This window comes from Polycyclovorans algicola TG408, assembly GCF_000711245.1.
GTDB classification, from domain to species: domain Bacteria; phylum Pseudomonadota; class Gammaproteobacteria; order Nevskiales; family Nevskiaceae; genus Polycyclovorans; species Polycyclovorans algicola.
The window spans coordinates 2,792,999-2,905,314 of record NZ_JOMH01000001.1 but is presented as its reverse complement, the minus strand read 5'-3'; the positions used below and the strand labels follow the sequence as shown (position 1 = coordinate 2,905,314).

The window sequence follows — 112,316 nt, the reverse complement described above, 5'->3', positions numbered from 1 at the left end:
GTGATCGGCTGAAAGGCCAGGTGCAGGTCATTGTCGTCGAGCGCCTTTTTGACGCGCGTGGCGCGCCGCTCCAAGGTTTGCAGCGCGACCGCGGTATCGGCCTTGTTGCCAAAGATGCGGCTGTACTGGCCCTGCTCGGTCGGTAGCGCGCGGACACCCGGCACCAGCGCCACCAGCGCCGCGCTGTAGCGGTCCTCGTCGGCCACGGCGTAAGCGCCGGCCTTGAGAACCAAATGCGCCTCATGGCGGCTGGACTGGAACAGATGCCGGTTGCCGGTGGTCACCAGTTGCTCCAGCCAGTCGGCAAGTTGGTGCAGGGCAGGGCTGCGTAACAGGCCCATCCACTCCGAGGTGCCGGTGCGGAACAAGACGTCGCCCTTGCCGAGGCGGTTCTGCAGCCACTGCTCGACCGCTTCCATGAGCGCGTCAACGGCCAGGTAGCCGAGCTGTGTTTCAAGGGTGTCGAAGCGGTCGACCACCAGCATCATCAGGGTGGGCCGGTCTTTTTCATCCAGCCGTTCGATGGCCTCGGTGAGGGTCTCGCGACCCGAGGTGACACTGGCCGTCTCAAGCACGGCGTCGGTCGTCGGCATGCGCACAATCAGATCGACACAGGGCGCGCCCTCAAAGTCGCTGCTGCTGATCTCGAAGCGCACCGGCCGTGACTGGTCGGAGCGTGTCTGCAGCGCGCACTCCAAGACTTCGTCGGCGCGCTCCCAGCGACCCATGCTGCGGTACAGATGCTTGAAGTGCGCTTTGACGCGGGCCTGGTCGTCGGGCACGACCAAGTTCATGAGTGGGCTGCCGATGAGGTCTTCGTCGGTCTTGCGACCCAACAGGCGCCGCGCGGCACGGTTGATCTCGATGACGATGCCTTCCTGGATGCGAATGATCACATCCTGGGTTTCGGCGACCAGCAGCGTGTGGCGACGTTCGAACTGCTGCAGTCGCAGCCGCAGGCGGCGCAGCTCACGCAGGTGCAGGTGGTGCTGTAGTTGCTGGGTGACTTCGAGCTCGAGATGGGTCAGCGCCTCGGCAGACTCGGTGGTGACCAGGGCGCTGGCGCCCTGACGCAGCGCCGCCTGGGCCATCTGCTGCGAGTACTCGCTGGCCCAATGAATCATCGGGGTGTCGGGGGCCCAGCGCTCACGATGCGCGATGACGGCTGCAAGCACCGACGGGTCAAGGCGGCTGTCGACCAGCAGCACATGCGGTGACTGGCGCTGCAGCGAGCGCTCCAGCTCTTCGATGTCGGCCATCCACGCCACCCGAACCGGGTGCCCCTGATTGCGCAGGGTGCTCTCGACGATCTGCGCCAGGTCGGCGGTTTCACACAGCGTCCAGACCATCCACCGGTCCGTGGTGTTGCGCGCGCGACGCATCAGTCCAAGCATTGTGTTCCCTGTGGGGTGTAAATGGTTTTGCCGGGCTGTCCGGGAATTTCGCGTGCCAGGCGGGGTAACAGATAGCCGGGCAGGCGTGCCGCAAGAGTCTGCATGAGTTGTAGCGCCTCTTTCAGGGGCACGTCAAAGTGCATTGCGCCGACCACCGGATCGAGCAAGTGCAGGTAGTACGGCATGACCTGCCGGGCGAACAGTGATTCAGACAAATGTTGCAGCACGTCGGCATCGTCGTTGACGCCGCGCAGCAACACCGACTGGTTGAGCAGGGTCGCGCCCTGATCGGCCAGCGACGCCAGCGCGCGGCCCACGGACGCGTCGATTTCCTGCGCATGATTGACATGCACCACGACCACCTTTTGCAGACGGGTCGTGCCCAGCCACGACAGCATCGCGGCGTCGACCCGGCTGGGCAGAACGATCGGCTGGCGGGTATGGATGCGCAGCCGCTTGAGATGCGGAATGGCGTCGAGGCCGGCCACCAACTGCGCCAGTTTGTCGTCACTGAGCGACAGCGGATCGCCGCCGGAAAGAATCACCTCATGAATCGACGGGTCGGCGGCCAGCGTGGCCAGTGCGTCGTGCCACTGGCCTCGGGAGGCCAGTTGATCGCCGTAGGGGAAATGCCGCCGAAAGCAGTAACGGCAATGAATGGCGCAGGCGCCGGTGGCGATCAGCAGCGCGCGTCCCTGGTACTTGTGAATGATGCCGCCGCCGCGGGTCTTGACCAGATCGCCGACGGCATCAATGCGCGCGTCGGAGTGCGCGGCTGCTTCCAGCGGGTGCGGCCACACCTGGCGGAACAGCGGGTCGTCGAGCTTGCCGCGGGTCATGCGCTGGCGGTAGGCCAGCGGCACCTTGAGCGGAAAGCCGCGCGCCGCCGCCGGCGCCAACTGCGGATGATCGGCCGGCAGCGACAGGGCTTCGAGCAGCGCCAGCGGGCTGATCTGACTGGCCGCCAGTTCGCGCTGCCAGACGGCGGGCTGCCGGGAAGAATCGGGTTTGGTTATCATCTCGCGCTTATTGTCGGCCCACAGGGCGGTGCCGGCCCTTTCTTCTTCCCTTTTTGAGCAGCTTATATGGCATCCGTCAGCACCAACGAAATGAAGTCCGGCACCAAGGTTCTGATCGACGGTGACCCTTACGCCATTCTCGAGAACGAGTATCGCAAGCCCGGCAAGGGGCAGGCCACCAACTCGCTGAAGATTCGCAACCTGCGGACCGGCCGCGTGCTCGAAAAGACGTTGCGCTCGGGCGACAGCTGGGAAGTTGCCGACATTGAAGAAACCGACATGCAGTACCTCTACAACGACGGCGAGTTCTGGCACTTCATGAATCCGGCCACGTTTGAGCAGTTGCAGGCCGGGCAGGCGGCCGTGGAGGACGCCATCAAGTGGCTCAAGGGTGAAGAGACCTGCCGCATGATGCTGTTCAACGGCGTGCCGCTGTACGTCAATGCGCCGAACACTGTCGAGCTGCAGATCACCGAAACCGATCCCGGCGTGCGCGGGGACACCTCGGGCGGCGGCGGCAAGCCCGCCACCCTGGAAACCGGCGCCGTGGTGCGTGTGCCGCTGTTCGTGCAGCAGGGTGAAGTGATCAAGGTCGACACCCGCACCGGCGACTACATGGGCCGCGTCGGGAAGTGATGCGTGTGCCGCGTGAGGCGTGGGCGCCCTCGGCACCCCGGACTCACCTGAAGGCGCGGGCGGATCTTTACCGGTCCATCCGCGCCTTTTTTGATGCGCGCGGCGTGCTCGAAGTCGACACGCCCATCCTGTCGCGCCACGCCACGGTCGACCGGCATATCGACAGTTTTTTGGCGGCGCCGGACCTCGCAAGCCACACCGCTCAACGGTACCTGCAGACCTCGCCCGAATTCGCCATGAAGCGGCTGCTGTGCGCCGGCAGTGGTGCCATCTGGCAGATGGCCAAGGCGTTTCGTGCCGAAGAGGCTGGGCGTGTTCACAACCCCGAGTTCACGTTACTGGAGTGGTATCGCCCGGGCTTTGATCATCATCAGTTGATGAATGAGGTCGAGGCACTGCTGCGCGCCGTTGGCGTGACCGCCGCCCCGGCGTTTGACCGGCTGACCTACCGCGACGCCTTTCAGCGCCACGCCGGCATTGACCCTCACACGGCTTCACTGGCGACGCTCAAAGCGCTGCCCGAGACCCACGCCTTTGCCGACGAGATGGATCGTGACGTGCTGCTGGACCTGTGGATGAGCCACCGCGTTGGGCCCAACCTGGGGCGTGAAGTGCCGTGCTTCGTGCACGACTTTCCGGCCAGTCAGGCGGCGCTGTCGCGGGTGGCGAACGACCGCGCACAGCGCTTCGAGTTGTTCTGGGACGGCCTGGAGTTGGCCAACGGGTTCTTTGAGCTGGCAGATGCCGATGAGCAGCATCAGCGCTTCATCGCCGAGCAACGATGGCGTGCAGAACGCGGCCGTGCCGCGCCGCCACTGGATGCACACCTGATTGCCGCGCTGCGACACGGTTTGCCCGACTGTGCCGGCGTGGCACTGGGCGTTGATCGGCTGCTGATGCGGCTGCTGGGCGTCGCGTCAATTGACGAGGTGCTGGCGTTTCCGGCCGGTCAGGCTTAAAGCAGCGCCAAAATCGGCGCCGGCAACTTGAAGGGCTTACTGCCGTAGAGGTGGGTCAGCAAGGTGCCCATCCACTCGCGCGTTGCCGTAATGGTTTCGAGTTTGAGCACCATACGACCGTCGATCTTCTCGAGCCGGTAATGCTCGACCTTGACCGTGACCGGGCCGCCTTCACCGTGCAGGTTGATGGTGGCTTCGACCTGCTGCGAGGCCGTGTCGACCGTGACGTCCAGCAGGTTGCCGTAGGGCGACAGTTTGTCGGTGGCATACGCCTTGATGGCGGCGGCGATGGCTTGATCTTTCATATTGCGCATGCGTTTCAACATTGGGTTGACCCTCTAGTGCAGCACTTCTAACAAAGCGTTAGGCGATGGCGAGTGTGATTGAGTGCAGATCGAGGCGCATCGATACGCGATAGCGGGCACTATCGCGACGATGAGCAACGAAGAGATGTGCTCAAGCGCGCCGCCAGAACGAATGAATTGTTGGAAGCGCTGCACTAAAGCACGTCTGATGCGAAGGCGGCCAGTCGTGACCGTTCACTGCGGGCGAGTGTGACGTGTCCGCCATGAACCCACCCTTGAAAGCGGTCGACGACGTAGGTCAGGCCGGAGGTGGTTTCGGTGAGGTAAGGCGTGTCGATCTGCCCGAGGTTGCCGAGGCAGACCATTTTCGTGCCGGGACCGCACCGCGTGATCAGGGTCTTCATCTGCTTGGCGGTGAGGTTCTGCGCCTCATCAACAATCACGAAGCGGTTGAGAAAGGTGCGGCCGCGCATGAAGTTGAGGCTGCGAATCTTGATGCGCTTGGCCAGCAGGTCGTTGGTGGCGGCGCGTTCCCAGTCACCGCCGCCCGAGGGCTGGGTGAGCACCTCGAGGTTGTCCATCAGCGCGCCCATCCACGGCGTCATTTTTTCTTCTTCGGTCCCGGGCAGAAAGCCGATGTCATCGCCGACCGGCACGGTGACGCGGGTCATGATGATTTCGCGGTAGCGCGGGTCATCAAGCACCTGGGCCAAGCCGGCGGCCAGGGTCAGCAGCGTCTTGCCGGTGCCGGCGGTGCCGAGAATGGTAACGAAGTCGATGTCGGGGTCGAGCAGCAGGTTCAGTGCGTAATTCTGCTCGCGGTTTTTGGCGTGAATGCCCCAGACGCTGGTGCGGCTGGCGCGGTAATCGCGGATGACCCGGACCTCGGCCTCGGCCGCATCGGCGTCGACCTTTTGCACGATCAGTTCGAGGCCACCGTCTTCGTCATCCGGAATGCAGAGAAACTGATTGACATGCCAATGCTGGGTCAGCGGTCCCTTGATGCGGTAGCAGGCGCGGCCCAACGCGTCCTGCCAGCTGTCCATGGCGTCGCCGTGGGTGTTCCAGAAATCAGCGGGCAGTTCGAGGTAGCCGCTGTACAGCAGGTCAACGTCTTCAAGGACCTTGTCGTTGCTGTAGTCCTCTGACTCGGCGCCGACGATGGCGGCCTTGATGCGCAGGTTGATGTCTTTGCTGACCAGAATCACCGAGCGATTCGGCAGCTCCCCCGCCAATGCGAGGGTGGTCATCAAGATGCTGTTGTCAGGCTTGTTGCCCGGCATGTTGCCCGGCAGCGTGACCTCGCTGGGGCGTGTCTGGAAGAACAATTTGCCGCCCACGGCTTTTTTCTGCGCGCCGCCCTGCGGCGTTTTTTGCGGCTTGGGTAGGGCAATGCCACGCTCGATCTGCGCGTGCGACTTGTCGCGCATCATCTCGTCAAGAAAGCGACTGACCTGACGGGCGTTGCGGGCGATTTCAGACGTGCCTTTCTTGGCAGCGTCCAGTTCTTCGAGCACCACCATGGGGATGAAGATGTCGTGTTCCTCGAAGCGGAACAGACAGCTCGGGTCGTGGAGCATCACGTTGGTGTCCAGCACGAAGGTTTTTTTGCTCATCAAGGCTCGCTTGGCACAAGAAAAGCCGATGCGAGACGCGCCCGCATCGGCCGGAAAAGAGGTCGTGAAACGACGCGCTTCAAGCGCGCTTCAATGCGTCGAGCACCGCTTGCGCGTGCCCCTTGACCTTGACCCCGCGCCACAGCTCAACGAGCTCGCCTTTGGGGTTGAACAGGAAGGTGCTGCGGTCGATGCCGACATATTTTTTGCCGTACATCGACTTCTCACGCATCACATCGAGCGCCTCGCACAGCGCGCCATCACCGTCGGACAGCAGCGTGAACGGAAATTCGTGTTTGGCGATGAAGTTGTCGTGGGCCTTGACGCTGTCTTTGGAAAAGCCCATCACTTCGGCCCCGGCGGCCTTGAACGACGCATAAAGGTCGCGGAAGTCCTGGCCTTCCTGCGTGCAGCCCGGCGTGTTGTCCTTGGGATAGACATACAGCACTAGGTGCTTTCCCTTTAGGTCATGGAGGTTTACGGTCTGGCCGCCGCTGGCCTTGAGCGTGAGGGCGGGGAGGGTGTCACCGATTTCAAATGCCATAACGCGATTGAATGCTCCGAGAGGTGAGTTTCAGGTTTTGATGGGGTCCATCATGCCGTCCGCATTCAGGTCATCGCACAAATCCATGAACGATTCGCGCAGCGCCTGCGGATGCTGGCTGACCGGAACGTGGCACACCATTTGTACGCTACACATGCTCGCACCGGTGTGGGTGGACGCATATTTCTGCGACGATATTTCCGGGCTCTGTACGCCCTGGGCGCTGAAGAACTCGAGCAGGTGCACCAGCAGGTCGGGCTGCTGGGGGGCGATCACGTCGACCGCATAGGGGCGAAAGTCGGGTAACGGTTCGCGCGCGCCGCAGCGTTCAAAGCGGATCTGCAGCTCCAGTCGCTCGGCGACGCCCGGCAGCGCGGTCTCGAGCCTGCCCAGGGTGCTCCAGTTGCCCGAAACCACCATGTTGGCCGTGAGCAGGTCGCCGATGGGGGCAATTCGACAGTCCTCAACCTCGCCCCCGCGCTCGCGGATGGCCTTGAACAGCTCAAGCGGAATATCGGCTCGGGCGCGACCTAGAATGGAGATGGACAGCAGGTTGTCGGAGTTGGACATGGCGTCAGGTGGGCGAACTAACGGCAAGTGTAAACCGGCCTCAAGCAGGCGCAAGGGAGTCGTGAATACGAGGCTGTCGTTATACTCGTCGACCTATTTTGTTGTTTGACGCTCAATCACATGATCAAAGGCAGTCTGGTCGCGCTGGTGACCCCCATGGATGCCGACGGCGCCATCCAATGGGACGCGCTCGACCGCCTGGTGGATTGGCATATCGCCGAAGGCACCGACGGCATCGTCGCTGTGGGCACCACCGGCGAGTCCGCCACACTCGACCTTGACGAGCACATTGCCGTCATCAAGCGGGTGGTGGACCGGGCCTGTGGACGCATTCCGGTCATCGCCGGCACGGGCGCCAACAGCACCGCTGAAGCCATTGAGCTGACTGAAAAGAGCGCCGCCATTGGTGCCGATGCCGCGCTGATCGTCACCCCGTATTACAACAAGCCCCCGCAGGAAGGCCTGTTCCGCCACTACAAAGCGATTGCCGAAGCGGTTGACCTGCCGATCATTGCTTACAACGTGCCCGGCCGCACCGGGGTCGACATGCTGCCGGCCACCGTCGCCCGTCTGGCGCAGGTGCCGAATATCGTCGGTGTCAAAGAGGCCAAGGGCGAGATGGCCCGGGTTCGCGAACTGCTGGCGCTGGGTCTGGGCCCCACCTTCGCCCTGTATTCGGGGGATGACGCCACGGCGCGCGAGTCAATCTTGCTGGGCTTTCATGGCGACATTTCGGTGACCGCCAACGTCGCGCCGGAGGCCATGCATCAGATGTGCGCTGCCGCCCTGGCCGGTGACAGCGCCCGCGCCGCCGAGCTGGACGCGCCGCTGCAGGCACTTCACCGTGATCTGTTTGTCGAACCCAATCCGCTCCCCGTGAAATGGGCACTTGCCCGCATGGGCCGTATCGGGGAAGGGCTGCGGCTGCCGCTGGTACCGCTCGCAACTTCCTGTGAATCCACCGTGACCGCCGCGCTCGCCGAAGCCGGTATTCAGATCTGAACCTCATGATGAAAACTGCTTGTAGCGTCACCTTCCTTGCCTTGCTGGCGACCGGTTGCAGCACGACCCGGCACTGTGAGCGTGAACAGCCCTACCAAGCTGCCGAGATGGCGGAGACCGTGAACTCGGTGGATGGCATTTCGCCGCCCAGCTCGCCCTCGGCGCTGCGCATTCCCGAGGTGGCGGCGGCGGAAGAGTCCTACGCGTTCGAAGAGCCTGATCCGGCCAACCCGGACAAGACTCGGGTCCGCTGCCTCGACGTGCCACCCGACATGCCGAAACAGCCGGACGCCTGACCCAATTGGTCGCTGACCTTCGGCTATACTCCCGCCCCCTGGAGAGGTGTCCGAGTGGTTGAAGGAGCACGCCTGGAAAGCGTGTATGCGGGTCAAACCGCATCGAGGGTTCGAATCCCTCTCTCTCCGCCAAATCAGAGGTCGCTTGCCGCTGAAGCGTTGCCAAAAAGGCCCCAGTCGCACGGGGCCTTTTTGCGTTCGGCGCTCGCCGGCGCGGCCCAAGACGACGAATCGTGAACCCGTGTGCCGGGCTGCTAATCTTGTGGTCCCTTCCTTGACCTCGACCCCTCGACAGGAAATCGGCTGATCCATGTCTGTTGCATACAAAAACGTTTACTGGCTGTGGCTGTCGGCTGCCGTGATCCTGATTGACCAGGTCACCAAGCAGCTGGTGGTGCGCAACTTCGAGCACTACGACGTGCTGCCGCTGATTCCGCACTTCAACCTCATTCGCCTGCACAACACCGGCGCGGCGTTTTCGATGTTGTCGAATGCGCCGCCGCTGTTCTTTGTCACGCTGGGCGTGGCGGTCAGCGTGGGCATTTTGATCTGGCTGCGTCGCCACCCGCAGACCGAGCGGCTGATGGCCGTGGGCCTGGCACTGATCCTCGGCGGCGCGCTGGGCAACGTGATGGATCGTGTCGGCCGCGGTTACGTCGTTGACTTCATTGACTTCTATTGGGGGACCTGGCACTTCGCCGCGTTCAATGTCGCCGACATGGCCATCTCGGTCGGCGCTGCCGTGCTGATCCTCGATGCGTTTCTACAGTGGCGGCGCGAGCGGGCGGCGCGTAAGTCGGCATGAAAATCGTCCTCGCCAACCCGCGTGGTTTTTGTGCGGGTGTTGACCGCGCCATCGAGATCGTCGAGCGCGCTATCGAGCAGCTTGGCCCACCCATCTACGTACGGCACGAGGTGGTGCACAACCGCTTCGTGGTCGATGACCTGCGCAATCGCGGCGCCATATTTGTCGAAGAGGTCGATCAGATCCCCGCCGGCGCCACCTGCATTTTCTCGGCCCATGGCGTCTCGCAGGCGGTGCGCGATGAAGCCCGCCAGCGTGGTCTGACGGTGTTTGACGCGACCTGCCCGCTGGTCACCAAGGTGCATATCGAAGTACAGCGCTATGCCCGCGAAGGACGCGACGTGGTGCTGATCGGTCACGCCGGACACCCTGAAGTCGAAGGAACCATGGGGCAGTTCGACACCAGCTTTGGCGGTGCGATTCACCTGGTTGAATCGCCTGCCGACGTCGAGGGGCTCAACCCCAGGCAGCCCACGCACATGGCCTATGTGACGCAGACCACGCTGTCGATGGACGACACCGCCAAGGTCATCGACGCGTTGCGGGTGCGCTTTCCGAGCATCATGGGTCCGCGCAAGGACGACATTTGCTACGCCACCACCAACCGGCAGGAGGCAGTCAAAGCCTTGGTCCAGCAATGCGACGTGTTGCTGGTGGTCGGTTCGGCAAACAGCTCCAACTCGAACCGGCTACGCGAGTTGGGCACTCTGGCCGGCGTCAATGCCTACCTGGTCGATGGCCCTGATGACTTGCGGGCGGCATGGTTTGACGGCTGCCAGGCCGTTGGCGTGACGGCGGGTGCCAGCGCGCCCGAGACCATCGTTCAGGACGTGGTCGCGCGGCTGAAGGCGATGGGCGGCACCACCGCCGAAGAAATGAAAGGCCGGGAAGAGACCATTGTGTTTTCGCTGCCCCCGCAGCTGCGACGTGCCATGGAGACACGCGAGCCGCCCGGCTCGCGTTGAGCCCCGGTTGTGCATGAAAAAGGCCCGACGCGTCGGGCCTTTTTCATGCTGCAGTCCCTGGCCTCAGGCGGCTTCGGCCTTGGCTTTGGTGACCCGCGCTTTCTTGGGCGCGGCCGGCGGTACGCCGAAGTAGATCCCGTTCTGTCCCTTCGAGGTCTCGAAGTACTGCTCGGGGGTGAAGACATCGACCTCGATGTTCAGCAGGCGCGCCTCGTAGGCGGCGGCAATGCGGTTGGCCTCGTCACGGCTGATGATGTCGGCCTTGGCCGCCTCCGGCGCCATGAGTTCGGGCTCGCCGCGCGGCAGCTTGTTGGCCTTTTGCGCCATCACCACCTTCTGCAGCGCCGGCTCGGCATCGGCCATCAGCCTGAAGGTGTTGACGAGTCGGCCAAAGCCCGGCTGATCTGCCGGCGGGAAATAAACCCCGTCGTGCAGGCGTTTGTACTGCTCGCCATAGGTTTGCGTGGTCAGTGCGGCTTTGTGGCTTAGGGCGTCGTCCGGCAGGCTGCCGACCGGGTTGATGCGCACCCACCACAGCCCCAGCACTCGCAGCGCTGCGCCGACCGGGCCGTCGAAGTTGGCGTAGATGCCCTCGAACGCTTCCTGCACCTGCGCCATGGCGTACTGGACGCTGTAATGCAGCAGCGGCAGGTCGTCACGGCGCGCGCCCTCGGCCTCGAAGCGCCGCAGTGCGCCGCTGGCGAGAATCATCCACGCCAGTGCGTCGGCATAGCGGCCGGTGAGATTGCCGCGTGCCTTGAGCTTGCCGCCAAGCGCGAACATGGCAATGTTGGTCAGCATCGAGAAGCGGCTGGCGGCCCAGCCGAGGCGCCGGTAGTGCACCTTGGTCGCGCCGTGCACGTCCTGCGGCATCGGAACCGACCAGCCACGCGTCACGCTGCGCACCAGGCTGCGGCCGGTGGTCGCGAAGAAGTGTCCGAACCACGCCAGCAGGTTGCTGCGAAATGCCTCGACGTCATCGGCTTCGGCGGCGTTGACCACGTTCAGGGCGTAGGGGTGGCAGCGTGTCGCGCCCTGACCAAAAGTGATCAGCGTGCGCGTCATGATGTTGGCGCCCTCAACCGTCACGCCCACGGCGGCGCTGGTGTAGCCGGGGCCGAGAATGTTGTTGGGGCCCTGCATCACGCCGGCGCCGGCAAAGATGTCCATGCCGTCGGTGCCGAGCTGGCGCGCCACCTCGGTGGTCCAGGCCTTGAGCACCGCCGACACCACTGGCGGCTGCTCGCCATTGTCGATGGCCGAGCAGGCGTGAACGCGCGCGCCGTCCATCATGTAGGTCAGGGCGTTGATCTTGGCGATCTTCGATTCGACGCCCTCCATCCGGCCGATCGGAAACGAGAACTGCTGGCGGATCATCGAATACGGACCGGTCGCCGCAGACACCAGCTTGGCGGCACCAATGGCGCCTGCCGGCAGCGAGATGGCGCGGCCGCCGGCGAGCTGTTCCATGAGCATGCGCCAACCCTGGCCGGCCTTTTCGGCACCGCCGATGATGTTGTCGGCCGGCACGATCACGTCCTTGCCGACCAGCGGGCCGTTGTAGAACGGCTCGCCGATGGGCAGGTGGTGGTCGCCATTTTCGAAGCCCGGCGTGTCCTTGTGAATCAGCACACAGGTGATGCCGGGGTATTCGCCCTTGCCCAGCAGGTCGTCGGGGTCATGCAGGTTGCAGGCCAGGGTCACCAGGTTGGCCACCGGTGCCAGCGTGATGTATCGCTTGCGGAAGTTGAGCTTGATCTTGACCTCGTCACCTTCCTTGAACACCACGCCCTCAGCCTTGATGCTCGCGGCATCCGAGCCGGCGGTCGGTTCGGTGAGGCCAAAGCACGGCACGTACTCACCGGCGGCGAGCTTCGGCAGGTAGCTTTCCTTCTGCTCTTGGGTGCCGTAGTGCTTGATCAGCTCGGCCGCGCCCAGCGAGTTGGGGATGACCACGAAGGTCCCGACCGTGGCATTGACCGGGCTGATCTTGGTCAGAATCGTGCTGATGGCGAGGCTGGAAAACGCCTTGCCGCCGTATTCCTTGGGGATCAGGAAGCTCATGAAGCCTTCGCGCTTCAGGAAGCTGAGAATCTCGTCCGGGATGCGCCGTGTGCGGTTGACGTCGTAGCGGTCGACCATGTCCAGCAACTCGTTGACCGGCCCGTCAAGAAATGCCTGCTCTTCGTCGGTCAACTGGCTGTAAGGACTGGCCAGAATTTTGTCGAAGTCGGGATTGCCCCGAAAATACTCGCCGTCAATCCACACCGTGCCGGCTTCAAGCGCCTGCCGTTCGGTATCGGAAATACGCGGCAGGATGTTGTTTGACTTCATCCATTTCATCAGCGGTGAAAACATGGGCAAGGCCCTCCAAAAGTTGAGTTCGGTCCCAGTTTGTCGCAGTGCAGCAAGGGGTGCAAAAAAAATGCCCCGGCGGTTTGTCCCTCAGCGACCGGTTTTCGGGCCCACTTAGGGCCTGTTAACAATTGGCGCATCGCTGCGATACGGCAATTGTTAACAGGCCCTAGGGCGCCTTGGTGAAGCGCAAGGTCATGCGGTCACTCTCGCCAATGGCCTCGTAGCGGGCGCGGTCCTTGTCGCCCAGGCGCAGCGACGGGGGCAGCGTCCAGACGCCTTCGGGATGGTCGGCGGTGTCGCGTGGGTTGGCGTTGATGTTGGAGATGCCGCTGAGCGTAAAGCCAGCCTCTTCAGCCAGACGAATGACCTCGGCCTGCAACATGTAGCCGCTTTCGTCCTGCGCGCTGACCGGACGCCCCGCAGGCAGACGATGCTCGACCACGCCCAGCGTGCCGCCGGGTTTGAGGACCTTGTGAAAGGTGCGAAATGCCGCCCGCACGCCTTCATCACCGCCATTGCGCCCGTACCAGCTGTGCACGTTGCGGAACGTCACGACCAGATCAGCCGAGGCCACAGGGGCGATCTCGGTGAGATTGGGAAGCTCGAACGCCGTGACCGATATTTCGTCATAGATCTGCGGTGCGGCCTTGATCTTGTCCATGAACTGGGTGTGGGATTTGCGGAAGTACTCGACCGTCGATTCCGGGTTGAAATGTGCGGCGTAGAGCTTGCCGCTGCCGCGCAGATAAGGCGCAAGAATTTCGGTGTACCAGCCGCCGGCGCCTGGGGACACCTCAACCACGGTCATGCCGGGCTTCAAGCCAAAGAAGTCCAGCGTTTCGGCGGGGCGGCGAAAGCCATCGCGGGCGGCAAATTCGGGCGTGCGGTGCGACGAGGCCAGCACTTCGGTCAGGCGGGCGTCGGGCGCCGCAGCGGTCGCGTGCGCGCCCAGCAGGGTGCTGGCAGCAACCAGTAGCGCAGCGGCAAACGGGTTAGCGGTGGGCATCGTTGAGGCTCCAGTCGTAGTCGGTAAAGGCGAGGGTGAAGTCCTGACGGCGCAGCCTTGCGCGCTCGGCGTCGGTGTCAGTCAGCCACTCGGCATGCTGCGCCAGCCATGCTTTGCGGTCGACACGACCTTGCACCGTAAAGTCGTCACCGTACCAGTCCAGCAGGGGTGTGACGTGCAGGGTGCCGCTCTCGGCGTCGAAGTGATTGCGCGCGCGATCCTGCAGAAACCGCTGTGTGGCGGTGTCGAGCTGCGTCGACAACTGTGCGGCGGTAAACGGCCGGGGCTGCAGCGCCGGGCAACCCACCGACGCGCAATTGACGGCAAAGTGGATGCGCGGGTCGGGGTAGTGGGCGCGCAGGGTGTCGTGCTCCAGCCAGTCCAGGTGCCGTTTTTTGCCGAGCAAGCTGAAGAACTCGATCTTCCACGCCGAACGGAACAGCGAACCCAGATCGCGTATCGACTTCAGGTCGGGGTATTCGGTGAGAATCAGCGCCAGGGTGAAGCCGTTGTAGGCGTTGATGAGAAAGGCCATCTGCTGGTCGCGCGACCAGCCATCAAAGGTCTTCTGGCTGACGGCGGACCAGTCTTCAAGCAGCGCGTCCAGCCGGGCACGGTCTTGCTGCAGGCCGGCATAGTCCACGCTGCCGCGCGTCCGGTCGTCACTGAGCTGGACATGGTCTGTCAGCAGGGCGCCGTAGTCGCCGTAGTCGTGATCAAAGGCCAGCGCGGGCGCACTGACCAGCGCTGCCAAAAGCCCGCACAGTGTCCAAAAGCGTTGAAGGTGCATGTGGAAAACCTCGGGTGCGCTAGCGGCGGCGCCAGGCGTGATAGCGCGCCACCCAGGCCAGCAGTTTCTCGGGCTTGTGCGCCTGCTTCCACTGTCCGGCGACGTATTTGTTGGCCTCGGCCAAGGTCGGGTAAATGTGAATGGTGCCCAGCAGCTTGTTCAGGCCGATGCCCTGCTTCATCGCGAGCACGTATTCGGCAATCAGATCGCCGGCATGTTCCCCAACCAGGGTGACGCCCAGAATTTTGTCCTTGCCGGGCACGGTCAGCACCTTGATGAAGCCGTGCGCCTCGCCGTCGGCGATCGCGCGGTCCAATTCTTCGAGTGCATAGCGGGCGACCTCGAAGGGAATGCCTTTTTCGCGGGCCTCGGTTTCACTCAGGCCGACACGCGCCACCTCCGGCTCGGTGAACGTCGCCCAGGGAATCACCGAGTAGTCGACCTTGAACGGCCCGCCGCGCAGCGTCAGCAGCGGCGCAAACAGGCTGTTCACGGCGGCGTACCACGCCATGTGGCTCGCGGTGTGGGTGAACTGGTAGGGGCCCGCCACATCACCACAAGCAAAGATGTGCGGGAAGTTGGTCTGCAGAAAGTCATTGACCTCGACGGTGCGCCCGGTTTTGACGCCGATGTCTTCCAGCCCGAAACCGGTCAGCCGCGCTCTGCGGCCCACGGCCACCAGGATCTCGTCAAAGGCAATGGCCGATTCGCTGCCGTCGTGTTCAACGATGAGCCGTTTTTCGCCGTCCTTCAGTTCGGCGCGCACGGCTTTGGTGTTGATGCGAACGTCCACCCCTTCGGTTTCGAAGCGCGCCTGCACCAAAGCCGATACGTCGGGGTCTTCGCGGCCCATCAGCCGCGGCTGCATCTCAACTTGAGTCACGTGACTGCCCAGCCGTGCAAACGCCTGAGTCAGCTCCGAGCCGATGGGGCCGCCGCCGAGCACGACCAGCCGTTTCGGCAGTTCGGTGAGTTCCCACAATGTATCGGAGGTGCGATAGCCCACGTCATCCAGCCCTGGAACCGGCGGCACGAACGGCCGCGCGCCGGTGGCGATGACGATGCCGCGCGCGGTGAGGCGCTGGCCGTTGACCTCGACGGTCCACGGGTCGATGAAACGCGCTTCGCCCTTGATGCATTCCACCCCCAGATCGGTGTAGCGCTCCACCGAGTCGTGCGGCTCGATGGCCTTCACCGTGTCGTGCACCCGCGCCATCACCTTGGCAAAGTCGGGCCGCCCGCTGACCCCGGTAAAGCCGAATTCCTCGGCCCGCGTGAGGTGACTGGCGTACTTGGCCGAGCGGATCAGTGCCTTCGACGGCACGCAGCCGGTGTTGAGGCAGTCGCCGCCCATGGCGTGCTTTTCGATCAAGGTGACCTTGGCCTTTACGGCGGCGGCGATGTAGCTGCTCACCAGCCCGGCGGCGCCGGCGCCAATCACGATCAGGTTGCGATCAAAGCTTTTCGGCCGCGCCCAGCCGGCATACACCTTGCGCGCCTTGATGATGGCGATGATTTTTTTCGCGATCAGCGGAAACACACCCAGCAGCACGAAGGCGCCGATCAGCCCGGGCGAGAGAATGCCGCCCAGCGATTCCAGTTGTGCCAACTGGGTGCCGGCATTCACGTACACCATGGTGCCGGGCAGCATGCCGAGCTGGCTGACCCAGAAAAACGTCGTGGCGCGCATCTGGGTCAAGCCCAGCAGCAGGTTGATCAGAAAGAATGGAAAGATCGGCACCAGCCGCAGGGTGAACAGGTAAAACGCGCCTTCTTTCTCGATCCCGGCGTTGATGGCCTTCAGACGGGCACCGTAGCGGGCGTCGATTGCGCCCCGCGCCACGTAGCGGGCTACCAGAAAGGCGCCGGTGGCCCCGACGGTGCTGGCAAACGAGACGATCAGCAGGCCCCACCCGAAACCGAAGATGGCCCCGCCGGCCAGGGTGAGGATCGCCGCGCCGGGGAGGGAGAGCGCGGTGGCCAGCACGTAGATCACGAAGTAGGCCAGCGTCATCAGCCACGGCTGCGCGTCGCGCAGTGCGATCAGGTCGCCGCGCTGGTCCTGAAGGCTGGCCAGCGAGAAATACCGGCCGAGGTCGAAGGCGAAAAAGGCACCGATCAGCGCGACCAGCACGGCCAGCAACAGCAACCTTTTCAGCATGAAAGTGACCTCAGGTGGTACTGCCGCCGCAGGACGAACCGGCCCCGGCGGTGCAGGCAAAACAATGGGCGCCCACCCGAATGTCGCGGCGCAGCAGGGCCTCGGCATCGAGCGTGCGCAGGGTCATCGGTGCGCCGCTGTCATCAATGATGGGCAGGTCAATCTGCTGATTGAAATCACAGTCATAAAGCTGCCCGTCGGCCCCGACGCTGATCATGTCGCGACACATCACGCCGCGCGCCGCTTCGGGGTTGAAGGCACCGCTGAGCTTGTCCATGTAAGCATCGAGCTGGCCGCTCTTGCGCAGGTGCAGGGCGAAGCGGTTGATCGGGATGTTGGTGATGGTGAACAACTGGTTGAAGACGATGCCGTAGCGCGCCTGCAACTCACGCTTGTAGTCGGCCTCCAGCCCGGCCTGTGCGGCGGGCAGAAACGGCCCGACGGGGTTGTAGACCAGGTTCAGCACGCGGCCGCTGTCAGGCTGGCCGTAGCCCAGCGCATTCAGCCGCTGCAGGCCCGCGATGCTTTTCTTGAACACGCCGCTGCCGCGCTGCCGGTCGGTGAACAGCGCCTGGTAATAGGGCAGGGAGCAGATCACCTCGACGCCGTGGGCGGCGAAGAAGTCGGGCAGGTGGCCCATGTTCTGGCCGGTTTGTGGGTTGCCGTCGAAGGTCACCGTCAGGTTGTGGCGCACCATCACCTGTCGGCCCAGTGCGCGTGCGCCGATCACCAGTCGCTCAAAGTCGGGGTGCAGCTCGGGCGCGCCGCCGGTGAGGTCCAGCGCGGCGATGCCGGGGCGGGCCTCCAGCAAGGCCAGCAGGCGGTCGATATCGTCGGCCGGCAGGGCTTCGGTACGTGCGGGTGAGGCGTCGACATGGCAGTGCCGGCACGCCTGGTTGCACAGCTTGGTGAGGTTCACCTGCAGGGTGCCCAGTCCGGTCGCGTCCAGCCGTAGCCCGATGTCGCGCAATCGCGCGGCGAAGTCGTGGCGGCGGTCCAGGTCGGGCGGCAGGGCTTCGGTGACGACGGGAATGTCCAGGACCATGTTCATGATCAGCAGCAGGCAGGACCGGCGGCGGCCGCAGCGCTCGGGCCCGACACCGCGCAGTCGAACAGGCCGAAGTGGGTGCCTTTTTCACCGTCAACCCGAAAATGCGGGGCGTAGCGGGTGGCCGCCAGCATGTCGGCGGTGTTGCCGCAGACGCGCATCGGCCGTCCGGCTTCCAGCCGGTGGTGATCGTCGAGCACGAAGGCGTGCGGTGCCTCGGCCAGGGTGCCGAGGTAGGTCGCCACCTGGCCGTAGTCTTCGCAGCGGTCTTCAAGGTCGAGTTTGAAGGCACGCACCGTGGCCGAGGTGAAGTTGACGAAGCCGATGCGGCGTTCGATTTCGGGGTTATGGATCGCCAGCGGGCTGCTGCTGACCATGCGGCTGTCGCGGCAGCCGACCTCGGCCATCAGTCGGCGGAAGTCTTCGGTGTAGAGCGCGCCGCTCAGACATTCGCCGCGCAGCAGGGGGTCGTTGCCCAGAGTCTCGGGGATGCGCCGGTCGGCGAACACGTCAGAAAAATACAGCTCGCCGCCGGGCTTGAGCACGCGCATCAATTCGCGGAACAGCGCCGGTTTGTCGGGTGACAGGTTGAGCACGCAGTTGGAAATCACCACGTCGACCGAGGCATCGGCAATCCCGGCCGTGGTCAGGTCCTCGATATAGCCCTGACGAAAATCAACGTTGGCGAATCCGAAGCGCTCGGCGTGCCAGCCCTGATGACGGCGCGCCACGTCGAGTTGTGCCTCGGTCATGTCGACACCAATCACCCGGCCGCTGGCGCCGACCAGTTTCGACAGCATGTACACGTCGCGGCCGGTGCCGCAGCCCAGATCGAGCACCGTGGCACCGTCAATCCCCGCTGGAATCGGCGAGCCGCAGCCGTAGAAGCGGTCCTTGATCTCGGGGTGAATGTCTTTCAGCAGCGCGATGAGGTGCGGCGGCATGGCCTCGCTCAGGCAGCAGGCCGAGGTCTGCAGGTCGGCGGAGGATTTCAGGGTTTCGCCGTAGTAGCGGCGCACGGCGTCGAGGGTGTCTGGGTTGCCGGTCATAAAGGAGGTTTGAGCACAGGGAGTTTGGAGTACGCAGATTACGCGCCTCGGGTTGCAGTCGGTGTCGTCCAGCGTCCTCAAGAAATGTCGCAGCGTCCGATCATGCGCGACAGGTTGTTACGCTTGCAGACATGATCGAAACCCGCTCGCCTTCGCACATGGCCTCTTTGCTGAGCAGCGTTGGACTGCTGCTGCTCGGTGTCGGCCTGCTCAACACCTTTCTGGCCGTGCAGGCGGCGGCGATGGGCTGGACGCCGCTGGTGATCGGCCTGGTGATGTCGGCCTACTTTGTCGGCTACGGCGTGGGCACCTATGCCACGGCTTACTTGATTCGCCGCACCGGGCATATCCGCGCGTTCGCCGTGTTCGCCGCACTGGCCTCGTGCACGGTGATGGGCCATGCCCTGACTGATACCGCCTGGGCCTGGGCATTGCTGCGGGTGTTCACCGGCGCCAGCCTGGTGGGGCTCTATGCGGTCACCGAAAGCTGGCTGGCCGCCGAGGCGCGTGGCAATGAGCGTGGCGGCTTTTTCGCCGCCTACATGGTGGTCAACCTGCTGGCGTTGGCGGCCGGGCAATTTCTGATGCTGCTCGACACCGATCAGACGTTCGTCCGCTTCGCCGTTATTACGCTGCTGATCAACCTGTCGCTGATTCCGGTGGCCATGACGCGCCTGAACCAACCAACCCCACCGCTGAAACCGCGCCTGCGCATTGGTCACATGGTGCACGCCGCCCCGTCTGCGGCCGTCGGTTCGGGCCTGTCGGGTTTGGTGATGGGCGCTTTCTGGGGCCTGATGCCGGCCCAGGCGCAGCTCGGCGGTGCCAGCGCGCTGGGCATTGCGGTGGTCATGAGCACGGCCATCGTTGGCGGTGCGGCCGGTCAATGGCCGCTGGGGCGCTGGTCGGACGGCCGCGACCGGCGCGGCGTGCTGCGTTGGGTGGCCCTCAGCGCGATGGTCGTCGGGCTGGCGATGGCCACGCTGGGGCAGTGGTGGGCAACGTCGCTGTATCCGCTGATGTTTGTCTACGGTGCGCTGGCGTTTTCGGCGTACCCGATTGCCATTGCTCATCTGGCCGACCGGCTACTGCCGGAGGATCTGCTGGAAGGGGCCAGCGTCATGCTGCTGCTGCACGGCGCCGGCGCGGCATTCGGCCCGACGCTGGCCGGACTGTGGATGCAGGCGCTGGGGCCCACTGCGCTGTTCGTCTTCTTTGCGGTCAGTTGGGCGCTGATGGCGTTGCTGCTGCACCTGCGACTGCGCGTCGAGCGCCGCCAGGAACCGGTCGGCGAAGCGGCCACATTTGTGCCGATGCTGCGCACCTCACCGGCGGCGCTGGAGGCTCTCTACGAAGACGCTGCGGCCAATGGTGAGACGCCGCCGGAACCGGCACCATCCAGCGCAACAGCACCATAAAAAAAGAAACGAGGGGATCGTCATGGCATCAGGGCGCGCGTTGAATCCACTGGACTGGGCATTTCTGGCGGCCGAAAGCGGCCCGACGATGATGCACGTGGGGGCAATGATGACCTTCACGCCGCCGCCGGACGCCAACGCCGAGATGCTGCGCGAGATGATGGACGAGGTGCGCGCCCAGACCCGCGCGTATCCGCCGTGGAGCCTCAAGCTGCGGCACCCGGAATGGCTGGCCTCGCCGTTGCAGCGCTGGATCGAGGACAAGGACTTCGACCCCGAATACCACGTGCGTCGCTCGGCGCTGCCACAACCGGGTGACGAGCGCGAGCTGGGCATTCTGGTGTCGCGCCTGCACAGCCACCCCATCGACTTCACCCGGCCACCGTGGGAAGTGCACTTCATCGAGGGCCTGGAAGGCGGTCGCATGGCGCTGTACTTCAAGGTGCACCACGCGCTGGTCGACGGCTACACGGGCATCAAGCTGCTCTCGGCCGGGCTCTCTAGCTCTGCAGACGACCGCAGCAAGCCGATGTTTTTTGCCCTGCCGGCGGAGCGGCGTGACCGCGACAAGCCATTGCCGGTGGACACCACGCCCAGCTTCGAGTCGCTGCTGGCCGGCCTGAAAGCGCAGTGGGCAACCACCGCGCAGGTCGGCGGGGCGCTGAAGCAGGCGTTCCAGCCCAAGAAATCGGGTCTGGTGGCGCCGATGCAGTCGCCCAAATCCATCATCAATCGCAAGATCAGCCGCAACCGGCGCTTTGCCACGCAGCAGTTTTCGCTCGACCGGCTCAAGGCCGTGGCCACGGGCTACGGCGCCACGCTCAACGACATTTCACTGGCGCTGTGCAGCTTGGCGCTGCGCCGCTGGATGCTGGAGCAGGATGCGCTGCCCGGCGAGCCGCTGACCGCCATGTTGCCGGTCAACATTCGCCCCAAGGACGACCCCGGCGGCGGCAACGCAGTGGGCGCCATTCTGGCCTCGCTGGCCACCGACATCGAAGACCCGGCCGGCTGTATCGCCGCCATCATTGACTCCACCCAGCGTGCCAAAGCGCAGCTTCAGGGCATGTCGGCCGGCGGCATCATGCAGTACAGCGCGCTGCTGATGTCGCCGCTGCTGCTCTCGCAAGTGCCCGGCACGGTCGGGCGGATGCGACCGGCATTCAACCTGGTGGTGTCGAATGTGCCAGGGCCCAAGGAGGCGGTTTACTTTCGCGGCTTCAAGATGGATGCGTACTACCCGATCTCGATTCCGCTGGACGGTTATGGGCTGAACATCACCCTGGTCAGCTACGGCGACCAGCTCAACTTCGGTTTCATCGGCTGTCGCGACTCGGTGCCACACCTGCAGCGTCTTGCGGTTTACGCCGGTGAAGCGCTGGTGCAGCTCGAAGCAGGCCTTGCCCCCCAGCCGACACGCGCCCGAAAGAAGCGGTAAAGCGCTTGCCCGGCCCGCTACAATCGCGGGCTTGATGAGCACCTCCCTGATGAAGTCGTCTGCAGTGGTCGGCGCGATGACGCTGATCTCGCGCGTGCTCGGCTTCGTGCGCGACATCCTGTTTGCCGCCGCATTCGGCGCCGGGGCGGGCATGGATGCGTTTCTGGTGGCGCTGAAAATCCCCAACTTTGGCCGGCGCATGTTCGCCGAGGGGGCGTTCGCGCAGTCCTTTGTGCCGGTCTTCACCGAGACGCGCACGCGCGGCAGTCACGCCGAGGTGCAGGACTTGCTGGCCAAGGTCAGCGGCACGCTCGGCGGGGTGCTCGGCGCCATCACCCTGGTCGGCTGCCTCGCCAGCCCGCTGCTCATGGGCCTGTTCGCCCCCGGTTTTGCCGATGACCCGGCGCAGTTCGCGCTGGGCGCCGACATGCTGCGCTGGACCTTCCCTTACCTGATGTTCATCTCGCTCACCGCCATGGCCGGCGGCGTGCTCAACAGTTATGGGCAGTTCGCGGTGCCGGCGATCACCCCGGTGATTCTCAACATCTGTTTGATTTCAGCGGCCTTCATCGACGGCGAATCGGTACAGGTGCTGGCCTACGCGGTGTTTGCGGCGGGGGTGCTGCAACTGGCGGCGCAACTGCCTAGCCTGCGGCGGTTGAACCTGACGCCACGGCCGCAGTGGGGCTGGCGCGACCCCAAGGTGAAACGCATCATGACCCTGATGGTGCCGATCATGATCGGCTCGTCGGTGGCGCAGATCAGTCTGCTGCTCGACACCATCATCGCCAGCTTTCTGGTTACCGGCAGCGTCAGCTGGCTGTACTTCGCCGACCGGCTGATGGAGTTTCCGCTGGGCCTGTTCAGCATCGCCATTGGCACCGTCATTCTGCCGACGCTGTCGGCGCAATTCGCCAGCGGTTCGGCGGTTGCGTTTTCCGACACCCTGGACTGGGCGCTCAAGCTGCTGTTGCTGGTCGGCCTGCCGGCTGCACTGGGCCTGTTCGTGCTGGCCGGTCCGCTGGTGGTGACGCTGTTCCAGTACCGCGCCTTTACCGCCGTGGATGTCGAGATGACCGCCGCCGCGCTGATGGCCTACGCCTTTGGCTTCATGGGGTTTTCGCTGGTCAAGATTCTGGTGCCGGGTTTCTATGCCCGGCAGGAGACGCGGGTGCCGGTGCGCTTCGCCATCACCGCGCTGCTGTGCGGCATGGCCCTGTCAATCAGCGGCGTGCTGGTGGCGCTGCACCTGGGTTTTGCGGCGCCGCACGCGGTGCTGGCGGCCGCCACCTCAACCTCTGCGTGGATCAACGCCGTGCTGCTCTACCGGCGGCTGCGCAAGGACGGTATTTACGCGCCCGTGTCCCAGCCGTGGCGGGCCTTTGGGCTGCGGCTGCTGCTGGCCAACACGGCCATGGTGGCGGTGGTGCTGGCGCTGCAGGGGCCGTTGTCGCTGTGGCTGGATCTGTCGCTGTTTGAGCGCGTTGCCCGCCTGTTGACCGTGCTTGCTGCCGCAGGGTTGAGCTACGCCGCGGTGCTGCTGCTCAGCGGCCTGCGGCCGCGCCACCTGCACCGGCCCACGCCATGAAACTGGTCCGAGGCCAACACAACGCCGCCGCCCTGAACCGCCCGTGCGTGGTCACCATCGGCAATTTCGATGGCGTGCATCGCGGCCATCAGGCGTTGATCGCCACCGCGCGACGCGAAGCCGACGCGCGCGGCCTGCCGGTCACGCTGTTGACCTTTGAGCCGACGCCGCTGGAAGTCTTTGCGCCCGCGTCGGCGCCGCATCGCGTCACCACCCTGCGCACCAAGCTACGCGACCTCGCGGCGTACGGGGTTGATCAGGTGCTGGTGCAGCGCTTCGATGCCCGCTTTGCCGCCACATCGCCTGACGCCTTCGTCACCGAGTTGCTGGTGCGCGATCTGTGCGCCAGGGCTGTTGTGGTGGGGGACGACTTCCACTTCGGCAAGGCGCGCGGCGGCGATTTTTCGCTGCTCACCGAGATGGGCCAGCGGCTGGGCTTCACCACCCACGCGCTGGGCACAGTGGCAGCCGGCACGCTACGGGTCAGTTCCACGGCGGTGCGCAAGGCGCTGGCAGCAGCCGATCTGCCGGGCGCTGCCGAGCTGCTGGGGCGGCCTTATCGCCTTACCGGCCGCGTGCGCCACGGTCTGCACCTGGGCCGCACGCTCGACATGCCCACCGCCAACCTCCCGGTGTATCGCCCGCTGGCGCTGCGCCACGGCGTTTACTGCGTCGAACTCAAATGCGGCGACCGGGTGCTGCCGGCCGTTGCCAATTACGGGGTGCGGCCGACGCTGGGCGGCACCCCGGCGCTGCTGGAAGTGCATTGTCTTGACAACCCTGGCGATCTTTACGGCGCCGAGGTTGATGTGACCTTCTTGAAGGCGCTGCGCGACGAACTGCGCTTCGACTCGCTGGACGCGCTGAAGGCGCAAATGCAGGCCGACCGCACTGCGGCGCAGGCCTTCTTTTCTTATCCTTAGCGGTTTGCCGCTGGCCGAACAAAGGCGCCCCTCTTGACCATCGATTACAAAGCCACCCTCAACCTGCCGAAGACCGACTTTCCCATGCAGGCCAATCTGGCCAAGCGGGAGCCGGACTGGCTGGCGCGCTGGCAGGCCGAAGACGTTTACGCCCAGGCGCTGGCAGCCGGCGATGCCGAGCGGCCGTTCTGGTTTGTTGACGGCCCGCCGTACGCCAACGGCGACATTCATATTGGCCATGCGGTCAACAAGGTTCTCAAGGACATGGTGGTCAAGGCGGCGCGGCTGGACGGCCATCGCGCCGCGCTGATTCCCGGCTGGGACTGCCACGGCCTGCCCATCGAACTGCAGGTGGAAAAGAAATTCGGCAAGGTCGGCGACAAGCTCGATGCCGCAACCTTTCGCGCCAAATGCCGCGAATACGCCGCCGAGCAGGTGCAGCGCCAGCGCGTCGACTTTGAACGTCTCGGCGTGCTGGCCGACTGGGACCACCCTTACCTGACCATGCTGCCCGCCTTCGAGGCCGAGCAGATTCGGGCGGTGGCGACCATCGCCGAGAATGGTCACCTCACGCGCGGCTTCAAGCCGGTGCACTGGTGTCTGGACTGCGGCTCGTCGCTGGCCGAGGCCGAGGTGGAGTATCAGGACAAGACCTCGCAGGCCATCGACGTGTGCTTTGCGGCCGACGACAGCGCCGACCTGGCCGCGCGCTTTGGCGTGGCCGATGCCACCGGCGCGGCGTTCGTGATCTGGACCACCACGCCGTGGACCTTGCCGGCCAACCAGGCGATCTGCGTGCATCCCGAGTTGGACTACGCCCTGGTGCGTCTGGGCGACCAGCATCTGGTGCTGGCCGCCGGGCTGGTTGACGCCGTGGCCGCGCGGGTCGGGCAGTCGGCCACGCGGCTGGCGCAAGTCAAAGGCAGTGCGCTGGCGGGCAGCAAGGCGCAGCACCCATTCGCCGGACGGGTTGTCCCGGTACTGACCGGCGATCACGTCACGCTGGAGGCCGGCACGGGTCTGGTGCACACCGCCCCCGCCCACGGCGCCGACGACTACGCGGTGGGGCTGCGCGAAAGCTTGCCGGTGGACAACCCGGTGGCCTCCAACGGCGTGTTCATTCCCGGCACGCCGGTGGTTGAAGGCCAGCACGTGCGCAAGGCCGATGCGCTGGTGATTGACGCCCTGCGTGAGTGCGGCGCGCTGCTGCACCTGGGCAGCCTGCATCACAGCTACCCGCACTGCTGGCGCCACAAGACACCGTTGATTCAGCGCGCCACGCCGCAGTGGTTTATTGCCATGGACGGCGCTGGGCTGCGCGAGCAGGCGCAAAAAGCGGTGGCCGAGACGCGCTGGATTCCGGCGTGGGGCGAGGCGCGCATCGCCAAGATGGTTGCCAGCCGCCCCGACTGGTGCATTTCGCGCCAGCGGTATTGGGGCGTGCCGCTGGCGGTGTTTGTGCATCGCGAAACCCAGCAACTGCATCCCGATACCCCGGCGTTGCTTCGACGCGTCGCCAATGCAGTAGAGCAGGGCGGGTTGGAGATGTGGTTTGACTCCAGCAACGCCGATTGGGACGTGGGCGACGAGTACGAGAAAGGCACCGACACCCTCGACGTGTGGTTCGACTCCGGCGTGGTGCACCAGGCCAGCTTCAAGGCGCTGGGCATCGAGCGGCCGGTGCAGGCCGATATTTATCTGGAAGGCTCGGACCAGCATCGCGGCTGGTTCCAGTCGTCGCTGCTGACCAGCGTCGCCATGCACGGCCGCGCGCCGTACACCAGCGTGCTGACCCACGGCTTCACCGTCGACGAGCAGGGCCGCAAGATGTCGAAGAGCCTCGGCAACGTGGTGGCCCCGCAAAAGGTGACCTCGACCCTGGGCGCCGACGTGCTGCGCCTGTGGGTGGCCAGCAGCGACTATTCCGGCGAAATCGCCATCTCCGACAACCTGCTCAAACGCGTTGCCGACGCCTACCGGCGCATCCGCAACACCGCGCGTTATCTGCTGGGCGCCCTCGACAGCTTCGACCCAGATACCCAAACGGTTGCGCCTGACCAACTGGTGGCGGTGGACGCGTGGGCTATCGCCGAAGCGGCCGCGCTGCAGGCGGAATTGCAGCAGGCCTATGCCGCGCGCGAGTTTCACCGCGTCTATCACCTGCTGCACAACTACTGCGTCAACGACCTGGGCGGGCTGTACCTTGACCTGCTCAAGGACCGCCTCTACACCACGCCGCGCGCCAGTCACGCGCGGCGCTCGGCACAAACCGCGCTGCTTCATATAAGCGAAGGGCTGGTGCGCTGGATTGCGCCGATCACATCATTCACGGCCGATGAGATCTGGCAGTTGATGCCTGGTGACCGCAGCGCGTCGGTATTCGCGCAGCGCTGGCACCGTTTCCCGGAAACCGACGGTGCGCAGCTGGACTGGGTGCGCCTTGCTGCGGCACGCGAGGCGGTCAAGAAGGTGCTTGAAGACCTGCGCGCGGCGGGCACGGTGGGCAGTGCGCTCTCAGCCCAGGTGCAACTGACCGGCGACCCGGCACTGCTCACCGCGCTGCGCCAACCGGGAGACGAGCTGCGCTTTTGGTTCATGACCTCGGCGGCCGAGGTGGTCGACCACCTTGAGGGCGGCGAGCGCTTCACGCTGCCCGGCGGTGACACCCTGACCGTGTTGGCGCACGCCAGCGACCACACCAAATGCGAGCGCTGCTGGCATTACCGCCCCGATGTCGGCGTCGAGTCGGTCCATCCGACACTGTGCGGCCGCTGCGTCGAAAACCTTGAGGGACCCGGAGAGGCACGGCGCTGGATTTGAGCGCCACGCCGATCTCGGTGGGTGCCCGCGTCAAAACGCCGGTCGTGATGGTCGTCGGGAGGCCGTAGGCTGGGTTGAAGCGTCAGCGAAAACCCAGCACGCATGGGCGCTGCAGCCGCTCCGACGGCGACCGGGGGCGGTATCGGCGAGGTCTGCCGCGCCTGCGGCGCGCCCTCTCCCGGCCTTCGGCCACCCTCTCCCGCACGCGGGAGAGGGGACGCTGGGTCCGCCGGAATGACGGTTTTTGTGCCAGGAGTTACGTGTACTTGAATCAAGAACGCTAGGGCCTGTCAACAATTGGCGCAGCGATACGGCAATTGTTAACAGGCCCTAAAACTGCATCCGCAGCTTGAAATACAGGTCGGCCGTCAGGTCATCACGTGCGGTCTCGTCCAGCCTCAGGTTGTCACTGACCAGGTCTTCGGCGTAGGCCATCGACAGGTCGACGTATTCGCCGAAAGTCACGTCCAGTCTCAGCCCCACGTCGGCCAGTCGCACTTCGTTGAGGCCTTCGTTGGAGCGCGCAGTGCCGCCTTCGAGCAGCAGGGTTGGGGTGAAACGCATGCCCAGCCGCTTGAGCGGCGGCGCTGACAGTTCAATGCGCCCCAGCGCACCTTCGTCGCCGGCAGCGGAGCCGGGCAGAAACGCCGTGAGGTTGTTGAACCCGCCGAGCACCCATTGCTGCTGCTGCGGCATGCGGTCGTCGCTGAACTGGGCGGCAAAGGTGGTCGCAAGTTGCCAGTCGGCAAAGATCGGGTATTTCAGCGTCGCCACCGGGCGCAGGTAGGTGTAGTCAAGCCCGGCGTTGGTGGTGGCCGCCACCTGATCTTTCAGCCCCTGCCGGTAGCTCAGCGAGGCATCGGTTTGCAGCGCGCGGCCAAAGACGGCGTCCTTGCGGCTGTACAACAGGCTCAGCTCAGCCGAGTTGTACCGCTCGTCGAGCAGCTCGCCGCGTGTGCCCTGGACGGTTTGGGTGGTGCTGTCATTGCGATCAAACTTGACCTCGGTGATGAGCCGCTGGCGGTAGCTTGCCAACCACGGATAGAGCCAGCGCACGTCGTAGACCCGGATGTCGGCGTCGATGCGAAAGCCCTGGAATGCAAAGTCGTAATCGACCTTGCGCGCGCCGCCGCCGAAGATGCCCCACGGCGTGACCCGCGAGACCACCAGATTGAGCTCGTGATAATCCCCGTCGTTGGCGTTGCTGCCGATCTGGCTAAAGCCCTCGCGCCAGCCAAGACTGATTTCATCGCCCCAAACCGAGCCGATGCCGGCATTGAAGCTGCCCAGATAACGGCTGACAAAGCGCGTGCCGGGGTTGCCGAATTCGGCGCTGAGCTTCGAGGCGACCTCGCTTTCGACCGAAGCGATGTCCATCACCGTGTCGCCGTCGTCGCCGTCCTTGATCACCGGCTGGGCGACGGTCCCGGCGCGGTCGGCGTGCATGGTGGCCAGAAAGCGCCGCGGCTCAAGCGAGTGGACCGTGAGGCTGTCGTCACCCTCCAGTCCGCGAAAGTATTTGGCGATGTGCGGCGCGCCCATTACCCGGTCGACACCGCGGGTGTCGAGCAGCACGTAGACCGTGTTGCCGACACGGGCGTAGCGGATTTGGCACGCCGGGTAGCCGGCGGCATAGCAGGCTGCGCTGAGGCGGCGCACCACATCCGACAGTGAGGTGGAGACCTCGACAATGCCGTCATAAAGCGCGTCCGACACCACGTCGGCGCCGTGCAGTTCAAGGGTGTACTGCTCGAACTTGAGGCTGCGCACTGGCGGCTGTGCACGAATCTCGGCGGCACCGCTTTCGGTGGGCACGGTGGGCGGTGGCAAGCTGACAGACATGAACGATTCCGGTGCAAATGAATGGGCAAGTGGCGCTAGCGCGTCCGGGGAGGGTAGAGCAAGGCGGCCTGGTCGGCTGCAGGCAATTCTTGACAGGCCAGGTCGGCAGCAATGAATCGCGATGGTCGCAGTGCGTGCTGCAGGGCGTCGGGCAACGGCACGGGTCGCTGCATGATTTGTGCGGCCAAGACCTCACCGAGCAGCGGCGCCCACACCGCGCCGCGCGAAGCATAGCCGGCGGCGATCCAGACCCGGCCATCTGTCGACAGCGGCCCCACTGTTGGCAGGCGGTCGGGCCAGGCGGCGCGAAAGCCGACCCAGCCACTGGCGATGGCGTCGGCGCTCACCTCGGTGCCGGTCAGGCGCTGCACCCGCGCCAAGTTCTCGGCATGGCTCTCGGCGCGCATGGTGGAGTCATCGTCGCGGTCATAGCTCGCGCCGACCAGGGTGGCACCATCGGCCAGCGGTGCCACGTAACCGTCGCCGCAACGCACGGTCAGCAGGTCGGGCAGGGTGCCGGGATTGAGCGTCGTGGTCTGGCCCCGTGTGCGACGCATCGGCAGCGGCCGGCCCAGCACGTCGGGCGTGGCGGCCGCGCAGGCCAGGACCACCGCATCGTGGGCTGCCAGCAGGTCGGCAAGCGTGTTGCGGCTGTTCAACTGCACGCTGATGCCGGGTCGTGCCAGCTCGGTTTCGCACCACAGTCGCGGGTTCAGCGCGCCGCCTTGGGGAATATGGAACCAGCGTGGATCATCGCCGTCGCGCCCCAGCGGCTGCATCAGGGTTGGCGGCCACTGCTGTTCGCGAAGGGCTTCGACCATGCGCGCCGGATCATCATCACCGGGCTTGCTGCGCTGAATCACCCCGCACGGCGACCATGCGGGGTGATCGGCATAGACCTTGATGGCGTGCTCAAACGCCAACCGGGTCAAGCTTGAGGCCACCGTGGGCTGTCGCGTCAACCAGGGCCGCACCACCATGCGCGGCGCGGCCGAGGCGCCGCTGGCGACGTTGGCCATGCGCTCGAAGACGGTGACGGCCACGCCGGCGAGCGCCAGTGACCGCGCCACGCTGCACCCGGCGAGGCCGGCGCCCATGACTGCGACCTGCTTTGGCGTCTTCACCGACATGGGGCGAAGCGCGGATCGTCCCCTCTCCCGCCTGCGGGAGAGGGTGGCCGAAGGCCGGGAGAGGGCGCGCCATAGGCGCGGGGGGCCCAGCTAACATCACCGGCCCCTTCGGGTGCCGCCCTCTCCCCCGGCCCCTCTCCCGCAAGCGGAACAGGGGGGCAGAAGCGCCACGAATTAAGCATGCGTTATTTCATAAGCGCGATGCGCCGGCGGCGGGCGTTTGAAGTCTTCATCCAGCGTCTCGGCGGTGATGTCGCGCACCTGCATACCCAGCGCCGCCAGCGCGGCTTCGTCCAGCTCGAACTTGCGGCGGTTGGTTGAAAACAGCAGCACGCCGCCGGGCGCCAGCAGCCTGAAGGTATGGGTCAGCAAGCCGACGTGATCGCGCTGGATGTCGAGCGTGTCTTCCATCTTCTTCGAGTTGGAGAAGGTCGGCGGGTCGCAGAAAATTAGGTCGAACTGCGGTGGGCGCCCCTTGGCAGCCTGCTCTTCCAGCCACGCCAGACAGTCGGCGCGGAACAGTCGGTGCGGGTTGTCGGCCGAGGCGCGGCGCTCCGGATCGACGAGTTTTGAGCCGTTGAGCCGCAGGTTGCGCTCGGCCCATTCGAGATAGGTGTTCGACAGATCCACCGACACGCTGCTGACCGCCCCGCCCACCGCCGCGTGCGCCGTGGCGGCGCCGGTGTAACAAAACAGGTTCAAGAAACGCTTGCCGGCCGCGGCTTTCTGAATGCGCAAGCGCATCGGCCGGTGGTCGAGAAACACGCCGGTGTCGAGGTAGTCGGTGAAGTTCACCTCCAGCAACACGTCGTGCTCAACAATGCGCGTTGCGGTGCCCTGGTGACCCATCCGCTGGTATTGCGCCGTGCCTTTCTGCGCGCGACGCACCTTGAAGTGCAGCCGGTCGGGCGGCACGTCCAGCACCTCGCAGGTGTAGGCCAGCGCCGCCCGCAGGCGCTTTTCGGCCTGCACCGTGTCGATGGACTTGGGTGGCGCGTATTCCTGCAAGTGGATCTGCCGCTCGGGCGTGGCGTACACGTCGATGGCCACCGCGTATTCGGTCAGGTCGGCGTCGTAGACGCGGTAGTTCTGCACGCCGCGCCGCTTGGCCCACTTGGCGAGGTGTTTGGCGTTTTTCTGCAGACGGTTGGCAAAGTCGCTGCCAAAGCCGTCCTTGGCGATCTCGGCCACTGTGGGGATGGGCTGTGCGGCAGATTCCCGGGCCTCGGCAGATTTGGCCGCCCGCGCCCACGGCGACGCCGGGGTTTCAGCCGCGTCGGTGTTCTCGGTATCGGCGTCAGGGACCGCGACCGGTTCGCTGGCGGCGGCACGCGCGGCCGGGCCGCCAATGTCGAATTGCAGCAACTTGCAGGGCAGCGCGCCGTTGTAGAGGCTGTGGATGCGCGTGGCACGCAGGCCAAGCCGCGGCGTCAGGTCATCGCGCTGGGTGAGCAGCGCCACCTGCCAGCCGGCAATCGCCTTGGGCCAGCGCGCGCCGAGCAGCGAGTACAGCTTGATGATGTCGCCCTCCGACCCCAGCCGCTCGCCGTAGGGCGGGTTGCAGATCAGCAGGCCGGGCGCGGGGCAGGGCGGGGCGGCGGTGAGGGCGTCCTGCTCGATCCAGCGAATCTGTGCGAAGAAACCCGCCTTGGCGGCATTGGTCTGGGCAATCTGCAGCACGCGGCGGTCGGTGTCGCTGCCAATCAGCGGCGGCAGGTTTTTCAGGCCTTCGGTGAAGCGTTCATCGGCCTCGGCGCGCAGGCGCTTCAGCAGCGCCGGCACGTGGTCGTTCCAGGCTTCGAAGCCAAAGCGTTGCCGGGTGCGCTGCGGCGCGGCGTCGGCGGCGATCATTGCGGCTTCGATCACCAGCGTGCCAGAGCCGCAGAACGGGTCCCACAGCGGTGCGCCCTCTGCGGCACTCGTGGCCCAACCGGCGCGCATCAACATGGCGGCGGCGAGGGTTTCCTTGAGCGGCGCTTCACCGGCCTGCTGGCGGTAGCCGCGACGGTGCAGCGAGTCGCCCGACAGGTCCAGCGACAGCGTCGCTTTGTCGCGGTGCAGGTGCAGGTGGATGCGAATGTCGGGGTCGTCACGCGCCACGTCAGGGCGGCTGCCCAGCAAATCGCGGAAGGCATCAACCACCGCGTCCTTGACCTTGAGCGCGGCGTAATGGCTGTGGGTGACGGTGGACGAAGTGCCGGCAGCTTCAATGGCGAAGCGTTTGGAGACGTCGAACAGTTCGGGCCAGTCCACGCTGCGTGCCAGTGCGTAGAGCGCCTCCGGATCGGCCACGGTGCCGCCGGCCAGCGGCATCAGCACGCGGCTGGCGAGCCGCGACCACAGGCAGGTGCGATAGGCCGCCTCGCGGTCGGCACGCGCCGAGACGCCGCCATTGCCGGCCTTGACCTCGGTGGCGCCGAAGCTGATCAGCTCATCGACGAGAATCGATTCCAGGCCGCGGCCGCAGGTGACGAACAGCGGCCAAGTATCAGGCGCGATTGACTCGGACAGGGTTTCAGTTTCAAGCACGGATGTCGGCCATGTGCGCCACGACGCGGCGGTTGAGCGCGTCGGGCATCAGGTTGACGAAACGCTTGAACAGCGACGTTTGCAGGCCAATCGGCGTGTGCACGGCGGGGCGTTTTTGACCGCTGAGCTTGAGCAGGATCTTGGCGACATCATCCGGTGTCAGCGAGACGCCCATCTTCGCAGCGGCCTTCATGTCGGGCGCGTTGTCGACCATTGCCGTCTTGACGAAAATCGGCCAGACGCTGAGCACATGGATGTCGTAGCGCGCCCATTCGATGTTCAGCGCCTCGGTCCAGCCGCGCACAAAAAACTTGCTCGCCGAATAGCTGGCGACGCTCGGCTGACCATAGATGGCCGATGCCGAGCACAGGTTGATCACCCGCGAATGGCGCACGTTTTTCAGGAACGGCAGTGCGGCCTGGCAGCCGGCAATCACGCCCTTGATGTTGATGTCGACCAACCGGCTGTGCTGCTCGAACGTGATGTCTTCGGCGCGCCCGGCGTGGAGGATGCCGGCGTTGTTGATCAGCACATCAAGGCGGCCGTCATCACCGGTGAAACGGGTCAGCGCGCGGGTCCATGCGGCCGGGTCGCAAACGTCGAGCACGTGCGGCTGGCAGGCGCTGCCCAGGGCTTTGGCCGTGTCGCGCAGGGCCAACTCGTTGACATCGCCGATGCCGACGGCATATCCCGCGTTGATGAACTGCTGCGCCGTCGCCCGGCCGATCCCTGCCGCACCACCGCTGATGAACACCCGTTTCATGATTGCGCCCGACTCTTGTTGATGCGTTTCGAACGCGCATTGTGAAGGGTGACGGCGGCGGTTGGCGCGCTGAAAACCTTGCGACGTCCGATAATGATGATGTTGGCGCCGCTGTAGGCGCCGTTTTGCAACACGGGACACCCCTCATGAAGCTACCGCCAGAGGCACCGATGGGATGGGATCTGGGCGAGATCGTCAGCGGCTTGCGCGGCGCGCGCGAGCAGTGGCGGCTGCGCCAGCAGCGCGAACAGGGCCGTAAGGACCGGGAGTTTCCGTCGGTGGACCGCATCGCCTGCGCCATCAAACTGCTGCGCGGGGCGCTGTTTCCACTGCGCTTGGGCCCGGTGGAACTGAAGCGTGAGGGCGAAGATTTCTACGTGGGCCATGCACTCGATCAGGCGCTTAATGCCCTGGTCGAAGAAGTGCGGCTGGAACTGAGTTCACGCGGCAACGTCAACGGCGGTGGCGACGCCGCCGCCGAGGCGCGTCGCCGTGTCGCAGCCTTCGCAGCGCAGTTGCCCGCCATCCGCACGCTGCTCGACGGCGACGTGGAAGCCGCCTATGAAGGCGACCCGGCCGCGCGCAACGTCGACGAAGTGCTGCTCTGCTACCCCGGCATTCTGGCGCTGATTCATCATCGCCTGGCGCACGCGCTCTACAAGCTGGAGTTGCCCCTGCTGGCGCGCATCGTCGCCGAGATTGCGCATTCGGCCACCGGCATCGACATCCATCCCGGCGCGACCATTGGCGAGCACTTCTTCATCGACCACGGCACCGGCGTGGTGATTGGCGAAACCGCCATCATCGGCCAGCGGGTGCGGCTCTATCAGGCCGTGACCCTGGGCGCCAAGCGTTTCGAGGTGGGCGAAGACGGCCAGCTCACCAAGGGCAATGCCCGCCATCCCATCGTCGAAGACGACGTGGTCATCTACGCCGGCGCGACCATTCTGGGGCGCATCACCATCGGCAAAGGCTCCAGCATCGGCGGCAATGTGTGGCTGACCCACAGCGTGCCACCCGGCTCGCAGATCTCGCAGGCGCGGATGGAAGAAGGGGCGCCGGTGGTGAAGTGAGGGGGAGCCCCTTCTTGGGTAGGGTTGGATAGGTTTGCGGGCAAAGCGCTCCGGTCGGGATCAGCCCAAAGTGGGCTGTTATTTCGCCATGCTGCTATCTATCCAACGCTTCAGCTCAGCCGCCGACAGCGAGCGCAGCGGGATGACCGTCGGCCGCAGCGATTTGTTTAGTGATCACCGTAGTGCAAGCACCAGTCGTAGACCTTCGTCGACCTGCGACATGACTTTGCCGGGTAGGGCTTTGACCTTGGACGTGAGTAGCGAGCGATCCAAGGTGATCAGTTGCGAGACGTTGATAACCGAGGCTTTTGGTAGCCCAGCTTCGGATTTCGCCAAGCGCACATTGCCCGGCGCCGCCGCCAAGGCCAGGTTGGATGTGACCACGGCCACAATGACCGTTGCTATGCGGCTTTCATTGAAAGGCTTTGATTGCACAACCACCACGGGCCGCCGGAAACCTGGACCGGACCCAGTAGCCGCCGGCAGGGAGGCCCACCACAACTCACCACGCTTCATCTTCAACCATGCCGAGCTGTGCTTGCGCCATGGTTTGTTCCACGTCCGAACACTCCATGGCATAGACCGCGTTCAGTTGATCGGTAACAGCCTCGGTGCCGTGCCTTGAAACATATTCCTCCAAGGCTTCGGCGAAGAGTCGGCTGCGAGGCACTGCACGCTGCTTGGCCAGACGCTCCGCAGCATCGAAGAGCGGGTCAGGGATTGAGATGGCAACTTTCATGCCCGTACGGTATCACTCGGGTATGACTGAGGCAACATTGTGCCCAATGCCTGAGCCAGGCCAAGCACTAGCCGAAAAAGCATGCATGTTTGTCCTCAGCGACCAGCGCCAAGAACTTCTCGACGCTGCCAACCTTCGGAACTGGTGGATAGGAATGCCACTTCAGATCGGCACGCATCCAGAAGACCCGCCAGAGCTCTTGGGTCTTAACGTAGGTCGCCTTTGCGACCGGATGTTCCATGGTCTCTCCGGGCGCGCCTCTCCAACGGGGGCGAATCTCAAAGATTTCGATGCTCTGGCCGTTGATGCGGAAGGCGAGATCAAGTTCGGGGCGAATGTGCGGAGCTGGTCGGCGCTTCTCGATGAAAGCACCAACAACCCTCTCAAGTCTCTTGGTTTCAAACTCGCTAAAAGCCATATCAGTTGCGGTGATGGTTGGTTGGGGTAGAAGCCGTTTGACTCCGCCATCACTCCAGCTTGAGCAGGTTGGCCATGGCGGCCTCAGCGGTGTCCGCATCCACTTCAATCACCTGTGCGCCTCGAGCTTCAAAGTCGAGCTCCACGATCACCCGCACGTAGCGCGTTTCGCCGGGCGCCAACGTCACCTCGGTGCCGCGACTCGCATCGTCGCCCGCCCATACCGGATAGCGGCCGGGGCGCAGGGTGAAGTGTCGGTAGGCGGTCGGGTAGACCGGGCCGTGGGTGGTGTCGCCAATGTGCAACTCAGGCCGGATGACACCGGTGCGAAGCGGTCCGCCGAGGCGGTAGACAACCAGTTGGCTCTCGGTTTCTGCGGGCGTGGGCAGGTCGGGCGCCAGCGCGGGCGCGCTGACGCAGCCCGCCATCAACAGGCCGAGCCACAGGGTGCACAGCAGCTTGAGGCGTGGCGTCATGTCGGTTGCTCCTCGGCGGGTCGGGCGAATCACATGCGGCAGAATGACGCATTCTCACGCCCATCGGTACAAGCACAGGACTGACATGCTCAAGCGGATGACGGGAGACGGCACCATGACCCTGCGTGACTACCAGCCCGAAGACCTCGCCAGCGTCGTGGCGCTGTTCACCGCGTCGGTTCATCAACTGGCGGGCCGTTATTACACCCCGGCGCAATGCGAGGCGTGGGCGCCGTCTTCGCCCGACCTGTCCCAGTGGGCCACGCGGTTGGCGGGGTTGAAGGTGATCGTGGCCGACGGCGCCATCGGCACGCTGGGATTCATTGGCTACACGACGGCCGGGCACATTGATTTGCTGTTCACGTCACCGCTGCGGCCCCGTAGCGGCGTGGCGACTCGGCTATATCACGCCGCCCAGGCCGATCTCGTTCGGCTCGGGACTTCGGTCGCGTACACCGAGGCCAGCTTGGCCGCTGAACCGTTTTTTGTGCGGCAGGGGTTCGCAACGGTCGAGGCGCAAGACGCACGGCGCGGCGATGAAGTGCTGCAGCGCCTGCTGATGCGTAAAACCCTCGCCCTGGCCGCGTCTGGCTAGGCTTGGACTTGACGTCTCAAAGACCGCCACCGCCGCCCCAGTAGCGCGATCAGGCTCAAACCAAGCAGGCCCCAGCCCAGTGCGCCGCCACCGCCACCGGCGCCTTCCGGACGTAATTGATCGGGCATCACCTGGCTGCCGCTGCGCGGATTGCTGAAGTGCGCCCAGAACGCGGTGGTGGCGTCGAGCTGCGTGGTGATGCGGCCCAGCGATACCGAGGTGCCGCCGGCGAAGCCCAGCGATCCTGGCCAGGTGTGGCCGCCGCCATTGACGCGGTAGGCGATCAGCGGCGGAACGCCCGACGCGCAGTTGTAGCGTATGTAATCCACGGTGGTGCCGTCGCCATTGGTGGGCAGCTGGTTGGGAATGGGCGGCACGTCCAGCGCGTCGGAGCAGCCGTTGCGGGCGGCCCAGAACGAGGCGGTACCCGGCGCCGAGCGAAAGGCGATGCGGGCATTGTTGGTGGTTTCACCGTCGATCACGAGGTCGTCGCGATAGGGCACGCCGCCGTAGCGCACCACCTCGTCGTCGGTGCCATGGATGAATACCTTGGTCATGGGTTTGGGCGTGGCAGGACAGTTTTCCTCAAGCCCGAAGCGCAGGCTGCTGGCGACGCTGCCCAGGCCGGCGAACAGTTCGGGGCGCTCGCAGACCATGCGCTGCGACATGAAGCCGCCGTTGGAATAACCCGCGATGAAGACCTGTGCCGGGTCGATGCCGTTGTCGGCAATGGCGTCGGCAATCACGGTCGCGATGAACGCCACATCGTCCATCAGCGGGCTGTCGGGCGCCTCGGTTGGCGGCGTGATGGGGTCATCGTTGAACTCGCCGTCAATGGCTTCGGGCAGGATCACGGTGATGCCGTGATCCCGCACCAGGCGACCGATGCGGGTCAGGTTGGCCATGGGCTCGATGTTGGTGTCACGCGCGTGCAGCAGCACGAACAGGGGCTGGACGCCGTCACCCGGGGTTTGTGGTGTGATGCGCATGAAGCGCCGCGTCACCGGCAGGCCCAGCCGGCTCTCGGAGCCTGCGTAGGTCCCGGTCACGATCACGCAGTCGGTGCCGGGGGTGGGCGCGACGAATCCTTCGCTGCCCTGCGCCAGGGGTCCGCTGGGACAGTTTCGCTGCTGGGCTTGTGCGCCGTGGGACAGGGCCAGTAGCGCCATCATCGCCAGTGCGGCTAGGGGTCGGGTCAGCGTCATGGGTCGGGCCAATGGCAGGGCGCTCAAGGGTAGCGACCTGCGCCAGACCATGTTGTGACGGGGTTGTCGATAAGGCACCTGGGCCGGGTGCCGACGGGGTCGGCATCACGCGGTACTTTGACGGTACCCTGACCGGACGAGGCCCTGAACCGTTTGCCTGACGCTTGCAGGCGCGGCAAACCCGGCGCCGCCGTATCGAACCTTGGCTGAGGGCAGGCAACGCGAATGAATGTCTCTTTGTTGGTCCAGTCGGCACAAGACGCCCTGGGTGCCGCGCGGCTGGCGTTGGCCTCGCCAGACACTTACTGGCAGCTGGCGGCGGTGCTGGTGGCCATTGGGCTGGGGTGGTTGTTGTCGGCCCGCATCACCGACCTGGCGACACCCGGATCCGGGCTGAATCGCCTGCTGGACCGACTGGAGGGCGTGCTGCGACCGGCGCTGTCGCTGCCGCTGCTGCTGGTTGCCACCGCGCTGAGCGATCACTTTCTAGGGGCTGCCTGGCTGGCGAAAACCGCCACGGTGATCACCCTGCTGTGGTTGTTCGAGAGTGTCGTGCGCCGGGTCAAGAAAGGGTCGTTGATGGGCCGCGCCATCCGCATGGTCGGCGTTCCGTTGCTGGCGCTGCATTTTCTGGGGCTGCTGGCGCCGGTCACCGCGGTGCTCGATTCCATGTCGTTTCAGGTGGGCAATCTCAGTCTGTCGGTCAGCGGCCTGCTGCGGGTGCTGATTTTTGGCTCGCTGCTGTTCTGGTTGGGCTGGGTGTCCAACAGTGCCGGCTTGACCGTCATCCGCAACCAGCAGGATCTGGACGTGCGCACCCGCGAGGTGGTCGCCAAGCTGTTTCAGATTGGCCTGACGCTGCTGGTGATGCTGCTGTTCTTGCAGGTGATGGGCATCAATCTGACCGCCTTGGCGGTGTTTGGCGGCGCGCTGGGCGTGGGCCTTGGGTTTGGCTTGCAGTCGATTGCGTCCAACTTCATTTCCGGCATCATCATTTTGTTTGACCGCTCGCTGTCGGTGGGGGACTACGTCGAGCTGGAAGACGGCAAGACCGGCTACGTGCGCGAGCTGACCATGCGCTACACCACCCTGGAAGGCTTCGATGGCAAAGACGTGCTGGTGCCCAACGAGTCTTTCATCACCAAGCCGTTTACCAACTGGACGCACAAGAACAAGAAGCAGCGTTATCGGGTCGATTTTTCGGTGGCGTACCACACCGACATTCGCGCGATGTGTGAGTTGATTCGCGCGGCTGTGGCCCAGCATCCCCAGGTCATCAGCGGCCCGGACATTCCGTTCGAAGAGCGCCCGGATTGCGAGATCGACAGCTTTGGCGATTCCGGCGTCAACATGTTTGTCGAGTTCTGGATGGAAGGCGTCGATGACGGCAAGAATCGCGTCGGCGGCGACCTGTTGTTGCTGATCTTCGAGACCTTGCGCGAGCACGGCATCGAGATACCGTTCCCGCAGCGCGAGGTGCGCATGCTGGACGGTCGCGCCCCGGAAGGCGGCCAACCGCCGGCCGCTTGATATCGACTCAGCGGGCGGTTCGGGTGCGTGACGGTGGTGGCAGCACCAGCGCCGCTAGCAATCGCAACAGCAGCTCGCCGACCACCGACAGCACGAAGCCGCTGACCATGCCGAAGGCGATGGCGCCAGGATCGAGCCGGATGGCATAGCTGAAGTCGTTACGCACCTCGGCCTGCACGTCGGGCACCGGGGTGAAGAAGGCCTGCGCGTAGGCACGCAGCGGGTTGGCGCGGAAGTCGGCCAACTGATCGGCCAGCAGACGATTGCGGCGGTAGATGACCTCGATGCTGTCGCCACCTTCCTCGAACACCTGGTCGCCGCTGCGGCGGTAATGGCCAATCAGGCGGTCCATGTCGCCGTCAAAGTGCCGCACGGCCTCGTCACGAAAGGCGTCGAGGCTGCGCTCCGACTCGGCGTAATGCGACGCCAGGCCCTTGCCGTACTGGTCGACAAAGGTTGGCACCTGGATGCCGACCAGCACCCCGCCGAAAAACAGGATCAAACGCAGGTAAGACATGACGGTGTTCATGAGGCCTCAAGCGGTCAACGGCAATGCATCATCGTCGACCCTGCCCATGAATGCCGGGTGAGGCCCTGAGCGTTGGCAGGCCTACAGCGCGACCCGGTTCAGCGTCGGCACCCGCGCGCTGGCCTCGGCGACCGATGTGCTGCGCACCGCGCCCTGCAGCAGATCGGCGCCGTTGCTGACCAGCGCCTGCACGTAAGCGGTCTCGCCGGCGCCGACCGTTACGGTCACCTGGTCATGGCCGGTGTCACCGATGCTCACCACGTATTCGCCGGGGTCGATGTCGATCACGCGGTAGGCGCAAGGCAGCGCCGGGCCCAGCGACTGCGCGTCGAGATACAGCGCCGGACGAATGGCATTGAGGCCGAACGGGCCAGATTCGCGGTACACAACAATGCGTGCCCGGTCGGGTTCGGGGGCGCCTATCTCGGCGTTCTGCGCTGACCGGGACAGGTCGCGACTGGCGCAGCCGCTGGTCAGCGCGCCGGCCATCATTAGGGCGACGGTCAGGATGAGGGGGGTTTGCTTGAACATGGTCGGCCTCCGTTTGCGGGCGCTGCCCGCGCATGTCGGCGTCTACGGCAGCGGCGCGTTACCGGACGCAGATTTGCCGACCGGACGCAGGCCGTCGTCGCCCGGGTGAGCCGGCATGGCCGGTAAAGCGCCTACGCTAACGGCCTCATTATTGACTTGGAGCCTGCCATGGCAGCTTGGACCGAAGCGCAGATTCCCGACCTCAGCGGCCAGACCGTGCTGGTCACCGGCGCCAACAGCGGATTGGGCCTAAACACCACGCGCGCGCTGGCGGCAAAAGGGGCCCACGTCCTGATGGCCTGCCGTGATGCCGAAAAAGCCAAGGCCGCGCGCCAGTCGCTGCTCGACACCCAGCCCGACGCGCGTTTGACGCTCAAGCCGCTGGACCTGAGCAGTCTGGCGTCGGTGCGCGCACTGGCCGCCGACCTGAAGACCGAGGGCGTGGCACTGAGCCTGCTGATCAACAATGCCGGTGTCATGGCGGTGCCGCACGGTCACACGCGCGATGGCTTCGAGACGCAGATGGGCACCAACCATTTGGGTCATTTCGCCCTCACCGGGCTGCTGCTTGAGCGGCTGCAGCCCGGTGCACGCATCGTCAACGTCGCCAGCATGGCGCACCGCTGGACGCCCGGCATCAACTTTGACGACCTGCACTGGGACCGCCGTCACTACCGTCGCTGGCAGGCCTACGGCGACAGCAAACTGGCCAATCTGCTCTTCACCTTCGAGTTACACCGCTGGTTGGTCACGCACCGCCGCGACGCGCTGTCCGTGGCCGCCCACCCCGGCTACGCCGACACCCATCTGCAGTTTGTCGCCGCCGAGCAGAAGCAGTCGAATTTTGAGCGCTGGGGCATGACCCTGGCCAACGCCGTGTTGGCGCAACCGGCCGCCATGGGCGCGCTGCCCAGCCTCTATGCCGCCACCGCGACCGGCGTGCTCGGCGGTGACTACATCGGCCCCAACGGCTTTCAGCAAATGCGTGGCCACCCCACCAAAGTCGACTGCCGCAAGGCCGCCAAGAGTGAAGCCTTGGCGCAGCGGCTTTGGACCGTGTCGGAAGCGGCCACCGGGGTTCGGTTTGGGGATTGAATTCTCGGTTGCCTCAGCGCTGCACGTGCTCGACCCAGCGTCGTGCAGTCGCGAGGGCATCGGTGCCGGGAAAGATGAGCGGCGGGTACCAGCGTTTTGGTACCGGCGGGGAGGCGGTTGGGGGTGATGGCGAAGGCACGCCATGCGAAGGATCGGCGTCCCGGTTGGGGGCCCCGAGTCTCGCGCCTGCGCTATGCTCCGCCCCCTGCGCCCGTGGCGGAATTGGTAGACGCAAGGGACTTAAAATCCCTCGCCTTTTGGCGTCCCGGTTCGATTCCGGGCGGGCGCACCAACCGTCGTTTTCTGCAAAGTTCGCACCGCGAACCGCGGCGGGTCAGGCTTGCAAAATCAGGTTTTGCGCATGACTTTTCCAGCGTGATCCCAACGATCTTTTGGGTATCCCACCTTTGCCAGAAGGGCGATCGCAATTCCCCCGCGATGTCTGGCCAGGGCAGTGGGTCATACGGCTCCCCGGATCATTGTCGCCTTCGTCCCCGGGTTCTATCCCGATCCCACGGACGGTTTGGAAAGGGTTGAAAACTTCTGATCCTGCTTGGCGACTCTTCGCCGCATTCGTGGGGTGTGGATTCCCCAGTCCCTATTTCGCAGAGCGTGTGAAAAAGTCCGAGCGTAGTCGGAAGTTTTTTAAGCTCTCAGAACTGGTACTTGAAGAAGAACCCCAAATTATCGCGGTCGCGATAGGTGTTGTTGGCCCCGGCGCCGCTGAAGGTGTTGTACGAAATGGTGAACGAGAAGGATTTTTCGTAACGGGTTTCCAGCAGAAAGTTCAGGGTTTTCCGGCCTTCCACGAAGTTGCCTGCCGGCCCCGGTGCGTTGCCCTGTAGGTCGTGCGCGAGGATGAACAGGGGTTGGATGCTGATGCCCGGCAATACCGACTCGTAGCTGATTCGACCGACGATGCGATAGCCCCAGGAGAAGGCATCGGCAAACGCGCTTCGCGGCGCCTGGAAGGGGTTGAAGCGCAGCCCGTCGGGGCCTACCGAGCAGCTTGGGTTGGTAGAGCAGGCCAGGCGCGAGCCATCAGCGCCACTGCCTTCTGCGCCGGCGCTGGCGTGGGTGGTGGCGGTGAGTGGACCTTCGATCTGTAACTCATCGAAGTCGGGCATGTTGAGCACGTGGGTGGCGGCCAACTCGTAGATGAGAATGATCTGGTCGGCGCCGATCCAGTTTTCGGTGCCGCTCAAGACGCGGGTCGCGCCCAGGTTGTACTGTGCCACCTTGCCGGGAATGTAGCCGCGAATGTAGCTGTTGGGCGGCGTCTCACCGACCGCCACACCGCGGTACGGCATGATGAAATTCGGGAACGAACGCGCCGAGCCGGGCGCGGCACCCACGATCAAATTCAGCGTGTCGTTGTAGGGGTTGTTGCCGGTGCCATCGACGAAGTCGTTGTCGTCGTAGACGATGAAATTGCCGTCGGCATCAAAGCCCAGGCCGGCGCCGGTGCCGCCGCAATCCAGGGCCTGATCGTGGCAGCGGGTCAGGGTCGGCCCGAACGAGGCGAACGCCAGGTCAATCAACGCCACCTGCAGCGGCAGGTTGGGGCGGTAGGACACCTCGCCTTGAAATGAGTAGTTGCCGAAGGTGGTGGTGAAGTCGAGGCCATACACCTGCAGATCTTCGGGGTACTCAATCTGCAGGCGGGCGGTGTCGAACGGCACTGCGTCACTGTTGGGCAGGTTCGGACGCGGTAGCAGCAGGTTGAGCAGCGCCAGCGGATTGCCGCCATCCAGCAGGCCCAGTTCGGTCAGCACGCCGGGGCGCTGCACCAGCAAGGCAGCCGTGTCGAGCGACAACTGGCTGGAGGCTGAAGGGGTGGTCAGCGGCAGGTTGGGGCAGGCCTCCAGAAACTGCAGCGTGTTGCGGGCGTCAACGCCGCCGGCGTTGCCTTCGCGGCGGGCGCAGCTGGCGTCGGTGGAATAAAAGCTCACATACGGCAGCTTGGAGTGGTAGTTCATGCCGTAAAAGCCGAACTCGGTACCGTTGTTAATGTTGTCGGAATAAAACTTTAGCGACACGCCGTACTGCCCCTGGTCGCGGGCGTCACGGTCGGGGTTGCGGGCGATTGTGAGCGAGGTGGGGGTGATGAGCGCCAGCGGATTGTTCAGCGGCATGCCCACCATGTCGGGGTCATCGGCCGAGCCGCCAAAGGCTGCGCTGACGCCATTACGTTGGTTGTCGGTGCCGATATCGACGAACGACATGAAGCTACCTGCGGTTGGAATCTCTACAGGGTCCCATTCGTACTGGTAGAACACTTCCACGGTGAGGCCGGTGGCGATTTCGGTGCTGGCGCGAAGCATCCCCACCGGCACGAACAGTTCTTCCAGTAAGCCAAAGCCGAGCCGGTTGAAAGCGTTGGCGTTGATCGGCTGGGCCTGGTTAAGGCTGTTGACCACGGCAACGGTGGATTGGCCCCAGTTGACGGTTTGCCGCCCCACGCGAAAGGTCAGGTCGCGCTCACCACCGGCATAGGGGATGGAGCCGAAGAAGTTGGCGTCGAGCAGGTCGTAGCGCAGGCCCAGTTCGTCGGCTTCATCGGCCGCGCGCTGGTTGGTGAGCCGCTCGCCCGGTCCATACACACGGTTGAAGAAGCGGTTGGAAACTTGCGTGTCGCCGGTAATGCCCACCCGCCCTGCGTTCTCAGCGGTGATGACGTTGGGGCGGTTTTGATTGAAGCCACTGTGGTTGACGTAATCGTAAATGCCGATGCCGCGCAGGAAGATGCCGTATTGGCCAAACAGAAAACGGAAATCCTGGGTGACCTTGAAGGGCGCCTGCACCACGTCGCCGCGGTCATAGTTGAGGTTGCCGTCATCGAAGTTCGTCGATGCCATGCCCGGCGCATCGCGGAGCTTTTCGGACGGGTGCGTCTGGTCGCGAAACAATCCCTGGCAGCTTTGGAAGGCGCCGCTGCAAACGTCGGGGTCCAGATTGGATTTGCCCACCAGGTTCGCGGCGCGGTCTTGCAGGCGAAACGCGTAGCCGAAGGTGCCGGTGTTATTGAGCACCGCATCGACATTGTTGCCCAGCACATCGAAGTTGAAGCTGACCGCCTGCGCCGTCCATGACGCGCTGGCCGTCAGACACACAACAACAAGCTGCTTTGCAAACCGAGGGGTTCGCATGCCGAATACCTTCATCTAATGGCTCCCTGTCATACGATTAAAAATGGGCGATGCAACGGAGCCCCGGCGGCGCATCGCCACGCCGACGGGGAGGGAGTCTCCAGGTTCCCGGCACGCCCGACCGGCTCTTTGGCGGCTAGGGCGGTTGACACAAATAGCAGGGCGATTGCCCCCCTTGGGCGACGTGACTCAAATGTCAAGCGTTCAGCCCAGATTCACCGGACAGTATATTGAACGGTCGGTTGTTTAAGCGCAAGGCCAACGCCCCGAAGCCCGATCTGCCCATGACCAGACCGACCCGACTTCAGGGGTTTGCACTTAGCAGGCTGGTGAAAAAGCCCCAGCCCTCTGATTTGACACGATTATTGCTTGTTGAAGGGTGCCGCAGGAGCGGTGACTTTGGGCGGATCGATGCGCGGAACCGACACGGGACAGTTCGCGATGTTCAGCTACATCACTCTGGAACGCCGGGTGCCGGAGGATCATCCGCTGCGGCGGCTGCGGCCCCTGGTGGATGGCTTGCTCGCGAGCATGGATGCCGAGTTTGAGGCGGTCTACTCGCACACCGGGCGCCCGTCGATTCCACCCGAGCGGCTGCTGCGGGCACTGCTGCTGCAGATTCTCTACACCGTCCGCAGCGAGCGGCTGCTGATCGAGCAGCTGGACTACAACCTGCTGTTTCGGTGGTTTGTCGGGCTGCAGATGGACGACGCGGTGTGGGATCGCACCGTTTTCAGCGCCAACCGCGACCGGCTGTTGTCGACCCAGATGGCGCGCGCTTTCTTCCAGCGGGTGCTCTATCTGGCCGAATGGCAGCAGTTGACCTCCGACGAACATTTCAGCGTCGACGGTTCGATGATTGAAGCTTGGGCCGGCCACAAGAGCTTCGTGCGCAAGGACGGCGGCGGCCCCCGTGGCGGAGGCGGTGGCCGCAACCCCGAGGTGGACTTTTCGGGAGAGTCGCGCAGCAACGCCACCCATCAAAGCACCACCGATCCGGAATCCCGGCTCTACAAGAAGGGCACCTACGCGGAAGCCAAGCTGCGCTATCTGACGCATGCACTTTCCGAGCACCGCAATGGCCTGATTGTCGATGTGGAGACCACCCAGGCCGACGGACGGGCCGAATGGGTCGCCGCCGAGCGCATGATCCGGCGCAGCATTCGCAAGTCCGGTGCGACGGTGGCCGGAGACAAGGGCTATGACACCGAGGCCTTCGTCGGTTTTCTCAAGAAGCAGGGCTTGAAGGCCCACATCGCGCGCAAGAAGACCGGCAGTGCCGTCGACGGCCGCGCAGCCCGTGGCAAGGCCTATGCCCTGAGCCTGAACCGGCGCAAACGCATCGAAGAAGCCTTTGGCTGGATCAAGACCGTCGGCGGGCTGCGCAAGACCCGGCACAAGGGCGTCGAGCGCATCCAGGGACAGGCGCTGCTGACCTTTGCCGCCTACAACCTGGTGCGCATGCTCAGCCTGCTGCAGCCGCAGACGATCCGGGCATAGGCGAGATCCGTCCAGAGGTGCCCCAAGGGCGCCGTCGGACACCGCAACACCCGCGAGATCAGCTCGCACGGCGTCTCTCCCGCGCCGAAAAATCCAGGGAGCATGAGAAAGTCAGGGGAAGAGGAGAGATTTTCACCAGCCTGTTAAAGCCGATCCATCGACGTTTCCAGCCATTGGTGGCGGGTTGATTTGGCCAACGTCATCCAGGTGCTGAAGCTGATGCTGCACGCGCGTGTCGGGGCAATGCGGGCGCATTCGAGACGGTCGGCACGGGCAATGATCACGCCACAGTCGTCGGGCACATCGTCGGCGTCGCCGATACCCTCGGCCAGCACGTAGTAACAGGCGCTGGCCAGCGCTTTATAGCCGGCGCGCTTGTCAGGGCGGCGCAGATCGGCCTTCAGGTCGGCGCGGCTGACCTTGATCTCGTGAACCAGCGGCTCCAGCCGGTCTTCGCGCGTCGTGTTGCGGATGGAATAGACGTCGGGCCGCAGGTGCAGCCAAGCATCGCCGGGCTTGGTGAGCAGGCTGATGCCCGGATAGGCGATTCGCCCGGCGCGAACCTGTTCGTCGGCAACGCGCTGCACCAGTGCATCGTGGCGGTTGAGCGCCGCGCGGTTGCGGGTTTGCACGTCGGCAATGACGGCCAAGCCGGCGTCGGTGACGCGCAGCGTGTCGAGCTGGCCGGGCACATGCACGCGCTCCAGCAGACCGGCGACCAGCAGGTCGACCTCCAGCGCGTCCAGGCACGGCCAGCCGGCCGAGCGGTACATGCTGCGCAGGCGACGATGGTGTTGCACCGTGAGCCTTGGCAGGCCTGCACTCATGCGTGGCGTAACTGACTGTTATTCATCGATATGCCGGTGGCTTCTGAAGCGTTTGCGGTCACGACGTGCGGCGCACCAAGCGTCGGTGGCCATGGTCTAATCGCGGCCATGCGTAATCCATTCGAGCTGTTTGCCGGGCTGCGGTACACCCGCGCGAAGCGGCGAAATCACTTTATTTCATTCATTTCCGGGGCGTCGATTCTCGGCATCGCCGTGGGCGTGACGGCCTTGATCACCGTGCTGTCGGTGATGAACGGCTTTGAGCGCGAGTTGCGGGTGCGCATTTTGGGCATGGCCTCGCACGCCACCATCGTCGGCGCCGAGGGGCCGCTCATGGACTGGCCCGATGCCGCCGCGCAATCGGAAACCCACCCCAACGTCATTGGCGTGGCGCCGTACGTCGAGGGCGAGGGCATGTTGCGGGTTGGCAACGAGCTTTCGGGCACGCTGCTGCGTGGTGTCTTGCCGGCGCGTGAGCCGCGCGTGTCCGACATCGATCAGAAGATGGTGGTCGGCGAGTTCGACGCGCTGCAGGCGGGTGAATTTCAGATGGTGCTGGGCGTTGAGCTTGCGCGCCTGCTCGGGGTGGTGGTGGGTGACACCGTGGACCTGATGATTCCGCAGGCCTCGGTGACGCCGGCGGGGGTCATGCCGCGCTTTCGCCGCTTTACCGTGGCGGGGGTGTTCGAGGTGGGCATGTACGAGTTCGACCGCGGCATGGTCTTCATTCACATGGCCGACGCGCAGGCGCTGCTGCGCATGGGTGATGGCGTGACCGGCGTGCGGCTGAAGCTTGACGACATGTTTTTGGCGCCGCGCATTTCACGCGAGCTGGCGGCCGAGTTGCCGGGCGTCTACTACGTGTCGGACTGGACGCGCAGCCACGCCAATTTCTTCCGCGCCGTGGCCACCGAGAAGACGGTGATGTTCATCATTCTGTCGCTGATCGTCGGCGTGGCCGCATTCAACATTGTCAGCACCCTGGTGATGGTGGTGCAGGACAAGCAGGCCGACATCGCCATCTTGCGCACCTTGGGCGCCAGCCCGCGCTCGGTGATGCTCATCTTCATGGTGCAGGGCAGCCTCATCGGCATTTTCGGCACGCTGCTGGGGCTGGCCGGCGGCATCGGCCTGGCACTGAATGTCGAGAACATCGTGCCGTTGATCGAGACGATTCTGGGACAGCCGGTCCTGGCGCCCGATGTGTATTACATCTCTGACCTGCCGTCAGAGCTCAAGCAGGCCGACGTGGTGCGTATTGGTGGCTTGTCGCTGGCACTGGGGTTGCTGTCGACGCTGTATCCGGCGTGGCGTGCCTCCAAGGTACAACCGGCCGAGGCCCTGCGTTATGAATGACTTTGTGCGTGATGACGCGCCGATCCTGTCGGCACTGGGCCTGCGCAAGGTGTTCGACGACGGGCGCTTGCACCTGAAGGTGCTCGACGGCGTTGATGTCGAGATTCGCCGCGGCGAGCGCATCGCCATCGTCGGTGCCAGCGGCACTGGCAAGTCAACCCTGCTGCACTGCCTGGGCGGGCTCGACACCATCGATGGCGGCACCATCCGCGTTGCCGGCGAGAACATGAGCGCGCTCAGCGACGCAGCACGCGGGCAGTTGCGGAATCGCTTCATGGGGTTCGTTTACCAGTTTCACCATCTGCTGCCCGAGTTCTCGGCGCTGGAAAACGTGGCGCTGCCGCTGCTGATTCGCCGCCGGCCAGTGCGTGAGGCACGGGCCGCCGCGTCCGCCATTCTCGAGCGGGTCGGCTTGGCCGAGCGTCTGCACCACAAGCCGGGTGAGCTGTCTGGCGGTGAGCGTCAGCGCGCTGCCGTGGCGCGGGCGCTGGTGACCCGGCCCGGCTGCGTGCTGGCGGACGAGCCCACCGGCAACCTCGACCGTCGTACGGCCGACGCTGTGTTTGAGCAGATGCTGTCGCTGAACACCGAGCTGGGCACCGCACTCGTCGTGGTCACCCACGACATGGCGCTGGCCTCGCGTATGGACCGCGTGCTGACCCTGGAGGCGGGTCGCCTCACGGCGGCCTGATTTCCCTTTTTGCGGGTGCGCTGGGCTGCCGCCTTCACCCTGGGCTGCGGCGCGGTGCTGCTCAACCCCGCGCCGTGGGCACTGTGGTGGTCCTTGCCATTACTTTTGGCTGCACTCTGGGCGCCGCTGCGCGGCATCGCACTGGCGTTGCTGTTGGGTGCGGTGCTCTGCGAATGGCAGGTGGCCGAGCGGCTTGAAGACCGCTGGCCCGCCGCGCGCCACGGTGAGGTTCGCGAGGTCACCGGGTGGATCAGTGAGTTGCCCGATGCCCGACCCGCCGATCAAGGTGCGCATTGGCGCTTTCGCCTGACAACCGATGACGGGGCGCAGGCGGCGGGCGTGCCGCGTGACGTGCGGGTGAGCTGGTACGACGGCCCCGAAACCCTTGCGGCGGCGAGTTGTTGGCGGTTCACGCTGCGGCTGCGCATGCCGCGCGGCAGCCACAACCCCGGCGGCTTCGACTACGAAGGCTGGTTGTTTCGCGAGCGGCTGGGCGCGACCGCCAGTGTGCGCGACGCCGTGCCCTGCGATGACGCCCTCGGCGGTTGGCGCGCCGGGCTTTTGCGGCTGCGCGCCGACTGGGCCGAGGGGCTGGACCGGCACTTGGGTGCGCACCCCGGCAAGGCGTATCTGGCGGCCCTTGGCGTTGGCGATGGTCGTAGCCTGACACCGGCGCACTGGCAGGTGTTTCGCGAAACCGGCACCAGCCATCTGGTGGTGATCTCGGGCTTGCATCTGGCGCTGATGACCGGGGTCGGCTTTGCGCTCATTCGTGTGCTGTGGCCGCTGTGGCCGGCCGCCGCATTGCGGGTGCCGACGCCGGTCGCCGCCGGTTGGGGCGCGGCCATGCTGGCGACCGGCTACGCATTGATGGCCGGCTTCGAGCCCCCGGTCATCCGCGCCCTGCTGATGGTCTGGTTGGCGTTGTGGCTGGCCCTGCGTGGCGGCTGGCGACAGCCATTTCGGGCGTTGGCGCTGATCTGGGTCGTGGTCGTGGCCTGGGACCCGGTGCGGCTCATGCGCCCTGGCGTGTGGCTGTCGTTCATGGCGGTTGCGGCCATCGTCTATCTGCTGGCGTTTCGTCTGCGCGCGGGGCCGGGCTGGCGCCAGTTCGCGTGGCTGCAACTGGCGCTGGGCCTGGTGATGTTGCCGATGACACTCGGTCTGTTTGCCGGGACCAGCCTGATTGCGCCGCTGGCCAATCTCGTCGCGGTGCCGCTGTTCATGCTGCTGACGCCGGCGGCGCTGCTGGCTGGCGTGTTGGCGCAGCTTGAGGTGGGTTGGGTGACGCCGCCGTTGCAGTGGCTGGCCGCGGCCTTCGCCGCCATTGATGTTGGTCTGCAGTGGCTGACCACCCTCGGTAATGGCGTCTGGTGGCCACACGCACCGCCGTGGGCGGTTAGCGTGCTGGCCTTGCTCGGTGTGCTCTTGCTGCTGGCGCCGCGCGGCGTGCCGGGTCGCGCACTGGGGCTGATCTGCATGGCGCCATTGCTGATTCCGCGCGCCCCTGACGACGCACCGCTGACCGTGACCGTGCTCGACGTTGGCCAGGGTTTGGCGGTGGTCGCGCGCACCCCACATCACACGCTGCTTTACGACGCGGGGCCTGCGTGGCCGGGCGGCTTTGATGCCGGCGACGCGGTGGTGGTGCCGTACCTGCGCTACCGGGGCCTATCGCAGCTTGATCGGATCATGGTGTCGCACGCCGATCTTGACCATGCCGGTGGCGTGGCAGCGGTGCGGGAGGCATTTCCCGGTGCGCGGCTGTTGGGTGCCGACACCGAGGCGCCTTGCGCGGCGGGGCAAGGTTGGCAGTGGGACGGCGTGCAGTTCGACGTGCTGCATCCGGCAGTGGCCAGTGCGTCGGCCGCCTCGGCGCACCGCAATGATGAATCCTGCGTGCTGCGCATCGTGGTGGGCTCACAAACCTTGCTGCTGGCCGGCGACATCGAGGCGACGGCGGAGCAGGCCTTGGTGCGCGATGCCCATGAAAAGCTGACGGCGCAGTGGTTGCTGGCGCCGCATCACGGCAGTCGCACGTCATCCAGTGAGGCGTTCATCGACGCGGTCAGGCCGCAGACCGTGGTCTTCAGCGCCGGGTGGCGCCACCACTTCGGACACCCGCATCCGCAGGTGGTTGAGCGCTATGCGTGGCGCGGCATCGACCGCTGGGCGACGGCTGAACACGGCGCGCTCACCTGGCGGTTTGACGGCAGCGCAGTCGAGCCGCAACCCCAAGCCTGGCGGCACGTTCACCGGCGTCGTTGGCATGCGCCGGCGGCGCCATGAGTCGTGTTAATGCGCCATCCCCGCTGGCAGTGACTTTCGATACGCTGTGCGATTGTCATTTCAAGAGAGCTGCGGATGACGATTGTCAGAAGTAAAGCGCCGCTGCGCCTCGGTCTGGCCGGTGGCGGCACCGACGTGTCGCCCTATTCGGACACCTACGGGGGTTGCGTGCTCAACGCCACCATCGACCTGTTTGCCTACTGCACCATCGAAACCCGTGACGACTGGCGCGTGGAATTTCGCGCCCGCGACCTGGGCGAATACTACGAAGGCCCGGCCCAGCCACGTCTGCCGCTAGAAGGCGGCGTGACGCTGCACAAGGCGATCTACAACCGGGTGATCAAGCAGTTCAACGATGGCCAGCCGATGGGCCTGACCATCACCACATACTCCGACGCGCCCCCGGGCTCGGGACTGGGCACCTCGTCGACCATGGTGGTCTCGATTTTGGCGGCATTTCAAGAGTTGATGCAGTTGCCATTGGGCGAGTACGACCTGGCGCACTTGGCGTTCGAAATCGAACGCAAGGATTGCGCGCTGTCGGGCGGCAAGCAGGACCAGTACGCGGCGACGTTCGGCGGCTTCAATTTTATGGAGTTTGGCGCCGACGACAAAACCATCATCAACCCGCTGCGGATTCGCGATCACATCGTCAACGAGCTGCACGCGCGCATGCTGTTGTATTTCACCGGCCGCTCACGCGACAGCGCGAAGATCATTGACGACCAGATTCGCTCGGTGACCGACGCAGGCACGGCGCAGAAGTCGGTGGAGTCGATGCACGCGCTCAAGCGGATTGCCTTCGAGATGAAAGAGCGCCTGTTGCGCTTTGACGTCGATGGCGTGGCGGCGCTGTTCCGCGAGTCCTGGCTGGCCAAGAAGTCGATGGCCGAGAGCATCTCCAACGCCAGTATCGACGCGGTGGCCGAAACGGCGATGGACGCCGGCGCCACTGCGGTGAAAGTGTCCGGTGCCGGCGGTGGTGGCTTTATGATGATCTTTGTCGACCCGACCCTGAAACTGGATGTGGTTGACGCGCTCAGCGGCCAGGACGGCTACTTCGTCAAGTTCGATTTCACTTCAACTGGAGTGCAGGCATGGTCGCTTTAACCCTGGATCGCGTGTCCGGCATGATTCGCGATTCCATCGCGGTCAAGGAGCGGGTGCTTGCCGACACGGCGCTGCACGATGCGATTCTAGTGGTGTCGCGGGTGTGCATCGAGGCACTCAAGCGCGGCAACAAGATCATGCTTGCCGGCAATGGCGGCTCGGCCGCCGACTCGCAGCACATCGCCGCCGAATTTGTCAGCCGCTTCGAGTTTGACCGGCCCGGGCTGCCGAGCATTGCCCTGACCACCGACACGTCGATGCTCACCGCCATCGGCAACGACTATGGCTATGACTACGTGTTCGCGCGGCAACTCGAAGCCAATGGCCGCGAGGGTGACGTGTTTATTGGCATTTCGACCTCGGGCAATTCCAAGAACGTGATTGCGGCGGTCGAAGCCGCCCACCAACGCGGCATCACCACGGTGGCGCTGTGCGGCGCGGCCGGCAAGCTCAAAGATCTTTGCCGCTATGCATTGTGTGCGCCGTCAACGCATACGCCGCGCATCCAGGAAAGCCACATTCTCATTGGGCACATCATCTGTGCTTTGTGCGAAGAGGCGATGTTTCCCGAGCACAAGCCCAAAACGGCATGAGCCTGCCGACGGCGATTGTTCTCGCTGGCGGTTTCGGCACACGGCTGCAGTCCGTGGTGGCCGATGTGCCCAAGCCGATGGCGCCGGTCGCCGGGCGGCCGTTTCTGCAGGTGCTGCTCGACACGCTGGCCGATGCCGGGGTCACCGGCGCCGTGCTGGCGGTGGGGTACAAGCGAGAAGTCATCGAACAGCACTTTGGCGCGCACTATCGCGGTATCGCGCTGGACTACAGCGTCGAGGCCGAACCGCTGGGGACGGGTGGGGCGATTCGCCAGGCTTTCGAGCAGGCCGGCGTTGAGCGCGCGCTGGTGCTCAATGGCGACACCTGGTGTCCGGTGGACCTGTTGGCGCTGGTGCAGACCCACCGTGCGCACGCCGCGATGCTGACACTGACCCTCACCCAGGTGCCCGACGCGGGTCGTTTTGGCGCGGTGACGCAATTGCCTGACGGTCGCGTGAGCGCGTTTCACGAGAAGCGCAGCGACGGCGGGGCGGGGCGCATCAATGCCGGGGTGTATGTCGTCGAGCGTGCGCTGATGGCGTATGCGCCGACATCCGCCAAGTTCTCGTTCGAGACCGATGTGATGCAGCGCGTCGTGGGCACCTTGCCGGTGTTCGGCCACGTCACCGACGCGCCGTTCATCGACATTGGTATTCCCAGCGAATTTGCCCGCGCGCAGGGGCTGTTCGCATGACCGACACGGTGCGGTTGCTTAACATCGACTTCGACAACCTCACCCGCGCCGAATTGCTGGCGCGGTTCGACCGCGGCTTTATGCTCAACCCCAATGTTGACGTGCTGATGAAGCTGCAGCACGACCGTGAGTTTTACGAGATTGCCCTGGCGGCCGACTTTGTCATCTGCGACAGCCAGATCTTGAAAATGGCGTCACGACTTCTCGGTACGCCGATTCGCGAGAAGATCTCCGGTAGCGATTTCTTTGGCGAGTTTTGCGCTTATCACGCAGCCACTCCGGCCGTGACCGTGTTTCTGCTGGGCGGCATGGACGGCGTTGCCGAAACGGCCCGCCAAAACGTCAACCAGCGGGTCGGGCGCGCCATCATCACCCACGCCCACAGCCCGAGCTTTGGCTTCGAGAAAAACGACGCCGAGAGTCGCGCGCTGGTCGCGCGCATCAATGCCTCCGAATGCTCGGTGCTGGCCATTGGCGTGGGCTGTCCCAAGCAGGAGAAGTGGGCGCACCGCTGGCGCGGCGAGATGCCGGGCATTCGCCAGATTCTGTGCATCGGCGCCACCATCGACTTCGAGGCCGGCAATGTGCCGCGCGCCCCAGCCTGGATGAGTCGCGTCGGGCTGGAATGGCTGTACCGCATGGCCGCCGACCCCAAGCGTTTGGTGCGCCGTTACCTGGTCGATGACTTGCCCTTTTTTGTGTTGCTGCTGCGACAGCGTCTGGGTCGTTACAGGAACCCGTTCGCATGACCGTCAGGGTGATTCCGCTGGTGGTGATTTCGCCGGTGCGCAACGAGGCGGAGCTGATTCGGTTGACTTTGGACGCGATGGTGGCGCAGACGTGGCGTCCGGCCGAGTGGATTCTGGTCGACGACGGCTCGACTGATGAAACGGCCGCCATCATCGGACGTTATTCCGCCCAGCACCCGTGGATACGCTGCATCGCCCGCGGCAACCGCGGATTTCGAGAGTTGGGCGGCGGTGTGATTGCCGCCTTCGATGAAGGGCGCCGGCACATCTCGGCCTCGGACTGGCAGTACCTGGCCAAGCTCGATGGCGACATGAGCTTTGGCCCGCGCTATCTCGAAATCATGGTCGGCACGCTGCTGGCCGAGCCAAAACTGGCCTGCGTGTCGGGCAAGGTGTTTCGTCCGGAAGGTGACACCGAGGTCGAAGAATTCATCATCAACGAGGCCACTGCCGGACAATTCAAGCTGTACCGCCGCGAGGCGTTCGAGGCGATCGGCGGCTTCACCCGCACCATCCTGTGGGATGGCATCGACTTTCACCGTTGCCGGATGTTGGGCTGGGACACGCGCAGTTTTTCGCACCCCGAGGCCAAGCTGTTCCATCACCGTCTGATGGGCAGTTCGGACCAGAACGTTTACAAGGGACGACTGCGGCTGGGGCGCGGCATCTGGTTCATGGGGTATCACCCGCTCTACGCGCTGGCCTCGGGCCTATTTCGCATGCGCGAACGACCGGTGCTGATTGGCGGCCTGATCATGATTTACGGATATCTCAGTGCAGCGCTGGCACAGCAGCCACGCTTTGACGACCCGGCCTTCCGCAAATACCTGCAGACGTGGCAATTGCGACAACTCAGCAAGTTGCCCAACAAGGTGCTGCGACGTGTTGGATTGGGCGGGCGCCACGCATGAACCCGAGCGCCAGTCGTTCCTTCGTGTTGCAGGGCCTGTTCTTTGCGTTTTTGACGGCGTTGCCGCTGTACCTGCTGGCCCACTTTCTCGATGTGGAGTGGTCACGGCCTTACCAGTCGCTGGCTGTGCTGGCGGGCGTTCTGGCGTTCATTCTGTTGCGACGTTTTGACCTGACGGCCCACTGGCGCTTTGGCCGGCCTGACTCGATTGCCAACCGCTTTCTCATTGCCTGGGGCATGTTGATCGGCGGCTTGGCGCTGGCCGGCTTCGTGTTGCAGTACGCCGAGTTTTATTCGCGTCTGCTGTTGGGTGTCTGGATGGTGGTGACGCCATTTTTCATCGCCCTGGTCCACCTGATGATTCGTGTGCTGATGCGCCGTTACGCGCCGGACGCTCGCCTCAAACGCCGTGCCGTGCTGGTGTTTGCCAGTGACTCGGCACGCCTGCTGGAGCGCGGCCTGCGCAACACCGAAGACTTCGAGGTGCTCGGTTACTTTGATGACCGTGACGCTGACCGCACCGACGGCGGTGTCGGCGACCTGCCACTGCTCGGCAAAGCGCGCGACGTGGCGCAGTACACCAAGGACAACCACATCGAAGTGGTGTTCGTGGTGCTGCCTGACAACGCCACCAAGCGCGTCGTCGGCGTGCTTGAAGCGCTGGGCGATACCACCGCCAGCGTTTACTACGTGCCGGACTTTCTGGCCTTTCAGGTGTTTAACGCACAGTTTGTCGAGGTGGCCGGGTTTCCGGTGTTGCAGGTCGCCGAGTCACCCTTCTTCGGTGCCGACGGCCTGCTGAAGGCCATCTTTGACCGCAGCTTTGCGGCGCTGGCATTGCTGATGTTGCTGCCGGCGTTTGCCATTATCGCCATCCTCATCAAACGCGACTCGCCGGGGCCGGTGTTCTTCAAGCAGAAGCGATACGGGCTCAACGGCAAGCGTTTCTTCGTTTATAAATTTCGGTCAATGACGGTAGGCGATGACCTGTCGCGGCAGCAGCAACAGGCCACTCAGGATGACGACCGTATCACCCGTATCGGACGCTTCATGCGCAAGACCTCGATTGACGAGCTCCCGCAGTTCTGGAACGTGATGCGCGGCGAGATGAGCGTGGTCGGGCCGCGTCCGCATTCGATTTCGCACAACGAGCAATACCGCAAGGAAGTGCGTCGCTACATGGTGCGCCACAAGGTCAAACCGGGGGTCACCGGCTGGGCGCAGGTCAATGGGCTGCGCGGCGAAACCGCACAGCTTGAGCGCATGGCCGAGCGCATCGAGTACGACCTCGACTACATCCGCAATTGGAGCCCGTGGCTGGACCTCAAGATCATTTTTCTCACGGTCTGGACCATCGCCCGCGGCGACGAAAATGCGTACTAGCGCGGCCGTTTTGGCGCTGACGATGGCGTTCCCTGCTTGGGCGGTGGTCGAGGGCGAGCCTTATCTGAAGCTGCGTAGCGCGCGCACCGACAACCTGTTCGACGCGCCGCGCGATGCCGCCATCGACGTTGACCGACAACGGGCGAGCGAGACGCAGCAAACCGCCACCGTCGGCGCGGCGCTGCAGTACACCTGGGGTCTGCAGAAGGCCACCGCCGACCTTGAAGCTGCGCGGGTGTTGCACCGCGACTTTGACGGTTTGGACCACACCACCTACGCGGCCGGACTGGGGCTGGAATGGCAGGTCGCGCGGCTCTGGGAAGGCGCCCTCAGCGCCGAGCAGCGTCGCGAGCAGGAAAACTTTGCCGACCGCGATAACGTCACGCTGGGCCTGCTGGACCGCACCACCGCAGATGCCTCGTTGCGTTGGAAGCCGACGCCGCGCTGGGCACTGGAACCGTCGCTCGGCCTGCGCCGTGTCGAATATGACCGACTGACCTCGCGCGATGCCGATCGTGAAGATGTGGTGGTCGGCGTCGAAGGCCTTTACACCGGCAATCCGGTGGCCACTGTCGGCGTCGGTTTGGACCGCACCATGGGCCGCTTCCCGGTTCGTGAACGGCAGCCCGACCGCTTCGACGGTATCGGTGACGGGTTCACGCAGACCGATCTGTTCACCCGCGTTGACTACCGATTTAGCGGTATCTCCAGTGTGCAGGCCGAGTTGGGCTACAGCTGGCGTGCCACCGAAGGCCTTGGCGTTGAGTCGGTTGACCGTGATCTTGACGGTGCCACCGGCCGGTTGCGCTATGTCCGGCAACAGTCGGCGCTGACGCTGATCCAGCTTGAAGTGTTTCGCCGTCTCGACAGTGTCGAGGACGTTGATGCGGTGTCGGCGGAGCGACTGGGGTTTCTCGCCGAACTGGACTATTCGCTGACCCGCCGAATCGGGCTACAAGGGCAGTATCGCCACGAGCGGCTGGATTATGTCGGTGGCGGTTTCGTGGCCGAACGCGCCGCGCGTGAAGACCGCGTCAATGTCTACCGCGTCGCGCTGCGCTATCGGCCACTGCTGTGGCTGGGCATCAGTGGCGGCATCGAGTCGGAGCAGCGGCGCTCGAATCGAGAGGCTCGCAGCTTTGACACCCGCATCGGTTTTATCGAGGTTGAGGCGCGTTAAGACTGATTGGCCCTTGCAAAACATCGTCGGCCCGCTTGAGTACCGCACAAAAATCCGCTAACTTCAATAAGTTGTCATCAAGTTATGGTCTGATTTATCCGGTCCCTTAACGAGGAGGCGCGCGCAGCGACATGCAAACGATTCCCGCAATCCTGAAGCTCGATGCCGGCGGTCTGCCGGTGGGGTGGATCCGTTGGCAAACGGCGGTTGTGCTGTATGCCCGCGACCGCGTTCGCTGGGAAGCCGGGGAAGAGCGTTTCGAGATTCGCGGCGGCACCTGCGCCCGCACCGGCTGCCAGTCGATGATCGAAATCGGCAGCATCATCGCTGTGTCGGACCGATCAAAACGTTTCGAAAAAGGCGTGCCGCTGCTGACCAACCGCACGTTGTTTCAGCGCGACCAGAATTTGTGCCTTTACTGCGGCGATCATTTCTCGATCAACCAGTTGACGCGTGATCACGTGATTCCCGCATCGCGCGGTGGACTCACGATCTGGGAAAACTGTGTCACGGCCTGCCGCGTCTGCAACCAGAAAAAGGACAGCCGCACGCCGGAAGAGGCCAGCATGCCGCTGCTGGCGGTGCCGTACACCCCCAATCTCGCCGAGTACCTGATCCTGCAGAACCGCCGCATCCTTGCGGACCAAATGGCCTTCCTGAAAGGTTATTCGCGCAAGCAGGCGCGCACGCCGGCCGTGGCCGCGCACTGACAACCGTCGCCCGCGCGACCGGCAGCCGTTCATTTGCTGGCACACTCGCGCCCCTCGCCGAGACGACTTGGCGCATTTTCGAAGGCAAAGGTGGCACGTGGCAGGGCATGACGACGGCGCAGGCGCTGCAACCGAAACGGTGACAACCCATACCGCAGCCCGCCCGCTGCGCGCCATCCTGCTGGTCACGGGCGCGGTCTTTCTGTTCGCCTGCATGGACGCCACCACCAAATACTTGGTCGCCGAATACCCTGCGCCCATCGTCATCGCCGTGCGCTACATCGTGCACTGCCTGCTGATGGTGGTGCTGTTGGCGCCGTCGATGGGCCGGCAACTGGTGCAGACCCGGCGCACCGGTCTGGTCCTGGTGCGCGCCGCCTGCCTGGCGGCCACATCGCTGGCCATGGCGCTCGCGCTGATCAGACTGCCGGTGGCCGAGGCCACGGCCATCGTCTTTTTGTCACCACTCATCGTCGCGGTGATTGGCGGTCTGGTGCTGCGCGAAAAGATTGGTTGGGTGGGTTCGCTGGCGGCTGTCACCGGATTTGTCGGCGTGCTGCTGATTGTGCGGCCAGGTGGTGGCTTGGACCCGGTCGGCGTTGCCCTGGCCTTGACGGGCGCGGTGCTCATCGCCATGTACCAGTTGCTGTCGAGGGTGCTGGCGGCCACGGAAAGCACCATGGCGCTGCTGTTCTATGGCGCGCTGTTCGGCTCTATTCTGTATGGCGTGTCGGTGCCGTGGTTCCTGGACGGACAGGTGCCGTCGCTGTTGCAGGTGGGCCTGTTCCTGAGCATGGGCGTCACCGGCGGCTTGGGCCATTTTCTGTTCACCGCCGCCCACCGCCATGCCCCGGCCACGACGCTGGCCCCGGTGATGTACGTGCAATTGCTGTGGGCGAGCCTGCTCGGCTGGCTGGTGTTTAACGACGTGTCGGACAGCCTCAGCATTCTCGGCATGGTCGTCGTTGCGCTGTCGGGCGTTGCGGTCGTGCTCAAATCACGTTGGACGCGCCGCACCGTGGTGGCCGCAGCGCCGGAATAATCGCTGATGAGTGGTGCGGCACCAACGCCCTGTGCGAGCTGGGTTTCTCGTCTGAGGCATGGCGTGCAAAATAAAGCGGTTCGAGTGCCTTAACAATCATTGGGGTCGCCCATGCAGATTGCCCAAGCGATGCGCCTTGCCGCGGAACACAGTTGCGAGCTGTATCGCGACACCGATTCAGGCGACTGGGTCGTGGCGTCGATTTCCTACGACAGCGATGCCTGCTCGTTGAGCGACGCCAAGCTGCTGGAAATCGACGCCAAGGCATTTTTGGCGGACTACATTCCCGATCGTTTCTGACCGTCAGGCGTGACGCTGGCGGTCAGCAGCGACACGCCGCGCGCCGAACGCTGGTCCACCGCCTGGTGGCTGGGCGCAAAGGCCGTGCACGGGGCAAAGGTCACCGTGTCAAAGCCGGCCTTCTGCAAGCGCCTCTGGCCCTGTCGGCGACCCCATAAGTGGCTGTGCATGCGGCTGCGGGTGAACGCCATCAGGCCCAGGCCGAGCAGTGCCATCGCCGGGTGTGCCTGACGCGGCAGGTAACAATCCGATATGTACAAACCGTGCTCGAAGCGTACCAGGCCACCGGCAACCTGCTGCCAAAGACCGTCGGCCAGGGTGCCGGGCAAATAGTTCATCAAGCCCTCGGTGATGACGGCAACGCCCTGGTTGCGGGGCAGGCGGGCGAGGAGCTCACTGACCGAGCCCTCACCTCCGGCCAGGCTCACGTCGATGACCTGGTTGCCCAGTTGTGGCGGGACTTTGACCAAGCCGGCCATTCGCGTGCGCTTGAGCCGCACCATGTGGGGCAGGTCGGTTTCGATGTAGCGCAGCGTGGGGTGACGCTGACAGAGCCGCAGGCCGCGGCCTGAAAAGCCCGCCGCCAGTTCGATCACCGTGTGCACATGACCTTGTTTGATGGCCTGTTCAACAGCGTCATCAATGGCGTGGTGGCGCGCCAGCAGCCAACTGTTGAATGAGAAGCCAGTGGTCCACTGCACACTGCGCGCGAGGGTCTGAAACAGGCGGTCCACCGGCTTGCCCTCGTCGGGCACCCAGCCGGGCGGCGAAAGCCCGGCGCGCTCCCAGACCATGCCGGTGGCAAATGCGGTGGGGCTGACGCGGTCGGGTTGGGACATGTCGGAGACGATTCGATCAGGAGGCTGATGTATTCTGCGCGCCTTGTAAAAACCAAACTGACAGAAATCGCCATGGCTGACGCACTCAACAAACGCTCCCGCACCATCACCGGCGGGATGGAACGCTCCCCCAACCGCGCCATGTTGCGCGCCGTCGGGTTTGGCGATACCGATTTTGACAAGCCCATCGTCGGCGTCGCCAACGGTCATTCCACGATGAACCCCTGCAATGCCGGGATTCAGCCGCTGGCCGACCGCGCCTGCACCGCGCTGAGCCAGTCCGGCGCCATGCCGCAGACCTTTGGCTTTCCCACCGTGACCGATGGCATTTCCATGGGCACCGAGGGCATGAAGTTTTCGCTGATCTCGCGCGAAGTGATTGCCGATGCCATTGAAACTGCCGTGTCCAGCCAGTGCATGGACGGCGTGCTGGTGGTCGGTGGCTGCGACAAGAATATGCCCGGCGCGATGATCGGCATGTTGCGCATGAATATTCCCGGCGTGTTCGTCTATGCCGGCACCATCAAGCCGGGGACCTGGAAGGGCGTGCCGCTCACGGTGGTCTCGTCGTTTGAGGCCGTCGGCACCTTCCGCGCCGGCAACATGAGCGAAGAAGACTTCATCGGCATTGAAAAAAATGCCTGTCCCAGCGTCGGCGCCTGCGGCGGCATGTTCACCGCCAACACCATGTCGTCATCGTTCGAGGCCTTGGGCATGAGCCTGCTGGGGTCTTCGCAGATGGCGTCGCCCGACCCCGAGAAGGCCGACTCCGCCGCCGACTCGGCGCGGGTGCTGGTGGAAGCCATCAAGAAGGACATCAAGCCGCGCGACATCGTCACCCGCAAGGCCATCGAGAACGCCATGACCCTGGTGATGGCGACCGGCGGTTCCACCAACGCGGTGCTGCACTTCCTGGCAATTGCCCACGCCGCGCAGGTTGAATTCTCGCTCGATGACGTCGAAACCATTCGCCAGCGCACCCCGGTGATCTGTGACCTGAAGCCGTCGGGCAAATACGTGGCGGTGGACCTGCATCGCGCCGGCGGCGTCCCGCAGGTGCTGAAAATGCTGCTGGTCAACGGGCTGCTGCACGGCGATGCGCTGACCATCACCGGCGAGACCATGGCCGAAGCGCTGGCCTCGGTGCCGGACGCGCCGCGCGCCGACCAGGATGTGATTCGCCCGTTCGATCAGCCGATGTACGCGCAGGGCCATCTGGCCGTGCTCAAGGGCAACCTGGCGCCCGAAGGCAGCGTCGCCAAGATCACCGGCCTGAAGAACCCGGTGATCACCGGCCCGGCCAAGGTGTTCAACTCCGAAGACGAGTGCATGGCGGCGATTCTCGATGACCGCATCGTCGCGGGAGACATCGTGGTGATTCGCTACGAAGGCCCCAAAGGCGGCCCCGGCATGCGCGAAATGCTGGCGCCGACCAGCGCCCTGATCGGCAAGGGTCTGGGCGAAAGCGTGGGCTTGCTGACCGACGGACGTTTCTCGGGCGGTACCTGGGGCATGGTCGTCGGCCATGTCGCGCCCGAAGCCTATGACGGCGGCACCATCGCGTTGATTGAAGAAGGCGACTCGGTGACCATCGACGCCCACCAGCGCCTGCTGCAACTCAACGTGGCCGATGAGGTCATCGCCGCGCGCCGCGCGAAGTGGGTGCAGCCTGCGCCGCGCTACACCCGCGGGGTGCTCGCCAAGTTCATGAAGAACGTGTCGAGTGCGTCTAAGGGGGCCGTGACGGACTGATCGGAGGCGCGTGGCCATGATCTTCAAGTTGTAGGTCGGGTTGAGCGTGCGAAACCCGGCGGCGGTCAATCCGACGCGGGCAACCGGAAAAATCGCCGCGCGTTGTCGGCGCTCGCTCGCTGCAATACGGCTTCGTCCTCACCCCGCAGCTCGGCCAGCGCCCTGGCCACCCATGGCAAATACGCGGGCTCATTTCGGCGACCATCAATGCCCGGCTTGTCGTCGTGGCGCTTACCGGGGCGTTGGCCTTTGGGGACATTGCCTGGCAAGAGATAGGGCGCGTCGGTTTCAATCATCAGCCGGTCCAGCGGGATGCCCGGCACCAGCCCGCGCAGTTCCGCGCCGCGTCGCTTGTCGCAGACCCAGCCGGTGATGCCGATGTGGCAGTCCAGCGCCAGGTAGTCGTCAGCTGCCTCGGCGGTGTCAGTGAAGCAGTGCACGCAGGCGTCCACCAGCGCAGGGCGGTATTCACCCAGGATGGCGTGAAAGTCTTTATGCGCGGCCCGCTGGTGCAAGAACACGGGTTTGCGCAGTTGCACCGCCAGCTCAAGCTGCGCGATGAACACCTTGCGCTGCACCGGGCGTGGCGACAGGTCGCGGTAGTAGTCCAGCCCGCATTCGCCGAGGCTGACCAGTGAGGGCTGCGCTGCGAGGTCGGTGATCAGCCGGGCATCTTCATCGGTCCAATCGCTGGCGTGATGCGGGTGCACGCCAGCGGTGCAATACAGCCGATCCGGGGCGGCGAGGGCGAGGTGTTGTACCGCCTGATTCGAGGTGCGGCAACTGCCGGTGAGGATGACGGTCTCCACGCCCGCAGCCCAGGCGCGGGCCAGTACGGCGGCGCGGTCGGGGTCAAAGCTCTCATGGGCCAGATTGGCGCCGATATCGATCATCGCAGCGCCACTTATTCGTCACGCTGCAGGTCGGTGGGGACGCTGTCGAGCCGCTGTCGCTGCGCTTGGGCAACGCCATCAACACAGCGGTAACGAAAAACGCGCTGACGCTGGGTGCGCGTGGTGCCGGTGTCAGCCGGCACGATCCACTCAAGGTTCACTGCGCGGGCCGGGCGCGTGCCGGTGCTGCAGAGTCGCGTTGCCAGCCGGCGCAGATCAAGGCCGCGTTCACCCTCACCAGCAGCCGCGAGATAGTGCTGCCAGCGGCGGCCGGAATAGGCGCCAGAGGTGGGGGTAAGCCGGTAGTCCAGCGCCTGATCGCCGCGCAGGGCATCGCGATATTGCCCCGGCACGCGCTCAACCGCGGCCACCCATTGACCCTCTCCCTGCACATTGATCGAGGGCACGGCTGGTGTCACGAATCCGCTGAAGGCCAAACCGGGTGGCGACCCGGTCAGGCGTGGCGTTTGGGTCACGGCTGAGACGCCCTGCGCGACCATCAGCGTCAGTGCGGTGAGTGCCAACGCCGCCATGCTGGTCGGCTTGCTGGCCGGCGGCAGGGCGTCGAACACCGACGCCAGCAACCCGCGATGGCGCACCACCTGCCGATACAGGAGATCACCTGCGGCACGCAGCGGTGCCAGTGCCAGAACCGGCCCCAGCGGCGCCAACCAGGCGGAATGACGGACCAGTGTCACTCCCGCCAGCCAGTGCAGGCTCGCGCGACCCTGATCATCAATAACCACCCAGCTGTCTTGCGCCTTCATCAAGGCAAAGGCCCGCGGATTGTCCTGCGCCGGTCCGAGTCGGCTGCCGGGTGGCAAGATCAGCATGTCTTTTAAGACCCGGCAACTTTGATGGCAGAAGCGACAGTCCCCGTCGTAAAAGATCTGCACCGGCGGACGCTTGGCGTGACGACGCCCCAAGTTCGTCCACAGCGCGCCGGGCAACCACGGCATCACCGCCAGGGCGGCGACGACAATCAAACTGGTGGGCGCAGGCTGGGTGACAAGAATCAGCACGGCGCCGAGCAAGGTCAGCGCCGGGGTCAGCCAGCGCCATGAGGAGACGGTGGCAATCATCATCCTTGCCAGCACACCGAGCACCAGCGCGAGGGCGCCCGCCAGGGCCAAGGTCGCGGCCTCGCCTTTTAGCGGGCTCATCAGTGCCGCGCCCGCCAGTACCAGCCATTGCAGTGACCAGCCGAGGCCAATCAGACCCCCGCGACGGGTGTCACTGACGGCGGACGCCTGTGTTGTTCCCAGCGTGGCGTCGAGGCTCCAGCGCAGGCCCAAGGGCAGGCACAGCGACCATAGCGCGAGGCCGGCCAGGCCGATTTCATGCGGCAGGCTGACCAATGGCTGGCGGGTGACGAAACTCAGCAGCACCAACGTTGCCACGGTCAGGCTGAAGCGCGTTCGGTAGCCGATCAGCAGTGTCAGCGCGGCGAGCAGGCCGGTCAGCAGCATCAGGTTGAGCAGCCAGGCCTTGCCGGTGACCAGCGTCAAGTTGTGTGCGGCGAGGCCGCCCAGACCGATGCTGTCGGTCCGTGGCATCAGGCCGCCGTCGCTGAACCAGAGCGGCGTCGCACCCATCAAGGCGACCAGCGTGCAGGCCAATGCGAGGGCCAGCGCCACGCGGAACAGCGCCATGCTGCGCAGGTCCATGCTGGTCATCTGGTACCAGTACTGTTTTGGCAGCGGCGCGGGGTCGGTGGTCATGGTGTCCGGTGATGCGCGCGCGGGTTGGATGCAGGTGAGAGCAGGTCACCCGGCAGCGCGATTGCTTGGATAATGGGCCATTGCCGCTGGCCATCGAGACGGCACTATAGAAGTGCCCCGGCCTGGCCGCAACCGCGCTCAGTGCAGGGTTTCGACCTGCCCTTAGGAGGGAAAAATGCTCAGTGAAATTCCCGGCTCAGCAGCCGAGGCGCCGTCGCAGTTGATCGCCAACCACGGCGCCATCGAGGTGGCGTGGTCGCTGCCACGAAGCGCGCCATTGGGCTGGATGGTGGTGGGCCACCCACACCCCCTTTTTGGCGGTGCGATGAGCAACAAGGTGACCTCGACACTGGCCTCGGCCGCTGCCGAGATGGGCTGGTTGGCGTTGCGCTTCAACTTTCGCGGTGTTGGTCGCAGCGACGGCCAGCACGATGGCGGTCGGGCGGAAACTGATGACTATCTGGCACTGGCCGCCGCCTTGCGCGCCCACCTGCCGACATTGCCTTCGGTGTATGCAGGGTTTTCGTTTGGCGGCTTCGTGGCCCTGCGTGCCGCCGAACAGGTGCCGCCGACGGGCGTGCTGACGGTCGCACCGCCGCTGACCAAATACGTTGACTTGCCGACGCCGACGGTGCCGAGTGTGCCTTGGTGGACCCTCCACGGCCTGGACGATGACGTGGTGTGCGTCGCCGACAACGAGGCGGCGCTGGTCAACGCGAACCCGCCGCCGCATTGGGTGCGCGTTGCGGGCACCGGACATTTTTTTCACGGACAGTTGGCCGTCATCAAGTCGACCACCCGGGAATTTATCGAGCATCTGGCGATCTGAGGCCGGGCCTGAGGGATGACGAACATGGAGATTGCATGCTGAGCAAATGGTTGTCGCGACTGAATTCAACCGCCGAGCGGGGGCAGCAGGACCCTGCCGATGTGAGTCTGGCCACGGCGTTGTTGCTGCACGAAGTGGCCATGGCCGATGCCAATCAGGACGCCGTCGAAGTGGATCAGGTGCTGCAGGAGATCACTGAAGCGTTTGGCCTGTCGGCCGAGCAGGCCGAGACCCTCAAGCGGCAGTCGGCCGTGGCCGCCGAGCGCACGGTGTCACTGCACGGGGTGGTCGAGGCGCTGAACGCGAGCCTCGACGCCGATGGCAAGCGCGAACTCTGTGCGCGGCTGTGGCGGGTCGCCTTTGCCGACGGTCATCTCGACCCGCATGAGGAAGGCCTGATCCGCAAGCTGGCCGACCTATTGTTCATCCCGCACCCCGTGTTCGTGCAGGAAAAACTCAAGGCCGAGGCGACGGCGGCCGGGTCTTCGGCAGCCTGAGGCCCACCGCGCCGATGGTGTCGTCCTTGAGCTCGCGGATCACCAACTCCATATCGCCTAAGCGCAAGCGGTCACCGATCACCGGGTTGGGCAGGCTGCTGTGCAGAAACTCGGCGACCGTCAACTTGGCGGCGTGGGGTGACACGGTCCAGCCGTAGATCATCGCCAGTTGGTCCATCGGCGCATCGGGCTGCAGACCAAACTCGCCGAAGAAGCGCTGCTCTTCTTTCTTCAGTGGCTTGGCGCTGGCCTCGAAGATCTTGTCGAGCGCTTCAAGCTCGGAGCGGTCGCACAGCAGGGCGACGTTGTCGGCTTCGCGCAGGCGGCCCCAGTTGCGAGAGGCCAGAAGCTTGTTGCCGCGGGTGATGGCGACGATGCGGATGGTGTCCGGCAATTCGATGTCACGGATGGTCTGGCCAGCCAATGCCGAATGCTTGGGCAGGCGATAGCTGACGATTTCATGATCGCGCGTGCCCGGCAGATCGATGTCGACGCGGTGCGTGCGGGCCGTCTGGTTGGGTACATAGAGCCCCAGAAACTGGGCGATGGGCGCCAGCGTCCAGCCCTGAACCACCAGCGACACCAGCACGATGATGAATGCCAGATTGAAAAACAGCTCGGCGTTGTCGAGACCGGCAATCAGCGGAAATGTGGCCAGCACGATGGGCACCGAACCGCGCAAGCCCACCCATGAGACAAATACCTGCTCGCGCCACGGGAAGCGGAATGGCAGTAGTCCAATGGTGACCGACACCGGGCGCGCCAGCAGCATCAGCACCAGCGCGATGAGCAGACCTGGCACCGCCACTTTGACGAGTTCACTTGGGGAAGCCAGCAGGCCCAGCAGTACGAACATGCCGATCTGCGCCAGCCAGGCGACGCCGTCATGAAAGCGGCGGATGTTGGGCAGGGCGTGCACGCGGTGGTTGCCGACCCACAGCCCGGCCAGGTAGACGGCGAGAAAGCCGCTGCCGCTCAGCCGATCGGTGAGTCCGAAAATCAGCAGGCCCCCGGCCAGGGCCATCAATGGATAAAGCGAATCATTGAGGTCAAGCCGGTTGAGCGTCGATGCCAGCGCGATGCCGCCGGTAAGCCCCATCAGCGTGCCCACGCCCATCTGCTGGACCAGAAAAATCAGCGAGTCGACCAGCGTGTAATCGTTAGGCGAGCCGAGATAGCCGATCACCGCCAGGGTGAGAAACACCGCCATCGGGTCATTGGTGCCGGACTCGGTTTCCAGGGTCGAGCTGACGCGTGTGTTCAGCGACATCGCCCGTGTGCTGAGCAGGGCGAACACGGCCGCCGCGTCGGTTGAGCCGACGATGGCGCCGATCAGCAGTCCCTCCGCCCAAGTCAGGTCCAGCAGCCAAGCGGCAAAGGCCCCGGTGATGGCTGCCGTGAGCAGCACGCCGACCGTGGCCAGCGACACCGAAGGCCAAATGGCGGTTTTGAAGTTGACTGCCGAAGTGCGCAGGCCGCCGTCGAAGAGAATCACCGCCAGCCCCAACATGCCGGCCAGATTGGCAAGGCCGTAATCACTGAAGGGAATGCCGCCGGGGCCGTCGACGCCGGCCAGCATGCCGATGACCAGGAACACCAGCAGCAAGGGCACGCCAAGGCGTGGCGTGATCACCGTTGCGAGGATGCTCATCGCGAGCAACAGACCAGCCAGCAGAATGAGATCAGGCGCGATGAGCATGGTTACATTCTATCCATCGCCCCCGTCATTTGGCGCTGACATCACGTTGACCAGCCGGGTCGCGGTGGGGGTCACCGCAGCCTTTCAGACGTGTCGATGGGCCGGTTCGGCGGCACGGTCGGGGTCTGCCACCTCGACGGCCATGGACTCGCGGTGTTGATGCAGGTGGGGTCGCCCAAACAGCGCGTGGATGAGCAGCCCGGCCACCGCCATCTGCAGCCAGCCCCAACCCACGCTGCCCAGCGCCAGCTTGAGGTCTGGCGTGAGGTGAAAGCCCCCTACGGTGGCGATGCCGATTCCGGCGATGACCAAGGTCGCGCGCGACCAGCCCATCAGCGGAATCAACAGCCAGCACACGGCCAGTCCGATCGGCAGGCTGTGCAGCGCGATGGACGCACCGAGTTCTCGGGTGGCCAGGTCGATGTTGGCGAGAATCGCCCCGTCGGCCAGCGCGTGTACCGCCAGGCCGACAAGGGCTATCGACAGCGCCACCCAATGGGTCTGCTCACGGATCGAACGGAAGGCGCGTTCCACCACCGTGGGCAGCGCGAACCCTGCCAGGAGCCAAACGAAACCCCAGGCGCCGCCGTCATGTAGGGCGTGCGGGATGATTTCAAACAGCAGCAGGGCGGCAATGCTGATCAGCACCAGCGCGTCGAACACGCGTCGATAGCCCGGCGCCGCGCGGGTCAGCGCGTAGAGCAGCGGCCCGCAGGCCAGTGCCAACAGCGTGGCGATGAGAAACAGCAGCATAAATGACCCTTGAGCCGGCGGACCCGGCATGAAAACCCAGCGCCTGCGACGTATCGTTATAGCGTAACAGTATCGACCCGTCGCTCGCCCCAGTGCAATGGCGGCGACGGGTTTAGCGGGTGGCCAGCGACGCGTCCGGGGGGTCAGTGCGCCCTGGCGGTACCGGTCCCTGCATCGTTATCCGCTGCCGGAATGACCGGCTCGGGCAGCGCCTCCGGCATGCGCTCCAGGGCAAAGCGCAGGGCCTCCTCGATCCAGCGAACTGGCTCGATGCGCAGCGCAGCTTTGACGGTGTCCGGAATCTCAGAAAGGTCTTTGACGTTCTCGTGCGGGATCAGCACCGTGCGGATGCCACCGCGCTGGGCAGCCAGCAATTTTTCCTTGAGACCGCCGATGGGCAAGATCTCGCCGCGCAAGGTGATTTCGCCGGTCATGGCGACGTCGGCGCGCACCGGAATTTTGGTCAGTGCCGACACCAGCGCGGTACACATGGCAACGCCGGCTGACGGTCCGTCCTTGGGGGTGGCCCCTTCGGGCACGTGGACGTGCAGGTCGGACTTCTCGTTGAACAGCGGGTCGATGCCCAGCAGGTGGCCGCGTGAGCGAACGACCGTCAGCGCCGCCTGGATCGATTCCTGCATCACCGTGCCGAGCGAGCCGGTCTGGATCAACTTGCCCTTGCCGGGTGACAGCGCGGCCTCGATGGTCAGCAGTTCGCCGCCCACCTCGGTCCAGGCCAGACCGGTGACCTGGCCAACCTGATTTTTCTCTTCGGCACGACCATAGCGATAGGGCTCGACACCGAGGAATTTCTCCAGCGTCTTTTCGGTGACCGAGATCTTCTTTTTGGCGGGTTCCTGGAGCAGCTGCTTGACCACCTTGCGACAGATCTTGCCGATCTGTTGCTCCAGCTTGCGCACGCCTGCTTCGCGCGTGTAGGTGCGCACAACGTGGCGGATGGCTTTTTCACCGAGCACCAGTTCTTTGTCTTTCAGGCCGTTCTCGCGGATCTGCTTCGGCAGCAGGTACTGCATGGCAATGGCGACCTTCTCGTCTTCCGTGTAACCGGGCAGACGGATGATCTCCATGCGGTCTAGCAGCGGGCCGGGAATGTTCAGGGTGTTGGCGGTGGCGACGAACATGACATCCGAGAGATCGATGTCGACCTCCAGGTAATGGTCCTGAAACGCCTTGTTCTGTTCCGGATCGAGCACTTCGAGCAGTGCTGATGACGGGTCGCCGCGGAAGTCCGTGCTCATCTTGTCGATTTCATCGAGCAGGAACAGCGGATTCTTGGTGCCGACCTTGGACAGGTTCTGCACGATCTTGCCCGGCATCGAGCCAATGTAAGTGCGGCGGTGACCACGGATCTCGGCTTCGTCGCGTACGCCGCCCAGTGCCATGCGGGTGAACTTGCGGTTGACCGAGTCGGCGATGGAGCGGCCCAGTGAGGTTTTACCCACGCCCGGTGGCCCCACCAAGCAGAGGATCGGACCCTTGACTTTTTTCACACGGCTTTGCACCGCAAGGTATTCGACGATGCGTTCTTTGACCTTCTCCAGGCCGTAGTGATCTTCATCAAGTTTCGCCTGGCACGCGGCGAGATCAATGACGCTTTTCGAGCGCTTCTTCCACGGCACTTGCAGCAGGGTGTCGAGGTAGTTGCGCACCACGGTGGCCTCGGCCGACATCGGCGGCATCATCTTCAGCTTGGCGAACTCGGCACGCGCCTTGGTGCGGGCCTCCTTCGACATGCCCGCCTTTTCGATGCGCTCGGCCAGTTCTTCCTGCTCGGAAGGGCCATCTTCAGACTCGCCCATTTCCTTCTGAATGGCCTTCATCTGTTCATTCAGGTAGTACTCGCGCTGGTTCTTCTCCATCTGCTGTTTGACGCGGCCGCGGATCTTCTTTTCGATCTGCATCACGTCGATTTCGCCGTCGAGCTGGCCCAGCACGTATTCGAGCCGGGTCCGCGCGTCGTCGAGCTCAAGCACCGATTGCTTGTCTTCGAGCTTCAGCGACAGATGGGCGGCGATGGTGTCGGCCAGGCGGCCGGGCGCGTCCATGCTCGCCAGCGATGGCAGCAGTTCGGCCGGAATTTTCTTGTTGAGCTTGGCGTACTGCTCAAATTGCGACAGCGTTGAGCGCATCAACGCGTCAATTTCGGGCGAGCGGTCGTCGTCTGCGGTTTCTTCGCTCAGCGGTGTGCAGTCGGCCACCAAAAAGAGTTCATCGTCTCGCCACTGGGTGATCTCGGCGCGACGCACCCCCTCGACCAACACCTTCACGGTGCCGTCCGGCAGCTTGAGCATCTGCAGAATGCTGGCCAGCGTGCCGACGGTGTAGAGATCGTCCGGTCCCGGATCGTCGACATCGGGTGTTCGTTGTGCGAGCAGGAGAATGCGCTTGTCGTCCTGCATGGCAGCACTGAGTGCCTTGATCGACTTTTCGCGCCCGACAAACAGCGGGATGGCCATGTGCGGAAAGACCACAACGTCGCGTAGCGGCAGAATCGGAGCGCAACGGTCAGAGAAGGACGGCACAGGTGACTCCCGGGCAGTGACAGCATTGAAAAGGATTATGACTCAACACGCTTGGGGCGCTGAGCGGGGAATCAACTCCTGACCGTCATCCCTGACGGGTGCACCGCGCCCAGGCGGCGAAAGGCTTGCATTGACGCGTTTTCGGTGCACTTGTTATAAAGCGCGTCACTCGAACGCTAAAAGCACGAGGCAGTGAGGCGTATGCACGGCGGGCCGGTATCCAGCCAGCCATCCGCTCAGGCATGATTGCATTCCATAAATTTTTGGGGAACAAATAGATGAACAAAACGGAACTCGTCGCAGCAATTGCGGAATCAGCCGATCTCAGCAAGGCCGATGCAGCACGCGCGGTTGACGCTTTTTTTGGCGTCGTCGGCAAGCAGCTGAAGAAGAAAGACAAAGTGTCACTCGTCGGATTCGGCACTTTCCTGCTGCGTGAGCGTGCCGCTCGCACCGGTCGCAACCCCAAGACCGGCGCTGCTCTGAAAATCAAGGCCAGCAAGACTCCGTCGTTCAAGGCTGGTAAGGCGCTCAAAGATCTCGTAAAATAAGCGGCTTGACCGGGGGCGGTTGTCGAGGCCACGCCGAACGGTTTTGAGGGTGCTTAGCTCAGCTGGTAGAGCGTCGCCCTTACAAGGCGAATGTCGGCGGTTCGAGCCCGTCAGCACCCACCACCGTTTTAGAAAATAAAGTACAATCGTCGTCTTCGCGGAGTGGTAGTTCAGTTGGTTAGAATACCGGCCTGTCACGCCGGGGGTCGCGGGTTCGAGTCCCGTCCGCTCCGCCAACAAGTTGCAATAAAAAAAGCGCCTGAGGCGCTTTTTTTATATCTGCGATTTGCCGCTGGCTGTTGAAAGAACAGCCGAGAAGAGATCAGTAGTCGAACTCTTCGTACTCGATCTCTTCCGCCGGCGCGTTGCCGTCATGGACGAGGTCGCGACGACGGTCGAGGTAGGCCGTCCGCAGGAAGACGTAGGGGTCAAACTGTTCGCGCAACAGCTGTTCGGTCCCCAGCAGAGATGCGCGAGTGTCGAGCGCGCCGAGCACAATCAGGCCGATGCGGATCTCGTCCTCGTGCTCCAGGTCGACATGATTGATGGGTTGCGCGTAGCCATCGGCCACCAGACCCACTAGGTCGCGATTGGACGACGGGCCGAGGAAGGGCAGCATCAGGAACCAGCCGTCACCAACACCCCAATGCCCCAGGGTCTGGCCAAAATCTTCATTGGTATCGGTCAGGCCAACCGAAGACGCCGGATCGAACAGGCCGGCCATGCCCAGGGTGCTGTTCATCAAAAAGCGCCCGGTGTCTCTGGCGGCCTGCTTGAACTTGAGTTGCAGCAAGTCGTTGGCGATCACCACCGGATAGCTGAGGTTGGACAGGAAGTTGCCAATGCCCCGGCGGACCGGCCTCGGCACCACCCGCACATACCCGCGCGCCACCGGCTCAAGCACATAGTCGTCGGCCACATTGTTGAACGCGAATACGCTGCGGTTGACCTTTTCCAGTGGGTCGGAGGGATCATGGGTCGGGCGATGCGCACAGGCCCCCAACAGGCCAAGAAGGGCCAGGCCCAAGCCAATACGGACAGCCCGAGAGTTCATGGCTGGGATTCCCGTTCAAACATCGTGTCGACTCCATAGAAACGCAGCAGTGTGGAAATTTGCGGTGCGGCATTGTGCAATGCCAGCGTTCGGCCCCGCGCAGCCGCGTGCCGACGCAGGGCCAGTAAAAAGGCGACGCCGGCGCTGTCAATCGCGCCGACGTCGCTCAGGTCCAGTGATTCGCCTGCAAGTTCGTCCGACCGTTCGAGCAACCCCGTTACGGTGGCGAATTTCAGGTCGCCCTGCAACCGGGCCATCAATCGTCTTCGCCGACATCCGGCGTCTTGGGTTCGATCTCGCCGCCTTCGAGTTTCTCGGTCACCGCATCCAGCCCGTCGCGGCCGATCTGATTGTTGAGCTGGGCACGGAAATTGTTGACCAGCGAAATGTTCTCGACCGTCAGGTCGAACACTTTCCAGCCATCATCTTTCAGTTGCATGACGAAGCCGATGGGCACCGGCGGCGCGTCCTTGCGGATCAGCGTCGACTGCACAGTCGCACGCTTGGCGTCCGGGGCCAGCCGCAGCGGGCGCCATTCGATTTCGACGTCGTCTTCGTATTCGACCAGCGCGTTGGCATAGGAGCGGAAAAGCATGCTCTTGAAAGCCTCGCCGAAGCGCTCCAGCTGCTCGGGACTGGCCTCGCGACCGTGCAGCCCAAGCACCAGCCGGGTGATGCGCGGAATGTCGAAGTGCGGCACGACCATTTCGTCGATCAGTTCAGCCAGCGCGTCAGGATCGGCTTTGAGCTCATCGCGACGTTCTGCGATGGCCGTACGCAGTTCGGCGGTGACGCTTTTGACCAGCTCATCCGGCGGGACGACCTCGGCCCGTGCACTGCCAAAGGCCAACGCCAGCAGCATCGCCACCGGCACGAAAAGTCGAAATTTGGGGGATATGCGCATCTGCATTACTCCTGGTTTGACGCCATGTTGGACAAAAATTGTCCGATTAAATTTTCGAGCACCAAGGCGCTCTGGGTCAGCATCAACTCGCTGCCATCAACCAACGGGTCCTGCATGCCGCCCGGTGTCAGGCCGATGTATTGCTCGCCGAGCAGTCCAGCGGTGAGGATTGAGGCCGAGCTGTCTTCCGGCAGGTTGTCGTACTGCCCGTCGATGGTCATGTGCACCGCAGCCTTGAAGGTGTAGGGGTCAATGACGATCTGGCTGACGCGGCCAATGCGCACCCCGGCAATCGTCACTGCCGAGCCCTGCTTGAGACCGCCAATATTCTCGAACTGCCCACTGACTTGGTAGGTGTCGCCGCCGCTGCCCACCGAGTCGAGACTGGCCACCCGAAACGTCAACACGAAGATTGCCGCGATACCCAGGCAAATGAAAAAGCCGACCAGTACTTCGAGTGAGCGATTGACCATGAAGAATCCTTGTCTGCAGCGCCTTAGCGGAACATGAAAGCTGTGAGCACGAAGTCCAGTGCCAGAATGACCAACGACGACAGCACCACCGTGCTGGTGGTGGCGCGGGAAACGCCTTCCGACGTTGGGGCGGCGTGGTAGCCCTGATACATCGCGATCCACGCCACTGAAAAGCCGAACAAGGTGCTCTTGATCATGCTGTCAACGATGTCTTGTGCGTTTACGGATGCACGGATCTGGCTCCAGTAGCTGCCATCGTCGATGCCGAGCAGTGACACACCCACCGCGTGACCGCCGGCGATACCGATGGCCATCACCGAAAAGATGGCGGCGAGCAGCGGCATCGAAATCAGCATGGCCAGAAAACGCGGCGCGATCACGCGCTTGAGCGGATCGGTCGCCATCATCTCCATTGCGGACAGTTGGTCGGTGGCCTTCATCAGGCCGATCTCTGCGGCCAGCGCTGAGCCCGCGCGACCGGCCACCAACAGCGCCGTCACCACCGGCCCCAGCTCGCGCACGATCACCAGCGCGACAAACACGCCCAATGATTCCTCGGCGCCGAAGCGCACCAGCGTGCGGAAGCCCTGCAGGGCCAGCACCATGCCAACGAAACTGCCCGATAACACCACGATGATCAGCGACATCACGCCGACCGAATGAAGTTGTTGGGCAAGGATGCGCGGCCGTGCCAGCGCGGCCGGCAGTGCGGCCAGCACATTGATCAAAAAGAACTGCGCGCGGCCGATGCCGGCAAACACCGCTGCGACTGTGGCGACGAGGCGTCTCATGGGCGGCGCGTGCCTCCAAGGCTCTCGGCCAGTGGCGGTGCCGGGTAGTGAAAGCGCACCGGGCCGTCAGCCTCGCCACGCAAAAACTGGCGGGCCAACGGGTCGTCAGTCTGCTTCAGCGACTCGGGGGTGCCGGCGGCAATCACTTTGCCGCCGGCAACGATGTAGGCGTAATCGGCAATCGACAGCACCTCGCCAACATCGTGTGAGACGACAATGCTGGTGAGTCCCAGTGCGTCGTTCAAGGCGCGGATCAGGCGCATTAACACCCCCATGCTGATCGGGTCCTGGCCGGTGAACGGCTCGTCGTACATCACCAGCTCGGGGTCGAAAACCACTGCACGCGCCAGCGCCACGCGCCGTGCCATGCCGCCGGACAGCGACTCCGGCATCAGCTGCGCCGCGCCGCGCAAGCCGACCGCGTCGAGCTTGAGCAGAACCAAGTCATGGATCAGTGCCTCGGGCAGATCGGAGTGCTCACGCAATGGGAAGGCGACGTTCTCGAACACGCTCAAGTCGGTGAGCAGCGCGCCGTGCTGAAACAGCATGCCCATCCGCCGCCGCAGTGCGTAAAGCGATTTGCGCCGCAGCGTGTGGACGTTGACGCCGTCAAATTCGACCGTACCGCCGGCGGGCCGCCATTGGCCGCCGATCAGGCGCAGCAAGGTGGTTTTGCCGGTGCCCGAAGGCCCCATGATGGCGGTCACCTTGCCGCGCGCAATGTCGATGTCGATGCCGTCATAAACGACCTGCGACCCATGCGCAAAATGCAGCTTTCTCACCTTGACCAATGAGGGCGCTTCGCGTGCATCGTGGGCGGCGTCGGGCAACGCGGGGGAGGGCATCGTCATAGCTTAGGCAGTCCAAACTGAACGGGCACTGGCGGTGCGTACGGTAATCGCAATTCTTCAGTGAGCAGGGTCAGCAGCCGGGCGTCCAGGTGCGTGCGGTCGATGTCCGGCACCCAGGCGATCAACTGCGTCATCGGCTGGCCGATCAGACCACAGGGGTTGATCCGCGCAAACGGTGTCAGGTCCATGTCGATGTTCAGGGACAGCCCGTGGTAGCTGCGAAAGCGCCGGACCCGCAAGCCCAGTGAGGCGATTTTTGCCTCGCCCACATAGACCCCCGGCGCTTTGGGCCGCGCGTGCGCTTCGATGCCGTAGCCCGCGAGCAGCCGGACCAGCGCCTGCTCGATGCCGGTTACCAGCGCGCGCACGCCCAAACCCCGTCGTTGCAGGTCAACCAAGACGTACACCACCCGTTGTCCTGGGCCGTGATAGGTCACCTGGCCGCCGCGATCAGACTGCACCAGCGGAATGTCGCCGGCGTCCAGCACGTGCGCCGCTTTTCCGGCGAGCCCCTGGGTGAACACCGGGGGGTGCTCGACCAGCCACAGCTCATCCGGTGTGTCGGCCTCGCGCGCATCGGTCCACTGCTGCATCGCGTGGTAGCAATGCAGATAATCGATCTGACCCAGATCGCGAACCGTCACCGGCGGAATCACCGAGCAGGCTGCTGCTGACGCCACGTCGTCAACCGGCGATCAGCAGGCGAATCCAGTCGATGAAGCGCTTCCAGAGCGAGCCGCGTTCGACATCGACCAGGGCGACCAACGAGGTCGTGCGCAGGACTTCGCCGTCGAGGCTGACAGTGACCTCGCCAATCTCCTGGCCGACGCTCAGCGGCGCCTTCAGCGGGGACTTTAAGGTGAACGTGGTTTCAACGCGCTCAGCGCCATCGCGGCCCAGCGTGATGGCGAGCGGTTCCAGCGTGCCAGCAGACACCTCGTCGGCCGCGCCGCCATAGACCCGCGCCTGGGTCACCGGTTTGGCCGGACCCAGCAGCTGCGCGGTGTCAAAGAAGCGGAAGCCGTACTCCAGCAGCGCGCGAGACGCCTGGGTCCGTGCGTTGGTGCTGTTGGTGCCCATCACCACGCTGATCAGCCGGCGCCCGTCGCGGATCGCACTGGCCGCCAGGCAATACCCTGCCGCCTCGGTGTGGCCGGTCTTGATGCCGTCGACCGATGCATCTTCAAACAGCAGCCGGTTGCGGTTGGGCTGGCGGATGTCGTTGAACACGAACTCCCGCTCCTTGAACCACGCATAGAAATCGGGGAAGTCGCGAATCAGCGCCTGGGACATCAGCGCAATGTCGCGGACAGAGGTCAGCATGGCGTCGTCCGGCAGGCCGCTGGAATTGGTGAAATGGGTGTTGACCATGCCGATGCGCGCCGCATGCTTGTTCATCAACTGCGCAAACACGCTCTCATCGCCGGCGATGTGCTCGGCCACGGCAATGCTGGCGTCATTGCCCGACTGCACGATGATGCCGTGCAGCAGGTCTTCCAGCCGAACCCGGTTGCCGACCTCAATGAACGAGCGCGAACCTTGCGCGCGCCACGCCTTCTCGCTGATCAGCACTTCATCGTCCAGCGAGGTGTGGCCCTTGGTGATCTCATCGAAGGCGATGTACAGCGTCATCACTTTGGTGATGCTCGCCGGCGGCAGCCTGAGGTCAGGTTCACGCGACGCCAGAATGTCACCGGTCTGGTGATCCATCAGCACATAGCTGGTGGCGGGGATGGTCGGCGGAGCCGGCGTGGTGACCTGGGCAGCGGTCGGGGCGGCCATCAGCAGGGCAACCCAGCCTAAAACGACGTTCAACCTCATCAAGCTCATTCCTTTCATCGATGTCACGGCAGGTGGGGACGTGCCAGATAGTCTTCGGACTGCATCTCCAGCAGGCGCGAACAGGTGCGTTCGAACTCGAAGTGCAGTTTTTGCCCTTGGTACAGCGCGGTGATGGGCGCTGCGGCGCTGATCACCAGTTTGACGCCGCGATCATAGAACGCATCGACGAGGTGCACGAAGCGCCGCGCCGGGTCGTCGCCGTCAAGTCCGAGCGCTGGAACGTGCGAAATCAGCACGGTGTGATGCGTCTGCGCCAGCTCAATGTAGTCGGCGACGCTGCGCGGGCCTTCGCACAGCGCCTTGAAGGTGAACCAGATCACCCCCTCGGCCCGTTGCTGGGCGGGCAGCGTCCGATCGTTAAGGGTGATGGTCGTCTCGCTCTCGGTCGAACCCGGTGCCAGCGTCTTGAACGTTTCACAGAGTCGGGCTTCAGCTTGCGCATCATCAGGCTGGTGATACAGCGCCATCTGCGTCAGCGAGCGCAACCGGTAGTCGGTACCGCCATCGACATTCAGCACGTGGACGTGGGCCTTGAGCTGATCGATGGCCGGCAGGAATCGTTCGCGCTGCAGCCCGTCGCGGTAGAGCTGGTCGGGGGTCAGGTTGCTGGTCGCCACCAGACACACACCGTGGGTAAAAAGGGCATCGAGCAGGCGGCCGAGAATCATCGCGTCGCCGATGTCGGAGACGAAAAATTCATCGAAACACAGCACCCGCACCTCGGACGCAATGTCGCGGGCAATCGGCAGCAGCGGGTCTACCGTGTCGGTGTAATCACGCCGCCGGCGATGGATGTCGAGCATGAAACGGTGAAAGTGCGTGCGCCGCTTCTGCGAGAACGGCAGCGCTTCGTAAAACAGGTCCATCAGGTAGGTCTTGCCGCGCCCGACGCCGCCCCATAGATACAGTCCCTCGACCGGGGTCCAGTTACGACGTCGACCGCGCCAGTCGCGGCCGGGCGGGGTGCTGACCAAGGTTACGAACAGCGATTCGAACGCATCCACCGCGCGGCGCTGGGCAGCGTCGGTCACGAAGTCAGGGCGCGCCAGATCGCGTTGATACCGTGTCAGCGGTGAATCACCCAACATCATTCGTAGCGGGTTCCCAGCAGGTCGGCCGTGTAACGATTGAGCAACACGCCGCGCGGATCCACCTTGTTGCGTAGCGCCACGAACTCATCGAAGCGCGGGTAGAGCTGGCGCAGCTCGTGGGCCGTCTTGTCGTGCAGCTTGGCCCAGTGCGGCCGTCCGCCGTGGCGGTCGAGCACTTCCCATAGGGCCGCGAAATAATCGGTGTAGTCCGAGCCGGGCGGCGCACGCAGGCCAATCAGCGCCACCTCCTGCTGGTAAGCCGGCGACAACCAGGCGGTGTCGGCCGAGGCAAAGCGAATGGTGATGGGCAGCGGCGTCGCGAAATCCAATGCGCGAATCAAATGGTCGATTTGCCGCAGCGCGTCCGGCGCCGCACTGACCGGGATGGCGTACTCGGATTCGACATGGCGCACCCAGCGAATGCGGCCAAAGGCCTCGTGAGACTCGGTGACCCAAGGCCGGTCTCGTCCGACCAGGCGGTTGACCCGGTGAGCCAGCGGCGTCAACCCGGGGAACCATTGCGCGGCGCGGTCCCAGCCGACGCCCACCAGGTTATTGGCGATAAAGTCCTGCGCCCGCCGCCGCCCGGGCAGCCGGGTGATCGGCGCGCGCGTCAGGTCACGACTCAGCAGCAGCACATCATCGGCATTGGGTTGCCAGTAGAGCGTCAAATGGCGATGCGCGCGGCGCAGACGCTCAAGGCGGTTCATTACCGAGGCAAAGCTGGCGTTCTCACGCCGGGTTTCCAGCCGGTAGGGCGTGCGGCATTGCAGCTCGACGTGGGTCATCACGCCGAGCACCCCCAGCGACAGGCGTCCGGCATCAAAGTTGTCGCCGTCGGCCTTGGTGACGGTGTGCGCAGCGCCGTTGGGCAACACCACGCGGAAACCGGTCACCAGCGAGGCCAGGCTCGACAGGCCATTGGCACTGTTGATCAGGCCGCCGGCAAAGGCACCGCCCAGGGTCTGCCGGTCGTAGTCGCCGTGCAGGTCCAGCGCCAGCCCGCGTTGCGCCAACGCCTGACCCAGCCGCCCCATGCGGGTACCGGCCCGCACCCAGACCCGCTTGCGCGGCTTGTCCACCGTTTCGATACCAGTGAAATGGGCCAGCGACATGTGATTTTCATCGCTGGCGGCCAGCGGCGTATGGGCGTGGCCACGGCCGACAACACGCAGGCGCTCGGCCTCTTCGGTGCAGCGCATCAGCTCTGACTGCACCTCTTCCAGCGTCGCCGGAAAGGCGCAGTGCGAAGGCTGGCAGCGGACATTGCCAGCCCAGTTTCGCCAGGGTTTAGGCAGCAAGGTGCGTTGCATGAAACTCCCGCGGAATTTGGCCGTGCCCGACGCCCCTTGTGGCGCGTCGGACGGGGCGAAAGGATACGCGCAAACGGCATATTGGTGCGCTGCATCATTTAGGGCCTGTTAACAATTGGCGCATCGCTGCGGCCGAGTCGGTTCTGGCCTTGGGCGAGGCGGGAGAAGTGCGGTTTGGTCATTCCAAACAAGCGACGACCAACGAAGTCCAGGGCCAGAACCGGCCGGCCCCTTTGGGTTGCTGTCTGTTTTTCCGCCATGCGGCGTTGCGCCTTCGTCATTTGGAATAACCAGATTTCCTCAGTCGCGTCTTGCCTGGCGAAAAAACAGACGGCAACACAGCGATACGGCAATTGCTAACAGGCCCCAGGGCTGATGCCGGGCTCAGGCGGCTTCGGCGAGCGTGTTCTGGCGATCCGCTTCGCCGCAATGGTCAGCGACCCAATTGCGTACTTGCTGTTTGACCGACTCGACTGCCACGCGGTCAGCGCCGCCGGGCAGCACCGGCGGGCCCACCCGCACCGTCACCGGTCGCCAGCGGAAGCCTTTCCAGCCGCCGCCAAGCATCTCGCGGCTGTTGCGTATCGCCACCGGCACCACCGGCACGCCAGCCCGTGCGGCCAGCAGAAACGCGCCGGTCTTGAACGGCAACAGGCCGGGGCGGGCATCATCGAACGTGCCCTCGGCGAAGATCGCCAGCGACTCACCGGCCTTCAGGCGCTTCATCAACAGTCGGGTTTGCTGGGCACCTTCGCGAACCGATCCGCGGTTGATGAACGACACCCCCGTTCGACGCAACACCCACCCCACGAAGGGCCAGCGCGCCGCACCGTCCTGCACGACGAAGGTGAAGCGGGCAGGCAGCACGGCGGTGAGAATCAGCCCATCCATGTAACTGGCATGGTTGGCGACGACCATCGCCGGCGTGTCGGGCAGCCAGTCCATGGCCTCGCGGCGCAGGTGTTGGCCAATCAGCGCTAGACAGATGTGCACCGCTGAGCGGCCGATGGCGCGCCGCAGCGCCAGCGTTGGCGCGACCAGAATCAGCGGGCAGAAAAAACCGAACATCACCATGCAGAACACGGGGGTCGCGATCAGGCAGTAAAGCGCGTCAACGGCAGTGCGAAATCGGTGGGGGGCAGGTGCCGTCATCGAATTATGATATCCAGATCATGCTGCCCGAACCCGACTCGCTGATGGCGTCTCGTCGTCTGATCGACGACTTTCTCGACGCGCTCTGGCTGGAGCGCGGCGCGCGGCCCAACACCCGGGCCAGCTATCGCAGCGACCTGCTTCAGTTTGCCCGCAGCCTCGCAGTCCGCGAGGCAACGCTGGCCGATGCCACCGAGGCTGACGTGCAGCAGTGGATCGCGACCGGCGCCCGCCAGACCGTCGCCCGCACCCAGGCGCGTAGGGTTTCGGCGCTGCGACAGTTTTATCAGTGGCGGCTGCGGGAAGCGCCGAGCGCGCTCGACCCGACCGTCTCGCTCAAGGCGCCGCGGCTCGGAAGGCGACTGCCGCGCAGCCTGGAAGAGCATGAGATTGAGCGTCTGCTCGATGCGCCCGACACCGACACGCCGATGGGCTTGCGCGACCGCGCCATGTTCGAACTGATGTACGCCTCGGGTTTGCGCGTGACCGAGCTCATCGAGCTCAGCTTGCCGCGCCTCGACTTGCAGCGCGGTCTGGTGCAAGTGCTGGGCAAGGGCGGCAAGGAGCGCCTGGTGCCGATGGGCGAATGGGCCAGCGAGTGGGTGACCCGTTACCTGCGGCAGGCCAGGCCGCTATGGGTGGCCAAGGCATCAGTCGACGTGGTGTTCTGCTCGCAGCGCGGTCAGGCCATGACCCGGCAGAACGCCTGGCTGCGCATCAAACAGCATGCGGTGACCGCCGGCATTGGCAGCACGCTGTCACCGCACATGCTGCGCCACGCGTTCGCCACGCACCTGCTCAATCACGGTGCCGATCTGCGCAGCCTGCAGAGCCTGCTCGGCCACGCCGACCTGTCGACCACGCAGATTTACACCCACGTCGCCCAAGCGCGGCTGCAGCAGTTGCATGCGCGACATCATCCGCGCGCCTGAGTTGGCCGTAAGTGTCTAAACCGCCACGCCCGTCGCGCCTTCAGCAGCTTTGCCATACTCGCCGCCTCTAAAGTCATCGACAAAGACCCCCACCATGCCGCTTGCCGCACGCCTGATCCCTGCCATTGCCCTGATGGCCCTGCTGTCCGCCTGCCAGGATTCCCCGACCGAACCCGCCGCGCCCGCCACGCCGACCGAGACGCCCGCCGAGCCCACGGCGGCACCGCTGGCCGAAGGCATCGCCGAAGAGCATCAGGCGCTGGCCCAAACGCTCACCGAAGCGGTAGGCGCACCGCCTGACGCCATCGGCCCGGCTGCAGCCGACGGCATGTTGCAGGTGCGTTGGGGCAGCAACTTTGCCTACATGCCCGAAAACGGTCACCACCTCGTCATCGGCGACATGATCGACCTGCGCAACGGCCATCAGATCACCGAAGCCAGCCGCAAGGCGGTTCGCGTTGCGGCGCTGGAACGTCTCGACGGCAGCATCGAATTTCTGCCGGAAAACCCCGAGCACATCATCACCGTCTTCACCGACATCGACTGTGGCTACTGCCGCAAGATGCACGCCGAATTGGCCGACTACCAGGCTGAAGGTATCGGCATTCGCTACGTGTTTTACCCGCGCTCGGGTCCGGGCACCGAGTCGTTCCGCAAGGCCGAAGCCGTGTGGTGCAGCGACGACCGGCAGCAGGCGCTCACCGCAGCCAAGGAAGGCGCCGCGATGGACGGCGACAGCAGTTGCGCCAACCCGGTGCTCACCGATTACCAGTTGGGCCAGGAGCTGGGCCTGCGCGGCACGCCGATGATCGTGCTGCCCGACGGCGAAGTGATCAACGGCTACGTGCCCGCCGCCGCCATGGCCGCGCAGTTTGCTGCCGCCAGCGAAGCCGGCGGCTGACCGACCCGCGACCCGACATGCGCGCCGCCGTCACGGTCATCACCCTGGGGGTCGATGACCTGACCCGGGCGCTGGCCTTCTACCGCGACGGTCTGGGCTTCGCGACCAACGGCATCGTCGGCACCGAGTTTGCACACGGCGCGGTGGTGTTCATCGACCTGCAACCCGGCTTGCGCCTCGCCCTGTGGCCGCGCGCCAGCATCGCCCACGACAGCGGCCTGCCGCTGGGGCCGCCTAGCGCCACCAACATGACCCTGGGCCACAACGTGGCCAGCAAGGACGAAGTGGACGCCGTCATGGCCCAAGCCGCTCAGGCGGGCGCCACCCTCGTCAAGCCCGCGCACGACACCTTCTGGGGAGGTTATGCCGGGTACTTTCAAGACCCTGACCAGCACCTGTGGGAAGTGGTGTGGAATCCGGCGTGGGCAACTGACGATTGAGGCGGCAACAAAGTCCAAGTGGCTAGCGCATTTTTGTTCAGAAGCAGCCATTTGTCGTCATACCGGCGAAGGCCGGTATCCAGTTTTGATACGGCCCAAGCCCTTGCTGGCACTGGATTCCGGCCGGAGACATGCTCCGGCTCGCCGGAATGACGGTTTTGGTATCAGGCAATACATGCGCTTGAATCAAGAACGCTCCAGGTGTGCCCGGAATCCTGGCAACTTCAGGGTTGCGTTTCGGCTGCCTACCCGTTGTTGGGGGTCCTTCGCACAAGCAGCGGGCGTATAACACCTGCGGGAGGCGTCATCGCTTGTCCTTGCGACATGCGAGCCAAGCGGCAAAAAAATAAAAAACGCGGGGGTGGGGAATGCAAACGCAACAGAAAAAAATGATCGGCCACGGCGCCATCGTCATCTTTATTGGATTGGCCGCCGGCTTTGGCTTGGTCATGAGCCTGATCGGCGGCTTCGAGCTGTTCCCCGGCTACATTCTGGAATTCGAAGTAATTGGCGACACCCGTGCCTGGGCGCGCGCCCACGCCGGCGGCATCATGAACGGCCTGTTCGTCATTTCAGTGGCGCTGCTCACGCACGCCATGTCGCTGTCCAGCAAAGCCGCCACGCAGCTCTACTGGATGCTGGTCGGCACCGGCTACGCCAACACCCTGTTTTATTGGGGCGCCCTGTTTGCGCCTAGCCGCGCCCTGACCTTTGGTGACAATCGACTCGGCGAGACCAACATTGCCGGCATTCTCGGCTTTGGCCCGGCGCTGGTCTTCGCCGTGGTGGCCATGATCGCCATGGCGATTGTTGTGCGCGAGGCGTTCTCAGACCGCTGAATCCAGGTCGCCCTGTTGTGCATTTCCCACAATAAGCAAGGAAGCAGCGGCCATGGCAACTGACAGTCAAACATTGGAAACCGATTACCTGATCATCGGCGCGGGCGCCATGGGCATGGCCTTTGCCGACACGGTTTTTGATGAGCAGCCCGACGCAAAAATGATCATCGTCGATCGGCGCGCCAAGCCCGGCGGGCACTGGGTCGATGCGTATCCATACGTGGCGTTGCACCAGCCAGCCGCTTTCTACGGCGTCAATTCAACCACGCTCGGGCAGGGCGGGGAAGATCTCGCCTCCTGGCCCGAGATCAACGCCTATTACTTTCTGCTCATGAAGCGCATGGTCGAAAGTGGCCGCGTGCAGTTCCTGAGCATGTGCAACTACCTGGGCGACGGACGCGTGGCGCCGGTTGCGGCGCCGGACCATGTCACCACCATCACGGCGCGTCGGCGCATCGTTGACGGCACCTTCATGAATGTTGAAGTGCCGGCCACCGTGCCCCCAAAGTTTGCGGTTGATGCGTCGCAGACCCTGGTGCCGCCCAACGCGTTGCCGCGTCTGTCCAAGCCCTGGAAGCGCTACGTGGTTTGCGGCGCGGGCAAAACCGGTACCGATGCCATCGTGTTTCTACTCGACAGCGGGGTCTCGCCAGAACAGATTCAGTGGATTGCGCCGAACGACTCCTGGCTTTGGGCGCGCCAAACGGTGCAGCCGGGCGTCGTGCTCGTCGAGTTTGAAAAGCACCTGGAAAGCGTCATTGCGGCCAAGCAGGTGGATGACATTTTTCTGCAGCTCGAACGGCTTGGCAGCGTCTGTCGTCTTGATGCCAATGTGATGCCGACCAAATGGCGCTGCGCCACCATTTCGCAGCGAGAAGTCAGTGAATTGCAGCGCATCAAAAACGTGATGCGCATGGGGCGGATCAAGCGCATCACCGCGAGCCAGATTGAACTCGACGGCGGCACCATTCCCACCGACAGCGAAACCCTGCACATCGACTGCACCGCCAACGGCCTGCAACGCCGACCGCCGCAACCGATCTTCGAGCCCGGCACCATCACCTTGCAATCGATCTTCATGTGCCAGCAAACCTTCAGCGCCGCCATCATCGCGCACATGGAAACGCTGAAACTGGATGACGCGGCGCGAAACGCCATGTGCGAGGTCGTGCCGCATCCCGAACGCAACCAAGACCACCCCACCTGCCTTGTCGCCAGCTTTCGTAACCTGTTCAGCGCCAACAAGCACATGCTCATCTGGCTGCGCCGGAGTCGCCTGAATCTTCTGCACGAAGAAACCTTGTTGGATTACCTGCTTGGCGCGCTACGGCTGAAAAAGCGATTGCCGCTGGCAGAAGCGTCAGTCAAGCGGATGTTGGGGCAGGCGTAAGTTTCTGCCAGCGGCCGGTCGGAATGAACAGGGCGCTTGTTCTTGTCTGCGCCTTGGTAACCCTTTATCAGACCTTGTGATGCCTGACGCCGTAGCTCAGCCGCGTTTCTGCCGTAGCGAAGCGGAGGCGGGAACGTCGGCTGGAGCGCCTCGTTGGGCATGTGCGTGAAACACACGCTCGGCGACTTTCGATGGAAGAACTATTGGGTCGAAGGCGCTGGCCGGATAAAGGTAGTCTTCTCCAGACTCATCAACCACGCGCAACTGCGAATGCTTCTCCGCGTCAGCATCCGCGAGAACTTCATAGAGCTTGCGTAGCTCTAGCGACACTTCGTAGCCGCGGTTGTCCACGCAGACTGCAAAGGTATGTTTAGTCATGGTTGTTGATCCGTGTAGCGCTTGATCTTGAATTAGAATTTTCCGATGCCCGTGGCCTCATACCAATGAATCTCGGCGTCGCGGAGCGAGCCATCCGAGAGGCGCACTCGGGCCAACCCCTTTCGTTTGCGCCAGTTGCCGAGACCGTAGGCCTTGCGCAAACGGGGTAACTCTCTTATTCCGTTGCCACGCGCAAAGGTTTCAGGATGCGTGACGTCACCGACGATCTCGAAGTACATGCGCTCATGGTAGCGAACCGCTTTTCATATGCCAATCGCCTGAGCTCCGGAGAAAAGGGGCCAGGGTCGATTTACGGCTATCAGAGAAAAGGGGCCAGGGTCGATTTACGGCTATCGCAATTTGTAACTGTGTAAATAGTAAAGTGTCACCGTAATTGCGCAGCCCGCACATGCAGGCGGCCTGCTTTGCGAATTGCCGAGTACGCAGCCTTGAACTGTGCTCTATAGCCCGGCCCAAGTGCCACAGGATTCAGCGCCAAGCCGTCACATACGAACGCGCCTTCGTACTCGAACAGTCCGGCCTCAAACACGAACGGCGGCTCGTCTACAAGCTGATTGAGCGGCGTAGTGAGCGCCTTGACCTCGTAGGCGTTCTGAATCTCCTTGTCCAAGAACACGGCGAAGGTCCTTGTGTGGCGAAGGTAGACCCAGTTGTCAACCTTCATGGTTCTGACCGCCGACACTACAGATGCCTCAACTGGTCGCCCCTGTACCTCGAGGTCCGCGATGGCTTGCTCAACCAAGTCGCGCTTGTCTTTCGCGTGCGTCCGCGCCGCCGCGAGGTCGCCTGTGATTGAGTCCGATCTAGCAAGTCCCGCTTCGTCCAGTACGCGGAGGAGGATGGCTTTGTAGCCTTCGATGAAGCGAAGCGCGGAGTCACGTGGGAGTAGCATTTCTGCGGCCTAACGCCTGAATTAAGCCGCGCCGCGAAGCGGCGTCGGCTTGAATGAATTGTTAGGCTGCGGCCAGCTTAAGCTTGCCAACACGCTTCAGATCGATGTGCTGCCGGGCAACCCACAAATCATGGGCATCTTGCATGGCGAGCCAACTCTCAGGAGAGCGACCAACAGCCTTGGAAAGACGGAGGGCCATCTCCGGAGTGACCCGGCTGGTGCCCTTGAGTATGCGACTGAGCGTGGAAGCCGCAACATCCAGTTTTTCCGCGAGCTCGCGGCCGCTGATCCCATAGGGCTCAAGGTAGATGTCGGTGATGAACTCACCAGGATGTGGGGGGTTGTACATAGCCATCAGTGATAGTCCTCATAGTCCAAAACGTAGGCGTTCCCATCTTGGAACTGGAACGTTAGTCGCCAATTGCCGTTGACCGTTATAGACCAGCGCCCCCGCATTTGCCCTTTGAGCGGATGCAGCCTGACGCCGGGGATGTCCATGTCCTCGACAGCCTGCGCAGTGTCCAAGGCCGCTAGTTGCATCCGGAGCCGCTTGATGTGGCTGGCTTGGACGCCTGAGGTGCTGCCGGTCTCAAAGAGCTTTCGCAGGCCTTTGTGCCGGAACGACTTGATCATGGCGCCACCGTATCACGTTGCGCACCACGCAACAAGGGGCCTAACGTAGAGCTAACCGGCGCTGCGCCGCTGTTTGGCGCAGCGTCCAGCGACCGTAGGGAGCGAGGTTGAGTGGGAAATGGGGGGCAGACCACGATTAATCACGAAAACTCCAATAAATCGTGGTCTGTCCGCTATTTTCCTATTTTCGCGAATAGTTTCTGCTCAAGCGCCGAGTCAGTAATTAGGTAAATAGTAAGGTGTCACCGTAATTTCAAATGTCCGGTGCAACCATTTGTTAGGCAACCGGCGGCACCTACGCATCTTCCTTGATCCCGAAGATGACCGTTGTATTGTCTTCAGGGTCGCGCCGTCTGGTCTCCAACACCTCACTGATTTTTGCATCAACTGTGAAGGAATATGAACGTGTCACCGACTGGGCTGAGCCGTTTTCCCGGTATTCAATTATCAGTTGATACTTGCCCTGCACTAACGCGACGTTTGAAAGTCCTTCCGGATCATCACCAACAGCAAAAAACTTCAACGTATGTTGAAACCCGGAATTTCCATGGACGAGAATTGGCGTTGCCCGCTCTAGATCTACCCAAGCGTATTTCGCCATAGGATTCTCCGCAGCAAAATACTGCCAAGACAACAACCATTCCTGTCCGTTGCTGGCTTTGAGCTTTAACTGAATTTCGTTGATTACGCTGCCTTTGGCCCCGTCGTTCGCTATCGTCACAGGTAGATAGGCGCAAAATTGTCCTTTAAGGTAATAGACGGTGAAGCGAAAGTTTGCGAGCACAGAAACTTCAGCGCTTCGATTCGCTAATTTGTAGCCAAGTGCGGCACCCGAAAGTGCTCCAACGATGCTGCCCAGAGCCCCGATCAAACCGCTTGCAACAACTGCGTCCATTTCTCCCTCCCCTCAAATAGGTTGCCTAACTTTGAATTAGAAAATAGGGGACAGACCACGATTAATCACGAAAACTCCAATAAATCGTGGTCTGTCCCCAGTTATTCCCCAGTTATTCCAATCGTGGTCTGTCCCCAGTTATTCCCCAGTTATTCCAGTTATTTCCCTCAACGAATTGTTAGCTTTACGGCTCTCCATCGAGGGCGTCTTTAACTCGATCACAAGCCTCCAGGGCCGTTCCTGAACAAGACACACAGGAATGAACATCCACTGATGCTACTTTCAAAGAAATCTGGCTCATCGGGAGTGTGTCCGCCCTGTTCCGAACCTTTTTTGCCCGCTCTTGGTTGACCCTCATTTCCTCGCCACAAACGTTCAGAGCCGCAAGATCATCTGTGTCTCGATACTGCTCCATCCCACGACCAGCCATAAGGAGATGCTCAATCTCTTTTTTGACCTCAGACACCAGGCTCGCATGGTCGGATTTAGCCTGTTGAATAGATTCCTCAGACCCCAGCATGTAAGAAACCGAATGCTTGACTACCTTCCCACCCACTGACGAGTCTTGGACGAGATCCCCAGTCAAGTGTTGCCCTATATCGCCGACCACAGATTGAACGTCGGTAGGCTGGACTCGCGGTATAGGCATGATAATTTCGGCCGTGTAGTACCCAGCTTCAAGTCCTCTGGACTGTCGGCTAAATGGGCCGACTGAAAAGCGACCGTCAGTTACGGTCGCTTTGTCTTGTGCGGAATATCCAACAGCCTCATTGGATAAGGTAACGAGTAGACTTGTTTGGTCAGGAAGGTTCGTTTCTCCAGAAACCAGAAGCCGATCATTATCAGCTCGTGTAACCTCGGCATTTAGGCGAACATCTTCCGACATGATGGAGGTTGGGTTGACTGGCGCTTGTGTAGGAGACTGATCGGAATTACCGCCCCCGTCCGAGCAAGCGGCAATACTTAGACCAATTGAAAGCATCAATGTAAGGAGGAGAAAGTTTTTCATAGGTATTAGTGCTCCGAAAATAGACAGCTAACTTTGAAGTCGACGAACGACCATTTCGGTCAAGCTTCCGCTTAAATCGCTGACGCACAACACCGAGCGCTCACAATCACGATGGATATCGCACTCAGTCAACGCTTTAGGCTGCCTAAAAATCGGCCGATCATTCTGGTTGTCGGCGGCTCGCAGCTTTTCGGTCATTGGTGTCGTTCGGCTGCCAAGGCGATGGGGCTGCTGGTGGGTTGGACCATGCCCCATTGCGTGACTAATGTCACGTCGCGTTGGGGTTCGTGGGGCGCCGTCGTTTCATGGGCGCTCGGCGTTTTGGTGGGCTGTTGGTGGGGTGAGTGACAGGGCTTGCCCGTCGCGCCCCACCAACACGTCCAATGCCACCAGATAAAGGGCGGTCTGCACCGGCTTGTTGGGCCGCAAGGCGGCCATTAGCTGGCCGTATCGGTCAATTTGCGCGCGGTATTTTTCTGCGGCTGCTTTTATCACGGCGGTGGGTTGGCGGGCGTCATCGCCGGGGGCGGCGAGTTTGTAGTCGATGATCCACAGCGTGCCGTCGTGGGTTTCGAAGCAGCGGTCGATGATGGCGCTGGTCCATTCGCCGTCGATGTAGGCCGCCACGGGGTATTCCGAGGCGGCCCACGGCCATGGGGCGAGAATGGCCTGGCCGGTGGGGCTGGCGAGGGTGCGGGTGACGGCGGTCATCACCTCGTTGCTGAGGGTGTCGATCTGGTCTGCCCGCAAGCCGGCGCGGTGCAGGGCGGCCTGCATGGAGGCCAGACGCCGCGCCGGGGTTGCCTGCCACTGTGCAATGCCTTCGATCGAGATCGCTTCCATGGCCTGGTGGAATAGCCGCCCGCGCCATTGCGCCACCCGGTCGCCGTCGGCGGCCAGGGCGTCGTCGTCGGGTGTCAGCACCCGTTCGGACGGGCGCAGGCTGCGCCGCTCCACGGGCACGGCCAGGCCCCAGGTGCTGTCGGCATCAAGCACGGTGTCGGCGCTCAGCGGCAGGCGCGGGGACAGGGGCGCACGGCTGCGGTCGGTGGGAGCGGGCTCGACGGCCTCGGGCACGGCGCGCAGCGGAAATTCGATGCCCAAGCGTTGCGCGAAGCTGTTGGCCTCGAAGACCAGCGGCGCGTCGGCGTCGTCTTCCTTGAGTTTGCCGGTGGCCAGCAGGTGCAGGTGCTGCTTGGCGCGGGTGGTGGCGACGTAGAGCAGGCGCAAGCCTTCGGCCTGTTTGATGGCTTTGTCGCGGCCGGTGCTGAAGTCGAACAGGCGGCACCAGTCGTCGTCCGCATCCAGTGACGACGGCGGTTTGGGGATGAGCAGCGGCGCCTGCCCCGGCAGGTCCAGGCGGGTGAGCAGCGGCTTGCGGTCGCCGCGCGTGGCCTTGCCGCAGCCCACCAGCAGCACTTCGTCGAACTCCAGCCCCTTGGCGCGATGCAGGGTCATCAGCTGCAGGCGCTGTTGGCCTGGCTCGGCATAAAGCCGTTCGACGGCGCGCTGCAGGGCGGACAGGTCCAGCTCGCCGGCGTCGGCGTGTTGGGTAATCAGTTCAAAGGCACGGTCCACATCCAGCCGGTCTTGCGGGCTCAAGCCCGCGTCGCCGCCCAGCCGTTGCCACAGGGCGCGCACGGAGGCGGGCAGATCGGCGCGCAGTCGCGGGTCGGCGTCGAGGCTGTCCAGCGCCTTGAGCAGACGGCTGACGCGACGGCCGCCGTCCGCGCTGAGGCTGGTGCGGTCGGCGTCGCGCAGGCGGGAGAGCCACGGCAGTTTGCGGCGGCCGGTGCTGAGGGCAATCAGGTCCGCCCAGCACAGCCCCACCCACGGCGCGCGCAGCCAGATCAGCCACGCCAGGTCATCGGCGGCATGCCAGCGGGCGCGCAGGCAGGCCAGCAGATCGCGCACGGCGGGGCGGCTGGCCAGCGGGTCAATCTCCACGCCGCTGAAGGGAATCTGCCGCTGGCGCAGTTCGGCAATCAGCGGCGTGAGGTGGCGGCGGGCGCGGGCCAGCACCGCCACGGTCTCGCTGCGGGCCAGTGCGGTTTCGATCAGGTTGGCGCTGTGCACCGCCTCGGCGGCCTCGTCGGCAAAGCCGAACAGGGTCACGCCGCCGCCCTGCGCGGCCTTTTGCGCGACGCCGTGGCTGAAGGGCACTTCGCCGCCGTCAAGATCGGGCACGTCGGGAAAGCACGGTGCCAGCGCGTCGTTCACCCACTGGACCACGGCCGGGTCGGAGCGGAAGTTGGCGTGCAGCGCCACAACCTCCAGCGGCAGCGCGCCGAGCTGACCGTCGCTGATGAGCTGGGTGAAGACGCGCACGTCGGCCTTGCGGAAGGCATAGATCGACTGCTGCGGATCGCCCACCAAAAACAGCGAGCGGCCATCGCCGGGTTGCCAGCCTTCGGTGAGTTGTTGCAGCAGCGTCACCTGGCTGGCCGAGGTGTCTTGCATTTCATCAACCAGCAGGTGGCGAATTTGCGCATCGCGTTTCAACAGCGCCTCGCCAAAGGCGCCTTCGGGCCGCAGCGCTTCATTGGCGGCCAGCGCCACTTCAACAAAGTCGGTTTCGCCGCGCCCGCTCATCACCAGCCGGTGGTGGGCCAACAGGTGGCGCAACACCACGCGCAACTGGCCGCGCAGCACCGCCAGCGCCGGGCTGAGGCGTGGCGGCGGCAGGGTGAGCAGTTGCGCGGCGGCCGCTTCTAGTTCGACGTCGCCTTCGCGGTCGGTCATCAGCCCCTTCATTAACTGATGCTGCGACGTGCCGGCTTTGAAGCCGGTATCGGCACGGATGCCTTTGGGCTTGCGCAGGGTTTTGTCGGTTTTGGTGACCAGGCTGCCAGCCAGTTGGCGATAGAGCGTGTCCTGCTCGGGGTCGACCGCTGGCCAGCAGGTCAGGTCCAGCGCCCAGGCAAAGTCGGGGTAGTGGGGTGCGGCCAGGCGCAGCGCTTCAATCAGGGTGGCGCTGTCGCGACCCAGCGCGTCGGTGAGCGCTTGTTGTGCCTCGCGTTGCAGGTCCACCAGCAGCGCCAGCGGGGCTTCGTCGTCGGCTGCGCCCAGCAGGTCGCGGTTCCACTGGTCGCGGCGCTCCATCAGGTCCACCAGCGACTGGGTGAGGCTGTCGAGGCGGTTGTCCACCGAGGCCAGCAGGCCGCTGGCGGCTTCGAACAGTTGGGCGTCGGCGTCCGGGCGTAGGGCGGCGTCGAATACGGCGTCCACGGCGGCTTCGATCAGCCCGCGCGGGTCGTCGCTGACGGTGAGCCGCCCGCCCAGCCCCGACAGCAACGGCAGCTCGGCGGCAATGGCGGCGTTGAGGCCGTCGATGGTTTGCGCACGCAGCCGCGACGGCGTGGCCGCCAGCGACCAGCCCAGCGCCGCATCACGAGCACGCACCGCCTCGGCCAGCGTGAATTGCTGCAGGGCGTAGGCGTCGTCCTCCGGCGGTCGGGCGGTGTCGGTGAGCGCGGCCAGCACGCGGTCGCGAATTTCGGCCGCGGCCTTGGTGGTGAAGGTGATGGCCACCACCTGCTCGGGGCGGTCGCAGGTGGCCAGCGCGGCTAAAAAGCGTTGCACCAGCAGGCCGGTTTTGCCCGAACCGGCAGGGGCAATGGCCACCACGTGGCGGTCCAGCCGCAGGGCTTCGGCACGCGCGGCGTGGTCGGGCGGGTTCATTCGTCGCTCTCGCCGTCGTCGTTCACATCGGGATCAACCAGGTCGCGGTAGGGCGCGTGGTTTTGCGTCAGGCGTGCAGGGTCAACGCCCGCGCAGCCTTCCTGGATGGCGGTGGCGGCATCGCGCAGGGTGTATTCCCACGCCGCCAGTTGCTCGGGCCAAGTGAGGCTTTGGGTGCGCGTGTTGGTTTTTTTGGTGGGTGGAATCAGGTATTGCGCCCACGCGGTGCGCGCCGACAGCGCCGGGTGCCCGGCCTTCAGGTGCGCAAAGGCGATGCCGCCCAGCGGTTGAAAGTCGGGCAGTTGCCGCGCCAGCACGGCATACAGCGGCAACTGCGGCGCCTTGAGGTGATCGCCCTTCCAGCCGCTGGGGTTGGCGTCGGCGCCGGTTTTGTAGTCGATCAGCAGCACCTGCGGGCCGTCGGCGGTGGTGACGCTGTCGGCGCGGTCCAGCCGTAAATGGATGGGCAGGGTGTCCCACTCCGTGCGCAGTGACTTTTCACAGGCGATGACGGTGAACGGCTCGCTGCGGCGGCGCTCGTGGCCCAGCCATTCGGCCAGTTGCGAGATGAGGCGGCGCCGCTCCAGCGCTACCCACGCGGCGCCGAAATGGCGGGCGTGCAGGCCGCTGGCGATGGCGGCATCCACGGCCTCGCCGATGGCGGCCTCGAAGCTGTTGGGCGCCAAGGAGTGCAGTGCGGCTGAGGTTTTGTGGGTTTTCCAGAAGTGCATCAGCGCGTCGTGGCTGAGGCGGCCCTGCACGCCGGGCGGCACGCCGCGCGTGCGGCGCGGCAGTGGTTTGCTGCTGAGCCGGTCCACCACCACGGTGAGCAGCGGGGCAACGAAGAAGCGTTCGAAGGTGCCGGCACTGGCGGCGACCTCTTCGGCGGGTCGCAGCACCGGCACCGGGTCGTCTTCGGGCAATGCCGGGTCGGGCAGGGCGCGGCTGCGCCGGGGTGGGGCCGCGTGCGGTTCAAGATCACAGCCGGCCGGTGGCGTCAGCGGTTGGCCCAGGCTGTCCACCGCGGGCATGAAGGCTTCGCAGTGCTGCGCCAGCGCCATGAGGGCCTGGCGCACGGCGCGCGCATTGGCGGCGGCCAGCAGCGGGTCGGCGTCGGGCACACCGCCGTCACGCTGTTCCGCGAACGGCAGCAGCGGATGCGGCCCGGCGCTGCGCGCCGTGGTCTCGACATTGGCGAAGATCAGTCGGTCGGACGGGATGCCGAGTAGCTGGGCGGCCGTGCCGATGAGGATGGGCTGGGCGTGCTCCACACGCGGTTGGAACGGGCTGTTGAGCACCTCACCCAGCCATTGTTGGGCGGCCGATGCCGAGATCGGGCCGAGCAGCCGGTCGAGCTGACCCAGCCGCTCGCTGGCCTCGAACAAGCGGCGCTCCAACTGAAACAGATGGCTGTCGGCCTGGGTGGCGCCCAGCGGCCGGATGGCGCGCAGCCGGGCCAGCAAGTGCGCTTGCCAGTCACTCGGCAATGCGCGGCGCGGTGCCTGTTCCAGCACCGCAATGAGCGCCGCCAGCCGCTGATGCAGCGATGGCGGCGAGAGGGTCAGCAGCTCTTGCGCGGCCAGTTGGGTCCAGCCGGCGTCGAGGATGCGGGCGTCGAGTTTGGCGGCGGCCAGCGCCGCATCGCCGCCGAGCAACGCCGGGTTGAGCAGAATCGTTTGCCAGTCATGACTGCGTTGCGGACGCAGGCTCAGCGACGCCAGTGACAGCCAGCCGGTCGCCAAAGCGGTGTCGCGTAGACGGCCGGCGCTGGCCCAGCGCCATGGCAGGCGATCACTCAAACCGGGTTGGTGACGCCACGGGGCCAGCACTTCGGTGAGGGCGGCGTCGAGGCCGGCGCGGTGGCTGTCGAGGTCGTCCACGACCAGCAGCACGCGGGCATCGGGCTGGTCGTTGAGCATTTGCAACACGCGCTCGGCAATGGCGCGGAACTGGCTGTGCCGGTCGGGACACACCTGGACGGTCGGAAGCGGTCGGGCGGCGGTGTCGGCCGCGGGCAAGCCCCAGTGCGCCCACAGCGCCTGATGGCTGGGCAGCAGCGGCCCCCAGCCTTGTGGATGCTGGACGGCGGGCGGCGTGGTTGGCGGTGGCTGGGCCAGCAGTTGGTCGGGCAGGTGGCTGGCGGGCAGCACCTTGAGGGCCGTCATGCGGGTCTGCACTTCGGCCTGCCAGCGCTGGAAAAGACGCTGCTCCAGCGTGTACAGCGGCGCACCGGTGCGAAGGCGGTAGTGGTGTTGCAGATCGTCGGCGGTCATCGCCAACCGGGCAGTGGCCTGCGGGGCGAGCAGCGGCGGGGTTTGGGCGTCTTCGGTCAGCACCATTTGCCACAGCGCCAGACGCTGCACGTCGTTGATCAGCCCTTCGGCCGGCCAGCCGGCGGCCCAGCGCTGCTCAATGTGGCGGGTGAAGCCGATGAAGCCCGGTGGCGTCCAGACCTGAGCGCCCGCCGCCCGCTGCGTCATGGCGTAATCGAAACCCGCTTCGCGGGCAGCGAGATCATTAGGCAGCAGCACGGTCATGGCGGGGTGGGGGCCAAAACGCGAAACCCCTCGCGGCGAGGGGTTTCATGTTGGGTCACTGTTCGAGCATCGCCAGCTTGTCGGGTTTGCCGTCCCACTCGGCGGCATCGGGCAGCGGGTCTTTCTTTTCTGTGATCACCGGCCACTTTTTGGTGAGCGCCACGTTGAGGTCCAGAAAGTGCGCCTGGTCTTCCGGCAAGTCGTCTTCGGCAAAGATCGCCTCGGCCGGGCATTCCGGCTCGCACAGCGTGCAGTCGATGCACTCTTCCGGGTCGATCACCAGAAAGTTGGGGCCTTCATGGAAGCAGTCCACCGGGCAGACTTCGACGCAGTCGGTGTACTTGCACTTGATGCAGTTGTCGGTAACGACAAAGGTCATGTTGAGGGGTCCTGATCAGGGGCGGCAGGCAAGCGCGCCGGGCAAAAAATTGACGCCATAGTGTAATGGAAGCCGTTACCGCGCCGGGAGGCGAATCACTTCGTGATGGACCCTCGCCACGCCTTGCCGACGGTCTTCGAAGAAGGCGCGCAGGGCGATGTCGATGGTGGGAAAGGCAATCTCGCGCCAGGGAATGTCTTCCTCGCGCATCAGGCACACCTCGCTGCTCTCGGGCGTGGGTCCGAAATGGGCATCAGCGGCCAGGGTGCCGTGATAAAGGATGTACACCTGATCAACGCGCGGAATGTCCATGATCGCCACCAGTCGGCCCATGGTGACGGCGGCCTGCGACTCTTCAAAGGTTTCGCGCGCCGCACCCTCGGCAGTGGTCTCACCCATCTCCAGATAGCCGGCCGGCACCGTCCATTTGCCGATGCGCGGCCAGATGTCGCGCTTGCACATCAGGATGCGGCCGTTGGGCGCCTCGGGGATGCAACCCACAACCATTTTCGGGTTGACGTAATGCACCGCGCTGCACGCCGGACACACCGCGCGCGGCTGGTGATCACCGTCAGGAACACGTTGCTCGACGGCGTGGCCACAGGCGGAGCAGAACTTCATCAATGGGGGGTCACGGCGTGTGGGTGAACGAGGGCGCGATTTTGACACGGTCGCCGATCTGCAGCGCGGCGCTGAGTTCGGCGATGTCGTGGTTGTGCATGCGGATGCAGCCGTAGCTGGCGGCCTCGCCGATGGAGGCCGGGCGGTTGGTGCCGTGTATGCCGATGCGGTCCTGCAGTTGTACGTAGATGTCGCCCAGCGGGTTTGCCGGACCGGGCGGCACGGTGGCCGGCAGCGGGTCGCCGCGCCTGGCGTAATCGCGCCGCACCGTCGGTGGCGGATACCAGGTGGGACGGTGATGAATGTTTTCGACCGTGAACGTCTGTAGCGGCGTCGGCGTGCGCGGGCTGCCGACCGCCACCGGATAGCTGCGGACCTGATGGTCGTCGATGCGCAGGTAGAGGCGGCGCGCGTCGCGATCAACGATGACCCGCAGCGCCGGGTCGGGCCACGGGCCCAGGTCGGGTGATCTCAGTTCAGACGACGGTTGTGGTGGCGGAGTTGGCAGGTCGGTGGCGACCCATTCGAGCGGGGGTTCCGCATAGATGATCAGGGTCAGCACGCCACTCGCGTCGCGCAGCTCGCGGTATTCGCGAATGCGCCAGCCGGCCTGTTGATACACCCACGCCAGCGTGTCGAAACGCCAGTCGGCCGGGTCGCCCAGCGTTGGGTCGTCGGGCGGCGGGTGGGCGAGCACGCGGCGCAACTGGTTGCGGTCAACGTCGGCGGGCAGCGGCGCCTGCAGGACAATTTTCGGCTGCTGATCCGTTTCGGGCTTACGCATCTCGGGCGCCCCGGCGGCGCAGCCCGCCAAGAGCAGCGCGGCAATGAAAAGGACGAGAGGGCATCGTGCGAGGTCGCGCATCCCCAAGGCTAGCAGCGACGTGCTGGCAACGCCTCTATCGATGCGCCACCATGCGCGCCCAACCCCGCAGGTGACGCACCGGCACCGTATGAAAAAACAGCGACTCGAACACCATTACCCGTTCCCGCGTGACCGCTTGGTCGACTTTCTAATGAGCCGCGCATTTCACGAGGCCAAGTACCCGGCGATGGGCCGCGATGATGCCGAGGTGTTGTCGGCGCAGCGCAGCGATGACGTGTTTGAAGCGGTGGTGCGCTACCCGGCCACGGCCGATGGCCCGCTGCCGGCGTTCATCAAGAAGCTGATCGGTGAGCGTGTCAGCCTGACGCAGACCGACCGCTGGGATTGCCGCGCGTTGACCGGCACGATCAACGTCACCATCAAACCCGGACCCGGCGTGCGCATTGATGCCGATGTACAGCTGCTCGACTAGGGGGCGACCACGCTGCTGCGAATGGACTGGCGGGTCGAATGCCGGGTGCCGTTGATCGGTGGCAAGGTTGAAGACTTTCTGGTGGGCGACTTGATCAGCAAGGCCGCCACCGACGAGCGCGCCGCCATCACCGCCATCCGCACCGCCCTGGAGACTTCATGACCGAGCCTGACGAACCCGAGTTGCCGAGCAAGCCCAAGCCCGCCGCAGGCAACAGCCTTTGGGACACGGTGTGCAGCGTCGCCGCGTCGTTCTTTGGCGTGCAGACGCAGAAGAACCGCGAGCGTGATTTCACCCAGGGCAAGGCCTCGCACTTCATCATCATCGGCGTGTTGATGACGGTGCTACTGGTGGTTGGATTGGTGGTGATCGTGCGGGTGGTGTTGAAACAGGCGGGGCTTTAGCCAGGCTTCGTTCCGTGCCGCGATACGCATTTGGCTGCGCCAAGAGACGACTCGGGGTGAATGGTGTTCAACACCCATCAAACGACCGTAGGGTGGATAGAGCGCAGCGAAATCCACCACGCGAGGTTGGAGGTTTCACGGCGGGTTTCGCTGCGCTCTACCCGCCCTACGCGCTACGAGCTGAGACACCACACGAGCCTGGCTTCGTCCCGCCTCGATACGCACTTGGCTGCGCCAAGAGGCGACTCGGGGTGAATGGTGTTCAACACCCATCAAACGACCGTAGGGTGGATAGAGCGCAGCGAAATCCACCACGCGGGGTTGGAGATTTCACGGCGGGTTTCGCTGCGCTCTACCCGCCCTACGAACGGCCGGAGAGCAGCGCTTTGAGGGCGTAGAGCGCGTCCATCGCCTCGCGCGGGCTCATGTTGTCGGGATCGATGTCGGCCAGCCGCGTTTCAACCGCGCCGCGCGCGGGCGCGTCGAACAGCGAGCGCTGCGCAACGGGCGCGTGTGGCGTTGCGGCCGGCCCGGCTTCCAACTGCCGCAACACGCTGCGCGCCCGCTGCACCACGGCATCGGGCACGCCGGCCAGTCGCGCCACCTGCAGGCCGAAGCTGCGATTCGCGGCGCCGGGCTTCACCGCGTGCAAGAACACCAACGACTGACCGTGCTCGGCGGCATCCAGGTGGACGTTGATCACGCCGTCGATGCGCTCGGCCAGCGATGTCAGCTCGAAATAATGCGTGGCGAACAGACACAGCGCCTGGTTCTGCGCCGCCAGATGCTCGGCCATGGCCTGCGCCAGCGACAGGCCGTCGTAGGTCGAGGTGCCGCGGCCGATCTCATCCATCAACACCAGTGATTGCGGCGTGGCGTGACGCAGGATGTGCGCGGCTTCGGTCATCTCAACCATAAAGGTGGAGTGCCCGGCGGCAAGGTCGTCGCCGGCGCCGATGCGCGTGAAGATCTGGTCCACCAGCCCGATCTCGGCGCGCGCTGCTGGCACGTAAAACCCGCATTGCGCCAGCAGCACGATCAATGCCGTCTGGCGCATGTAGGTCGACTTGCCGCCCATGTTGGGGCCGGTGATCACGTGCAGCCGCGCGCACTCGTGCAGGTGCAGGTCATTGGCGATGAACGGTCCATCGAGCGACTGCTCGACCACTGGGTGGCGACCGCCGTCGATGTGCAGCCCGCCCCCCAGCGCAAGTGTCGGCCGCGTCCAGTTCAGCGCCAGGGCGCGTTCGGCGATGGCGCATAGGCCGTCGAGTTCGGCCAATGCGCGGGCCGTGCGGGTCAGCGGCGCGAGCGCGTCGGCCAAGTGTTCCAGCAGTCCTTCATATAGCGCCCGCTCATGGGCCAGCGCGCGGTCGCGGGCCGACAGCACCTGGTCTTCAAACTGCTTGAGCTCTTCGGTGATGTAGCGCTCGTAGTGGGTGAGCGTCTGCCGCCGGGTGTAGTGGGTGGGAATGCGCGCGGCGTGGGTTTTGCCCACCTCCAGGTAATAGCCGTGGACGCGGTTGTAGCCGACCTTGAGGGTGTCGATGCCGGTGGCGGTGCGCTCGCGGGCTTCAAGCGCCTGCAGAAAGCCATCGGCGTTTTGCGACAGATTGCGCAAGCCGTCCAGGGTGTCGTCAAAGCCGGTACGAAAGACGCCGCCATCGCGCGCGGTCAGCGGCAGTTCGTCGGCCAGCGCCGCCTGCAAATGATTGAGCAGTTGCGGCTGCGGTGCCAGCGCCGCGCGCAGGCCGTCGAGTCGCCCGGCGGGGCCGTCGGGCAGGGCCTCGCTGACGGCAGGCAGTGCGGCCAGCGTCACGCACAGGCCCCCCAGATCGCGCGGCCGCGCGCTGCGCAGGCTGATACGGGTGAGGATGCGCTCGAGATCAGCCACTGGTTTCAGCGCGCGTCGTAGCGGGTCGAATTGCTGATCGGCGAGCAGAGCGCTGACCGCATCGAGCCGGTCATTGAGCACCGGCAGCGCGCGCAACGGACGCAGCAGGGTGGCGTGTAGCCAGCGGCTGCCCATGGCGGTCACCGCGCTGTCGAGCAGCTTCAACAAGGTGCGGTCGTGCTCCCCTGACAGGGTGCGATCAAGCTCTAGGTTGCGCCGGGTGACGGCGTCGAGCCGCACGCCGTCGTCGGGGCGCTCACTGCTCAGGCCGTCGAGGTGCGGCAGCGTCGCCTTGTGGGTTTCCTTGAGGTATTCGAGCAACGCGCCGGCGGCGGCGATGGCGGCGGGTTGGCCGTGACAGCCGAAGCCGCGCAGGTCCTGCGTGCCGAACTGCGCGCACAGCAGTCGCTCGGCGCTGTCGGGCACGAAATGCCACGGCGGGCGCTCGCGGGCGGCGGTCAGCCCGGTCCAGGTGCTGCCTTCCATGGTCAGGGTTTCGACCGGGCGCAGCCGCGCGTACTCGGCCATCAGCTCGCCGACATTGGCGCAGTCGATGACGATGAAGCGGCCGGTCGAGACATCGGCCCACGCCAGACCAAAGGCGTCACCCACGCGTGCCAGCGCCGCCAGGCCGGTGGTGACGCGCGGGTCGAGCAGGGCATCGTCCGTGGCCGTGCCAGGGGTGACCAGCCGCGCAATCGCCCGTTTGACAGGCCCTTTCTCGGTGCCGACTTCGCCGATCTGCTCGGCAATGGCCACCGACTCGCCGAGGCGAATGAGTTTGGCCAGATAGGGGTCAAGCTGGTGGTGCGGTACGCCGGCCATGACCACCGGCTGTCCGGCCGACTCGCCGCGCTGGGTCAGGGTGATGTTGAGCAGCCGCGCCGCCCGCCGCGCGTCGTCGTAAAACAACTCGTAAAAGTCGCCCATGCGAAACAACAGTAGGTGTGCCGGATGCTCGGCCTTGAGGCCAAGGTACTGCTGCATCAACGGCGTGTGGGCGCTCAGGTCCATCAAGATGGGTCGGGGTCGCGAGAGTCGGCCGGTGATTATCCCGACTTGCGCGCGTCGTGACATTGAGATGACGCTTGGGCCCTGCGAGGCGTGGTATTGCGATCACGCCGAGCGGCGCGCAAGACAATGAATCGACGCTGATTTAGCCCCGTAGCGGCGGAACATCTGCCCACTTTTTCACATAAGTTCTGGGCCGAACCTTGGTGCTGGTCAGCGTTTGCCGTCACCATTGGCGATGCGCCCGCACCCCCCTTTTCTGCACGGTCACCAGAATGCGTCGTGGTCTTGCCGCGTGGCGCTGATCGCCGTGCTGATGCTGGCATCTGGCGCAAATTGCGGGCCGGCCTGGGCTGAGGAGGCTGAGCCCGAGCCAGCGTCAAAGCTTGAGCAGATTGAAGTGCATGCCGAAACCCTGCCGCCCAACACGCCGGTCCAGGACCAGGCCGAGTCGCTGGAAGAGCTGATTGACGACAGCGCCGACACCACCCTTGATCGTCCCGCCCCGCCAGAGGCCACTGATCCTGACCTGGCCCCGCCCGAAGACTGGCGAGATCAGGCCGAGCTGCCGCGTTTTCACGAGCCAGGCTCGTGCCAGCAGCGCCCGCCCGATCGCGAGAAGGACATGGATGCCGAGGCCGTGGACTGGGCCCGTGAGCAAATCGAAGAAACGGTATGCGGCGCGTCGCTATGGTTTGACGGCCTGTTTGGCGATGACCGCAATCTGGAGGCCGCGCGCGGCGCCTATGGGCGGCTTGAAACCTCCTACGAGTATTCCGAGTTTTACGGTGGCAAGGAGCGCATCCGTTTTCGACTGCGGGTCGATTTGCCGAACCTTGAAAACCGCGCATCGGTGTTCATCGGTCGCGACAATGACGACAACGTGGTGCGTGACCGTTCGGAAGGCTTCGCACTGCGTAGCGAATTTCCGCAGATTGATGACCGTGACCAGTTCTTTGCCGGGTTTGGCTACGGCCTGCCCAGCAGCCGGAAATTTCGCAGCGACGTGAAGCTGGGTGTGCGCAGCCTCAGCAGTCCCCGCGCCTTCGTGCAATGGCGGGCTGAGTATTTGGCCTACGTTGACGACGTGAGCCTGCTGCAATTTCGCCTGACGCCGTTTTACAGCACCCGCGATGGCCTGGGCGTGACACCCGGCGTGGATTTCAGCCGGGTGCTGACGCCGCGCCTGCTGTTGCGCTGGAGCAATGTCGGGACCCATTCCGACCGCACCCTTGGCTTTGACTGGCGCAGCGCGGCGGTGCTGTACCAAGGCTTCGGCTGGCAACGCGGGCTTGCTTACGAGGCCTTCATACGCGGCGTGACCGAGACCGAGGTGAAGCTGCGCGAGTACGGCGCGCGGCTGGTTTACCGACAACCCATCGTTGGCGGGCGCCTCTACCTGCAACCGCTGGTTGGCTACAGCTGGCCCAAAGAACCCGGCACCCAGCGGGACGGCGCCTACCTGGTGGGCGTGGGGCTGGAACTGCCGTTTGGCAAAGATCCGGACCATCACATCGAACTGCCAGACAACACCGGCGTCTCGTCATCGCAACCGACTGCGGTCGATGACGGGGCATCAATGTCCATCGACAGTGATGCGCGAGACCCTCAGGCCCTCGACGCTGGCGAGTAAAGTAGCGCTTCGTTTTTCGTTGCCCGGCCCCCGCCATGACCATGCTGTCGATACTTGACCTTGTCCGCATCACCGAGGGCAGTGATGCCCGCACCGCCCTCGACAACGCCCGCGATGTGGCGCGCCACGCCGAGGGGTGGGGCTACCGGCGCATCTGGTTCGCCGAGCACCACAACATGCCGGGCATTGCCAGCGCGGCCACGTCGCTGGTGATTGCCCATGTGGCGGCGGGCACGCAAACCATTCGCGTGGGTGCCGGCGGCATCATGCTGCCCAACCACGCGCCGATGGTGATTGCCGAGCAGTTCGGCACGCTGGCGCACCTGTTCCCAGGCCGTATTGACCTGGGTCTGGGGCGCGCGCCGGGCACCGATCAGGTGACCGTGCGGGCGCTGCGCACCACCGCCGACGCGGCGAATCACTTTCCGCAGGACGTGCTGGAGTTGCAGCACTATCTCGCCCCGACAACGCCCGGCCAACGGATCGAGGCCGTGCCGGCTGCCGGCACGCAAGTGCCGTTGTGGATGCTGGGCTCAAGCACCTTCGGTGCCGCCTTGGCAGCCGAGCTGGGCCTGCCTTACGCCTTCGCCTCGCACTTTGCGCCCGACCAACTACAGCCGGCGCTGGTGACCTACCGCAGTCGCTTCAAGCCGTCGGCGCAGTTGGCGCAGCCCTATGTCGCGGTGGGCGTGAACATCATCACCGCCGAGACCGACGCGCAAGCGCAACGCCTCGCCACCACCCAGCAGATGTCGTTCATCGACCTGTTTCGCGGCGCACGCGGCCTCAGCCGCCCGCCCATTGACGACATCGACACGTACAGCTCGCCGGCCGAACAAGCGCAGATGCGCCATATGCTCAGGCACGCCATCGTCGGCGGCCCCGACACGGTGAAAGCGGGCATCGATGCGCTGGTCGCCGAAACCGGCGCCAACGAACTGATGATGGTCACCGATGTCTTCGATCACGCGGCGCGGCTGCGCTCGCTGCAGATCACGTCTGAATGCGCCGCTGCCTGACACACCTGCCGGGCTCTGACCAGGCTTGCGCGGCGCGCCCGGCACCGCCATACTTCTCACCCTTTTTCGCCGCTCGAGGCTGAAAAGGTTCACTTGCTCCATCGCATCCTGCGGGGGGCCGCGCGTCAACGAGATGCGTGTTCACAAGGAGTTTGTATGCGTCACTATGAAATTGTTTTCATGGTGCACCCGGATCAGTCTGATCAGGTGCCGGCCATGATTGAGCGGTATCGCAGCATCGTCGAATCTGCCGACGGCAAGGTTCATCGCGTTGAAGACTGGGGCCGCCGTCCGCTGGCCTACGTGATTGACGATCTGCACAAGGCGCACTACGCCCTGATCAACATCGAGTGCACCGGCGAAGCGCTGGCCGAACTCGAGAATGCGTTCAAGTTCAATGATGCCGTGCTGCGCCGTCTGATCGTTCGCAAGGACGACGCGGTGACCGTGCCGTCGCCGCTGTTCAAGGACCAGGAAGAAGAAAAGCGTGGCTCGGCGGATCGTCCCAATCGCCGCCCTGCCGAGTCGTCTGACGTCGAGTCAGACACCGAAGACGCCGACACCAATTCCGAGGCCTGATCATGCGCACTTTTTTCCGTCGTAAGAAATCCTGCAAGTTCACGTCCGAAGGCATCGAGCAGATCGATTACAAGGACCTGGCCACCCTCAAGCAGTTCGTGGGTGAGAACGGCAAAATCATTCCGGCCCGTATCACCGGCACCAAGTCGCGCTACCAGCGCCAGCTCAACACCGCCATCAAGCGCGCGCGTTTTCTGGCCCTGCTGCCCTACACCGACAAGCACGAGTAAGAGGCCAGACCCATGGATGTGATTCTGCTAGAGAAAATCCGCCGCTTGGGCGACATGGGCGAGACCGTCAAGGTCAAGCCCGGCTATGGCCGCAACTTCCTGCTGCCGCAGGGTAAGGCGCTGCCGGCCACCGATGCCAACCGCTCCGTGTTCGAAGCCCGCAAGGCTGAACTGGTCAAGCGTGCCACCGAAAGCGTCAACGCCGCCAAGATTCGCGCTGAGAAGATTGCCGGCAAGGTGCTCAACATCAAGGTGTTGGCCTCAGAAGAAGGCAAGCTTTACGGTTCGGTGAACGTCAGCGAAGTGCTCGAAGCTGCGGTTGAAGCCGGACTGGACATCAGCCGCAACGAAATCGTGATGCCGAACCCGATTCGCGAAATCGGCAGCTTTGACATCGCCATCTCGCTGCACTCCGAAGTCGAAACCGCCATCACGGTGGTCGTCGAGTCGAAGCGCGCTGCGCAAACCGCCGATTAATCGAATCGCGGCATGGCCTACACTTCAAGCCCGCTGGCGACAGCGGGCTTTTTCATGGATGGCGTCAACAAAGTGACTGATGGCCGCTGACCCCAAGCTACCGCCGTATTCCATCGAGGCCGAGCAATCAGTGCTGGGCGGCCTGATGCTGGACAACCGTTGCTGGAACGACATTGCCGACCGCGTCGGCACTGATGATTTTTACCGCGAAGATCATCAGGTGATCTTCCGCGCGATTGCCGATCTGGTGAACGCCAACCGGCCGTGCGACGTGGTCACGCTCAGCGAACACCTGCGCCAGCGCGGCCAGCTCGATGCCGTTGGCGGGCTGCTATATCTGGGCACGCTGGCCAACGACACGCCCAGCGCCGCCAACGTGGTGGCCTACGCCGACATCGTCCGTGAGCGTGCTGTGCTGCGCAGCTTGGTGACGGCGGGTGGCGAGATTGCCGACCTGGCATTTCGACCCGAAGGCCGTCCGCCCGGCGAGTTGATTGACCTTGCAGAGCAAAAGGTCTTCGCCATTCGCAATCGCGCCGAGCACGCCAGCACCAGCTATTTCGACATGCAGTCGGTGATGACGCGGGTCGAGCAGCGCATCGAATCGCTGCGCGCCAACGAAGGCAGTGTGGCGGGGCTCGCCACCGGCTTCCGCGATCTCGATGCCATTACCACCGGCTTGCACGCGGGCGACCTGGTGATTCTCGCCGGCCGTCCGGCGATGGGTAAAACCTCGCTGGCGATGAACATTGCCGAGCACGCGGTGATGTACGAAGGCAAGGCGGTGGCCGTGTTCTCGATGGAAATGCCCGCAGAGCAACTCGGCATTCGTCTGCTGTCATCGTTCGCGCGCATCGAAATGGGCCGCCTGCGCAGCGGCCAGCTTGAAGACCGCGACTGGGACCGGCTGGTGAGCCAGGGCGGCCTGATTCGCGAGGCGCCGCTGTACATCGACCAGACCGGCGGCCTGTCGCCGCTTGAGCTGCGCGCGCGCGCCCGGCGCATGAAGCAACGCCACGACATCAAACTGCTGATCGTCGACTACATCCAGCTGATGCAGGTGCCCGGCACCAAGGACAATCGCACCAACGAAATCTCGGAGATTTCGCGCAGCCTCAAGTCGCTGGCCAAGGAACTGGAAGTGCCGATCATCGCGTTGTCGCAGCTCAATCGCGGCGTTGAGCAGCGCGACAACAAGCGGCCGCGCATGAGCGACCTGCGCGAATCGGGCGGTATCGAGCAGGACGCCGACTTGATCATGTTCGTCTACCGCGACGAGGTTTATCGACCCGATTCGCCGGACCGCGGCACCGCTGAAATCATCATCACCAAACAGCGTAACGGCGCACTCGGCACCGTGCGGACGGCGTTCTTTGGCCAGTACACGCGCTTCGAGAACCTGGCCCACGACGCCATGCCCGACCATGCCGCGCCCACCGGGCCGCCCGCCGTGGAGGCAGGCGATTGGTGAGCCCGCGGGTGGTGGCCACGGTGGACTTGGGCGCGATCCGTCACAACCTTCACCAGATTCGCGCGCGCGCGCCGCGCGCCAAAGTCATGGCGGCGGTCAAGGCCGACGCCTACGGCCACGGCGCGGTACCGGTGGCGCGCACCCTGGTAGAGGCTGGCGTCGATGCGCTGGCGGTCGCCTGCATGGAAGAGGCGCTGGTGCTGCGCCGCGCCCACATCGGCGGTCAAATCGCCCTGCTTGAAGGCATTCTGTCGCCTGAAGAAGCGGCCATGGCGGTTTACGAGCAGCTTGACGTGGTGCTGCACGACCACTGGCAGATCGATCTGCTGCACGCCCTGGGACCCACTGCGCAGGTGCGCGTGTGGTTCAAGCTCGACACCGGCATGCACCGACTGGGGTTTCCGGTTGAAGACGTGCCGCGCTTGCAGCGCGCGCTGACCGAGCATCCGCGCTGGCAATTCGCCGGCTGGATCACCCACCTTGCCTGTGCCGATGACCCCGACGACCCGTTTACGCCGCAACAGTTGGCGCGCTTTTCAGAGGCGTTGCAGGGCGTGCCGGGGCCGCGTTCCATCGCCAACTCCGCAGGTCTGTTGGGCTGGCCGCAGACCCATGTCGACTGGGTACGACCGGGCCTGGCGCTTTACGGCGCCAGCCCGATCACAACGCTGCCGGCCGAGCGGCTGGGGCTTAAGCCGGCTATGGCGGTAGCAAGCCGGCTGATCGCGGTGCGCTGCTTCAACGCCGGTGAGACGCTGGGCTACGGTCGTCATTACACCTGTCCGGAGCGCATGCCGGTGGGCGTGGTGGCCATCGGCTATGCCGACGGTTTGCCGCGCGCGGTGTCGTCGCGTGCCGAGGTGGCCATAGACGGCCAGCGTCTGCCGCTGGCAGGCCGCGTATCGATGGACATGATCACCATCGACCTGCGGTCGATGCCGAACGCGCGCGTCGGCTCCACGGTCCAGATCTGGGGCCCGGGCCTGCCGGCCGAACATTTGGCCGAGGCCGCCAACACCATTGTTTACGAGCTGTTCTGCGGCCTCACCCAGCGGGTGCAGTTTCAGCACCGAAACGGTTGAGGGCTGCTTCGGAATCGGGTCAGAAGTGATCGATCAAACGTCGGTACCAGGGCGCATCCGAATCGCCGAGTGCGTTGACCCGGCTCAGTGCCACGGTGACGTTGTCGTGGCCGCCGGCGTCCAGCGCCGCCTGGATCAATGAGCCGGCCAGCAATTCCAGTGGCCCTCGCGCGCCCTGGCGCAGGCGCATGGCGATCATGTCGTCGTCGATCATGTCGTTGAGGCCGTCAGAGCAGGCCAGATACACGTCACCCTCGGCCACATTGGTTACCTGAATGTCGATTTCGACCTCCGTTTCAACCCCCAGCGCGCGGGTGACGATGTTTTTCTTGACCAACTTGATCGCGTCATCACGGCTGTACTGGCCGCGGGCGATCATTTCCTCGACCAGCGAGTGATCGCGGGTCAGGCACGTCAACTGGTTGTCACGGAGACGGTAGAGGCGTGAATCACCGACGTGCGCAATCCACAGCTGCGCATCGTCGAGCAAGCTCGCGACCAGCGTGGTGCCCATGCCCTGGCAATCGGGCTCGGCCCGGGCACGGTCGAAGATTTGCTGGTGTGCCCGACGCACGGCCGCGTCCAGGCGCGCGCGGGGCGGCTGGTCTGCGCCGGCGGCGGACAGCGCGGCTTGAACTTCGCGCACCGCGATCCCCGAAGCAACTTCCCCGGCGTTGTAGCCGCCCATGCCATCGGCCAGCACGATCAGGCGCAAGGGCGTGTTGATCGCTACGGCATCTTCATTGTTGGTGCGCTGCAGGCCAGTGTCAGATGCCATGGCGAACTCGATGGCGGGGCGAGGGTTCAGCATTGCAAGTGCACCCACGTCTGCCGCCAGCGGGGGCCGTGAAGCAAAGCAAAGTTGCGGAACATAATGCGCGGCACTCCGACCCGGTTCGCCAGAGGATACCGCTCATCGCCGCCGACCTGCCCGTCTGCAGGGCGGGTCCGTGGCGACGCACTTATAGTGTCGCGCTCATCCGTCGCCCATCGGCTCCCCCTGTGGCCAAAACCCGAGTCCAGTACATCTGCCAGAACTGCGGCGCGGTGCATGCCCGCTGGCTGGGTCAATGCCCTGATTGCGGCGAATGGAACACCATTCTGGAAGGGGTGGCGCCGGCACCGCGCAAGGGCGGGGGTTACGCCGCCACTGCGTCCGATGTTGGCGTGGAGCTGCTCAGCGAGGTGTCGCTAGCCGACGTGCCGCGTGTCACCAGCGGCTCGCCGGAGATGGACCGCGTGCTGGGCGGCGGCATCGTGCCCGGCGCAGTGATGCTGATTGGCGGCGATCCGGGCATTGGTAAGTCGACTCTGCTGTTGCAGGTGTTGGCGGCGGTGCAGGCGCAGCGCAGCACGTTGTACGTGACCGGCGAAGAATCCCTGACCCAGGTGCGATTGCGTGCCGAGCGTCTTGGCCTGCCGCGCATGGACCTGCCGGTGCTGGCCGAAACCCGGGTCGAAGCCGTTCTGCAGCAGCTCGACAAGCGGCGCCCCGGTCTGGTGGTGCTCGACTCGGTGCAGACGCTGTACACCGACGCGCTGGACTCGGCGCCCGGTAGCGTCTCGCAGTTGCGCGAGTGCGCGGCGCAGGTGGTGCGCTATGCCAAGCGCAGCCAGACGGCCGTGGTGCTGGTGGGCCATGTCACCAAGGAGGGCGCCATTGCCGGGCCGCGCGTCCTTGAGCACATGGTCGACACGGTGCTGTATTTCGAGCACGACGCCGGCAGCCGTTACCGCATCGTGCGGGCGGTGAAGAATCGTTTCGGCGCCGTCAACGAACTGGCGGTGTTCGCCATGACCGACGCCGGTTTGAAGGAAGTCAGTAACCCGTCGGCGCTGTTTCTGTCGCGCCACGCCGAGCCGGTGCCGGGCAGCGTGATCTCGGTGTCGCGGCAGGGTTCACGACCGCTGCTGGCCGAGGTGCAGGCGCTGGTGGACCGCTCCGCGCTGGGCACGCCGCGCCGCGTGACCCTGGGGCTGGACAGCGCCCGGCTGAACTTGCTGCTGGCGGTGTTGCACCGTCACGGCGGTGTCTCGCTGGCCGACCAGGACGTGTTTGCCAATGTGGTGGGTGGCATGAAGATTCAGGAGCCTGCGGCCGATCTGGCGCTGTTGCTGGCGGTGCTGTCGTCATTCAAGGCCAAGGCCTGCCCGAGTGGTTGGGTGGTGTTCGGTGAGGTCGGCTTGGCCGGTGAGATCCGCCCGGTACAAGCTGGCGAAGAGCGCCTGATTGAAGCCGCAAAGCAGGGCTTTACTCACGCACTGGTGCCCGTCGGCAACAAGCCGCGCAGCCGCGCCCAGCTCGGTATTGAGGTGATGCCGGTGGCGCGACTCGAGCAGGCGCTGGACTGGCTGTAAGCGACCCGATCAGCTCGCGCGCAGCCGCCGGTTGCGGAAGATGCCCAGCCCCTTCTCGGGCAGGTCGAGCAAGAACGACTTGAGCCCGCTTTCATCCGGCAACGGCGCATGGCCGGCGCTGATGCGCCGCAACTGGCGCGTGTACCAGGTGACCTCCATGCCGCCGGAGGCGTCAATCATCGGGATGCCGGTGCGGATGGGTCGAATCACCTGCTCCGGGTTGCGTCCGGCCAGCAGTCGCTTCGGCACGTCCGGCTCAATGGCGAGCAGGCGCGCAAGCCCCACCAGATCGAGTCCGCCATCGGCCAGCGCAGCGTTCATGCCGGCGGCCGTGCGAAAGCCGCCGGTGACCATCAGCGGCACCTTGCTGTGGCGGCGCACGGTGGTCGCAAAGTCCAGGAAGTAGGCCTCGCGTTCTCTCGTGGAGGCTTTGGTGTTGCCGAGCATCATCGCCGGCGCCTCGTAGTTGCCGCCGGAGATTTCAATCAGGTCAACGCCCGCCTCGGCCAGCGCCAGCACGGTGTCCAATGACTCGTCTTCACTGAAGCCGCCGCGCTGAAAGTCAGCCGAGTTGAGCTTGATGCCGATGGGAAAATCCGCGCCGGTCTCGGCACGTATCGCGGCATAGACCGCGTGCACGAAGTGGCGCCGTTTCTCGGGCGTGCCACCCCAATGGTCGGTGCGCCGGTTGTGGTGCGGCGACAGAAACTGGCTGACCAGATAGCCGTGCGCGCCGTGAATCTGCACGCCCGAAAAGCCGGCCTGCCAGGCGATGCGCGCGGTGGTGGCGTAGCGCGTGATCAGGCCGTCGATCTCATCAGAATTGAGCGCGCGCGGGGTCGGGAACAGGCGCGCCATATCGGGTTTGAAAGGCACCGCGGACGGTGCGACGGTTTCGGCGTTAAGGCCACGAATCGCCTGCTTGCCGGGATGGTTGATCTGCATCCACAGCGGCGTGCCGTGGGCGCTGCCCGCCTGCGCCCAGTCGCGCAGCAGCGGCAGGTCGCGCTCGTCTTCGATGACCACGTTGCCTGGCTCGCCGAGCGCGCGGCGGTCAATCATCACGTTGCCGGTCATCATCAACCCCAGCCCGGAGTGCGCCCAGCGCGCGTAAAGCCGCACCAGCGCCTGGGTGACGCGGCCGTCGGTGCCGCCCAGCGCCTCGCTCATGGCCGATTTGGCGAGCCGGTTGGGCAGGACCGTGCCGTTGGGCAGAGTGAAAGGCGTGCTCACGCTCGGCGGCGCGGCTTTTGGGGCAGATTTGCGGGGCATGGCGTCAGGCTCGAAAGAAGTTAGGGCATTCAAGCGATGACCCGCGGTGACGGCAATGGCCTAGCCGCCGACCTCGCAGTCGATACAGCCCTCGGGTGCTTGCGGCGGCAGCTTGAGTTGCCGCTGCAGATCACGCAGCGCGGTGCGCAGGCCTTCTTCAATAACCGGGTGATAAAACGGGCTGTCGAGCATTTGCTGGACGGTGAGACCGGCCTGCACCGACCACGCCAGCAAATGGCCCAGGTGCTCGGCGGCCGGGCCGATCATTTCGGCGCCGAGAAAGCGTCCGCTGCCGTGTTCGCCATAGACGTGCAGCGCACCCTGATTGACGCACATCACCCGCGCGCGGCCTTGCTTCTTGAACGAAACCGTTCCGGTCGCGAAGTCAACGTTATCGGCAGTCAGTTCGGCGTGACTGGCGCCCGCCATCATGATTTGCGGCTGACTGAAGACGATGGCCAGCGGGGCGCGGCGAGGGCGTTGCACGACCTTGGGCCAGGTGACGGCGTTGTCACCGGCGATGCGGCCATCGTCGGAGGCTTCATGCAGCAGCGGCCGCACGCCGTGAACGTCACCGGCAATGAACACCGGCAGGTCGTCAATCTGTTGGGTGCCGCGATCAAAGGGGATGCGCCCCTTGTCATCGACTTTGATGCCGGCTTTCTCGACGTTTAGGCCGTTGAGGTTGGGGCGCCGTCCGGTCGCGGCCAGCAGGTATTCGAAGGTTTCCTGCTGCACGCCGTCAGCGGTCTCGAAGCGGACCACCACGCCATCGCCGCCTGATTCCACGGCGACGATCTTCGCATCGGCAGACAACTGCAGGCTGGCGTCAACAAGGTCGTGG

108 protein-coding genes and 4 tRNA genes (2 of these 112 running past the window's edge) are annotated in these 112,316 nt (G+C 64.4%); 53 read left to right on the top strand and 59 right to left on the bottom strand.

Annotated features, from left to right (window positions below; all coding sequences use genetic code 11):
* Together U741_RS0113940 and epmB are read right to left on the bottom strand one after the other, a co-directional pair.
* Window positions 1-1,394, bottom strand: partial view of an EAL domain-containing protein gene (locus U741_RS0113940; RefSeq protein ID WP_084154884.1) — the 5' portion only. Its footprint begins 667 nt before the window's first position; only the first 1,394 of its 2,061 coding nucleotides appear in the window; the start codon lies at window positions 1,392-1,394; the stop codon falls past the left edge of the window.
* Window positions 1,382-2,413, bottom strand: coding sequence for an EF-P beta-lysylation protein EpmB (epmB, locus tag U741_RS0113935; protein WP_029891062.1), 1,032 nt, complete (start codon window positions 2,411-2,413; stop codon window positions 1,382-1,384). The genes U741_RS0113940 and epmB overlap by 13 nt, the downstream gene beginning before the upstream one ends.
* 66 nt (window positions 2,414-2,479) lie before the next feature.
* Here epmB and efp point away from each other — a divergent pair, with 66 nt between their 5' ends.
* Complete coding sequence (gene efp, locus U741_RS0113930; RefSeq protein ID WP_029891061.1) at window positions 2,480-3,049, top strand: elongation factor P; 570 nt, start codon at window positions 2,480-2,482, stop codon at window positions 3,047-3,049.
* A complete protein-coding gene (epmA, locus tag U741_RS0113925) occupies window positions 3,049-4,008 on the top strand; it encodes an EF-P lysine aminoacylase EpmA (RefSeq protein ID WP_029891060.1) in 960 nt (319 codons plus the stop codon). Before efp ends, epmA begins: the two co-directional genes overlap by 1 nt.
* On the opposite strand, the gene U741_RS0113920 is transcribed toward epmA, so the two are convergent.
* From U741_RS0113920 to U741_RS0113905, 4 genes are all read right to left on the bottom strand, one after another.
* Complete coding sequence (locus tag U741_RS0113920; protein WP_152551620.1) at window positions 4,005-4,313, bottom strand: hypothetical protein; 309 nt, start codon at window positions 4,311-4,313, stop codon at window positions 4,005-4,007. The two genes, epmA and U741_RS0113920, sit on opposite strands and share 4 nt — an antisense overlap.
* A 194-nt stretch (window positions 4,314-4,507) precedes the next feature.
* The gene (locus tag U741_RS0113915) at window positions 4,508-5,929 is read right to left on the bottom strand and encodes a PhoH family protein (RefSeq protein WP_029891058.1); all 1,422 of its coding nucleotides are present in this window, start codon (window positions 5,927-5,929) and stop codon (window positions 4,508-4,510) included.
* A 79-nt stretch (window positions 5,930-6,008) separates the two neighbouring features.
* On the bottom strand, window positions 6,009-6,473 hold the full coding sequence (locus tag U741_RS0113910; protein WP_029891057.1) for a peroxiredoxin: 465 nt from the start codon (window positions 6,471-6,473) through the stop codon (window positions 6,009-6,011).
* Window positions 6,474-6,503: 30 nt separating this feature from the next.
* Entirely contained in the window at window positions 6,504-7,043 is a 540-nt protein-coding gene (locus U741_RS0113905; RefSeq protein ID WP_029891056.1) for a glycine cleavage system transcriptional repressor, read from the bottom strand.
* Window positions 7,044-7,163: 120 nt separating this feature from the next.
* Between U741_RS0113905 and dapA the strand changes: the two genes are divergently transcribed.
* From dapA to ispH, 5 genes are all read left to right on the top strand, one after another.
* On the top strand, window positions 7,164-8,045 hold the full coding sequence (gene dapA, locus U741_RS0113900) for a 4-hydroxy-tetrahydrodipicolinate synthase (RefSeq protein ID WP_029891055.1): 882 nt from the start codon (window positions 7,164-7,166) through the stop codon (window positions 8,043-8,045).
* 5 nt (window positions 8,046-8,050) lie between these two features.
* A complete protein-coding gene (locus U741_RS0113895) occupies window positions 8,051-8,341 on the top strand; it encodes a hypothetical protein (RefSeq protein ID WP_152551619.1) in 291 nt (96 codons plus the stop codon).
* A 40-nt stretch (window positions 8,342-8,381) separates the two neighbouring features.
* Window positions 8,382-8,473 (top strand) — tRNA-Ser (locus U741_RS0113890).
* A 178-nt stretch (window positions 8,474-8,651) separates the two neighbouring features.
* Entirely contained in the window at window positions 8,652-9,146 is a 495-nt protein-coding gene (gene lspA / locus U741_RS0113885) for a signal peptidase II (RefSeq protein WP_029891053.1), read from the top strand.
* Window positions 9,143-10,111 carry a 4-hydroxy-3-methylbut-2-enyl diphosphate reductase gene (ispH, locus tag U741_RS0113880; RefSeq protein ID WP_029891052.1) on the top strand — a complete coding sequence of 323 codons (969 nt, stop codon included), beginning with the start codon at window positions 9,143-9,145 and terminating at the stop codon, window positions 10,109-10,111. The genes lspA and ispH overlap by 4 nt, the downstream gene beginning before the upstream one ends.
* A 63-nt stretch (window positions 10,112-10,174) precedes the next feature.
* On the opposite strand, the gene U741_RS0113875 is transcribed toward ispH, so the two are convergent.
* The 6 genes from U741_RS0113875 to U741_RS0113850 all read right to left on the bottom strand — a co-directional run bounded on the left by U741_RS0113875 (window position 10,175) and on the right by U741_RS0113850 (window position 18,523).
* Window positions 10,175-12,469, bottom strand: a complete 2,295-nt coding sequence (locus U741_RS0113875; protein WP_052378836.1) for an acyl-CoA dehydrogenase — start codon at window positions 12,467-12,469, stop codon at window positions 10,175-10,177.
* Window positions 12,470-12,635: 166 nt separating this feature from the next.
* On the bottom strand, window positions 12,636-13,475 hold the full coding sequence (locus tag U741_RS0113870; RefSeq protein ID WP_029891050.1) for a class I SAM-dependent methyltransferase: 840 nt from the start codon (window positions 13,473-13,475) through the stop codon (window positions 12,636-12,638).
* Window positions 13,462-14,265 carry a DUF547 domain-containing protein gene (locus tag U741_RS0113865; protein ID WP_029891049.1) on the bottom strand — a complete coding sequence of 268 codons (804 nt, stop codon included), beginning with the start codon at window positions 14,263-14,265 and terminating at the stop codon, window positions 13,462-13,464. Before U741_RS0113865 ends, U741_RS0113870 begins: the two co-directional genes overlap by 14 nt.
* Window positions 14,266-14,284: 19 nt before the next feature.
* Complete coding sequence (locus U741_RS0113860; protein ID WP_029891048.1) at window positions 14,285-16,426, bottom strand: dihydrolipoyl dehydrogenase family protein; 2,142 nt, start codon at window positions 16,424-16,426, stop codon at window positions 14,285-14,287.
* 10 nt (window positions 16,427-16,436) lie between these two features.
* Window positions 16,437-17,477, bottom strand: coding sequence for an arsenosugar biosynthesis radical SAM (seleno)protein ArsS (gene arsS / locus U741_RS0113855; protein ID WP_029891047.1), 1,041 nt, complete (start codon window positions 17,475-17,477; stop codon window positions 16,437-16,439).
* Between the two features lie 2 nt (window positions 17,478-17,479).
* A complete protein-coding gene (locus U741_RS0113850) occupies window positions 17,480-18,523 on the bottom strand; it encodes a methyltransferase domain-containing protein (protein WP_029891046.1) in 1,044 nt (347 codons plus the stop codon).
* Between the two features lie 158 nt (window positions 18,524-18,681).
* Here U741_RS0113850 and U741_RS0113845 point away from each other — a divergent pair, with 158 nt between their 5' ends.
* The 5 genes from U741_RS0113845 to ileS all read left to right on the top strand — a co-directional run bounded on the left by U741_RS0113845 (window position 18,682) and on the right by ileS (window position 26,710).
* Window positions 18,682-19,941 carry an MFS transporter gene (locus tag U741_RS0113845; RefSeq protein WP_029891045.1) on the top strand — a complete coding sequence of 420 codons (1,260 nt, stop codon included), beginning with the start codon at window positions 18,682-18,684 and terminating at the stop codon, window positions 19,939-19,941.
* A 22-nt stretch (window positions 19,942-19,963) separates the two neighbouring features.
* Window positions 19,964-21,379: a WS/DGAT/MGAT family O-acyltransferase gene (locus U741_RS0113840; RefSeq protein ID WP_029891044.1), complete on the top strand. Its 1,416-nt coding sequence runs from the start codon at window positions 19,964-19,966 to the stop codon at window positions 21,377-21,379.
* Window positions 21,380-21,413: 34 nt separating this feature from the next.
* Entirely contained in the window at window positions 21,414-22,967 is a 1,554-nt protein-coding gene (gene murJ / locus U741_RS0113835) for a murein biosynthesis integral membrane protein MurJ (protein WP_029891043.1), read from the top strand.
* Window positions 22,964-23,890, top strand: coding sequence for a bifunctional riboflavin kinase/FAD synthetase (ribF, locus tag U741_RS0113830; protein WP_029891042.1), 927 nt, complete (start codon window positions 22,964-22,966; stop codon window positions 23,888-23,890). The genes murJ and ribF overlap by 4 nt, the downstream gene beginning before the upstream one ends.
* 84 nt (window positions 23,891-23,974) lie before the next feature.
* Window positions 23,975-26,710 carry an isoleucine--tRNA ligase gene (ileS, locus tag U741_RS0113825; RefSeq protein WP_366504377.1) on the top strand — a complete coding sequence of 912 codons (2,736 nt, stop codon included), beginning with the start codon at window positions 23,975-23,977 and terminating at the stop codon, window positions 26,708-26,710.
* 330 nt (window positions 26,711-27,040) lie between these two features.
* On the opposite strand, the gene U741_RS0113820 is transcribed toward ileS, so the two are convergent.
* The 5 genes from U741_RS0113820 to U741_RS19565 all read right to left on the bottom strand — a co-directional run bounded on the left by U741_RS0113820 (window position 27,041) and on the right by U741_RS19565 (window position 33,108).
* Window positions 27,041-28,552: a ShlB/FhaC/HecB family hemolysin secretion/activation protein gene (locus U741_RS0113820; protein WP_029891040.1), complete on the bottom strand. Its 1,512-nt coding sequence runs from the start codon at window positions 28,550-28,552 to the stop codon at window positions 27,041-27,043.
* A gap of 35 nt (window positions 28,553-28,587) precedes the next feature.
* The gene (locus U741_RS0113815) at window positions 28,588-29,649 is read right to left on the bottom strand and encodes an FAD-dependent oxidoreductase (RefSeq protein ID WP_161776233.1); all 1,062 of its coding nucleotides are present in this window, start codon (window positions 29,647-29,649) and stop codon (window positions 28,588-28,590) included.
* Between the two features lie 207 nt (window positions 29,650-29,856).
* Complete coding sequence (rlmKL, locus tag U741_RS0113810; RefSeq protein WP_052378834.1) at window positions 29,857-32,211, bottom strand: bifunctional 23S rRNA (guanine(2069)-N(7))-methyltransferase RlmK/23S rRNA (guanine(2445)-N(2))-methyltransferase RlmL; 2,355 nt, start codon at window positions 32,209-32,211, stop codon at window positions 29,857-29,859.
* A complete protein-coding gene (locus U741_RS0113805; protein ID WP_152551709.1) occupies window positions 32,204-32,977 on the bottom strand; it encodes an SDR family oxidoreductase in 774 nt (257 codons plus the stop codon). Before U741_RS0113805 ends, rlmKL begins: the two co-directional genes overlap by 8 nt.
* A complete protein-coding gene (locus U741_RS19565; protein WP_200872734.1) occupies window positions 32,971-33,108 on the bottom strand; it encodes a hypothetical protein in 138 nt (45 codons plus the stop codon). Before U741_RS19565 ends, U741_RS0113805 begins: the two co-directional genes overlap by 7 nt.
* A gap of 12 nt (window positions 33,109-33,120) precedes the next feature.
* Between U741_RS19565 and epsC the strand changes: the two genes are divergently transcribed.
* Entirely contained in the window at window positions 33,121-34,047 is a 927-nt protein-coding gene (epsC, locus tag U741_RS0113795) for a serine O-acetyltransferase EpsC (protein WP_029891036.1), read from the top strand.
* 174 nt (window positions 34,048-34,221) lie between these two features.
* Here the strand turns inward: epsC and U741_RS0113790 are convergent, their stop codons facing one another.
* The 4 genes from U741_RS0113790 to U741_RS0113775 form a co-directional block, all read right to left on the bottom strand.
* Window positions 34,222-34,563, bottom strand: a complete 342-nt coding sequence (locus U741_RS0113790) for a type II toxin-antitoxin system PemK/MazF family toxin (protein WP_029891035.1) — start codon at window positions 34,561-34,563, stop codon at window positions 34,222-34,224.
* The gene (locus U741_RS0113785) at window positions 34,550-34,786 is read right to left on the bottom strand and encodes a CopG family ribbon-helix-helix protein (protein ID WP_029891034.1); all 237 of its coding nucleotides are present in this window, start codon (window positions 34,784-34,786) and stop codon (window positions 34,550-34,552) included. The genes U741_RS0113790 and U741_RS0113785 overlap by 14 nt, the downstream gene beginning before the upstream one ends.
* Before the next feature lie 67 nt (window positions 34,787-34,853).
* The gene (locus tag U741_RS20090) at window positions 34,854-35,204 is read right to left on the bottom strand and encodes a DUF3024 domain-containing protein (RefSeq protein ID WP_029891033.1); all 351 of its coding nucleotides are present in this window, start codon (window positions 35,202-35,204) and stop codon (window positions 34,854-34,856) included.
* Between the two features lie 49 nt (window positions 35,205-35,253).
* Window positions 35,254-35,679 carry a hypothetical protein gene (locus U741_RS0113775; protein WP_029891032.1) on the bottom strand — a complete coding sequence of 142 codons (426 nt, stop codon included), beginning with the start codon at window positions 35,677-35,679 and terminating at the stop codon, window positions 35,254-35,256.
* Between the two features lie 115 nt (window positions 35,680-35,794).
* Here U741_RS0113775 and U741_RS0113770 point away from each other — a divergent pair, with 115 nt between their 5' ends.
* Window positions 35,795-36,274: a GNAT family N-acetyltransferase gene (locus U741_RS0113770; protein WP_029891031.1), complete on the top strand. Its 480-nt coding sequence runs from the start codon at window positions 35,795-35,797 to the stop codon at window positions 36,272-36,274.
* On the opposite strand, the gene U741_RS0113765 is transcribed toward U741_RS0113770, so the two are convergent.
* Window positions 36,271-37,479: a CE1 family esterase gene (locus U741_RS0113765; protein WP_161776231.1), complete on the bottom strand. Its 1,209-nt coding sequence runs from the start codon at window positions 37,477-37,479 to the stop codon at window positions 36,271-36,273. The two genes, U741_RS0113770 and U741_RS0113765, sit on opposite strands and share 4 nt — an antisense overlap.
* A 225-nt stretch (window positions 37,480-37,704) precedes the next feature.
* On the opposite strand from U741_RS0113765, the gene U741_RS0113760 reads away from it, so the two are divergent.
* Complete coding sequence (locus tag U741_RS0113760; protein WP_029891029.1) at window positions 37,705-39,009, top strand: mechanosensitive ion channel family protein; 1,305 nt, start codon at window positions 37,705-37,707, stop codon at window positions 39,007-39,009.
* A 7-nt stretch (window positions 39,010-39,016) separates the two neighbouring features.
* On the opposite strand, the gene U741_RS0113755 is transcribed toward U741_RS0113760, so the two are convergent.
* Window positions 39,017-39,538 carry a DUF2937 family protein gene (locus tag U741_RS0113755; protein ID WP_052378831.1) on the bottom strand — a complete coding sequence of 174 codons (522 nt, stop codon included), beginning with the start codon at window positions 39,536-39,538 and terminating at the stop codon, window positions 39,017-39,019.
* 81 nt (window positions 39,539-39,619) lie between these two features.
* Window positions 39,620-40,069 carry a DUF2846 domain-containing protein gene (locus tag U741_RS0113750; RefSeq protein ID WP_152551618.1) on the bottom strand — a complete coding sequence of 150 codons (450 nt, stop codon included), beginning with the start codon at window positions 40,067-40,069 and terminating at the stop codon, window positions 39,620-39,622.
* A gap of 168 nt (window positions 40,070-40,237) precedes the next feature.
* Between U741_RS0113750 and U741_RS0113745 the strand changes: the two genes are divergently transcribed.
* Window positions 40,238-41,164 carry an oxidoreductase gene (locus U741_RS0113745; protein WP_029891026.1) on the top strand — a complete coding sequence of 309 codons (927 nt, stop codon included), beginning with the start codon at window positions 40,238-40,240 and terminating at the stop codon, window positions 41,162-41,164.
* Between the two features lie 207 nt (window positions 41,165-41,371).
* A tRNA-Leu gene (locus U741_RS0113740) sits at window positions 41,372-41,456 on the top strand.
* A gap of 361 nt (window positions 41,457-41,817) precedes the next feature.
* On the opposite strand, the gene U741_RS0113735 is transcribed toward U741_RS0113740, so the two are convergent.
* The gene (locus U741_RS0113735) at window positions 41,818-44,277 is read right to left on the bottom strand and encodes a DUF1302 domain-containing protein (protein ID WP_029891025.1); all 2,460 of its coding nucleotides are present in this window, start codon (window positions 44,275-44,277) and stop codon (window positions 41,818-41,820) included.
* 447 nt (window positions 44,278-44,724) lie between these two features.
* Here U741_RS0113735 and U741_RS0113730 point away from each other — a divergent pair, with 447 nt between their 5' ends.
* On the top strand, window positions 44,725-45,813 hold the full coding sequence (locus tag U741_RS0113730; RefSeq protein WP_029891024.1) for an IS5 family transposase: 1,089 nt from the start codon (window positions 44,725-44,727) through the stop codon (window positions 45,811-45,813).
* Between the two features lie 143 nt (window positions 45,814-45,956).
* On the opposite strand, the gene U741_RS0113725 is transcribed toward U741_RS0113730, so the two are convergent.
* A complete protein-coding gene (locus tag U741_RS0113725; RefSeq protein WP_052378830.1) occupies window positions 45,957-46,640 on the bottom strand; it encodes a hypothetical protein in 684 nt (227 codons plus the stop codon).
* 108 nt (window positions 46,641-46,748) lie between these two features.
* Here U741_RS0113725 and U741_RS0113720 point away from each other — a divergent pair, with 108 nt between their 5' ends.
* From U741_RS0113720 to U741_RS0113660, 13 genes are all read left to right on the top strand, one after another.
* Window positions 46,749-47,996, top strand: a complete 1,248-nt coding sequence (locus U741_RS0113720; RefSeq protein ID WP_029891022.1) for a lipoprotein-releasing ABC transporter permease subunit — start codon at window positions 46,749-46,751, stop codon at window positions 47,994-47,996.
* Window positions 47,989-48,687, top strand: a complete 699-nt coding sequence (gene lolD, locus U741_RS0113715; RefSeq protein ID WP_029891021.1) for a lipoprotein-releasing ABC transporter ATP-binding protein LolD — start codon at window positions 47,989-47,991, stop codon at window positions 48,685-48,687. The genes U741_RS0113720 and lolD overlap by 8 nt, the downstream gene beginning before the upstream one ends.
* A 15-nt stretch (window positions 48,688-48,702) precedes the next feature.
* Window positions 48,703-50,976, top strand: coding sequence for a DNA internalization-related competence protein ComEC/Rec2 (locus tag U741_RS0113710; RefSeq protein ID WP_052378829.1), 2,274 nt, complete (start codon window positions 48,703-48,705; stop codon window positions 50,974-50,976).
* Between the two features lie 75 nt (window positions 50,977-51,051).
* Window positions 51,052-52,086 (top strand): GHMP family kinase ATP-binding protein, encoded by a 1,035-nt coding sequence (locus U741_RS0113705; protein WP_029891019.1) that lies wholly within the window; start codon window positions 51,052-51,054, stop codon window positions 52,084-52,086.
* The gene (locus U741_RS0113700) at window positions 52,074-52,679 is read left to right on the top strand and encodes a D-sedoheptulose-7-phosphate isomerase (RefSeq protein ID WP_052378828.1); all 606 of its coding nucleotides are present in this window, start codon (window positions 52,074-52,076) and stop codon (window positions 52,677-52,679) included. The genes U741_RS0113705 and U741_RS0113700 overlap by 13 nt, the downstream gene beginning before the upstream one ends.
* A complete protein-coding gene (locus U741_RS0113695; RefSeq protein WP_029891017.1) occupies window positions 52,676-53,374 on the top strand; it encodes a nucleotidyltransferase family protein in 699 nt (232 codons plus the stop codon). Before U741_RS0113700 ends, U741_RS0113695 begins: the two co-directional genes overlap by 4 nt.
* On the top strand, window positions 53,371-54,123 hold the full coding sequence (locus U741_RS0113690; RefSeq protein WP_029891016.1) for a WecB/TagA/CpsF family glycosyltransferase: 753 nt from the start codon (window positions 53,371-53,373) through the stop codon (window positions 54,121-54,123). The genes U741_RS0113695 and U741_RS0113690 overlap by 4 nt, the downstream gene beginning before the upstream one ends.
* A complete protein-coding gene (locus U741_RS0113685) occupies window positions 54,120-55,034 on the top strand; it encodes a glycosyltransferase family 2 protein (RefSeq protein WP_043110289.1) in 915 nt (304 codons plus the stop codon). Before U741_RS0113690 ends, U741_RS0113685 begins: the two co-directional genes overlap by 4 nt.
* A complete protein-coding gene (locus U741_RS0113680) occupies window positions 55,031-56,416 on the top strand; it encodes an undecaprenyl-phosphate glucose phosphotransferase (RefSeq protein ID WP_052378827.1) in 1,386 nt (461 codons plus the stop codon). The genes U741_RS0113685 and U741_RS0113680 overlap by 4 nt, the downstream gene beginning before the upstream one ends.
* A 22-nt stretch (window positions 56,417-56,438) precedes the next feature.
* Window positions 56,439-57,596, top strand: coding sequence for a hypothetical protein (locus U741_RS0113675; RefSeq protein ID WP_029891013.1), 1,158 nt, complete (start codon window positions 56,439-56,441; stop codon window positions 57,594-57,596).
* 131 nt (window positions 57,597-57,727) lie between these two features.
* Window positions 57,728-58,306: an HNH endonuclease gene (locus U741_RS0113670; RefSeq protein ID WP_029891012.1), complete on the top strand. Its 579-nt coding sequence runs from the start codon at window positions 57,728-57,730 to the stop codon at window positions 58,304-58,306.
* A gap of 139 nt (window positions 58,307-58,445) precedes the next feature.
* Complete coding sequence (locus U741_RS0113665; protein WP_043110630.1) at window positions 58,446-59,348, top strand: DMT family transporter; 903 nt, start codon at window positions 58,446-58,448, stop codon at window positions 59,346-59,348.
* 111 nt (window positions 59,349-59,459) lie between these two features.
* Window positions 59,460-59,648 (top strand): hypothetical protein, encoded by a 189-nt coding sequence (locus U741_RS0113660; RefSeq protein ID WP_029891010.1) that lies wholly within the window; start codon window positions 59,460-59,462, stop codon window positions 59,646-59,648.
* Here the strand turns inward: U741_RS0113660 and U741_RS0113655 are convergent.
* A complete protein-coding gene (locus U741_RS0113655) occupies window positions 59,627-60,487 on the bottom strand; it encodes a class I SAM-dependent methyltransferase (RefSeq protein ID WP_029891009.1) in 861 nt (286 codons plus the stop codon). The two genes, U741_RS0113660 and U741_RS0113655, sit on opposite strands and share 22 nt — an antisense overlap.
* Window positions 60,488-60,559: 72 nt before the next feature.
* On the opposite strand from U741_RS0113655, the gene ilvD reads away from it, so the two are divergent.
* Window positions 60,560-62,239, top strand: coding sequence for a dihydroxy-acid dehydratase (gene ilvD, locus U741_RS0113650; protein ID WP_029891008.1), 1,680 nt, complete (start codon window positions 60,560-60,562; stop codon window positions 62,237-62,239).
* 65 nt (window positions 62,240-62,304) lie between these two features.
* On the opposite strand, the gene U741_RS0113645 is transcribed toward ilvD, so the two are convergent.
* Window positions 62,305-63,132, bottom strand: coding sequence for a TatD family hydrolase (locus U741_RS0113645; protein ID WP_029891007.1), 828 nt, complete (start codon window positions 63,130-63,132; stop codon window positions 62,305-62,307).
* An 11-nt stretch (window positions 63,133-63,143) separates the two neighbouring features.
* Entirely contained in the window at window positions 63,144-64,853 is a 1,710-nt protein-coding gene (locus tag U741_RS0113640; protein WP_029891006.1) for a hypothetical protein, read from the bottom strand.
* A gap of 175 nt (window positions 64,854-65,028) precedes the next feature.
* Between U741_RS0113640 and U741_RS0113635 the strand changes: the two genes are divergently transcribed.
* Both U741_RS0113635 and U741_RS0113630 read left to right on the top strand, forming a co-directional pair.
* On the top strand, window positions 65,029-65,682 hold the full coding sequence (locus U741_RS0113635; protein WP_052378826.1) for an alpha/beta hydrolase: 654 nt from the start codon (window positions 65,029-65,031) through the stop codon (window positions 65,680-65,682).
* Between the two features lie 35 nt (window positions 65,683-65,717).
* Entirely contained in the window at window positions 65,718-66,179 is a 462-nt protein-coding gene (locus U741_RS0113630; RefSeq protein WP_052378825.1) for a tellurite resistance TerB family protein, read from the top strand.
* On the opposite strand, the gene U741_RS0113625 is transcribed toward U741_RS0113630, so the two are convergent.
* The 3 genes from U741_RS0113625 to lon all read right to left on the bottom strand — a co-directional run bounded on the left by U741_RS0113625 (window position 66,139) and on the right by lon (window position 71,174).
* Window positions 66,139-67,878, bottom strand: a complete 1,740-nt coding sequence (locus U741_RS0113625; protein WP_029891003.1) for a potassium/proton antiporter — start codon at window positions 67,876-67,878, stop codon at window positions 66,139-66,141. The genes U741_RS0113630 and U741_RS0113625 overlap by 41 nt on opposite strands.
* Before the next feature lie 84 nt (window positions 67,879-67,962).
* On the bottom strand, window positions 67,963-68,631 hold the full coding sequence (locus U741_RS0113620) for a hypothetical protein (protein WP_029891002.1): 669 nt from the start codon (window positions 68,629-68,631) through the stop codon (window positions 67,963-67,965).
* A 143-nt stretch (window positions 68,632-68,774) separates the two neighbouring features.
* Window positions 68,775-71,174, bottom strand: a complete 2,400-nt coding sequence (gene lon / locus U741_RS0113615; RefSeq protein ID WP_029891001.1) for an endopeptidase La — start codon at window positions 71,172-71,174, stop codon at window positions 68,775-68,777.
* A gap of 278 nt (window positions 71,175-71,452) precedes the next feature.
* Here lon and U741_RS0113610 point away from each other — a divergent pair, with 278 nt between their 5' ends.
* The 3 genes from U741_RS0113610 to U741_RS0113600 all read left to right on the top strand — a co-directional run bounded on the left by U741_RS0113610 (window position 71,453) and on the right by U741_RS0113600 (window position 71,961).
* On the top strand, window positions 71,453-71,725 hold the full coding sequence (locus U741_RS0113610) for an HU family DNA-binding protein (protein WP_029891000.1): 273 nt from the start codon (window positions 71,453-71,455) through the stop codon (window positions 71,723-71,725).
* Window positions 71,726-71,772: 47 nt separating this feature from the next.
* Window positions 71,773-71,848, top strand: a tRNA-Val gene (locus tag U741_RS0113605).
* Between the two features lie 36 nt (window positions 71,849-71,884).
* Window positions 71,885-71,961 (top strand) — tRNA-Asp (locus U741_RS0113600).
* Between the two features lie 86 nt (window positions 71,962-72,047).
* Here U741_RS0113600 and U741_RS0113595 read toward each other — a convergent pair.
* The 11 genes from U741_RS0113595 to U741_RS0113545 form a co-directional block, all read right to left on the bottom strand.
* Window positions 72,048-72,779, bottom strand: a complete 732-nt coding sequence (locus U741_RS0113595; RefSeq protein ID WP_029890999.1) for an MlaA family lipoprotein — start codon at window positions 72,777-72,779, stop codon at window positions 72,048-72,050.
* A complete protein-coding gene (locus U741_RS17935; protein ID WP_043110287.1) occupies window positions 72,776-73,036 on the bottom strand; it encodes an STAS domain-containing protein in 261 nt (86 codons plus the stop codon). The genes U741_RS0113595 and U741_RS17935 overlap by 4 nt, the downstream gene beginning before the upstream one ends.
* Window positions 73,036-73,683, bottom strand: coding sequence for an MlaC/ttg2D family ABC transporter substrate-binding protein (locus U741_RS0113585; protein WP_161776229.1), 648 nt, complete (start codon window positions 73,681-73,683; stop codon window positions 73,036-73,038). Before U741_RS0113585 ends, U741_RS17935 begins: the two co-directional genes overlap by 1 nt.
* Before the next feature lie 5 nt (window positions 73,684-73,688).
* Window positions 73,689-74,156 (bottom strand): outer membrane lipid asymmetry maintenance protein MlaD, encoded by a 468-nt coding sequence (gene mlaD, locus U741_RS0113580; RefSeq protein WP_029890997.1) that lies wholly within the window; start codon window positions 74,154-74,156, stop codon window positions 73,689-73,691.
* Window positions 74,157-74,179: 23 nt separating this feature from the next.
* Window positions 74,180-74,947 carry a lipid asymmetry maintenance ABC transporter permease subunit MlaE gene (mlaE, locus tag U741_RS0113575; protein WP_029890996.1) on the bottom strand — a complete coding sequence of 256 codons (768 nt, stop codon included), beginning with the start codon at window positions 74,945-74,947 and terminating at the stop codon, window positions 74,180-74,182.
* Window positions 74,944-75,792 carry an ABC transporter ATP-binding protein gene (locus tag U741_RS0113570; protein ID WP_052378823.1) on the bottom strand — a complete coding sequence of 283 codons (849 nt, stop codon included), beginning with the start codon at window positions 75,790-75,792 and terminating at the stop codon, window positions 74,944-74,946. Before U741_RS0113570 ends, mlaE begins: the two co-directional genes overlap by 4 nt.
* A gap of 2 nt (window positions 75,793-75,794) precedes the next feature.
* On the bottom strand, window positions 75,795-76,391 hold the full coding sequence (lipB, locus tag U741_RS0113565; protein ID WP_235200678.1) for a lipoyl(octanoyl) transferase LipB: 597 nt from the start codon (window positions 76,389-76,391) through the stop codon (window positions 75,795-75,797).
* A gap of 91 nt (window positions 76,392-76,482) precedes the next feature.
* Entirely contained in the window at window positions 76,483-77,619 is a 1,137-nt protein-coding gene (locus tag U741_RS0113560; RefSeq protein WP_043110625.1) for a D-alanyl-D-alanine carboxypeptidase family protein, read from the bottom strand.
* Window positions 77,620-77,642: 23 nt separating this feature from the next.
* Window positions 77,643-78,731: a cell division protein ZapE gene (zapE, locus tag U741_RS0113555; RefSeq protein ID WP_152551617.1), complete on the bottom strand. Its 1,089-nt coding sequence runs from the start codon at window positions 78,729-78,731 to the stop codon at window positions 77,643-77,645.
* Window positions 78,728-80,044: a D-arabinono-1,4-lactone oxidase gene (locus U741_RS0113550; RefSeq protein WP_029890991.1), complete on the bottom strand. Its 1,317-nt coding sequence runs from the start codon at window positions 80,042-80,044 to the stop codon at window positions 78,728-78,730. The genes zapE and U741_RS0113550 overlap by 4 nt, the downstream gene beginning before the upstream one ends.
* A 384-nt stretch (window positions 80,045-80,428) precedes the next feature.
* A complete protein-coding gene (locus U741_RS0113545; protein ID WP_029890990.1) occupies window positions 80,429-81,196 on the bottom strand; it encodes a lysophospholipid acyltransferase family protein in 768 nt (255 codons plus the stop codon).
* A gap of 20 nt (window positions 81,197-81,216) precedes the next feature.
* On the opposite strand from U741_RS0113545, the gene xerD reads away from it, so the two are divergent.
* The 5 genes from xerD (at window position 81,217) to U741_RS0113520 (ending at window position 85,698) form a co-directional block, all read left to right on the top strand.
* Window positions 81,217-82,128: a site-specific tyrosine recombinase XerD gene (gene xerD, locus U741_RS0113540; RefSeq protein WP_200872732.1), complete on the top strand. Its 912-nt coding sequence runs from the start codon at window positions 81,217-81,219 to the stop codon at window positions 82,126-82,128.
* A gap of 94 nt (window positions 82,129-82,222) precedes the next feature.
* Window positions 82,223-83,029 carry a DsbC family protein gene (locus tag U741_RS0113535; RefSeq protein WP_052378822.1) on the top strand — a complete coding sequence of 269 codons (807 nt, stop codon included), beginning with the start codon at window positions 82,223-82,225 and terminating at the stop codon, window positions 83,027-83,029.
* A 17-nt stretch (window positions 83,030-83,046) separates the two neighbouring features.
* On the top strand, window positions 83,047-83,469 hold the full coding sequence (locus U741_RS0113530; RefSeq protein ID WP_029890987.1) for a VOC family protein: 423 nt from the start codon (window positions 83,047-83,049) through the stop codon (window positions 83,467-83,469).
* 368 nt (window positions 83,470-83,837) lie between these two features.
* Window positions 83,838-84,308 (top strand): styrene-oxide isomerase StyC, encoded by a 471-nt coding sequence (gene styC / locus U741_RS0113525; RefSeq protein ID WP_029890986.1) that lies wholly within the window; start codon window positions 83,838-83,840, stop codon window positions 84,306-84,308.
* A 52-nt stretch (window positions 84,309-84,360) separates the two neighbouring features.
* On the top strand, window positions 84,361-85,698 hold the full coding sequence (locus U741_RS0113520) for a hypothetical protein (protein ID WP_029890985.1): 1,338 nt from the start codon (window positions 84,361-84,363) through the stop codon (window positions 85,696-85,698).
* 96 nt (window positions 85,699-85,794) lie between these two features.
* Here U741_RS0113520 and U741_RS19030 read toward each other — a convergent pair whose 3' ends face one another.
* The 12 genes from U741_RS19030 to U741_RS18610 all read right to left on the bottom strand — a co-directional run bounded on the left by U741_RS19030 (window position 85,795) and on the right by U741_RS18610 (window position 97,528).
* Window positions 85,795-86,076, bottom strand: coding sequence for a hypothetical protein (locus tag U741_RS19030; protein WP_084154874.1), 282 nt, complete (start codon window positions 86,074-86,076; stop codon window positions 85,795-85,797).
* Window positions 86,077-86,108: 32 nt separating this feature from the next.
* Window positions 86,109-86,315: a hypothetical protein gene (locus U741_RS0113510; protein WP_029890984.1), complete on the bottom strand. Its 207-nt coding sequence runs from the start codon at window positions 86,313-86,315 to the stop codon at window positions 86,109-86,111.
* A 146-nt stretch (window positions 86,316-86,461) separates the two neighbouring features.
* Window positions 86,462-86,761, bottom strand: coding sequence for a hypothetical protein (locus U741_RS19305; protein WP_152551616.1), 300 nt, complete (start codon window positions 86,759-86,761; stop codon window positions 86,462-86,464).
* A gap of 289 nt (window positions 86,762-87,050) precedes the next feature.
* Complete coding sequence (locus tag U741_RS0113500; RefSeq protein ID WP_029890982.1) at window positions 87,051-87,344, bottom strand: HigA family addiction module antitoxin; 294 nt, start codon at window positions 87,342-87,344, stop codon at window positions 87,051-87,053.
* Entirely contained in the window at window positions 87,344-87,622 is a 279-nt protein-coding gene (locus tag U741_RS0113495) for a type II toxin-antitoxin system RelE/ParE family toxin (protein WP_029890981.1), read from the bottom strand. The genes U741_RS0113500 and U741_RS0113495 overlap by 1 nt, the downstream gene beginning before the upstream one ends.
* Window positions 87,623-87,917: 295 nt before the next feature.
* A complete protein-coding gene (locus U741_RS0113490) occupies window positions 87,918-88,517 on the bottom strand; it encodes a hypothetical protein (RefSeq protein ID WP_029890980.1) in 600 nt (199 codons plus the stop codon).
* A gap of 184 nt (window positions 88,518-88,701) precedes the next feature.
* Window positions 88,702-89,526, bottom strand: a complete 825-nt coding sequence (locus U741_RS19300; RefSeq protein WP_152551615.1) for a hypothetical protein — start codon at window positions 89,524-89,526, stop codon at window positions 88,702-88,704.
* Window positions 89,527-89,829: 303 nt separating this feature from the next.
* Window positions 89,830-93,207: a UvrD-helicase domain-containing protein gene (locus U741_RS0113475; RefSeq protein WP_029890978.1), complete on the bottom strand. Its 3,378-nt coding sequence runs from the start codon at window positions 93,205-93,207 to the stop codon at window positions 89,830-89,832.
* The gene (locus U741_RS0113470; protein ID WP_029890977.1) at window positions 93,204-95,744 is read right to left on the bottom strand and encodes a PD-(D/E)XK nuclease family protein; all 2,541 of its coding nucleotides are present in this window, start codon (window positions 95,742-95,744) and stop codon (window positions 93,204-93,206) included. Before U741_RS0113470 ends, U741_RS0113475 begins: the two co-directional genes overlap by 4 nt.
* A 55-nt stretch (window positions 95,745-95,799) precedes the next feature.
* Window positions 95,800-96,123, bottom strand: coding sequence for a ferredoxin FdxA (gene fdxA / locus U741_RS0113465; RefSeq protein ID WP_029890976.1), 324 nt, complete (start codon window positions 96,121-96,123; stop codon window positions 95,800-95,802).
* A 75-nt stretch (window positions 96,124-96,198) separates the two neighbouring features.
* Window positions 96,199-96,744: an NUDIX hydrolase gene (locus tag U741_RS0113460; protein ID WP_029890975.1), complete on the bottom strand. Its 546-nt coding sequence runs from the start codon at window positions 96,742-96,744 to the stop codon at window positions 96,199-96,201.
* A gap of 10 nt (window positions 96,745-96,754) precedes the next feature.
* Window positions 96,755-97,528 (bottom strand): L,D-transpeptidase, encoded by a 774-nt coding sequence (locus U741_RS18610; RefSeq protein ID WP_200872731.1) that lies wholly within the window; start codon window positions 97,526-97,528, stop codon window positions 96,755-96,757.
* Window positions 97,529-97,697: 169 nt separating this feature from the next.
* On the opposite strand from U741_RS18610, the gene U741_RS0113450 reads away from it, so the two are divergent.
* The 3 genes from U741_RS0113450 to U741_RS0113440 are packed head-to-tail and all read left to right on the top strand — an operon-like array spanning window position 97,698 to window position 98,446.
* Window positions 97,698-98,042 (top strand): DUF2505 family protein, encoded by a 345-nt coding sequence (locus U741_RS0113450; protein WP_029890973.1) that lies wholly within the window; start codon window positions 97,698-97,700, stop codon window positions 98,040-98,042.
* 21 nt (window positions 98,043-98,063) lie between these two features.
* Window positions 98,064-98,204, top strand: a complete 141-nt coding sequence (locus tag U741_RS19435) for a hypothetical protein (protein WP_161776227.1) — start codon at window positions 98,064-98,066, stop codon at window positions 98,202-98,204.
* Complete coding sequence (locus U741_RS0113440) at window positions 98,201-98,446, top strand: DUF2970 domain-containing protein (RefSeq protein ID WP_029890972.1); 246 nt, start codon at window positions 98,201-98,203, stop codon at window positions 98,444-98,446. Before U741_RS19435 ends, U741_RS0113440 begins: the two co-directional genes overlap by 4 nt.
* Window positions 98,447-98,807: 361 nt before the next feature.
* On the opposite strand, the gene mutS is transcribed toward U741_RS0113440, so the two are convergent.
* On the bottom strand, window positions 98,808-101,354 hold the full coding sequence (gene mutS / locus U741_RS0113435; RefSeq protein WP_029890971.1) for a DNA mismatch repair protein MutS: 2,547 nt from the start codon (window positions 101,352-101,354) through the stop codon (window positions 98,808-98,810).
* 292 nt (window positions 101,355-101,646) lie between these two features.
* Here mutS and U741_RS18605 point away from each other — a divergent pair, with 292 nt between their 5' ends.
* The 7 genes from U741_RS18605 to alr all read left to right on the top strand — a co-directional run bounded on the left by U741_RS18605 (window position 101,647) and on the right by alr (window position 107,842).
* Window positions 101,647-102,984: a hypothetical protein gene (locus tag U741_RS18605; protein WP_052378820.1), complete on the top strand. Its 1,338-nt coding sequence runs from the start codon at window positions 101,647-101,649 to the stop codon at window positions 102,982-102,984.
* 35 nt (window positions 102,985-103,019) lie between these two features.
* Entirely contained in the window at window positions 103,020-104,003 is a 984-nt protein-coding gene (locus U741_RS0113425) for an LLM class flavin-dependent oxidoreductase (RefSeq protein ID WP_029890969.1), read from the top strand.
* A 156-nt stretch (window positions 104,004-104,159) separates the two neighbouring features.
* Entirely contained in the window at window positions 104,160-104,582 is a 423-nt protein-coding gene (rpsF, locus tag U741_RS0113420; RefSeq protein ID WP_029890968.1) for a 30S ribosomal protein S6, read from the top strand.
* A 2-nt stretch (window positions 104,583-104,584) separates the two neighbouring features.
* Window positions 104,585-104,812 carry a 30S ribosomal protein S18 gene (gene rpsR, locus U741_RS0113415; RefSeq protein ID WP_029890967.1) on the top strand — a complete coding sequence of 76 codons (228 nt, stop codon included), beginning with the start codon at window positions 104,585-104,587 and terminating at the stop codon, window positions 104,810-104,812.
* Window positions 104,813-104,824: 12 nt separating this feature from the next.
* Window positions 104,825-105,289, top strand: a complete 465-nt coding sequence (gene rplI / locus U741_RS0113410) for a 50S ribosomal protein L9 (protein ID WP_029890966.1) — start codon at window positions 104,825-104,827, stop codon at window positions 105,287-105,289.
* 79 nt (window positions 105,290-105,368) lie between these two features.
* Window positions 105,369-106,760, top strand: coding sequence for a replicative DNA helicase (dnaB, locus tag U741_RS0113405; RefSeq protein ID WP_052378819.1), 1,392 nt, complete (start codon window positions 105,369-105,371; stop codon window positions 106,758-106,760).
* Window positions 106,757-107,842, top strand: a complete 1,086-nt coding sequence (alr, locus tag U741_RS0113400) for an alanine racemase (protein ID WP_029890964.1) — start codon at window positions 106,757-106,759, stop codon at window positions 107,840-107,842. Before dnaB ends, alr begins: the two co-directional genes overlap by 4 nt.
* Window positions 107,843-107,861: 19 nt before the next feature.
* Here the strand turns inward: alr and U741_RS0113395 are convergent, their stop codons facing one another.
* The gene (locus U741_RS0113395) at window positions 107,862-108,620 is read right to left on the bottom strand and encodes a Stp1/IreP family PP2C-type Ser/Thr phosphatase (protein WP_043110622.1); all 759 of its coding nucleotides are present in this window, start codon (window positions 108,618-108,620) and stop codon (window positions 107,862-107,864) included.
* A gap of 224 nt (window positions 108,621-108,844) precedes the next feature.
* Here U741_RS0113395 and radA point away from each other — a divergent pair, with 224 nt between their 5' ends.
* Window positions 108,845-110,200, top strand: a complete 1,356-nt coding sequence (gene radA, locus U741_RS0113390) for a DNA repair protein RadA (RefSeq protein WP_029890962.1) — start codon at window positions 108,845-108,847, stop codon at window positions 110,198-110,200.
* A 9-nt stretch (window positions 110,201-110,209) separates the two neighbouring features.
* On the opposite strand, the gene U741_RS0113385 is transcribed toward radA, so the two are convergent.
* Window positions 110,210-111,472: an NADH:flavin oxidoreductase/NADH oxidase family protein gene (locus U741_RS0113385; protein ID WP_029890961.1), complete on the bottom strand. Its 1,263-nt coding sequence runs from the start codon at window positions 111,470-111,472 to the stop codon at window positions 110,210-110,212.
* 60 nt (window positions 111,473-111,532) lie between these two features.
* Window positions 111,533-112,316, bottom strand: partial view of a dihydrolipoyl dehydrogenase gene (locus U741_RS0113380; RefSeq protein ID WP_029890960.1) — the 3' portion only. It continues 653 nt past the right edge of the window; only the last 784 of its 1,437 coding nucleotides appear in the window; the start codon falls outside the window, past its right edge; its stop codon occupies window positions 111,533-111,535.

Bases quoted from the DNA above. Each gene is read 5' to 3' on its own strand.
- murJ (WP_029891043.1), top strand. From the start codon at position 21,414: ATGAGCACCTCCCTGATGAAGTCGTCTGCAGTGGTCGGCGCGATGACG.
- U741_RS0113785 (WP_029891034.1), bottom strand. From the start codon at position 34,786: ATGAAAGTTGCCATCTCAATCCCTGACCCGCTCTTCGATGCTGCGGAG.
- U741_RS0113545 (WP_029890990.1), bottom strand. From the start codon at position 81,196: ATGACGGCACCTGCCCCCCACCGATTTCGCACTGCCGTTGACGCGCTT.
- U741_RS0113510 (WP_029890984.1), bottom strand. From the start codon at position 86,315: ATGTACTTCGAGATCGTCGGTGACGTCACGCATCCTGAAACCTTTGCG.
- U741_RS0113625 (WP_029891003.1), bottom strand. From the start codon at position 67,878: ATGCTCATCGCGCCTGATCTCATTCTGCTGGCTGGTCTGTTGCTCGCG.
- U741_RS0113490 (WP_029890980.1), bottom strand. From the start codon at position 88,517: ATGGACGCAGTTGTTGCAAGCGGTTTGATCGGGGCTCTGGGCAGCATC.
- U741_RS0113585 (WP_161776229.1), bottom strand. From the start codon at position 73,683: ATGCGCATATCCCCCAAATTTCGACTTTTCGTGCCGGTGGCGATGCTG.
- U741_RS0113385 (WP_029890961.1), bottom strand. From the start codon at position 111,472: ATGCCCCGCAAATCTGCCCCAAAAGCCGCGCCGCCGAGCGTGAGCACG.
- U741_RS0113770 (WP_029891031.1), top strand. From the start codon at position 35,795: ATGACCCTGCGTGACTACCAGCCCGAAGACCTCGCCAGCGTCGTGGCG.
- U741_RS0113790 (WP_029891035.1), bottom strand. From the start codon at position 34,563: ATGAAGCGTGGTGAGTTGTGGTGGGCCTCCCTGCCGGCGGCTACTGGG.
- U741_RS0113775 (WP_029891032.1), bottom strand. From the start codon at position 35,679: ATGACGCCACGCCTCAAGCTGCTGTGCACCCTGTGGCTCGGCCTGTTG.
- U741_RS0113845 (WP_029891045.1), top strand. From the start codon at position 18,682: ATGGCCTCTTTGCTGAGCAGCGTTGGACTGCTGCTGCTCGGTGTCGGC.
- U741_RS0113460 (WP_029890975.1), bottom strand. From the start codon at position 96,744: ATGAAGTTCTGCTCCGCCTGTGGCCACGCCGTCGAGCAACGTGTTCCT.
- U741_RS0113550 (WP_029890991.1), bottom strand. From the start codon at position 80,044: ATGCAACGCACCTTGCTGCCTAAACCCTGGCGAAACTGGGCTGGCAAT.
- U741_RS0113425 (WP_029890969.1), top strand. From the start codon at position 103,020: ATGACCATGCTGTCGATACTTGACCTTGTCCGCATCACCGAGGGCAGT.
- U741_RS0113920 (WP_152551620.1), bottom strand. From the start codon at position 4,313: ATGAAAGATCAAGCCATCGCCGCCGCCATCAAGGCGTATGCCACCGAC.
- U741_RS0113870 (WP_029891050.1), bottom strand. From the start codon at position 13,475: ATGCCCACCGCTAACCCGTTTGCCGCTGCGCTACTGGTTGCTGCCAGC.
- U741_RS0113820 (WP_029891040.1), bottom strand. From the start codon at position 28,552: ATGTCTGTCAGCTTGCCACCGCCCACCGTGCCCACCGAAAGCGGTGCC.
- U741_RS0113440 (WP_029890972.1), top strand. From the start codon at position 98,201: ATGACCGAGCCTGACGAACCCGAGTTGCCGAGCAAGCCCAAGCCCGCC.
- rpsF (WP_029890968.1), top strand. From the start codon at position 104,160: ATGCGTCACTATGAAATTGTTTTCATGGTGCACCCGGATCAGTCTGAT.
- U741_RS0113570 (WP_052378823.1), bottom strand. From the start codon at position 75,792: ATGCCCTCCCCCGCGTTGCCCGACGCCGCCCACGATGCACGCGAAGCG.
- styC (WP_029890986.1), top strand. From the start codon at position 83,838: ATGCAAACGCAACAGAAAAAAATGATCGGCCACGGCGCCATCGTCATC.
- U741_RS0113610 (WP_029891000.1), top strand. From the start codon at position 71,453: ATGAACAAAACGGAACTCGTCGCAGCAATTGCGGAATCAGCCGATCTC.
- zapE (WP_152551617.1), bottom strand. From the start codon at position 78,731: ATGATGTTGGGTGATTCACCGCTGACACGGTATCAACGCGATCTGGCG.
- dnaB (WP_052378819.1), top strand. From the start codon at position 105,369: ATGGCCGCTGACCCCAAGCTACCGCCGTATTCCATCGAGGCCGAGCAA.
- U741_RS0113815 (WP_161776233.1), bottom strand. From the start codon at position 29,649: ATGGGCGCCGGCCTCGCCGGGTGCAGCGTGGCGCGGTCACTGGCGCTC.
- U741_RS0113655 (WP_029891009.1), bottom strand. From the start codon at position 60,487: ATGTCCCAACCCGACCGCGTCAGCCCCACCGCATTTGCCACCGGCATG.
- U741_RS19435 (WP_161776227.1), top strand. From the start codon at position 98,064: ATGGACTGGCGGGTCGAATGCCGGGTGCCGTTGATCGGTGGCAAGGTT.
- U741_RS0113905 (WP_029891056.1), bottom strand. From the start codon at position 7,043: ATGTCCAACTCCGACAACCTGCTGTCCATCTCCATTCTAGGTCGCGCC.
- U741_RS17935 (WP_043110287.1), bottom strand. From the start codon at position 73,036: ATGGCCCGGTTGCAGGGCGACCTGAAATTCGCCACCGTAACGGGGTTG.
- U741_RS0113560 (WP_043110625.1), bottom strand. From the start codon at position 77,619: ATGAGGTTGAACGTCGTTTTAGGCTGGGTTGCCCTGCTGATGGCCGCC.
- epmA (WP_029891060.1), top strand. From the start codon at position 3,049: ATGCGTGTGCCGCGTGAGGCGTGGGCGCCCTCGGCACCCCGGACTCAC.
- U741_RS0113695 (WP_029891017.1), top strand. From the start codon at position 52,676: ATGAGCCTGCCGACGGCGATTGTTCTCGCTGGCGGTTTCGGCACACGG.
- U741_RS20090 (WP_029891033.1), bottom strand. From the start codon at position 35,204: ATGGCTTTTAGCGAGTTTGAAACCAAGAGACTTGAGAGGGTTGTTGGT.
- arsS (WP_029891047.1), bottom strand. From the start codon at position 17,477: ATGAACATGGTCCTGGACATTCCCGTCGTCACCGAAGCCCTGCCGCCC.
- U741_RS0113760 (WP_029891029.1), top strand. From the start codon at position 37,705: ATGAATGTCTCTTTGTTGGTCCAGTCGGCACAAGACGCCCTGGGTGCC.
- U741_RS0113915 (WP_029891058.1), bottom strand. From the start codon at position 5,929: ATGAGCAAAAAAACCTTCGTGCTGGACACCAACGTGATGCTCCACGAC.
- U741_RS0113630 (WP_052378825.1), top strand. From the start codon at position 65,718: ATGCTGAGCAAATGGTTGTCGCGACTGAATTCAACCGCCGAGCGGGGG.
- epsC (WP_029891036.1), top strand. From the start codon at position 33,121: ATGAAGCTACCGCCAGAGGCACCGATGGGATGGGATCTGGGCGAGATC.
- epmB (WP_029891062.1), bottom strand. From the start codon at position 2,413: ATGATAACCAAACCCGATTCTTCCCGGCAGCCCGCCGTCTGGCAGCGC.
- U741_RS0113765 (WP_161776231.1), bottom strand. From the start codon at position 37,479: ATGACGCTGACCCGACCCCTAGCCGCACTGGCGATGATGGCGCTACTG.
- U741_RS0113860 (WP_029891048.1), bottom strand. From the start codon at position 16,426: ATGCTGAAAAGGTTGCTGTTGCTGGCCGTGCTGGTCGCGCTGATCGGT.
- ileS (WP_366504377.1), top strand. From the start codon at position 23,975: ATGCAGGCCAATCTGGCCAAGCGGGAGCCGGACTGGCTGGCGCGCTGG.
- U741_RS0113595 (WP_029890999.1), bottom strand. From the start codon at position 72,779: ATGAACTCTCGGGCTGTCCGTATTGGCTTGGGCCTGGCCCTTCTTGGC.
- mlaD (WP_029890997.1), bottom strand. From the start codon at position 74,156: ATGGTCAATCGCTCACTCGAAGTACTGGTCGGCTTTTTCATTTGCCTG.
- U741_RS0113690 (WP_029891016.1), top strand. From the start codon at position 53,371: ATGACCGACACGGTGCGGTTGCTTAACATCGACTTCGACAACCTCACC.
- U741_RS0113720 (WP_029891022.1), top strand. From the start codon at position 46,749: ATGCGTAATCCATTCGAGCTGTTTGCCGGGCTGCGGTACACCCGCGCG.
- U741_RS0113635 (WP_052378826.1), top strand. From the start codon at position 65,029: ATGCTCAGTGAAATTCCCGGCTCAGCAGCCGAGGCGCCGTCGCAGTTG.
- U741_RS0113495 (WP_029890981.1), bottom strand. From the start codon at position 87,622: ATGATCAAGTCGTTCCGGCACAAAGGCCTGCGAAAGCTCTTTGAGACC.
- lspA (WP_029891053.1), top strand. From the start codon at position 8,652: ATGTCTGTTGCATACAAAAACGTTTACTGGCTGTGGCTGTCGGCTGCC.
- ilvD (WP_029891008.1), top strand. From the start codon at position 60,560: ATGGCTGACGCACTCAACAAACGCTCCCGCACCATCACCGGCGGGATG.
- U741_RS0113670 (WP_029891012.1), top strand. From the start codon at position 57,728: ATGCAAACGATTCCCGCAATCCTGAAGCTCGATGCCGGCGGTCTGCCG.
- U741_RS0113395 (WP_043110622.1), bottom strand. From the start codon at position 108,620: ATGGCATCTGACACTGGCCTGCAGCGCACCAACAATGAAGATGCCGTA.
- U741_RS0113865 (WP_029891049.1), bottom strand. From the start codon at position 14,265: ATGCACCTTCAACGCTTTTGGACACTGTGCGGGCTTTTGGCAGCGCTG.
- U741_RS19300 (WP_152551615.1), bottom strand. From the start codon at position 89,526: ATGAAAAACTTTCTCCTCCTTACATTGATGCTTTCAATTGGTCTAAGT.
- U741_RS0113840 (WP_029891044.1), top strand. From the start codon at position 19,964: ATGGCATCAGGGCGCGCGTTGAATCCACTGGACTGGGCATTTCTGGCG.
- U741_RS0113660 (WP_029891010.1), top strand. From the start codon at position 59,460: ATGCAGATTGCCCAAGCGATGCGCCTTGCCGCGGAACACAGTTGCGAG.
- U741_RS0113500 (WP_029890982.1), bottom strand. From the start codon at position 87,344: ATGGCTATGTACAACCCCCCACATCCTGGTGAGTTCATCACCGACATC.
- U741_RS0113645 (WP_029891007.1), bottom strand. From the start codon at position 63,132: ATGATCGATATCGGCGCCAATCTGGCCCATGAGAGCTTTGACCCCGAC.
- U741_RS19305 (WP_152551616.1), bottom strand. From the start codon at position 86,761: ATGAAGGTTGACAACTGGGTCTACCTTCGCCACACAAGGACCTTCGCC.
- U741_RS0113755 (WP_052378831.1), bottom strand. From the start codon at position 39,538: ATGAACACCGTCATGTCTTACCTGCGTTTGATCCTGTTTTTCGGCGGG.
- U741_RS0113680 (WP_052378827.1), top strand. From the start codon at position 55,031: ATGAACCCGAGCGCCAGTCGTTCCTTCGTGTTGCAGGGCCTGTTCTTT.
- U741_RS0113895 (WP_152551619.1), top strand. From the start codon at position 8,051: ATGATGAAAACTGCTTGTAGCGTCACCTTCCTTGCCTTGCTGGCGACC.
- U741_RS0113750 (WP_152551618.1), bottom strand. From the start codon at position 40,069: ATGTTCAAGCAAACCCCCCTCATCCTGACCGTCGCCCTAATGATGGCC.
- lolD (WP_029891021.1), top strand. From the start codon at position 47,989: ATGAATGACTTTGTGCGTGATGACGCGCCGATCCTGTCGGCACTGGGC.
- mutS (WP_029890971.1), bottom strand. From the start codon at position 101,354: ATGGACCTGAGCGCCCACACGCCGTTGATGCAGCAGTACCTTGGCCTC.
- U741_RS0113475 (WP_029890978.1), bottom strand. From the start codon at position 93,207: ATGAACCCGCCCGACCACGCCGCGCGTGCCGAAGCCCTGCGGCTGGAC.
- U741_RS0113640 (WP_029891006.1), bottom strand. From the start codon at position 64,853: ATGACCACCGACCCCGCGCCGCTGCCAAAACAGTACTGGTACCAGATG.
- U741_RS0113530 (WP_029890987.1), top strand. From the start codon at position 83,047: ATGCGCGCCGCCGTCACGGTCATCACCCTGGGGGTCGATGACCTGACC.
- fdxA (WP_029890976.1), bottom strand. From the start codon at position 96,123: ATGACCTTTGTCGTTACCGACAACTGCATCAAGTGCAAGTACACCGAC.
- mlaE (WP_029890996.1), bottom strand. From the start codon at position 74,947: ATGAGACGCCTCGTCGCCACAGTCGCAGCGGTGTTTGCCGGCATCGGC.
- rpsR (WP_029890967.1), top strand. From the start codon at position 104,585: ATGCGCACTTTTTTCCGTCGTAAGAAATCCTGCAAGTTCACGTCCGAA.
- rplI (WP_029890966.1), top strand. From the start codon at position 104,825: ATGGATGTGATTCTGCTAGAGAAAATCCGCCGCTTGGGCGACATGGGC.
- U741_RS0113520 (WP_029890985.1), top strand. From the start codon at position 84,361: ATGGCAACTGACAGTCAAACATTGGAAACCGATTACCTGATCATCGGC.
- U741_RS0113675 (WP_029891013.1), top strand. From the start codon at position 56,439: ATGGCGTTCCCTGCTTGGGCGGTGGTCGAGGGCGAGCCTTATCTGAAG.
- U741_RS0113730 (WP_029891024.1), top strand. From the start codon at position 44,725: ATGCGCGGAACCGACACGGGACAGTTCGCGATGTTCAGCTACATCACT.
- U741_RS0113700 (WP_052378828.1), top strand. From the start codon at position 52,074: ATGGTCGCTTTAACCCTGGATCGCGTGTCCGGCATGATTCGCGATTCC.
- lipB (WP_235200678.1), bottom strand. From the start codon at position 76,391: ATGCAGCAGTGGACCGATGCGCGCGAGGCCGACACACCGGATGAGCTG.
- U741_RS0113725 (WP_052378830.1), bottom strand. From the start codon at position 46,640: ATGAGTGCAGGCCTGCCAAGGCTCACGGTGCAACACCATCGTCGCCTG.
- ribF (WP_029891042.1), top strand. From the start codon at position 22,964: ATGAAACTGGTCCGAGGCCAACACAACGCCGCCGCCCTGAACCGCCCG.
- U741_RS18610 (WP_200872731.1), bottom strand. From the start codon at position 97,528: ATGCGTAAGCCCGAAACGGATCAGCAGCCGAAAATTGTCCTGCAGGCG.
- ispH (WP_029891052.1), top strand. From the start codon at position 9,143: ATGAAAATCGTCCTCGCCAACCCGCGTGGTTTTTGTGCGGGTGTTGAC.
- xerD (WP_200872732.1), top strand. From the start codon at position 81,217: ATGCTGCCCGAACCCGACTCGCTGATGGCGTCTCGTCGTCTGATCGAC.
- U741_RS19030 (WP_084154874.1), bottom strand. From the start codon at position 86,076: ATGACTAAACATACCTTTGCAGTCTGCGTGGACAACCGCGGCTACGAA.
- U741_RS0113620 (WP_029891002.1), bottom strand. From the start codon at position 68,631: ATGCTGCTGTTTCTCATCGCCACGCTGTTGGCACTGGCCTGCGGGCCG.
- U741_RS0113705 (WP_029891019.1), top strand. From the start codon at position 51,052: ATGACGATTGTCAGAAGTAAAGCGCCGCTGCGCCTCGGTCTGGCCGGT.
- U741_RS0113450 (WP_029890973.1), top strand. From the start codon at position 97,698: ATGAAAAAACAGCGACTCGAACACCATTACCCGTTCCCGCGTGACCGC.
- dapA (WP_029891055.1), top strand. From the start codon at position 7,164: ATGATCAAAGGCAGTCTGGTCGCGCTGGTGACCCCCATGGATGCCGAC.
- U741_RS0113745 (WP_029891026.1), top strand. From the start codon at position 40,238: ATGGCAGCTTGGACCGAAGCGCAGATTCCCGACCTCAGCGGCCAGACC.
- U741_RS0113875 (WP_052378836.1), bottom strand. From the start codon at position 12,469: ATGTTTTCACCGCTGATGAAATGGATGAAGTCAAACAACATCCTGCCG.
- efp (WP_029891061.1), top strand. From the start codon at position 2,480: ATGGCATCCGTCAGCACCAACGAAATGAAGTCCGGCACCAAGGTTCTG.
- U741_RS0113470 (WP_029890977.1), bottom strand. From the start codon at position 95,744: ATGACCGTGCTGCTGCCTAATGATCTCGCTGCCCGCGAAGCGGGTTTC.
- U741_RS0113685 (WP_043110289.1), top strand. From the start codon at position 54,120: ATGACCGTCAGGGTGATTCCGCTGGTGGTGATTTCGCCGGTGCGCAAC.
- U741_RS0113535 (WP_052378822.1), top strand. From the start codon at position 82,223: ATGCCGCTTGCCGCACGCCTGATCCCTGCCATTGCCCTGATGGCCCTG.
- U741_RS0113850 (WP_029891046.1), bottom strand. From the start codon at position 18,523: ATGACCGGCAACCCAGACACCCTCGACGCCGTGCGCCGCTACTACGGC.
- U741_RS0113910 (WP_029891057.1), bottom strand. From the start codon at position 6,473: ATGGCATTTGAAATCGGTGACACCCTCCCCGCCCTCACGCTCAAGGCC.